Source organism: Streptomyces sp. NPDC048353 (assembly GCF_055587165.1).
The window spans coordinates 1,016,021-1,127,373 of sequence record NZ_JBVJGU010000001.1 but is presented as its reverse complement, the minus strand read 5'-3'; the positions used below and the strand labels follow the sequence as shown (position 1 = coordinate 1,127,373).

At 72.8% G+C, this 111,353-nt stretch carries 97 protein-coding genes and 1 tRNA gene (2 of these 98 running past the window's edge); 39 read left to right on the top strand and 59 right to left on the bottom strand.

Features of this window, described 5'->3' with window-relative positions; genetic code table 11:
• A protein-coding gene (locus tag ACZ6RC_RS05015) for a DUF7873 family protein (protein ID WP_391140622.1) crosses the window boundary here: on the bottom strand, window positions 1-489 show its 5' portion. It extends 246 nt beyond the left edge of the window; 489 of the gene's 735 nt are visible here — the first part of the coding sequence; its start codon is at window positions 487-489; the stop codon falls past the left edge of the window.
• A 155-nt stretch (window positions 490-644) separates the two neighbouring features.
• Between ACZ6RC_RS05015 and ACZ6RC_RS05010 the strand changes: the two genes are divergently transcribed.
• The gene (locus ACZ6RC_RS05010) at window positions 645-1,304 is read left to right on the top strand and encodes a DUF2293 domain-containing protein (RefSeq protein ID WP_469579327.1); all 660 of its coding nucleotides are present in this window, start codon (window positions 645-647) and stop codon (window positions 1,302-1,304) included.
• A 143-nt stretch (window positions 1,305-1,447) separates the two neighbouring features.
• Here the strand turns inward: ACZ6RC_RS05010 and ACZ6RC_RS05005 are convergent, their stop codons facing one another.
• The 3 genes from ACZ6RC_RS05005 to ACZ6RC_RS04995 form a co-directional block, all read right to left on the bottom strand.
• Complete coding sequence (locus ACZ6RC_RS05005) at window positions 1,448-2,194, bottom strand: chaplin (RefSeq protein ID WP_391140624.1); 747 nt, start codon at window positions 2,192-2,194, stop codon at window positions 1,448-1,450.
• Window positions 2,195-2,426: 232 nt separating this feature from the next.
• On the bottom strand, window positions 2,427-3,716 hold the full coding sequence (locus ACZ6RC_RS05000; RefSeq protein ID WP_469579325.1) for an SWIM zinc finger family protein: 1,290 nt from the start codon (window positions 3,714-3,716) through the stop codon (window positions 2,427-2,429).
• Window positions 3,713-6,562, bottom strand: a complete 2,850-nt coding sequence (locus ACZ6RC_RS04995; protein ID WP_469579323.1) for a DEAD/DEAH box helicase — start codon at window positions 6,560-6,562, stop codon at window positions 3,713-3,715. The genes ACZ6RC_RS05000 and ACZ6RC_RS04995 overlap by 4 nt, the downstream gene beginning before the upstream one ends.
• Window positions 6,563-6,760: 198 nt before the next feature.
• Between ACZ6RC_RS04995 and ACZ6RC_RS04990 the strand changes: the two genes are divergently transcribed.
• Window positions 6,761-7,096, top strand: coding sequence for a hypothetical protein (locus ACZ6RC_RS04990; protein ID WP_469579321.1), 336 nt, complete (start codon window positions 6,761-6,763; stop codon window positions 7,094-7,096).
• Between the two features lie 33 nt (window positions 7,097-7,129).
• Here ACZ6RC_RS04990 and ACZ6RC_RS04985 read toward each other — a convergent pair whose 3' ends face one another.
• Window positions 7,130-7,603 (bottom strand): DoxX family protein, encoded by a 474-nt coding sequence (locus ACZ6RC_RS04985; RefSeq protein WP_469579319.1) that lies wholly within the window; start codon window positions 7,601-7,603, stop codon window positions 7,130-7,132.
• 112 nt (window positions 7,604-7,715) lie between these two features.
• Window positions 7,716-8,411, bottom strand: a complete 696-nt coding sequence (locus ACZ6RC_RS04980; protein ID WP_469579317.1) for a class I SAM-dependent methyltransferase — start codon at window positions 8,409-8,411, stop codon at window positions 7,716-7,718.
• Between the two features lie 223 nt (window positions 8,412-8,634).
• Between ACZ6RC_RS04980 and ACZ6RC_RS04975 the strand changes: the two genes are divergently transcribed.
• Complete coding sequence (locus ACZ6RC_RS04975; protein ID WP_391140630.1) at window positions 8,635-8,943, top strand: DUF6343 family protein; 309 nt, start codon at window positions 8,635-8,637, stop codon at window positions 8,941-8,943.
• A gap of 48 nt (window positions 8,944-8,991) precedes the next feature.
• Here the strand turns inward: ACZ6RC_RS04975 and ACZ6RC_RS04970 are convergent, their stop codons facing one another.
• The 3 genes from ACZ6RC_RS04970 to ACZ6RC_RS04960 all read right to left on the bottom strand — a co-directional run bounded on the left by ACZ6RC_RS04970 (window position 8,992) and on the right by ACZ6RC_RS04960 (window position 11,178).
• Window positions 8,992-9,360: a tetratricopeptide repeat protein gene (locus ACZ6RC_RS04970; RefSeq protein ID WP_376445837.1), complete on the bottom strand. Its 369-nt coding sequence runs from the start codon at window positions 9,358-9,360 to the stop codon at window positions 8,992-8,994.
• A 192-nt stretch (window positions 9,361-9,552) separates the two neighbouring features.
• Window positions 9,553-10,161: a dephospho-CoA kinase gene (coaE, locus tag ACZ6RC_RS04965; protein ID WP_453615191.1), complete on the bottom strand. Its 609-nt coding sequence runs from the start codon at window positions 10,159-10,161 to the stop codon at window positions 9,553-9,555.
• Between the two features lie 78 nt (window positions 10,162-10,239).
• Window positions 10,240-11,178 (bottom strand): PAC2 family protein, encoded by a 939-nt coding sequence (locus ACZ6RC_RS04960; protein WP_391140632.1) that lies wholly within the window; start codon window positions 11,176-11,178, stop codon window positions 10,240-10,242.
• A gap of 256 nt (window positions 11,179-11,434) precedes the next feature.
• On the opposite strand from ACZ6RC_RS04960, the gene ACZ6RC_RS04955 reads away from it, so the two are divergent.
• Complete coding sequence (locus ACZ6RC_RS04955) at window positions 11,435-12,382, top strand: right-handed parallel beta-helix repeat-containing protein (RefSeq protein ID WP_469579313.1); 948 nt, start codon at window positions 11,435-11,437, stop codon at window positions 12,380-12,382.
• A 124-nt stretch (window positions 12,383-12,506) separates the two neighbouring features.
• Here the strand turns inward: ACZ6RC_RS04955 and rpsA are convergent, their stop codons facing one another.
• Window positions 12,507-14,009, bottom strand: coding sequence for a 30S ribosomal protein S1 (rpsA, locus tag ACZ6RC_RS04950; RefSeq protein ID WP_391140634.1), 1,503 nt, complete (start codon window positions 14,007-14,009; stop codon window positions 12,507-12,509).
• 343 nt (window positions 14,010-14,352) lie between these two features.
• Here rpsA and ACZ6RC_RS04945 point away from each other — a divergent pair, with 343 nt between their 5' ends.
• Both ACZ6RC_RS04945 and ACZ6RC_RS04940 read left to right on the top strand, forming a co-directional pair.
• A complete protein-coding gene (locus ACZ6RC_RS04945; RefSeq protein ID WP_391140635.1) occupies window positions 14,353-15,180 on the top strand; it encodes a class I SAM-dependent methyltransferase in 828 nt (275 codons plus the stop codon).
• 147 nt (window positions 15,181-15,327) lie between these two features.
• Window positions 15,328-17,973: an ATP-dependent RNA helicase gene (locus ACZ6RC_RS04940; protein WP_469579310.1), complete on the top strand. Its 2,646-nt coding sequence runs from the start codon at window positions 15,328-15,330 to the stop codon at window positions 17,971-17,973.
• On the opposite strand, the gene pgfA is transcribed toward ACZ6RC_RS04940, so the two are convergent.
• From pgfA to ACZ6RC_RS04925, 3 genes are all read right to left on the bottom strand, one after another.
• The gene (gene pgfA / locus ACZ6RC_RS04935) at window positions 17,957-18,946 is read right to left on the bottom strand and encodes a cell envelope lipid trafficking protein PgfA (protein WP_469579307.1); all 990 of its coding nucleotides are present in this window, start codon (window positions 18,944-18,946) and stop codon (window positions 17,957-17,959) included. The genes ACZ6RC_RS04940 and pgfA overlap by 17 nt on opposite strands.
• A 15-nt stretch (window positions 18,947-18,961) precedes the next feature.
• Window positions 18,962-19,102, bottom strand: a complete 141-nt coding sequence (locus ACZ6RC_RS04930) for an SPW_0924 family protein (protein WP_391140638.1) — start codon at window positions 19,100-19,102, stop codon at window positions 18,962-18,964.
• A 206-nt stretch (window positions 19,103-19,308) separates the two neighbouring features.
• Window positions 19,309-21,054 carry a lytic transglycosylase domain-containing protein gene (locus ACZ6RC_RS04925; RefSeq protein ID WP_469579305.1) on the bottom strand — a complete coding sequence of 582 codons (1,746 nt, stop codon included), beginning with the start codon at window positions 21,052-21,054 and terminating at the stop codon, window positions 19,309-19,311.
• A 185-nt stretch (window positions 21,055-21,239) separates the two neighbouring features.
• Between ACZ6RC_RS04925 and ACZ6RC_RS04920 the strand changes: the two genes are divergently transcribed.
• Complete coding sequence (locus ACZ6RC_RS04920; protein ID WP_469579303.1) at window positions 21,240-22,124, top strand: DUF4184 family protein; 885 nt, start codon at window positions 21,240-21,242, stop codon at window positions 22,122-22,124.
• Between the two features lie 139 nt (window positions 22,125-22,263).
• Here ACZ6RC_RS04920 and polA read toward each other — a convergent pair whose 3' ends face one another.
• On the bottom strand, window positions 22,264-24,918 hold the full coding sequence (polA, locus tag ACZ6RC_RS04915) for a DNA polymerase I (RefSeq protein ID WP_453615748.1): 2,655 nt from the start codon (window positions 24,916-24,918) through the stop codon (window positions 22,264-22,266).
• Between the two features lie 243 nt (window positions 24,919-25,161).
• Here polA and ACZ6RC_RS04910 point away from each other — a divergent pair, with 243 nt between their 5' ends.
• From ACZ6RC_RS04910 to ACZ6RC_RS04875, 8 genes are all read left to right on the top strand, one after another.
• Window positions 25,162-27,444, top strand: a complete 2,283-nt coding sequence (locus ACZ6RC_RS04910) for an FdhF/YdeP family oxidoreductase (protein WP_469579300.1) — start codon at window positions 25,162-25,164, stop codon at window positions 27,442-27,444.
• An 85-nt stretch (window positions 27,445-27,529) separates the two neighbouring features.
• Window positions 27,530-28,033 carry a PaaI family thioesterase gene (locus ACZ6RC_RS04905; protein WP_469579298.1) on the top strand — a complete coding sequence of 168 codons (504 nt, stop codon included), beginning with the start codon at window positions 27,530-27,532 and terminating at the stop codon, window positions 28,031-28,033.
• 144 nt (window positions 28,034-28,177) lie between these two features.
• The gene (locus tag ACZ6RC_RS04900) at window positions 28,178-28,594 is read left to right on the top strand and encodes a hypothetical protein (protein WP_469579296.1); all 417 of its coding nucleotides are present in this window, start codon (window positions 28,178-28,180) and stop codon (window positions 28,592-28,594) included.
• Window positions 28,595-29,036: 442 nt separating this feature from the next.
• Window positions 29,037-30,272 carry a branched-chain amino acid ABC transporter substrate-binding protein gene (locus ACZ6RC_RS04895; protein WP_391140645.1) on the top strand — a complete coding sequence of 412 codons (1,236 nt, stop codon included), beginning with the start codon at window positions 29,037-29,039 and terminating at the stop codon, window positions 30,270-30,272.
• Window positions 30,273-30,378: 106 nt separating this feature from the next.
• Entirely contained in the window at window positions 30,379-31,311 is a 933-nt protein-coding gene (locus ACZ6RC_RS04890) for a branched-chain amino acid ABC transporter permease (protein ID WP_391140646.1), read from the top strand.
• A 5-nt stretch (window positions 31,312-31,316) separates the two neighbouring features.
• The gene (locus tag ACZ6RC_RS04885; RefSeq protein ID WP_469579293.1) at window positions 31,317-33,077 is read left to right on the top strand and encodes a branched-chain amino acid ABC transporter permease; all 1,761 of its coding nucleotides are present in this window, start codon (window positions 31,317-31,319) and stop codon (window positions 33,075-33,077) included.
• 5 nt (window positions 33,078-33,082) lie between these two features.
• Window positions 33,083-34,159 carry an ABC transporter ATP-binding protein gene (locus tag ACZ6RC_RS04880; protein ID WP_469579452.1) on the top strand — a complete coding sequence of 359 codons (1,077 nt, stop codon included), beginning with the start codon at window positions 33,083-33,085 and terminating at the stop codon, window positions 34,157-34,159.
• Window positions 34,156-34,872, top strand: a complete 717-nt coding sequence (locus ACZ6RC_RS04875) for an ABC transporter ATP-binding protein (RefSeq protein ID WP_391140648.1) — start codon at window positions 34,156-34,158, stop codon at window positions 34,870-34,872. Before ACZ6RC_RS04880 ends, ACZ6RC_RS04875 begins: the two co-directional genes overlap by 4 nt.
• Window positions 34,873-34,956: 84 nt before the next feature.
• On the opposite strand, the gene ACZ6RC_RS04870 is transcribed toward ACZ6RC_RS04875, so the two are convergent.
• A complete protein-coding gene (locus tag ACZ6RC_RS04870; protein WP_391140649.1) occupies window positions 34,957-35,625 on the bottom strand; it encodes an ANTAR domain-containing response regulator in 669 nt (222 codons plus the stop codon).
• Window positions 35,626-35,730: 105 nt separating this feature from the next.
• Between ACZ6RC_RS04870 and ACZ6RC_RS04865 the strand changes: the two genes are divergently transcribed.
• Both ACZ6RC_RS04865 and ACZ6RC_RS04860 read left to right on the top strand, forming a co-directional pair.
• Window positions 35,731-35,813, top strand: a tRNA-Leu gene (locus ACZ6RC_RS04865).
• Window positions 35,814-35,897: 84 nt separating this feature from the next.
• Window positions 35,898-36,686 carry a helix-turn-helix domain-containing protein gene (locus ACZ6RC_RS04860; RefSeq protein WP_469579290.1) on the top strand — a complete coding sequence of 263 codons (789 nt, stop codon included), beginning with the start codon at window positions 35,898-35,900 and terminating at the stop codon, window positions 36,684-36,686.
• Between the two features lie 10 nt (window positions 36,687-36,696).
• Here ACZ6RC_RS04860 and pyk read toward each other — a convergent pair whose 3' ends face one another.
• Both pyk and ACZ6RC_RS04850 read right to left on the bottom strand, forming a co-directional pair.
• The gene (pyk, locus tag ACZ6RC_RS04855) at window positions 36,697-38,127 is read right to left on the bottom strand and encodes a pyruvate kinase (protein WP_391140650.1); all 1,431 of its coding nucleotides are present in this window, start codon (window positions 38,125-38,127) and stop codon (window positions 36,697-36,699) included.
• A 142-nt stretch (window positions 38,128-38,269) separates the two neighbouring features.
• Window positions 38,270-38,953 carry an SIMPL domain-containing protein gene (locus tag ACZ6RC_RS04850; RefSeq protein ID WP_469579288.1) on the bottom strand — a complete coding sequence of 228 codons (684 nt, stop codon included), beginning with the start codon at window positions 38,951-38,953 and terminating at the stop codon, window positions 38,270-38,272.
• 144 nt (window positions 38,954-39,097) lie between these two features.
• On the opposite strand from ACZ6RC_RS04850, the gene ACZ6RC_RS04845 reads away from it, so the two are divergent.
• Window positions 39,098-40,894 (top strand): bifunctional metallophosphatase/5'-nucleotidase, encoded by a 1,797-nt coding sequence (locus ACZ6RC_RS04845; protein WP_469579286.1) that lies wholly within the window; start codon window positions 39,098-39,100, stop codon window positions 40,892-40,894.
• Between the two features lie 46 nt (window positions 40,895-40,940).
• Here the strand turns inward: ACZ6RC_RS04845 and ACZ6RC_RS04840 are convergent, their stop codons facing one another.
• The 6 genes from ACZ6RC_RS04840 to ACZ6RC_RS04815 form a co-directional block, all read right to left on the bottom strand.
• Window positions 40,941-42,356 carry a lysine N(6)-hydroxylase/L-ornithine N(5)-oxygenase family protein gene (locus ACZ6RC_RS04840; protein WP_469579284.1) on the bottom strand — a complete coding sequence of 472 codons (1,416 nt, stop codon included), beginning with the start codon at window positions 42,354-42,356 and terminating at the stop codon, window positions 40,941-40,943.
• A complete protein-coding gene (locus ACZ6RC_RS04835; protein WP_469579282.1) occupies window positions 42,353-43,753 on the bottom strand; it encodes a pyridoxal phosphate-dependent decarboxylase family protein in 1,401 nt (466 codons plus the stop codon). Before ACZ6RC_RS04835 ends, ACZ6RC_RS04840 begins: the two co-directional genes overlap by 4 nt.
• Window positions 43,754-43,909: 156 nt before the next feature.
• The gene (gene pepN, locus ACZ6RC_RS04830; RefSeq protein ID WP_469579280.1) at window positions 43,910-46,411 is read right to left on the bottom strand and encodes an aminopeptidase N; all 2,502 of its coding nucleotides are present in this window, start codon (window positions 46,409-46,411) and stop codon (window positions 43,910-43,912) included.
• An 88-nt stretch (window positions 46,412-46,499) separates the two neighbouring features.
• Window positions 46,500-47,702 (bottom strand): asparaginase, encoded by a 1,203-nt coding sequence (locus ACZ6RC_RS04825; RefSeq protein ID WP_469579278.1) that lies wholly within the window; start codon window positions 47,700-47,702, stop codon window positions 46,500-46,502.
• Complete coding sequence (locus tag ACZ6RC_RS04820; protein WP_391140657.1) at window positions 47,702-48,007, bottom strand: chorismate mutase; 306 nt, start codon at window positions 48,005-48,007, stop codon at window positions 47,702-47,704. The genes ACZ6RC_RS04825 and ACZ6RC_RS04820 overlap by 1 nt, the downstream gene beginning before the upstream one ends.
• A gap of 11 nt (window positions 48,008-48,018) precedes the next feature.
• Window positions 48,019-48,906: a helix-turn-helix domain-containing protein gene (locus ACZ6RC_RS04815; RefSeq protein ID WP_391140658.1), complete on the bottom strand. Its 888-nt coding sequence runs from the start codon at window positions 48,904-48,906 to the stop codon at window positions 48,019-48,021.
• 134 nt (window positions 48,907-49,040) lie between these two features.
• Here ACZ6RC_RS04815 and ACZ6RC_RS04810 point away from each other — a divergent pair, with 134 nt between their 5' ends.
• Entirely contained in the window at window positions 49,041-50,843 is a 1,803-nt protein-coding gene (locus ACZ6RC_RS04810; RefSeq protein WP_469579275.1) for a glycoside hydrolase family 35 protein, read from the top strand.
• A gap of 175 nt (window positions 50,844-51,018) precedes the next feature.
• Here ACZ6RC_RS04810 and ACZ6RC_RS04805 read toward each other — a convergent pair whose 3' ends face one another.
• Window positions 51,019-51,816, bottom strand: a complete 798-nt coding sequence (locus tag ACZ6RC_RS04805) for a S1 family peptidase (RefSeq protein WP_469579273.1) — start codon at window positions 51,814-51,816, stop codon at window positions 51,019-51,021.
• A 141-nt stretch (window positions 51,817-51,957) separates the two neighbouring features.
• Here ACZ6RC_RS04805 and ACZ6RC_RS04800 point away from each other — a divergent pair, with 141 nt between their 5' ends.
• Together ACZ6RC_RS04800 and ACZ6RC_RS04795 are read left to right on the top strand one after the other, a co-directional pair.
• Entirely contained in the window at window positions 51,958-52,842 is an 885-nt protein-coding gene (locus ACZ6RC_RS04800) for a hypothetical protein (protein WP_469579271.1), read from the top strand.
• Window positions 52,843-53,007: 165 nt separating this feature from the next.
• The gene (locus ACZ6RC_RS04795) at window positions 53,008-54,600 is read left to right on the top strand and encodes an ankyrin repeat domain-containing protein (protein WP_469579269.1); all 1,593 of its coding nucleotides are present in this window, start codon (window positions 53,008-53,010) and stop codon (window positions 54,598-54,600) included.
• An 849-nt stretch (window positions 54,601-55,449) separates the two neighbouring features.
• Here the strand turns inward: ACZ6RC_RS04795 and ACZ6RC_RS04790 are convergent.
• Both ACZ6RC_RS04790 and ACZ6RC_RS04785 read right to left on the bottom strand, forming a co-directional pair.
• Complete coding sequence (locus tag ACZ6RC_RS04790) at window positions 55,450-56,346, bottom strand: SDR family oxidoreductase (protein WP_469579267.1); 897 nt, start codon at window positions 56,344-56,346, stop codon at window positions 55,450-55,452.
• Window positions 56,336-57,187 carry an SDR family oxidoreductase gene (locus ACZ6RC_RS04785; protein WP_469579265.1) on the bottom strand — a complete coding sequence of 284 codons (852 nt, stop codon included), beginning with the start codon at window positions 57,185-57,187 and terminating at the stop codon, window positions 56,336-56,338. The genes ACZ6RC_RS04790 and ACZ6RC_RS04785 overlap by 11 nt, the downstream gene beginning before the upstream one ends.
• A 65-nt stretch (window positions 57,188-57,252) precedes the next feature.
• Here ACZ6RC_RS04785 and ACZ6RC_RS04780 point away from each other — a divergent pair, with 65 nt between their 5' ends.
• Genes ACZ6RC_RS04780 through ACZ6RC_RS04765 form a run of 4 tightly spaced genes read left to right on the top strand, consistent with a single transcriptional unit; the run spans window position 57,253 to window position 60,654 of the window.
• The gene (locus tag ACZ6RC_RS04780) at window positions 57,253-58,023 is read left to right on the top strand and encodes an enoyl-CoA hydratase family protein (RefSeq protein ID WP_469579263.1); all 771 of its coding nucleotides are present in this window, start codon (window positions 57,253-57,255) and stop codon (window positions 58,021-58,023) included.
• Window positions 58,020-58,874, top strand: coding sequence for a CoA transferase subunit A (locus ACZ6RC_RS04775; protein ID WP_469579261.1), 855 nt, complete (start codon window positions 58,020-58,022; stop codon window positions 58,872-58,874). Before ACZ6RC_RS04780 ends, ACZ6RC_RS04775 begins: the two co-directional genes overlap by 4 nt.
• The gene (locus tag ACZ6RC_RS04770) at window positions 58,871-59,605 is read left to right on the top strand and encodes a CoA-transferase subunit beta (RefSeq protein WP_391140667.1); all 735 of its coding nucleotides are present in this window, start codon (window positions 58,871-58,873) and stop codon (window positions 59,603-59,605) included. The genes ACZ6RC_RS04775 and ACZ6RC_RS04770 overlap by 4 nt, the downstream gene beginning before the upstream one ends.
• Window positions 59,605-60,654 (top strand): NAD(P)H-dependent flavin oxidoreductase, encoded by a 1,050-nt coding sequence (locus tag ACZ6RC_RS04765; protein ID WP_453615253.1) that lies wholly within the window; start codon window positions 59,605-59,607, stop codon window positions 60,652-60,654. Before ACZ6RC_RS04770 ends, ACZ6RC_RS04765 begins: the two co-directional genes overlap by 1 nt.
• A gap of 83 nt (window positions 60,655-60,737) precedes the next feature.
• Here ACZ6RC_RS04765 and ACZ6RC_RS04760 read toward each other — a convergent pair whose 3' ends face one another.
• The 6 genes from ACZ6RC_RS04760 to ACZ6RC_RS04735 all read right to left on the bottom strand — a co-directional run bounded on the left by ACZ6RC_RS04760 (window position 60,738) and on the right by ACZ6RC_RS04735 (window position 66,648).
• Window positions 60,738-62,387 carry a DEAD/DEAH box helicase gene (locus tag ACZ6RC_RS04760; protein WP_391140669.1) on the bottom strand — a complete coding sequence of 550 codons (1,650 nt, stop codon included), beginning with the start codon at window positions 62,385-62,387 and terminating at the stop codon, window positions 60,738-60,740.
• Between the two features lie 92 nt (window positions 62,388-62,479).
• Window positions 62,480-62,683 (bottom strand): cold-shock protein, encoded by a 204-nt coding sequence (locus ACZ6RC_RS04755; protein ID WP_005318814.1) that lies wholly within the window; start codon window positions 62,681-62,683, stop codon window positions 62,480-62,482.
• A 189-nt stretch (window positions 62,684-62,872) separates the two neighbouring features.
• The gene (locus tag ACZ6RC_RS04750) at window positions 62,873-64,030 is read right to left on the bottom strand and encodes an acetyl-CoA C-acetyltransferase (RefSeq protein WP_391140670.1); all 1,158 of its coding nucleotides are present in this window, start codon (window positions 64,028-64,030) and stop codon (window positions 62,873-62,875) included.
• Window positions 64,031-64,048: 18 nt separating this feature from the next.
• Window positions 64,049-64,636 carry a TetR/AcrR family transcriptional regulator gene (locus ACZ6RC_RS04745; RefSeq protein WP_391141195.1) on the bottom strand — a complete coding sequence of 196 codons (588 nt, stop codon included), beginning with the start codon at window positions 64,634-64,636 and terminating at the stop codon, window positions 64,049-64,051.
• Between the two features lie 90 nt (window positions 64,637-64,726).
• Window positions 64,727-65,515, bottom strand: a complete 789-nt coding sequence (locus ACZ6RC_RS04740) for an SDR family oxidoreductase (protein WP_469579258.1) — start codon at window positions 65,513-65,515, stop codon at window positions 64,727-64,729.
• Window positions 65,512-66,648, bottom strand: a complete 1,137-nt coding sequence (locus ACZ6RC_RS04735) for an acyl-CoA dehydrogenase family protein (protein WP_469579450.1) — start codon at window positions 66,646-66,648, stop codon at window positions 65,512-65,514. The genes ACZ6RC_RS04740 and ACZ6RC_RS04735 overlap by 4 nt, the downstream gene beginning before the upstream one ends.
• Before the next feature lie 58 nt (window positions 66,649-66,706).
• On the opposite strand from ACZ6RC_RS04735, the gene ACZ6RC_RS04730 reads away from it, so the two are divergent.
• Window positions 66,707-67,846: an acyl-CoA dehydrogenase family protein gene (locus tag ACZ6RC_RS04730; protein WP_469579256.1), complete on the top strand. Its 1,140-nt coding sequence runs from the start codon at window positions 66,707-66,709 to the stop codon at window positions 67,844-67,846.
• Window positions 67,846-68,928 (top strand): acyl-CoA dehydrogenase family protein, encoded by a 1,083-nt coding sequence (locus ACZ6RC_RS04725; RefSeq protein ID WP_469579254.1) that lies wholly within the window; start codon window positions 67,846-67,848, stop codon window positions 68,926-68,928. The genes ACZ6RC_RS04730 and ACZ6RC_RS04725 overlap by 1 nt, the downstream gene beginning before the upstream one ends.
• Before the next feature lie 70 nt (window positions 68,929-68,998).
• On the opposite strand, the gene ACZ6RC_RS04720 is transcribed toward ACZ6RC_RS04725, so the two are convergent.
• The 3 genes from ACZ6RC_RS04720 to ACZ6RC_RS04710 form a co-directional block, all read right to left on the bottom strand.
• Window positions 68,999-69,529 (bottom strand): pyridoxamine 5'-phosphate oxidase family protein, encoded by a 531-nt coding sequence (locus tag ACZ6RC_RS04720; RefSeq protein WP_453615264.1) that lies wholly within the window; start codon window positions 69,527-69,529, stop codon window positions 68,999-69,001.
• Window positions 69,530-69,599: 70 nt separating this feature from the next.
• Window positions 69,600-69,974 (bottom strand): VOC family protein, encoded by a 375-nt coding sequence (locus tag ACZ6RC_RS04715; protein ID WP_469579251.1) that lies wholly within the window; start codon window positions 69,972-69,974, stop codon window positions 69,600-69,602.
• Window positions 69,975-70,165: 191 nt separating this feature from the next.
• Complete coding sequence (locus ACZ6RC_RS04710; RefSeq protein ID WP_469579250.1) at window positions 70,166-70,885, bottom strand: VWA domain-containing protein; 720 nt, start codon at window positions 70,883-70,885, stop codon at window positions 70,166-70,168.
• Between the two features lie 182 nt (window positions 70,886-71,067).
• Here ACZ6RC_RS04710 and ACZ6RC_RS04705 point away from each other — a divergent pair, with 182 nt between their 5' ends.
• Genes ACZ6RC_RS04705 through ACZ6RC_RS04695 form a run of 3 tightly spaced genes read left to right on the top strand, consistent with a single transcriptional unit; the run spans window position 71,068 to window position 77,068 of the window.
• Window positions 71,068-76,287 carry an HD domain-containing protein gene (locus ACZ6RC_RS04705; protein WP_469579248.1) on the top strand — a complete coding sequence of 1,740 codons (5,220 nt, stop codon included), beginning with the start codon at window positions 71,068-71,070 and terminating at the stop codon, window positions 76,285-76,287.
• Window positions 76,284-76,619, top strand: coding sequence for a hypothetical protein (locus ACZ6RC_RS04700; RefSeq protein ID WP_469579246.1), 336 nt, complete (start codon window positions 76,284-76,286; stop codon window positions 76,617-76,619). The genes ACZ6RC_RS04705 and ACZ6RC_RS04700 overlap by 4 nt, the downstream gene beginning before the upstream one ends.
• On the top strand, window positions 76,616-77,068 hold the full coding sequence (locus ACZ6RC_RS04695) for a hypothetical protein (protein WP_469579244.1): 453 nt from the start codon (window positions 76,616-76,618) through the stop codon (window positions 77,066-77,068). The genes ACZ6RC_RS04700 and ACZ6RC_RS04695 overlap by 4 nt, the downstream gene beginning before the upstream one ends.
• A gap of 149 nt (window positions 77,069-77,217) precedes the next feature.
• Here the strand turns inward: ACZ6RC_RS04695 and ACZ6RC_RS04690 are convergent, their stop codons facing one another.
• From ACZ6RC_RS04690 to ACZ6RC_RS04680, 3 genes are all read right to left on the bottom strand, one after another.
• Window positions 77,218-78,678, bottom strand: coding sequence for a glutamate synthase subunit beta (locus ACZ6RC_RS04690; protein ID WP_469579242.1), 1,461 nt, complete (start codon window positions 78,676-78,678; stop codon window positions 77,218-77,220).
• Window positions 78,671-83,230, bottom strand: a complete 4,560-nt coding sequence (gltB, locus tag ACZ6RC_RS04685; protein WP_469579240.1) for a glutamate synthase large subunit — start codon at window positions 83,228-83,230, stop codon at window positions 78,671-78,673. Before gltB ends, ACZ6RC_RS04690 begins: the two co-directional genes overlap by 8 nt.
• A gap of 443 nt (window positions 83,231-83,673) precedes the next feature.
• On the bottom strand, window positions 83,674-84,402 hold the full coding sequence (locus ACZ6RC_RS04680; protein ID WP_391140682.1) for a VIT1/CCC1 transporter family protein: 729 nt from the start codon (window positions 84,400-84,402) through the stop codon (window positions 83,674-83,676).
• 219 nt (window positions 84,403-84,621) lie between these two features.
• Here ACZ6RC_RS04680 and ACZ6RC_RS04675 point away from each other — a divergent pair, with 219 nt between their 5' ends.
• Genes ACZ6RC_RS04675 through ACZ6RC_RS04645 form a run of 7 tightly spaced genes read left to right on the top strand, consistent with a single transcriptional unit; the run spans window position 84,622 to window position 92,642 of the window.
• The gene (locus ACZ6RC_RS04675; RefSeq protein ID WP_453615288.1) at window positions 84,622-85,632 is read left to right on the top strand and encodes an ADP-ribosylglycohydrolase family protein; all 1,011 of its coding nucleotides are present in this window, start codon (window positions 84,622-84,624) and stop codon (window positions 85,630-85,632) included.
• Window positions 85,629-87,173, top strand: coding sequence for an ADP-ribosylglycohydrolase family protein (locus ACZ6RC_RS04670; protein ID WP_469579237.1), 1,545 nt, complete (start codon window positions 85,629-85,631; stop codon window positions 87,171-87,173). The genes ACZ6RC_RS04675 and ACZ6RC_RS04670 overlap by 4 nt, the downstream gene beginning before the upstream one ends.
• Window positions 87,154-88,305: an ADP-ribosylglycohydrolase family protein gene (locus ACZ6RC_RS04665; protein WP_469579235.1), complete on the top strand. Its 1,152-nt coding sequence runs from the start codon at window positions 87,154-87,156 to the stop codon at window positions 88,303-88,305. Before ACZ6RC_RS04670 ends, ACZ6RC_RS04665 begins: the two co-directional genes overlap by 20 nt.
• Window positions 88,302-89,720 (top strand): ADP-ribosylglycohydrolase family protein, encoded by a 1,419-nt coding sequence (locus tag ACZ6RC_RS04660; protein ID WP_469579233.1) that lies wholly within the window; start codon window positions 88,302-88,304, stop codon window positions 89,718-89,720. Before ACZ6RC_RS04665 ends, ACZ6RC_RS04660 begins: the two co-directional genes overlap by 4 nt.
• The gene (rbsK, locus tag ACZ6RC_RS04655; protein ID WP_469579231.1) at window positions 89,717-90,637 is read left to right on the top strand and encodes a ribokinase; all 921 of its coding nucleotides are present in this window, start codon (window positions 89,717-89,719) and stop codon (window positions 90,635-90,637) included. The genes ACZ6RC_RS04660 and rbsK overlap by 4 nt, the downstream gene beginning before the upstream one ends.
• On the top strand, window positions 90,634-91,848 hold the full coding sequence (locus tag ACZ6RC_RS04650; protein WP_469579229.1) for a CaiB/BaiF CoA transferase family protein: 1,215 nt from the start codon (window positions 90,634-90,636) through the stop codon (window positions 91,846-91,848). Before rbsK ends, ACZ6RC_RS04650 begins: the two co-directional genes overlap by 4 nt.
• Window positions 91,845-92,642, top strand: a complete 798-nt coding sequence (locus ACZ6RC_RS04645; RefSeq protein WP_469579227.1) for an HpcH/HpaI aldolase/citrate lyase family protein — start codon at window positions 91,845-91,847, stop codon at window positions 92,640-92,642. The genes ACZ6RC_RS04650 and ACZ6RC_RS04645 overlap by 4 nt, the downstream gene beginning before the upstream one ends.
• Before the next feature lie 136 nt (window positions 92,643-92,778).
• On the opposite strand, the gene lgt is transcribed toward ACZ6RC_RS04645, so the two are convergent.
• The 11 genes from lgt to hisI form a co-directional block, all read right to left on the bottom strand.
• Window positions 92,779-93,816, bottom strand: coding sequence for a prolipoprotein diacylglyceryl transferase (gene lgt / locus ACZ6RC_RS04640; RefSeq protein ID WP_469579225.1), 1,038 nt, complete (start codon window positions 93,814-93,816; stop codon window positions 92,779-92,781).
• Window positions 93,817-93,900: 84 nt separating this feature from the next.
• Entirely contained in the window at window positions 93,901-94,725 is an 825-nt protein-coding gene (locus tag ACZ6RC_RS04635; protein ID WP_391140691.1) for a thioredoxin domain-containing protein, read from the bottom strand.
• A gap of 64 nt (window positions 94,726-94,789) precedes the next feature.
• A complete protein-coding gene (trpA, locus tag ACZ6RC_RS04630; protein ID WP_469579222.1) occupies window positions 94,790-95,605 on the bottom strand; it encodes a tryptophan synthase subunit alpha in 816 nt (271 codons plus the stop codon).
• On the bottom strand, window positions 95,602-96,897 hold the full coding sequence (trpB, locus tag ACZ6RC_RS04625) for a tryptophan synthase subunit beta (protein WP_391140693.1): 1,296 nt from the start codon (window positions 96,895-96,897) through the stop codon (window positions 95,602-95,604). Before trpB ends, trpA begins: the two co-directional genes overlap by 4 nt.
• Before the next feature lie 111 nt (window positions 96,898-97,008).
• Window positions 97,009-97,224: a tryptophan biosynthesis modulator TrpM gene (trpM, locus tag ACZ6RC_RS04620; protein WP_391141199.1), complete on the bottom strand. Its 216-nt coding sequence runs from the start codon at window positions 97,222-97,224 to the stop codon at window positions 97,009-97,011.
• Window positions 97,225-97,291: 67 nt separating this feature from the next.
• Window positions 97,292-98,101 (bottom strand): indole-3-glycerol phosphate synthase TrpC, encoded by an 810-nt coding sequence (gene trpC, locus ACZ6RC_RS04615; RefSeq protein ID WP_391140694.1) that lies wholly within the window; start codon window positions 98,099-98,101, stop codon window positions 97,292-97,294.
• Window positions 98,102-98,231: 130 nt separating this feature from the next.
• Window positions 98,232-98,612, bottom strand: a complete 381-nt coding sequence (locus tag ACZ6RC_RS04610; protein ID WP_469579448.1) for a DUF2752 domain-containing protein — start codon at window positions 98,610-98,612, stop codon at window positions 98,232-98,234.
• 443 nt (window positions 98,613-99,055) lie between these two features.
• The gene (locus tag ACZ6RC_RS04605) at window positions 99,056-99,304 is read right to left on the bottom strand and encodes an HGxxPAAW family protein (RefSeq protein ID WP_391140695.1); all 249 of its coding nucleotides are present in this window, start codon (window positions 99,302-99,304) and stop codon (window positions 99,056-99,058) included.
• A gap of 133 nt (window positions 99,305-99,437) precedes the next feature.
• Window positions 99,438-100,127, bottom strand: a complete 690-nt coding sequence (locus tag ACZ6RC_RS04600) for a TIGR02234 family membrane protein (RefSeq protein WP_391140696.1) — start codon at window positions 100,125-100,127, stop codon at window positions 99,438-99,440.
• Between the two features lie 6 nt (window positions 100,128-100,133).
• Window positions 100,134-101,633, bottom strand: a complete 1,500-nt coding sequence (locus ACZ6RC_RS04595; RefSeq protein WP_391140697.1) for an anthranilate synthase component I — start codon at window positions 101,631-101,633, stop codon at window positions 100,134-100,136.
• An 11-nt stretch (window positions 101,634-101,644) separates the two neighbouring features.
• Window positions 101,645-101,995, bottom strand: a complete 351-nt coding sequence (gene hisI, locus ACZ6RC_RS04590) for a phosphoribosyl-AMP cyclohydrolase (protein WP_391140698.1) — start codon at window positions 101,993-101,995, stop codon at window positions 101,645-101,647.
• Between the two features lie 84 nt (window positions 101,996-102,079).
• Here hisI and ACZ6RC_RS04585 point away from each other — a divergent pair, with 84 nt between their 5' ends.
• Window positions 102,080-102,715: a TIGR03085 family metal-binding protein gene (locus ACZ6RC_RS04585; RefSeq protein WP_469579218.1), complete on the top strand. Its 636-nt coding sequence runs from the start codon at window positions 102,080-102,082 to the stop codon at window positions 102,713-102,715.
• Window positions 102,716-102,768: 53 nt separating this feature from the next.
• Here the strand turns inward: ACZ6RC_RS04585 and ACZ6RC_RS04580 are convergent, their stop codons facing one another.
• From ACZ6RC_RS04580 to hisD, 10 genes are all read right to left on the bottom strand, one after another.
• Window positions 102,769-104,028, bottom strand: coding sequence for an MFS transporter (locus tag ACZ6RC_RS04580; RefSeq protein ID WP_469579217.1), 1,260 nt, complete (start codon window positions 104,026-104,028; stop codon window positions 102,769-102,771).
• Window positions 104,025-104,612, bottom strand: a complete 588-nt coding sequence (locus tag ACZ6RC_RS04575) for an ArsR/SmtB family transcription factor (RefSeq protein WP_391140701.1) — start codon at window positions 104,610-104,612, stop codon at window positions 104,025-104,027. Before ACZ6RC_RS04575 ends, ACZ6RC_RS04580 begins: the two co-directional genes overlap by 4 nt.
• Window positions 104,613-104,725: 113 nt before the next feature.
• Window positions 104,726-105,481 (bottom strand): imidazole glycerol phosphate synthase subunit HisF, encoded by a 756-nt coding sequence (gene hisF / locus ACZ6RC_RS04570; RefSeq protein ID WP_391140702.1) that lies wholly within the window; start codon window positions 105,479-105,481, stop codon window positions 104,726-104,728.
• Complete coding sequence (locus ACZ6RC_RS04565) at window positions 105,478-105,891, bottom strand: RidA family protein (protein WP_391140703.1); 414 nt, start codon at window positions 105,889-105,891, stop codon at window positions 105,478-105,480. The genes hisF and ACZ6RC_RS04565 overlap by 4 nt, the downstream gene beginning before the upstream one ends.
• Window positions 105,888-106,619 (bottom strand): bifunctional 1-(5-phosphoribosyl)-5-((5-phosphoribosylamino)methylideneamino)imidazole-4-carboxamide isomerase/phosphoribosylanthranilate isomerase PriA, encoded by a 732-nt coding sequence (gene priA / locus ACZ6RC_RS04560; protein WP_453615326.1) that lies wholly within the window; start codon window positions 106,617-106,619, stop codon window positions 105,888-105,890. Before priA ends, ACZ6RC_RS04565 begins: the two co-directional genes overlap by 4 nt.
• Before the next feature lie 2 nt (window positions 106,620-106,621).
• On the bottom strand, window positions 106,622-107,272 hold the full coding sequence (gene hisH / locus ACZ6RC_RS04555) for an imidazole glycerol phosphate synthase subunit HisH (protein ID WP_453615329.1): 651 nt from the start codon (window positions 107,270-107,272) through the stop codon (window positions 106,622-106,624).
• A 5-nt stretch (window positions 107,273-107,277) separates the two neighbouring features.
• Complete coding sequence (locus ACZ6RC_RS04550) at window positions 107,278-107,445, bottom strand: hypothetical protein (RefSeq protein ID WP_391140706.1); 168 nt, start codon at window positions 107,443-107,445, stop codon at window positions 107,278-107,280.
• 4 nt (window positions 107,446-107,449) lie between these two features.
• Complete coding sequence (gene hisB / locus ACZ6RC_RS04545; protein WP_158986436.1) at window positions 107,450-108,043, bottom strand: imidazoleglycerol-phosphate dehydratase HisB; 594 nt, start codon at window positions 108,041-108,043, stop codon at window positions 107,450-107,452.
• Entirely contained in the window at window positions 108,040-109,167 is a 1,128-nt protein-coding gene (locus ACZ6RC_RS04540; protein ID WP_469579213.1) for a histidinol-phosphate transaminase, read from the bottom strand. Before ACZ6RC_RS04540 ends, hisB begins: the two co-directional genes overlap by 4 nt.
• On the bottom strand, window positions 109,164-110,504 hold the full coding sequence (gene hisD, locus ACZ6RC_RS04535) for a histidinol dehydrogenase (RefSeq protein WP_469579211.1): 1,341 nt from the start codon (window positions 110,502-110,504) through the stop codon (window positions 109,164-109,166). Before hisD ends, ACZ6RC_RS04540 begins: the two co-directional genes overlap by 4 nt.
• A 174-nt stretch (window positions 110,505-110,678) precedes the next feature.
• On the opposite strand from hisD, the gene ACZ6RC_RS04530 reads away from it, so the two are divergent.
• Window positions 110,679-111,353, top strand: the beginning of a protein-coding gene (locus ACZ6RC_RS04530; protein WP_453615333.1) for an oxidoreductase. 927 nt of this gene lie beyond the right edge of the window; only the first 675 of its 1,602 coding nucleotides appear in the window; its start codon is at window positions 110,679-110,681; its stop codon lies beyond the right edge, outside the window.

The following is a 111,353-nucleotide window of genomic DNA, read 5'->3' as shown; positions in this document are numbered from 1 at the left end:
GTTGCGCGGGACCTTCTTCGTCCGGACAGTGCGGACGACCTCGGTCTTCCACGCGTCGGTCGACGGGTCCTGCACCCAGGACTCGGCGGCGTCCAGGACGGGCAGCTTGCGCACGAAGGTGTTGATGTCCGTCAGCTGCTTCTCCAGGAAGAGCAGGTACGCGACGGGCACCCGGCCCACCAGGACGCGCCCGTCGACCGTGATGTCGGCGCGCGCCTCGCAGTTGGCCCAGTCCTTGGTGGCGGTCACATCGAACAGCCGGGTGAGCGCCCGCGCGGTGTCGCGCAGCACGTCCTCCGCCTTCACCTGCACCAGCGTGGACTCCGGCGGAAGCTGCTCGCCCTCCTCGTCCTTCGCCTGGTACGTCCGGGAGATGCCGGCGAGCAGCGCGGGCTTCTGCAGCCCGTGGTGCGCCGCCGTCAGGTCCTGGTGCGCCCGGGACTTGACGCCCTTCTCCACTGCGATGATCTGATTGAGTTTCGTTGCCACGTCACGGACCCTAACCGTGCGACCGACTGCGAATCGAACGATTTATCAGGCCAGTTGAGCTTCCGAGGAGCGACTTGTCATGGAGACGGCCCTGATCGCCGTGGTCGGCACCCTGCCGGGCGTGGTGGCCACGCACTGCCGCTGAGGAGCCCGACATGGATCTGGTCGCCCCCGTCGTCGTCGAGCCCCTCAAGCGCCGGCGCTGCTCCGAGTGCCGACAGGGGCCGCTGCGACGGATGATCGTCGAATTCCACGCCCCGGTCTGCCTCGACTGCGCCGACCTCGGGCATCTGGTCTTCCTCGGGCGCGGTGACACGGCGCTCACCCGGCGGGCCCGCGAGGGCAGTGCGCTGTGGGCGGTGGTGGTACGGCACAACCGGCGCCGGACCCGGTACGAACGTCAGGGGCTGCTCGTCGAGGCGGACGCGCTGGCGCGGGCCGAGGAGGCCTGCCTGGCGGACGCGGAGGCGAGGGCGCGTCGGCGGGCGAGGGACGCGGTCCGGCGTGCGGAGCGGGACGCGCGGGTCACGGCGGAGCTGGAGGCCGAGATCCTGCGGCTGTTCCCGCGCTGCCCCGGGGAACGGGCCGCGGAGATCGCGGCCCACGCCTCGCAGAAGGGCAGCGGCCGGGTGGGGCGCACGGCGGCGGGGCGGGCGCTGGACCGGGACGCGGTCACGGCCGCGGTGCGGGCGTCCGTACGGCATGTCGACACCGCGTACGACGCGCTGCTCATGCGGGGCGTTCCCCGCCACCAGGCCCGGGCGAGGGTCGCGCCCGCCATCGAGGCGGTGCTCCGGGCCTGGCGTCGTGCGTGAGGGTTCAGGACCGTCCTACGGATCGTGGCGACAGTCCCTGTCCCCTCGGTCCGCCCGCCGGTGCGCCCGGGCCGGTCGGTCTGGCCGGGGGCCGGTCCGGCGGCCGGACCTGCCGGGCGCGGGGCGGTAAGTCTGTCCCGTCCTCAGACGTCCGTGCCCGCGCGGCGGGAGCGGCGGTAGAGCAGCGCGCCACCGAGCAGCAGGGCGGCGCTCGCCGGGGCGGCGTAACCGACCAGGTCCGAGCCCGTGCTGGCCAGCGAGACGGAGCTGGTCCGCGGCGCGGGGGCCGGGGCCGGCTCGTCGGTGTCCGTGCTGGGCAGCGGCGGAATGTTCCGGGGCTCCGTCGGCTTCGGCTCCACGCCCGGGCCCTCCGGATTCGAGGGGCCGTTGACCGAGGTGTTCCCGAAGGCCGGGTTGCCGATGCCGACGACGTTGACGGAGTTGCCGCTGACGTTCACCGGCAGGTCGACCGGCAGCTGGATGCCGTTGCCGGAGAGCACGCCGGGCGAGTTGGCGGCGACGCCCTCGGCCGTGGCTCCCCCGCCGTTGCCGCTGGACGCGCTGCCGCCGCGCGGGGTGGCGGGCAGGTCCTTGTGCTTCCCGCCCTCGCCGCCACGGTCGCTGGAGCCCTGGCCGCCGGTCGGGCCGTCGTGGTTCGCGCAGCTGTTGCCGAACGAGGGGTTGAGCAGTCCGACGACGTTGACGGTGTTGCCGCAGACGTTGACGGGGGCGTGCACCGGCAGCTGCACGGTGTTGCCGGAGACCGCGCCCGGCGAACCGACCGCGGCGCCCTGGGCACCGGAGTCGGCGTGCGCGGCGCCGGCGGAGAGCGCGAGCGCGCCACCCGTGACCATCAGTGTGGCCAGTCCACTACGGCGAATCTGCCTCATGGTTCCTGCCTTCCGGAGGTGTAGACGAGCATTCGCCCGTACCGCAATTAACGCGATTCCACCCCGCTCGGATCAGGCCGAAGGGCTCTTTCACTCCTTCGAGTGGGTATGACTCGAACGTTCGTGGGCAGCCTTCCTGGCCGCTTCCCCCTGTGCTTCTCCCTGACCTGCGGAGGGGGCCCGGGCCCACCTCGCCGGGTGCGGTCGGACCGGGCCGCCGGTGTGCCCGGCGTCACTGGCCCAGCAGGTCGGTCAAGGCGCCGACCGGGTCGGGGTCGGGGGTGCCGCGGGGCCACCAGTCCTCGCGGTCGGCGTCCGATTCGTAGCCGTACCAGAGCCCGTCCCGGCCGAAACGGAGCTGGAGGGAGCGCGTCGACAGGCGGTTCCGCCAGGGCCGGAAGGCGGGCTGGTCGGCGGCGAGCAGGGCGGGGCGGGCCCGGTCGAAGGGGCCGGCGGGCGGATCCCAGGGCTCCTCGAGGACCAGGAGGCCGGCGAGTCCGCCCTGGCGCCAGGCGGCGACCGCGCGCGCCAGGTCGGTGGGGGTCCGGTCGAGCGCGTACGCCAGGTCGCGGTAGAGCGCCCGGGTCGACGCGGTGAGCCCGGAGCCGGGGTGCGCGGCGGCGAGCCGGACGGCGTCCTGCCAGGGGGTGAGGGCGGCGACGGGGTCGTGGCCCGTCATCAGGAACGCGTGGGCGCGGACGGCGGCCTCCGAGGCGAGCAGGTCGAGCGCGAGGGGGTCGGGGGCGTCCGGGTCCGGCGGGTGGACGGGCGGGCGGCCCGGCTGTGCGGGGGCGGGCAGCGGCGGGGGCAGCGGCGGCAGCGGCCGGGGCACGGTGTCGTCGGCGGTCGGGGCGAGGACCGCGCGGGCGGGGACGGTCGCCAGGGCGGGCGCGGCGGCGCTGGTCTCGGCGGCGGAGCGGGCCGCGTTACGCCGGGTCAGGGCGGCGAGGATCTCCTGTTCGCCGCGGCCGCGCATCAGGAAGAGGACGAAGGGGTCCTCGTCGAGCAGGCGCGCTGCTTGGTAGCAGAGGGCGGCGGCGTGCTTGCAGGGGAAGCCGTCGTCGGGGCAGGAGCAGTCGGGGATCAGGTCGCCGGGGGCGGGCAGCAGTCCGGTGACGGCCTCCAGGGCGTGCGGGACGTCCTTGTCGAGCAGGGCGGCGATGTGGTCCGGCCGGGCGGCCGCCTTGTCGAGGAACCGCTCCCAGTCGTCGTCGCCGAGGGTGCGCAGCCGGATCTCCGAGCGGTACGGGCGGGGTCGGCTGCCGTGGACATAGGCGACGACCCGGCCCGGGGTGACCGTGATGGCGTCGACATGTCCGCGCCGCGCGTACGCCTGACCGCGGGCGAGGCGCGCCGCGTCGAGGGCGGTGTCCTCCAGGGCGTCCACCCAGGCGTTGCCCCACCAGGTGGCGGCGAACCGACCGTCCGGTGCCTCCCGGGGGGCGAGCTGGGGGAACGTACGGCGACGGTCGTCGTGGCGCGGGAGACCGGGGCGGCCGCCCGGGGCCGGACGGGGACTCATGACGGCCTCCTCAGCGAGACCAGGTCGGCCAGTTCACGGTCGGTCAGTTCGGTCAGGGCCGCCTCGCCGGAGCCGAGGACGGCGTCGGCGAGGGCCTGCTTGGCGCGGAGCATCTCGGCGATGCGGTCCTCGACGGTGCCTTCGGCGATGAGCCGGTGGACCTGGACCGGCTGGGTCTGTCCGATGCGGTACGCCCGGTCGGTGGCCTGCTCCTCGACCGCCGGGTTCCACCAGCGGTCGAAGTGGACGACATGACCGGCCCTGGTCAGGTTGAGTCCGGTGCCCGCGGCCTTCAGGGAGAGGAGGAAGACGGGCACCTCGCCGGACTGGAAGCGGTCGACCATCCGCTCGCGTTCGGCGACGGGCGTTCCGCCGTGCAGCAGCTGGGCCGGGATCGCGCGGGCGGCCAGGTGGTCGGCGAGGAGCCGGGCCATGGAGACGTACTGGGTGAAGACCAGGACGGAGCCGTCCTCGGTGAGGATCGTGTCGAGGAGTTCGTCGAGCAGGGCGAGCTTCCCCGACCGGCCGGCGAGCCGGGCCGTGCCGCCGCCCTTCGGGCTCTGCTCCTTGAGGTACTGCGCGGGGTGGTTGCAGATCTGCTTGAGGGAGGTGAGGAGCTTCATGACGAGTCCGCGGCGCGCGATCCCCTCGGCCTCCTCGATCCGGGCCATCGTCTCCCGTACCACCGCTTCGTAGAGCGAGGCCTGCTCGCGGGTGAGGGGAACGGGGTGGTCGGACTCGGTCTTGGGCGGCAGCTCGGGGACGATGCCCGGGTCGGACTTGCGGCGGCGCAGCAGGAAGGGCCGGACCAGCCGGGCGAGCCGCTCGACGGCCTCGTCGTTCTCGATCTCCTCGCTGTTCTCCACGGCGCGGGCGTGGCGGGAGCGGAAGGCCTTGAGGGGGCCGAGGAGTCCGGGGGTGGTCCAGTCGAGGAGGGCCCACAGCTCGGAGAGGTTGTTCTCCACGGGGGTGCCGGTGAGGGCGACCCTGGCCGGCGCGGGAATCGTGCGCAGGGCCTTGGCGGTCGCGGAGAACGGGTTCTTCACGTGCTGGGCCTCGTCGGCGACGACCATGCCCCAGTCGTGCTCGGCGAGATGGGCGGCGCTGGTACGCAGGGTGCCGTAGGTGGTGAGGACGAAGCCGCCGTCGACGCCGTCCAGGGAGCGGTCGGCGCCGTGGAAGCGGCGCACCGGCACCCCGGGGGCGAACCGCTCGACCTCCCGCTGCCAGTTGCCGAGCAGGGAGGCGGGACAGACGACGAGGGTGGGCGCGCGGCGGGCCCGGCGCAGGTGGAGGGCGATCAGGGTGACCGTCTTGCCGAGGCCCATGTCGTCGGCGAGGCACCCGCCGAGGCCGAGCGAGGTCATCAGGTCGAGCCAGGCCAGCCCCCGCAGCTGGTAGTCGCGCAGGGTGGCGTCGAGCCCCGGGGGCGGGTCGGCGGCCTCGGGGCCGGCGGCGAGCCGGTCCCGCAGGGTCGCGAGCGCGCCGACGGGGACCGCGGGGACGATCTCGCCGTCCACCTCCGCGGTGCCGCTGAGGGCGACGGCGAGGGCGTCGACGGGCTCCAGCAGACCGAGTTCCCTCTTGCGGGCCTTGCGGACGAGGTCGGGGTCGACGACGACCCACTGGTCGCGCAGGCGCACGATGGGCCGGTGGGATTCGGCGAGGGCGTCCATCTCGCGCTCGCTGAGCGGGTCGCCGTCCAGGGCGAGCTGCCAGTTGAAGCGGAGGAGTTCCTCGCTGTCGAAGAAGGCCGTGCCGTCGGTGGCGGAGCCGGGGGCGGACATCGCCGGCCGGACGACGGCGGCGGCGCTGAGCGAGCGGGCCAGCTCGCGGGGCCAGTGGACGGCGACGCCGGCGTCGGCGAGGCGGGCGGCCGCGGGGCCGAGGAGTTCGTACAGCTCGTCCTCGGTCAGCGCGAGCACGTCGGGCACGTCGCGCTCCAGGAGCCTGCCGAGCGGTGACCAGACGCGGGCCGCCCGGCGCACGGCGAGGAGGGCGTCGATCCGGGCGCGCGGGCCGAAGTGCTCGTCGCCCTCGCCCTCCCAGAGTGCGGCGGCGTCGATGACGAGGGTCGGGTCGGCAAGGCTGTGCACCTGGAGGAGGGCCGCTGCGGCGTGCCGTTCGTCGCCGCCTTCCTCGGCGATGTCGAACAGTTCGTACCCCGCGAGGTCGAGGCGGAGGGAGACGCGGACCCCGGCGTCCATGCCGGCCGCCGCCTCGGCCGCCCAGGCCCGCGCGCGGGGCAGGTGCTGGGGCTCGCGCGCGGCGAACGGCGCACCCGCCGCGTGGGCCGCGGCGGGGGTGCGGGGCAGGGTGTCGGCGACGGCGTCGAGGAAGGCCCGCACCAGCGCCTCGGGCTCGGGCACCCGGAGCGGGCCGCGGCCGGGGACGGGCACGGCGTGGGCTTCGTACGGCATGGCGGCGGCGACGGCCCGCAGATGGGCGATGTCGTCGGCGTCCAGCGGCCCCGCCCGCCAGGCGTCGAGGTCGTCGGCGGTCAGACCGGGCAGCAGCCGACCCCGCGCCGTGAGGTGCAGGGCGTGCAGGGCGGCGGCGCCCCAGCAGGCGGTGGCCGGGTGGACGCCCGGGTGCCGTCGGGCCGCGACCAGATGGGGCAGTGCCTCGGCGACGGGCAGGATGAGGGCGGGCACCGTGCGTCCGCGGGCACTGGCGCCGTGGCGGCGCACGACGGTGAGCGAGCCCGCCGGGGACGCCCCGGACGGCTCCGGGGCAGGGAGGTCGGGCAGGGCGCCGCCGTCGGGCGCCCAGAAGGCGACGCGGCCCTCGCGGGGCAGGGCGGCCGGGAGGAAGACGGCGGCGTACGTGTGCAGGGTGTGGGTCACGGCGCTGGTCACCTCCCGTTCCGGCTCGGATTCCGACTGGACTTCCGACCTTACGGGTGGGGTCTGACAACGACCTCCCCCGCCGCTTCGCCCGGGCGGCCCAACAGCGTGTGACAGCCGCTCCGACAGGGGGCATGGTGACGTGGAACAGGCTGCGGACCGGGTCTGCCGCCTTCGCCCGACAGACGAGGATCCGCCATGTCCGTTCACCGGCGTCTCGGCACCGCCGCCGGGGCCGCGCTCCTGACTCTCGCCGTCGCGGGCTGCTCCGGCCTCGGCCGCTCGGCGGTCGGGACGATCACGTACGAGACCCCGAACGAGGTCGTGGTCTCCGTGACGAGCCCCTCGGTCAAGGGCTGTCACCGGCTCGCGCCGGCCGGTGCGACGAGGATCGAGAACCGCTCGCTCGTCGACATCATCATGTACACGACGCCCCGCTGCCGGGGCGGGAACGGCGTCTACGTCGCCTCCCGCTCGGGCGACTCCATCGTCCCCGGCGCCCTGCCCTGGCGGAGCTACAGCCTCGTCCACTAGGCATGGCCCGGCGGGTCCGCCGGGCCGCCCGCCTCAGGCGCGGCGGCGGAGGACCAGGGCGAGCAGTTCCGCGTTGTGCCGGCGGCGCGTCCAGGCGATCGCGACGAGGGGCACGGCGAAGAGGAGCGGCGTCAGCGCGTACTCGCCGTCGAAGACGGTCAGCTGCGTGACGAACGCCCCGGCCATCAGGCCCGTGAGCGCGGTCGCCGAGGCGCTCGACAGGATCGGGATCACCAGCGCGATCGCTCCGGCCAGTTCCAGCGCGCCGACCGTGTACATCAGCCAGTCGCCCCAGCCGATGGCGTCGAAGGACTCGGCGGCGGACCAGTGTCCGACGAGCTTCGGCGCGGCGCTGGGGATGGCGAAGGCGAGCGCGAGAAGGATCTGCAGCACTCGCACGGTGAGGTCGAGGCGGCGTCCGGGGCGTCGGACCGCGGGGGTGTCGGGGCTCGTGGCGGCGTCCGTGGTCGCGGTGGCGGTGGCGGCGGCGGTCGGGGTGGTGGTCATGGTGCGTCTCCTCGTGTCGGCGTCGCGTCCGCTCTCGCGTGCGCTGTCACAGAGGTAGACGGTCCGGGCGCCGGGAACTCATCGCTCTCCCGGCGTCCGAATCACTTTTTCCTCAAGGGGACTTGGGGCGGGCCCGCACCCATGTGCCGTCGTCCGTCAGGGTCGCGTCGACGACGAGTCCGGCCTCGCCCAGATACCGCTCGAAGTCCTCCGCGGCGAGCGGTCGGGACAGGAATGTCTGGGTCCAGCGGGCGTCCGGGAAGAGGTACTCGGCCAGGACCGAGTTGACGCCGTCGCCGACCGGCCGGGCCGACACGATCCGTACCGTGCAGCCGGCGGCGTCGATCCGCTCGCGCGGGACTTCGCGGTGCCAGTTCTCGCCCTCGCGCTGGATCAGCACACACCCGTCGTCCTTCACATGGCGTCTGCAGGTCTCCAGGAGCGCCTGCCGCACACCGTGATCGGCCGAGTGGACGAGGTACGACGCGAGCATCACCACGTCGAACCGTCTGCCCAGGTCCAGCGCCTCGATGGGGCCGAGCACGGTCTCCACCCCCGGCACCCGCTCGCGAACGGCGTCCAGCATCTCCGCCGACTCGTCGACCGCCGTGACCGCGAACCCCCGTTCGACGAGCGGGCCCGTCACCCGCCCGGCTCCGCAGCCCAGTTCGAGCAGGGTCGCGCCGTGCGGCACGGCCGCCGCGATCACGTCCGGTTCGTTCCCGACCGCAAGCCGGCGGTACAGCTCGACGGCACATCCGTCCGGGGTGATCGCCCCGGCTCCCGTTCCCTGATGTCCTTCACGCATCGGTCCCCTCATGCCCGGAGAACGGGGCGCCGCGGACCGGCGTTCCCCCGACGGGCGCATGAGACCGGATATCGCTCGTACGAGTGAACGAACGACGTACGAGGGGCCGCCCGGCCCTCGCGTGCGGCCCGCCCGGCCTCTCCCGCCCCGGCCCGTTCACAGGAGCCTGTGGCGGGTAGACCGTCAGTAGACGTACCGCCTCTCGACGGGAGGTGCGACCGTCATGCGCACCGGAAGTGAGCCGTCGACCGCGCGCAGTCCGCTGCGGATGCGGTTCTGGCTGAGCCTGTGGGGTCTGCTCTGGGCGGGCTTCGGAACGGCGGCGTTCGCCCTGGTCGGGCGGCCCGGATGGGCCGTCGCCTGCGGGGTTCTCTTTCTGGTGGTCCTCATCGACCTGGTGATGGTCGTACGCCATATCCGGCAGGGCCCGCACTGGCAGCCGGGGCGCGACGTCCCGCCGTACGAACCGGATCACGGCGGCCCGCGGCCGCGGAGCGCTCCGCGCCGTGACCACGGCGACACGCGGCGCTGACCGGCCGGCCCGGCGCGTACCGCGGGGAGAGGGGCAGGGCCGCCGCGCTCAGTCCTCGGTGCCGAAGCGGGCGGCCTGGAGGTACTCCGGCTTCGGGTCGAGGGCGGCCGCGAGCCGGAAGTGACGGGTGGCCTGGTCGGGGCGGCCCGAGCGCTGGAAGGTGCGGGCCAGCGCGAAGTGCGCGAAGGCGTTGTCGGGCTCCCGCTCCAGGACCAGTTCGAATTCGAGCTCCGCGGGCCGCAGTTGCGCGGCGGCGAAGAAGGCACGGGCCCGCAACAGGCGCGCGGCGGTGTTCTCGGGATGGGCGGCGATCACCGAGTCGAGCAGCTTCACGGCACCGCGGGGGTCGCGCGCGGCGAGCAGCTGCTCGGCGGCGCGAAAGTCGATGACGTGGGTTTCCGGGTTCCTCTCGGCCACGGTGACATCCTTCCCCTTGCTCCGGCGGTTCAACATCGGGCACGGCGGCGGTATTCCGTATCGCATGACGATCCGACCGCCGCGCCTCGCGCGATCCTTACCCACCCGGGGCCGCCACCGATCGGTCCCGGCCCCCTGCGGCCGGCCGCACACCCTTGCCGGGCCCGACCGGGCGGACTTTCGAACCCGGGCCTAGTGTTCGTCGGCCGCGGCTCGCCGGACGAGTTCGGCCCAGACCTTCCGGACCTGCGGCTCGAGCGCCTCCAGCGGGCCGTCGTTGTCGATGACGAGATCCGCGACGGCCCGCCGCTGGGCACGGGTGGCCTGGGCGGACATCCGGGCCCGCGCCTCGGGCTCGGCCATGCCTCGCAGGCGTACGAGCCGGTCGAGCTGGGTCTCGGGGGACGCGTCCACGACCACGACGAGGTCGTACAGCGGGGCGAGCCCGTTCTCGGTGAGGAGGGGGACGTCGTGGACGACCACGTCATCCGGCCCGGCCTCCCCCTCCAGCTCGGCGGAGCGGGCCCCGACGAGCGGGTGGACGATGGCGTTGAGGGCGGCCAGCCGGTCGGAGTCGGCGAAGACGATCGACCCCAGCTTCGGCCGGTCCAGGGTCCCCTCGTCCGTGAGGATCCCGGGGCCAAACGTCTCCACGACGGCCGCGAGGCCGGGGGTCCCGGGCTCGACGACCTCGCGGGCGATCCGGTCGGCGTCGATCAGCACGGCGCCGTACGAGACGAACAGCCGCGACACTTCACTCTTGCCGGCGCCGATACCGCCGGTCAGGCCCACCTTCAGCATGAGCGGCAGCTTAGGACCCCGGGTCGGCCCCCGCCCGGCGGGGGCCGGATTCCGCTGTCGCGGAAGGACGGCGGCCCCCTACGCGTCGCCCTCGCGCTCCGCGAGGAAGCGCTCGAACTCGCGGCCGATCTCGTCGGCCGAGGGCAGGTCGACCGGCTCGGCCACCAGGCTGCCGCGGGTCTCCGCGCCCGCCATGGCGTCGTACTGGTGCTCCAGGCCCTGGACCAGGGACACCAGCTCGTCGTCGCCCTCGCCGATCTGGCGGTCGATCTCGGTCTGGGTCCGCCGGGCCTCCGTGCGCAGCGCGTGGGCCACGCCGGGCAGGACGAGCCCGGTGGCGGCCGTGACGGCCTCCAGGGCGGTCAGCGCGGCATCGGGGTAGGAGGCGCGGGCGACGTAATGCGGGACGTGGGCGGCGATGCCGAGGGTGTCGTGGCCGGATTCCGACAGCCGGTACTCGATGAGCGCCTCGGCGCTGCCGGGCACCTGGGCCTCGTCGAAGGGGCTGCGGTGGCCCGGCACGAGGTCGGTACGGCTGCCGTGCGGGGTGAGGCCGACGGGGCGGGTGTGCGGAACCCCCATCGGAATGCCGTGGAAATTGACCGCGAGCCGCACCCCGAGGCGCTCCACGATCTGGCGGACGGCGGCGGCGAACCGCTCCCACTCCACGTCCGGTTCGGGGCCGGAGAGCACCAGGAAGGGCGCGCCGGTGGCGTCCTGGACCAGGCGGACCTCGATGGACGGCGTCTCGTACGCGGTCCAGCGGTCGCGGCGGAAGGTGAGCAGCGGTCGCCGAGCGCGGTAGTCCACGAGGCGGTCGTGGTCGAAGCGGGCGACCAGCTGGTGCGGAAGCGTGTCGAGCAGACCTTCGACGATCTGCTCACCGGTCTCACCCGCGTCGATGTACCCGTCGAAGTGGTACAGCATGACCAGCCCGGCCGACTCCTGCGCCAGGGCCATGTCCACCACGGCCAAGCCCTTCTGGTCCCACTCGTACAAAGCCTGGGGATCAAGCACGATTACCGCTCCTCCTCGCGTTCTTCAGGGGAACGCCTTCCGGAGCGGCGCCATTCCCCCGCGGCGGGTGTTTCGATCTCCGATCCCCCACCCCCCACCGGACCCCTGGTCCAGACCTTGACATGCCCATGGACCATCCCTACCGTCACGATGCAGCACCGCGTTCAGCCAGCCGTTCGTCGTACACATACGAGAACCCCGTCCCGGGCGACCGTTTCCGCGACTCCACCCCACGCATCCACGGGAAGGCACCCCCATGCGCACCCGAACGCTGCTCCTCCCCCTGCTCGCCGCCCTGCTCGCCGTCCCTCTCCTCGCCCCTCCGGCCACCGCCGCCACGGTCGACGTCTCCACCGCCGCCCAGCTGAAGACGGCGCTCGGCAACGCCAGGCCCGGTGACACGATCCGGCTCGCCGACGGGACGTACACCGGGAACTTCAAGGCCACCACCCCCGGGACCTCGACCGCACGGATCACCCTCACCGGGTCCTCGCGCGCGGTGCTCACCGCCGGTGGCGGCTACGGGCTGCACCTCAACGGTGCCTCGTACTGGACGGTCACGGGGCTGACCGTGACCGGCGGCCAGAAGGGGATCATGACCGACGCGGCGAACGGCGTGATCATCGACGGGGTGACCGTGCACGGCCTCGACATGGAGGGCGTGCACTTCCGAGCGTCGAGCAGGAACGGCGTCATCAGGAACTCCCGGATCTACGACACGGGCAACGACGGGCGCGGCATGGGCGAGGGGGTCTACGTCGGCTCCGCCAACAACCTCTCCGACAAGAGCGACCACGCGCAGATCATCGGCAACACCATCGGCCCGGATGTCGGCGGAGAGGCCGTCGACATCAAGGAGGGCACCACCGGCGCCAGGATCACCGGCAACACCTTCGACGGCCGGGGTCTCACCGGCGCCCACTTCGACGACTCCTGGGTCGATGTGAAGGGCAACGACGTGCTGGTCGAGAACAACACCGGCCGCCACACCACCGACAACGGCTACGAGACCCACACGCAGCAGAGCGGCTGGGGCTGCGGGACGGTCTTCCGGGGCAACCGTTCGGATCTGACGGGGGCGACCGGCCCCAAGCAGTTGGCGATCAACGTCACCAACCAGAGCACCTCCTGCCGGACGACGGTCTACGGCTCGAACACGGTGACCGGAGGGAAGGGGCTGACGAACATCCCCGTCACCCCCTGACGGCCGGGGACCGACCGATCCGCGACGCCCCAGGACGCCCCAGGCCGTGAAACGCCACAAGGCCCGCTCCCCCGAAGGGGAACGGGCCTTGTCGGTTCAGCCTGTCAGCTGGTGGTCAGAGCGTTCAGCTCTGGCCGCCGGCCAGCTTCTCGCGCAGGGCCGCAAGGGCCTCGTCCGACGCCAGGGCGCCGGAGGTGTCGTCCGACTCCGAGGAGTAGGAGCCACCCGAGACGCCCGCCGGGGCACCGGCCGGAGCGGCGGTGCCACCCTCGGCAGCGGCGGCCTCGTCGGCCTCGCGGGACTTGATGACCTGAGCCTGGTGCTGCTCGAAGCGCTGCTGCGCCTCGGCGTACTGGGTCTCCCAGGCCTCGCGCTGGGTCTCGTAGCCCTCGAGCCAGTCGTTGGTCTCGGGGTCGAAGCCCTCGGGGTAGATGTAGTTGCCCTGGTCGTCGTAGGACGCGGCCATGCCGTACAGGGTCGGGTCGAACTCGACCGAGGCCGGGTCGGCACCGAAGGACTCGTTGGCCTGCTTCAGCGAGAGGCTGATGCGACGACGCTCGAGGTCGATGTCGATGACCTTGACGAAGATCTCGTCGTTGACCTGGACGACCTGCTCCGGGATCTCCACGTGGCGCTCGGCCAGCTCGGAGATGTGGACCAGACCCTCGATGCCCTCGTCCACGCGGACGAACGCACCGAACGGAACCAGCTTGGTGACCTTGCCGGGAACGACCTGGCCGATCTGGTGCGTCCGGGCGAACTGCTGCCACGGGTCCTCCTGCGTCGCCTTCAGCGACAGGGAGACACGCTCGCGGTCCATGTCCACGTCGAGAACCTCGACGGTGACCTCCTGGCCGACCTCGACAACCTCGGAGGGGTGGTCGATGTGCTTCCAGGACAGCTCGGAGACGTGCACCAGGCCGTCGACGCCACCCAGGTCCACGAAGGCACCGAAGTTGACGATCGAGGACACGACGCCGGAGCGGACCTGACCCTTCTGGAGGGTCGTGAGGAAGGTCTGGCGGACCTCCGACTGGGTCTGCTCGAGCCAGGCGCGGCGGGACAGGACCACGTTGTTGCGGTTCTTGTCCAGCTCGATGATCTTCGCCTCGAGCTCCTTGCCCACGTAGGGCTGGAGGTCGCGGACGCGGCGCATCTCGACCAGGGAGGCCGGGAGGAAGCCGCGGAGGCCGATGTCGAGGATGAGACCACCCTTGACGACCTCGATGACGGTACCGGTGACGATGCCGTCCTCTTCCTTGATCTTCTCGATGGTGCCCCAGGCGCGCTCGTACTGGGCACGCTTCTTCGAGAGGATCAGGCGGCCTTCCTTGTCCTCCTTCTGGAGAACAAGGGCTTCGATCTCGTCGCCGACCTTGACGACCTCGTTCGGGTCGACGTCGTGCTTGATCGAGAGCTCGCGGCTCGGGATGACACCTTCGGTCTTGTAACCGATGTCGAGCAGGACCTCGTCCCGGTCGACCTTCACGATGACGCCGTCGACGATGTCGCCGTCGTTGAAGTACTTGATCGTCTCGTCGATCGCGGCGAGGAAGGCTTCCTCGTTACCGATGTCGTTGACCGCAACCTGCGGGGTGGTGGCGGTGGTCTCGGTGCTGCTCGTCATGTGGGAAAGGGCTCCGGTTACGGACAGAAAGTCGTAGGTACTGCTACGCCGTGAGCCCGTATCGCACCAAGAAGCCGGACAGCCAATGAAGCGCCGATCCGCGAACGGTAGGCGCCTCGAAAACCGAGGGGACATACAACAGGTACGAGCGCGGCCTGCTCCGTCTGAGGCGCGCAGGCCCGCAGCGCAACCTTTAGCATACGGAAGCAGCCGGACAGGGTCAATGCGCGAAGCGCGCACCCGGGGCGGATCGCCGCATAACCGGCACAACTCAGGCCACCCACGGCCGTCCTGGCCACGGGGGCCGCAGCCGCGCTGAGCGCAAACTACATCGACGGGCGAGATGAACCAAGAGTACGGACCGCGGGACGAGGACGGCTTCGAGCCGGAGGCCACCCGGCGTGACGCCGGGGACGCGGAGAGCAGCCGGGCGAGTCGCGGCTGGTGGGACAGGAACGCCGACGAGTACCAGAACGATCACGGGGCGTTCCTCGGGGACGACCGGTTCGTCTGGGGGCCCGAGGGGCTCGACGAGGCCGAGGCGGCGCTGCTGGGGCCGGCCGGGTCGCTGAAGGGCCGGGATGTACTAGAGATCGGCGCGGGCGCGGCGCAGTGCTCGCGCTGGCTGGCGCGGCAGGGCGCCCGGGCGGTCGCGCTGGACCTCTCTCACCGCCAGCTGCAGCACGCCCTGCGGATCGGCGCGGACGTGCCGCTGGTCGAGGCGGACGCCGGCGCGCTGCCGTTCCGGGACGGCTCCTTCGACCTGGCGTGCTCGGCGTACGGCGCGGTCCCCTTCGTGTCGGATCCGGTACGGGTCTTCCGCGAGGTGCGCCGGGTGCTGCGTCCCGGCGGGCGGTGGGTGTTCTCGGTGACCCACCCGATCCGCTGGGCCTTCCCGGACGAGCCGGGGCCCGAGGGCCTGTCCGTCGCGGCCTCCTACTTCGACCGCACTCCCTATGTCGAGCAGGACGACGAGGGCCGGGCCGTCTATGTGGAGCACCACCGGACGATCGGGGACCGGGTGCGGGACGTGGTGGCGGGCGGCTTCCGCCTGGTGGACCTGGTCGAGCCGGAGTGGCCGGCGTGGAACGACCAGGAGTGGGGCGGCTGGTCCCCGCTGCGGGGCAACCTGATCCCGGGGACGGCGATCTTCGTCTGCGAGCGGGACTGACGTTCGTCGTCCCACCGGCCCGGGCTGGGCAGCGGGCGTGGCGAGCCGGCCGGGCGGGGGTGCCGGCGGCCCTGACTGGTCATATGAACAGACAGGCCCTGTGGACAGCCGAGCCCGCCGTCGGCGGCGACGTACGAGACTGAGTGCGTGATCCGAAACGACGCACTCGACCGACTCCCCGTCCGCCATGCCGTCCCCGAGCTGCTGAGCGCGCTCGACGAGCGCGGCACGGCGGTGCTGTTCGCGCCTCCCGGCACGGGCAAGACGACGCTGGTGCCGCTGGCGCTGGCCGGGCTCATAGGGGACGGGCCGCGCCGGCGGGTGCTGGTGGCCGAACCGCGCAGGATGGCGGTGCGGGCGGCGGCCCGGCGGATGGCGTGGCTCCTCGGGCAGGAGGTCGGCGAGGCCGTCGGCTTCTCCGTCCGGGGCGAACGCCGGGCCGGGCCGGCCACCCGGGTCGAGGTGGTGACGACGGGCGTCCTGCTCCAGCGGCTCCAGCGGGATCCCGAACTGTCCGGGGTGGACGTCGTGCTGCTCGACGAGTGCCATGAGCGCCACCTGGACGCCGACACGGCGATGGCCTTCCTGGTCGACGTCCGGGCGACGCTGCGGCCGGAGCTGGGTCTGATCGCGGCTTCGGCGACCAGCGACGCCGAGGCGTGGGCGGAGCTCCTCACCGTCCTCGACGGTTCCGGCCCTGCCCCGATCGTGTGGGCGAAGGGAGAGGGGCACGGCCATGCCGTCCGGTTCGCCGCGCCGCCGGCCGGCGTCCGGCCCTCCCATGGCACCTGGGTGGATGCCGCTCTCCTGCGCCATGTGGCGGCGACGGTCCGGCAGGCGTGCGCGCACCACGAAGGCGACGTTCTCTGCTTCCTTCCCGGCACGGGAGAGATCGCCCGGACGGCGGGGATGCTGGCGGACCTCGACGCCGAGGTGCTCCAGCTGCACGGGCGGGCCCCGGCGGCGGTGCAGGACGCGGTGCTCCGCGGGACCGAGCTCGGTGGGCGGCGCCGGGTGATCCTCGCGACCTCGGTGGCGGAGTCCAGCCTGACCGTGCCGGGGGTACGGATCGTCGTCGACTCCGGCCTGGCGCGGGAGCCGCGGACGGACCACGCCCGGGGACTCGGGTCGCTCACCACGGTGCCGGTCTCGATCGCGGGAGCGACGCAGCGCGCGGGCCGCGCCGGCCGGGAGGCCTTCGGAGTCGTGTACCGGTGCTGGGCGGAGGCGGACGACGGGCGCCGGTCCCGTTTCCCCTCCCCCGAGATCGAGATAGCGGATTTGGCCTCGTTCGCCTTGCGCACGGCCTGCTGGGGCGATCCGCCGGCGGCCGGGCTCGCCCTCCTGGACGCTCCGCCCGCCGGGGCGATGGCGGCCGCCCGTTCCGTGCTGACGGCGATCGGCGCGGTGGACGAGGAGGGGCACGCGACGGATCGGGGTGTACGGATGTCCCGGCTCGGGGTGCACCCCCGGCTGGCACGGGCCCTCCTGGACGGTGCCCCCGTGGTCGGTCGCAGGCGGGCGGCCGAGGTGGTGGCGCTGCTGAGCGAGGAGCCTCCCCGGGAGTACGGCGACGATCTGGCGGCGGCCTGGCGGACGGCCCGTCGGGGCGGCGACGGCTACGGGGCGCGTTGGAAGGCGGAGGCGCGGCGCCTGGAGCGGTCGGCCGACGCGGCGGGGGGCCCGGGCGGGGCGGGGGGCCCGGGCGCGGCGGACGGTCCGGGCAGGGCGGACGGTCCGGCCGGGTCGGACGGGCCGGGCGGGGCGGGTGGTCCGGGTGTGGAGGGGCAGGGGGCCCCCGGCGGGGTCGGGGACGATGCGGCGGCCGGGTGGGTGACGGCGCTGGCGTTCCCCGAGCGGGTGGCCCGGGCGCGGCAGGGCAGCGGGTTCCTGATGGTGTCGGGGACGGGCGCGGAGCTCGCGGCGGGGTCGGGGCTGCGGACGGCCCCCTGGCTGGCCGTCGCCGTCGCGGACCGGACGGCGCAGAACGCCACGGCGCGGGTGCGGCTGGCGGCGGTGGTCGACGAGGACGTGGCGCGGGCGGCCGCCGGGCACCTGCTCACCTCCGGTGAGGAGGTCCGGTGGGAGGAGGGGGACGTGGTCGCGCGGTCGGTGTCCCGGCTGGGGGCCGTCGAGCTGACGGCGCGCCCGCTCAGGGACCGGGCCGCCCCCGGGGCGGTGCGGGCGGCGCTCCTCGACGGTCTGCGGCGGGAGGGGCTGGGGCTGCTGCGGTGGAACCGGGAGTCGGAGGAGCTGCGCGGGCGGCTCGGTTTCCTCCACCGGGTGCGGGGCGAGCCGTGGCCGGACGTCGCGGACGGGGCGCTTCTGGACCGGGCGGAGGAGTGGCTGGAGCCCGAGCTGTCCCGGGCGCGCCGGCGGGCCGATCTCGGGCGGATCGACGCCGGTCAGGGGCTGACGCGGCTGCTGCCGTGGGCGACGGGCGAGGCGGCCCGGCTGGACGAGCTGGCGCCCGAGCGGATCGAGGTGCCGAGCGGTTCGCGGATACGCGTCGACTACGCCGGTGAGCAGCCGGTGCTGGCGGTGAAGGTGCAGGAGATGTTCGGGCTCGCCGAGACGCCCCGGGTGGCGGGGGTTCCGGTCCTGGTCCATCTCCTCTCCCCCGCGGGACGTCCGGCGGCGGTCACCGCCGATCTGGCCTCGTTCTGGAAGGAGGGGTACCGCGCGGTGCGGGCGGAGCTGCGCGGCCGTTATCCGAAGCATCCGTGGCCGGAGGACCCGGGGGCGGCGGCGCCGACCCGGCACACCAGCGCCCGGCTCAGACGGGAGCGGTGACGGCCGGCGGCGCGGGGGCGGGTCCGACGTGCGGGCGGCGGGAGCGGGCCTCGAGCCAGAGGGCGAGGGCGAAGAGGGCGAGGCCCAGGACGACGAAGGTCCACGGGAGGTAGGAGACGAGCAGCAGGACCATGAGGCGGTTGGACTCGACCAGCTCGACGATGGCGGTGATGTAGTCCTCGCGCATCTTCACATGGCCCTCGAAGACCGTGACGGTGTCCTGTCCCATCAGCGCCCGGGCGTTGCGGAGCTCCTCCTTGTGGATCTCCTCGCCGTTGACGGGGGCTCCGGTGACCGGGTCGACCCAGAACATGCGCTGGGTGGTGTACCAGCGGGTGAGGCCTGAGTCGGCGAGGATCTCGGGGGTGATGCCCTTGACCGGCATGGTCTTGGGCATGGGGACCTTGGTCCAGGGGATGGTCTGCTCGAAGTAGTAGACCTCCAGGCCGCGGAAGGTCCGGGTGCCCCGGTAGTGGATGGGGGCCGAGGTGCGGGTCTGGGCGTCGAAGTACTGGTAGTCCCGCTTCTCGGTGAGGAAGGGCCATTTGAACTCGATGCCCTCGCGCCGGACGGGGTCGCCGTCGACCATCTCGCCGGTGGCGTGCACGGGGTCCTGGGTGTGCGCGTCGAAGATGTACCGCTCGGGGATCCGGGACACCATGGCGCCGTCCGGTCCGGTGATGTAGGAGAGCGAGTCCCAGACGACCACGTCCCGGCCGGCGTCGCGCTCGATCTTCTTCGACTCCTCCACGTTGCCCTTGAGGGTCTGGATGATCGTGATCTTCTCGATCTTCTCGGCCTTGAGCGTGGAGTAGTTGAGGAGGGTGGCCGGCTTCGCCTCCAGGACGGTCTCCTGGTACTGGTTCGGCGGGATCTTGGCCAGCCGGGGGAAGGCGTACCACCGCAGGGTGGGGGCCATCGCGACGAGGAAGACGGCGAAGGAGAGCAGGACGAGGCTCGCTCGGCGGCGCATGGAAGGGCTCCTCTCCTACTTCTTGGGGCCGGGGTCGGCGGTGAGGAGGGGGCGGGGGGAGGTGGGGCCGTCGGGCGGCACCTCGACCACCGCGAGGAGCAGGATGAGGAGGAGGACGGGGACCAGCCCGAGGGCTGCGGCGACGAGGGCGCGCATGGTCGGCCTCCCGGTGCTCGAACTGATGCGGCGTCAGGGCTGGGGCACCGTAGCAACGCGGCCGCGAGATGAGAACACGTTGCACTCAGAACACGGGAACACCCCGCCCACGCCACCGGACACGCCGCCGGACACGGCACCGCCCCTGCGCCCGGGGTGGGCGGAGGGGCGGCGTCGGGACGTGCGTGCGGACGGGGTCCGTGCGGTCAGGAGGTGGAGCTGGGCTTCGGCTGCGGCGTGCCGTCGGGTGAGGTCGACGGGGACGGGGTGGGCTCCGGGGCCGGGGCGGTCACCTTGAGCTCGACGAGGACGGTGCCGCCGCCGGGCGCGGTCAGGCGGAGCAGGAAGGTGCCCGCCTCACCGTCCGCGTAGAGGTCGGGGAGGGTCAGCAGACCGTTCTCGTCCGTCTTCAGGCCGGTGAGCGTCCGCACGGGGGCGCCGTTCGCGTCCTTGAAGTGGGGGCCCTTGCCGGCCGGCTCGGTGCCGGTCGCCGAGGCGACCATGGTGGCGGTGAGGGCGACCGAGGCCGCGGGGGCGCCGTCGAGGGTGGCCTTGACGAGCACCCGGTCGGCGAACCGCTCGCCGGTGGTCGCGGTCAGTTCCTTGGCGTCGCTGCGGACCAGGGTGTCGGCCTGGCGGGCGGTGACGGTGGCGTCGAACGCGACGGCCGCGAGGGTCCGGCCCACGACCGTGGCCCGCACGGTGAACGTGCCCAGCTGCTCGCCCGCCCGCAGGAGCGGGGTGACCGCCGTGCCGGTGGAGTTCGTCCTGAGCGTGACGCTCTTGACCACACCGCCGAAGTTGGCGCCGGTGGTGCCGGTGATCTCGAAGCGGACGTCGAGCCCGGCGACCGGCTTGCCCGCCGAGTCGAGCGCGACGACGGTGGGCCGGCCGGTGAAGACGCCGCCGGCGGTCGCCGTCAGCGTGCCGGTGCCGGCGTCCTTGATGCGCACCACCCGGACCGTCGCCGGCGGAGTGGGGGGCGGGGTGGTCGGCTTGGTGCCCGGCGTCGGGGTCGGCTTCGGGGTGACCGGCGGCTTCGACGGGGACGGGGAGGGCGAGGGCGTCGCGGGCTTCGTCGGCGTCACCCGCGCCGGCGTCGTGCCGCCGGAGGTGCTGTCGCTGCGGTCGTTCGGCAGCACGCCCGTGCCGTCGGGGACCTGGTGGGTGCCGCGCTTGTAGTACTCGAACCAGGAGAGCACCGTGTGGAGGTACTCGGTCGACCGGTTGTAGCTGAGGATCGCGCGGTCCAGGTCGGCCTTGACCGCGAGGTCGCGGTTGTTGGCGCAGAGGTAGAGACCGGCCGCCTGGGCGGCGTCGTAGATGTTGTTGGGGTCCTTGCGGCCGTCGCCGTTGGCGTCCTGGCCCCAGGTGGCCCACGTGGAGGGGATGAACTGCATCGGGCCGACCGCGCGGTCGTGGCTCGTGTCGCCGTCGTACGCGCCGTTGTCGGTGTCCGAGATGTTGGCGAAACCGGCGCCGTTGAGCTGGGGGCCGAGGATCGGCGAGAGCGTGGTGCCGTTGGCGTCCACCCGGCCGCCTCGGGCCTGACCGGACTCGACCTTGCCGATTCCGGCGAGCAGCTGCCACGGCAGGTGGCACGCGGCGTCGCTGGAGCGTATGGACTCCTCCGCGCGCTTGTACGCGGCCAGCACGGTCGCGGGTATGCCGGCCTCGGCCGGGCCGGTGACGATCGGCAGGTCGACGGAAGTGCCGGGCTTGTTCGGGGTGTTGAGCGGCGGGAGGTCGGTGTAGTACGGCGACTGGCCGGTGGCCGAGTCGTCGGGGGGCGTGGTCGCGCCTCCGGTGCCGATCGACTCGCCGCTCGCGTTGTCGGTGGGGGGCGGTGCCATGCCGGGTGCCTGCGAAGCGGCCAGCGCCGCGACCGCAGCGGCCACCACGGCCCCGCTGGTGGCTCCCCTGCGCAGCCGACGGCCGAGTTGCGCTGCCATGCGTATGGTCCCTCCCCCTTGAGTACTCGCGCTCCCCGCGCGTGGACTCAGGAGACCCTATGACAACTCCGGGTCTCCGGGCACCGGGGCCTGACCGTGTTTCACGCTTTCGTCACCACTTGGCCGCCCCCGCGTCCGACGAAATCACTCCCGCATACTGTGCGGACCGTCGAAGGGGGAGATCGATGCCGTTCACCTTGAGTCATGCCGCCGCCGTCCTGCCCGGGATCCGAAGAGACGGGACGGGGCGTGGCCGGCTGGTGGCGTCGGCGCTCGTGGCGGGGTCGTTCGCGCCCGACATGACCTATTTCGCGGCCACGGCGTTCCCAGAGGCGATGGAGTTCGGGGACGTCACCCACGGGCCGCTGGGGATCCTGACCGCCGATGCACTGATCGCCGCCCTGCTGGTAGCGGTCTGGCTGATGGTGCGCGAGCCGCTCATGGCCCTGCTGCCGGCCGGCCGCCGGGCGGGGGTGTACGCCTTCGTGCGGGGCCGGCCGTGGCGGGGCCGCCGACCGGTGCCGCTGGCCGCGTGGTTCTACGTGTCCGCGGCCCTGGGGGCGTCGACCCACGTGGTGTGGGACTCCTTCACCCACATCGACCGCTGGGGCACCCGCGCGATCCCGTTCCTCGGGGAGGTCGTGGCCGGCTTCCCGGTCTACACGTACACGCAGTACGGCAGTTCCGCCCTGGCGCTGGTGCTGCTGGTGTGGTTCACGGTGCGCGCGGTGCGCACGCCACGCGAGGAGTTCACGACGCCGACGCCGATCCCGGGGGTCCCGGTGCTCGACCGGCGCGGCCGGTGGCTGGCGGCCGCCCTTATCGGCGGATGCGTCCTCGCCGGGATCGTGCACCGCTGCCTGCGCTGGTACGCCTACTGGGGCCGCGTCGAGACGCCGCTGGACATCATTCCGACCGCCTGCTTCGGCGGCGGCGCGGGGCTCGCCCTCGGCCTGGTGGTATACGCGGCGGTGATGAGGCTGCGGGCGGCATCCGGGCCGGCCCGGCCGGCGGCGCGGGAGCCCGAGCCGGTGCGCTCCCCCGAGGGGACCGCCGATCGCGGGGCCTGACCAGGCGGACACCTGACCGGCAGGAAGCTGGGGCGGGCTGAAATCACCCGGGCGGAATTCGGGCCGGACTGAATTGGCCGGGCGGGAATCTGCGAGGCGGGAGCCGGTCACCCGGAGGGCGCCGGCTCCCGCCGTGGCGTCAGTGGGCCGCCGACTCCCAGTCCGGGCCGACGCCGACCGAGACGTCGAGCGGGGCGCGGAGGGAGACCGCCCCCGCCATCTCACGGCGGACCAGCGTCTCGACCCGCTCGCGCTCGCCGGGGGCGAGCTCCACCACGATTTCGTCGTGGACCTGGAGGAGCATGCGGGAGGCGAGACCGGCTTCCCGCAGGGACCGGTCGACGTTCAGCATGGCGACCTTCACGATGTCCGCCGCCGTGCCCTGGATCGGGGCGTTCAGCGCCATCCGCTCGGCGGCCTCACGGCGCTGGCGGTTGTCGCTGTTCAGGTCCGGGAGGTACCGCCGGCGGCCGAGCATCGTCTCGGTGTAGCCGGTGGCGCGGGCCTCGTCGACGACCCGGCGCAGATAGTCGCGCACCCCGCCGAAGCGCTCGAAGTACGTGTCCATCAGCGCGCGCGCCTCGCCCGCCTCGATGTTCAGCTGCTGGGAGAGCCCGAACGCCGACAGGCCGTACGCCAGGCCGTAGGACATGGCCTTGATCTTGCGCCGCATCTCCGCGTCGACGGCGGACCGCTCGACGCCGAAGACCTGCGAGGCGACCGTGGTGTGCAGGTCCTCGCCCGAGGTGAACGCCTCGATCAGGCCCTCGTCCTCGGAGAGGTGGGCCATCACCCGCAGCTCGATCTGGCTGTAGTCGGCGGTCATCAGCGCCTCGAAGCCCTCGCCGACGACGAAGCCGTGGCGGATGGCCCGGCCCTCGTCGGTGCGGACCGGCACGTTCTGCAGGTTCGGCTCGGTGGAGGAGAGGCGACCGGTCGCGGCCACCGTCTGGCTGAACGTGGTGTGGATCCGGCCGTCGGCGGCGATGGTCTTGATCAGGCCCTCGACCGTGGACCGCAGGCGGGCCTGCTCGCGGTGGCGGAGCATGATCACCGGCAGCTCGTGCTCGGTCTGGCCGGCCAGCCAGGCCAGCGCGTCGGCGTCCGTGGTGTAGCCGGTCTTGGTCTTCTTCGTCTTCGGGAGGTTCAGCTCGCCGAAGAAGACCTCCTGGAGCTGCTTGGGCGAGCCGAGGTTGAACTCGTGCCCCACGGAGGCGTGCGCCTCCTTCACCGCCTGCTGCACCGCGCCGGCGAACTGCTGCTCCATCGCCTCCAGATGGGCGCGGTCGGCGGCGATGCCGTGCCGCTCCATCCGGGCGAGGAGCAGGGACGTGGGCAGTTCCACGTCGTGGAGCAGCTCGGTGGCGCCGACCTCGCCCAGCCTGCCGCCGAACGCCTCGCCGAGGTCGAGGACGGCGCGGGCCTGGGCCATCAGGGCGTCCGCCTCGGCGTGCTCGTCGGCGCCGAAGGCCAGCTGCCCGTCGGCGGCCGCGGGGGCCAGCTCGCGGTGGAGGTACTCGACGGAGAGCGCGTCCAGGGCGAAGGAGCGGCGGCCGGGCTTGACGAGATAGGCGGCGAGCGCGGTGTCCATCGTGATGCCCTCGATGTGCCAGCCGTGCTCGGGGAAGACCCGCAGCGCGTCCTTGGCGTTGTGCATCACCTTCGGGCGGGCGGCGTCGCCGAGCCAGGCCGTGAAGGCCCGCTCGTCGGCCTCGTCGAGCCGGGTGGTGTCGAACCAGGCCGCCGCGCCGTCGGCGGCCGCCAGGGCGACCTCGCTGACGTTCCCCACGCCCAGGGCCCAGGTGGCGACGGTGGCGACGCCGAGGGGCCGGCCGCCGTGCTCCTCCAGCCAGCCGGCCAGCTCGCCGGTGCCCAGGACCGTGCCGTCCAGCTCGACGCCGGCCGCGGGAGCCGGAGCCTCGTCCTCGGCCGCGCCGGGGTCGACCGCGAGGAGCCGCTCCCGGAGGCTGGGGTTGCGGATCTCCAGGACCTCCAGGAAGCCCTTGAGCGCGGTCCGGTCGTACGGCGCGCGCTCCAGCTCCGCGACGGTGCGGGGCAGCTCGACGTCCCGGACCAGCTCGGTGAGGTGGCGGTTGAGCTTGACCGACTCCAGGTGGTCGCGCAGGGCCTGGCCGACCTTGCCCTTGACCTCGTCGGCGCGCTCGACCAGCTCGGCGAAGGAACCGAACTGGTTGATCCACTTCGTGGCGGTCTTCTCGCCGACACCGGGGATGCCCGGGAGGTTGTCGGACGGGTCTCCGCGCAGCGCGGCGAAGTCGGGGTACTGCGAGGGGGTCAGGCCGTACTTCTCCTGGACCTTCTCCGGGGTGAAGCGGGTCAGCTCGGAGACGCCCTTGGTGGGGTACAGCACGGTCACGTGGTCGGTGACCAGCTGGAAGGAGTCGCGGTCGCCGGTGACGATCAGGACGTCGAACCCGGCCGCCTCGGCCTGGGTGGCGAGGGTGGCGATGACGTCGTCGGCCTCGAAGCCGTCCACCGCGAACCGCTCGGCGTTCATCGTGTCGAGCAGCTCGCCGATCAGCTCGACCTGCCCCTTGAACTCGTCCGGGGTCGTCGAGCGGTTCGCCTTGTACTCCGGGAAGTCGGCCGAGCGCCACGTCTTGCGGGAGACGTCGAACGCCACCGCGAAGTGCGTGGGCGCTTCGTCGCGCAGCGTGTTCGCCAGCATCGACGCGAAGCCGTAGATCGCGTTCGTCGTCTGTCCGCTCGCGGTCGTGAAGTTCTCCGCGGGCAGTGCGAAGAACGCCCGGTACGCCAGCGAGTGCCCGTCCATGAGGAGCAGGCGGGGACGGTTGTCTTGGGTCTTCTTCGATGCTGTCTCGGCCACGTACACGATCCTGCCACGGACCGCTGACAATCCCGCCCACGCCCGGTCCGGGCGGGCGGCCGCCGCCCGGTCCCGCCCACGCCCGGTCCACGTCCGGGAGGCCCGGAGCGCCCGTACCGGGAGGCTCTGTCGGTGGTCCGTGACAGGATCGGAGACGTACACCCAGGTTTCCGCTCAAGGGAGAGCGCGATGGTCAGCAAGCCGCCCGCAGGCGATCCGGTCCAGGACGCGCCGCAGGTCGCGCCGCCGCAGCACGCGGCCGCCGGGCTGCCGGCCGTGGCGCACACGCTCAGGGTGGCCCAGGCGCAGATGGGAGTGCGGCGCACGGCCCGGACCCTGCTCAAGGTCAACCAGAAGGACGGGTTCGACTGCCCGGGCTGCGCCTGGCCGGAGGGTGACCAGCGGCATGTGGCGGAGTTCTGCGAGAACGGCGCGAAGGCGGTCGCCGAGGAGGCGACGCTGCGCCGGGTGACGCCGGACTTCTTCGCCACGCATCCGCTGGCGGACCTGGCCGCCCGCAGCGGCTACTGGCTGGGGCAGCAGGGCCGGATCACCGAGCCGATGTATCTCCCCGAGGGCGCGGACCGGTACGAGGCGGTTTCCTGGGAGCGGGCCTTCGCGATCATCGCCGAGGAGCTGGGGGCGCTCTCCTCGCCCGACGAGGCGCTCTTCTACACCTCGGGCCGGACCAGCAACGAGGCCGCGTTCCTGCTGCAGCTCTTCGCCCGCGAGTTCGGTACGAACAATCTGCCGGACTGCTCCAACATGTGCCACGAGTCGTCCGGTTCGGCGCTGAACGAGACCATCGGGATCGGCAAGGGCAGCGTCTCCCTGGAGGATCTCCACCAGGCCGACCTGATCGTGGTCGCCGGGCAGAACCCGGGCACGAACCACCCCCGGATGCTCTCCGCCCTGGAGAAGGCGAAGGCGGCCGGCGCGAAAATCATCTCGGTGAATCCGCTGCCCGAGGCGGGCCTGGAGAAGTTCAAGAACCCGCAGACACCGGCAGGTCTCCTCAAGGGCGCCGCGCTCAACGACCTCTTCCTGCAGATCCGCATCGGCGGCGACCAGGCACTCTTCCGCCTCCTCAGCAAGCTGATCGTGGAGACGGAGGGCGCGGTCGACGAGGAGTTCGTACGGGAACACACCCACGGGTACAAGGAGTTCGCCGCGGCCGCCCGCGCGGCCGACTGGGACGAGACGCTGGCCGCGACGGGGCTGGGCCGGGACGAGATCGAGCGGGCCCTGGAGATGGTCCTCGCGTCGGAGCGGACCATCGTCTGCTGGGCGATGGGGCTCACCCAGCACAAGCACTCCGTGCCGACCATCCGCGAGGTGGTCAACCTCCTGCTGCTGCGCGGCGCGATCGGCCGGCCGGGCGCCGGGGTCTGCCCGGTCCGCGGCCACTCCAACGTGCAGGGCGACCGCACGATGGGCATCTTCGAGCGGCCGGCTCCCGCCTTCCTCGACGCCCTGGACAAGGAGTTCGGGATCGTCTCGCCGCGCCACCACGGCTTCGACGTGGTCCGCTCGATCCAGGCGCTCCGGGACGGCGAGGCGAAGGTCTTCTTCGCCATGGGCGGCAACTTCGTCGGCGCCACCCCCGACACGGAGGTCACCGAGGCGGCCATGCGCCGCGCCCGGCTGACCGTCCACGTCTCGACCAAGCTGAACCGCTCACACGCGGTGACCGGCCGGCGGGCGCTGATCCTGCCGACCCTCGGGCGCACCGACAAGGACGTGCAGCGCGGCGGCAAGCAGTTCGTGACGGTGGAGGACTCGATGAGCCTGGTGCACGCCTCGCGCGGCAACCTGCCGCCGGCGAGCCCCCATCTGCTCTCGGAGCCGGCGATCGTGGCCCGGATGGCGCGGGCGGTCCTCGGCGCGGCCTCGGCGACCCCGTGGGAGGAGTTCGAGCGGGACTACGCCACGATCCGTGACCGGATCGCGCGCGTGGTGCCCGGCTTCGAGGACTTCAACGCCCGGCTCGCGGAGAACCCCGGGGGCTTCGCGCTGCCGCACGCCCCGCGCGACGAGCGCCGCTTCCCCACGGCCACCGGCAAGGCCAACTTCACCGCCGCGCCCGTCGAGTACCCGAAGGTGCCGGAGGGCCGGCTGCTGCTGCAGACCCTGCGGTCGCACGACCAGTACAACACCACGATCTACGGCCTGGACGACCGCTACCGCGGGATCAAGGGCGGGCGCCGGGTCGTCCTGGTGCATCCGCTGGACGCGGCCGAGCTGGGCCTGGCCGACGGGGCCTACACGGATCTGGTCAGCGAGTGGACGGACGGCAGCGAGCGCCGGGCGCCCGGCTTCCGGGTGGTGCACTATCCGACGGCCCGCGGCTGCGCGGCCGCGTACTACCCCGAGACGAACGTCCTGGTGCCGCTGGAGTCCACCGCGGACGTCAGCAACACACCCGCGAGCAAGTCGGTCGTCGTGCGTCTGGAACAATCACCCACCGCCTAAGCGTTTGCTCAGGCAGCCGGGGCCGCCGCGTGGCGGCGCCGGTCGCACCACACTGACGACGTACGACGACGAACGGAGCCGGCCGATGGGCGAGCAGCAGCATGTGAAGTTCCCGCAGGAGGTCATCGACGAGTACGCCTCGCTCGGGGTCGACCTGCCGGCACTGTTCTCGGCCGGGCACCTCGGCAACCGGATGGGCGTACAGATCGTCGAGGCCTCGGCCGAGAAGGTCGTCGGGACGATGCCGGTCGAGGGCAACACCCAGCCGTACGGGCTGCTGCACGGCGGCGCCTCGGCGGTGCTGGCCGAGACGCTGGGCTCGATCGGCTCCATGCTGCACGGCGGGGTCTCCAAGATCGCGGTGGGCGTGGACCTGAACTGCACGCACCACCGAGGGGCCCGCAGCGGCCTGGTGACGGGCGTCGCCACCCCGGTCCACCGCGGGCGCTCCACGGCCACGTACGAGATCGTGATCACGGACGAGCAGGACAAGCGGGTCTGCACCGCGCGGCTGACCTGCCTGCTGCGCGAGGTCACCGCCAAGGACGCGGGCAACGTCCCGGAGACGGGAAAGAGCCCGTCGGCCTGACCCGGCCCCCGCGCGCCGGCGGCGCCCCGCGCACACCCCGCACGCACCCCCGCGCGCCCACCGGACCCCCCGCCTCCGCCCTCTCAACTTCCCTGTTACGCAAGCACGTTGTGCGCATGGCGAGCATCGCCTAGCGTGGCGCCCATGGCGCTCTCGCCGCACGCCCCGGCCAGGACCGCCCTCCGCGCGGTCCTGGCCTTCGGCGTTCTGGCCGCCGCACCGGCCTGCGCACGGGAGCCGGCACCCCCGAGCGCCCGCACGCCGGTGGACCTCTGCGTCGACCTCGTCGCGTACTGGGTCGAGGAGGCCCTCCGGGGCAGCGCCTGGGCAGGACTCGACTGGGAGCAGAAGGGGCTGTCCAACGAGCAGTTGGCGATCCACGACGACGTGCTGGCGCTCGCCCGCGCCCGGGAGCGCGCGGAGGGCCGCGAGGCCGCCCTCGACGCGGCCGACCGGGAGACCCGAAGACGGTGCGCGTCGGCGAACGGCGCGACCGGAGGTTCGCAGAACTGGCGACCGCCCCCGACGACGCGGGGCACACCCGAACCCGCTACCTCGTAACACTGCGTAACACTCGCGCAATGTCGCGGCCGCGCGTGGTGCTCAGCGTTCCGTCCGCTGGGATTTGAGGGCTTGTCCGCTATGCGGACACTCGCGCGCCCGGTCCGACAGGACCAAGATCCGCTCAAGCACCTTAACGGAACTGCGCGTTCTCACTATGTGAACACCCCATAGCTGACCGTTACGTCCCGTTTTGCCCCCCGCGTGCGCACCTCCTCTCCCCCTCGCGATAACAAGACAGTCACATCCTGACCTCGCCGCTCCCCACCTCCCCCACCTGCGCTTAGAGTCACCGCCAGTCACCGCGCCGCCGGGCGCCACACTGCACGGCCCTGCATACCCAGTCATCCCCGTACGGCCCGGCACTCAACAACGGCACCTCTTGCCACAGCTTCACGGCACCGCCTCAGTCGAGGGGGCCGCGCCAGGGAAAGGATTCATCGTGCGACACCGTTCCTTGCTCATCCTCACCACCGTGATCACCACGGGAGCACTGACCCTCACCGCCTGTGGCTCGCGCGACGACAAGGGCGGAAGCGACTCCAACGCCAAGGGCGGCACCACCGTCGTCATCGGCGTCGACGCACCCCTGACGGGCTCGCTCTCCGCGCTGGGCCAGGGCATCAAGAACTCCGTGGACCTGGCGGTGCAGACCGCCAACAAGAACAACGAGGTCCCGGGCGTCACCTTCAAGATCGAAGCCCTCGACGACCAGGCCGTCCCGGCCACCGGCAAGGCCAACGCCACGAAACTGGTCGGCATCAAGGACGTCCTCGGCGTCGTCGGCCCCCTGAACTCCGGCGTCTCGCAGTCCATGCAGGCGGACTTCGACAAGGCCAACCTGACCCAGGTCTCCCCGGCCAACACCAACCCGTCCCTCTCCCAGGGCGACAAGTGGGGCTCGGGCGAGTTCAAGCGCCCCTTCAAGACGTACTTCCGCACCGCCACCACGGACGTCGTCCAGGGCAAGTTCGCGGCCAACTACCTCTTCAAGGACGCCGGCAAGAAGAAGGTCTTCGTCGTCAACGACAAGCAGACCTACGGCGCCGGTCTCGCCGCGATCTTCTCCGACGAGTTCAAGCGCCTCGGCGGCACCGTCGCCGGCACCGACTCCGTCACCGTGAAGGAGACCGACTTCTCCTCCACCGCCAACAAGATCAAGGCCTCGGGCGCCGACTCCGTCTACTTCGGCGGCCAGTACCCCGAGGGCGGCCTCCTCTCCGACCAGGTCAAGAAGGCCGGCGCCAAGATCCCCACCATGGGCGGCGACGGCATCTACGACCCGCAGTTCATCAAGGCCTCCGGCGAAGCCAACGACGGTGACCTCGCGACCTCGGTCGGCTTCCCCGTCGAGAAGCTCCCGACCGCCAAGAAGTTCATCGCCGACTACAACGCGGCCGGCTACAAGGACCCGTACGCGGCCTACGGCGGCTACTCCTACGACGCCGCCTGGTCCATCATCCAGGCCGTCAAGGCCGTCGTCGCCGACAACGACGGCAAGCTGCCCGACGACGCCCGCGCCAAGGTCACCGAGGCCATGTCCAAGGTCTCCTTCGAAGGCGTGACCGGCAAGGTCTCCTTCGACCAGTACGGCGACACCACCAACAAGCAGCTCACCGTCTACCAGGTCAAGAACGGCGCCTGGGCCGACGTCAAGTCCGAGACCTTCAAGGACTGACCCACCGCACAGCCCCGCACACGCACCACCTGAACCAAGCCGCGCGAGGGCGCAAACAGCGCCCTCGCGCGGTGTCATATCCGACACGCTCATCGGAGGCCCTGCGGTGAACGAACTGCCGCAACAGCTGGCCGACGGCCTTGCCCTGGGGGCCCTTTACGGCCTCATCGCCATCGGATACACGATGGTCTACGGCATCGTCCAGCTCATCAACTTCGCCCACGGCGAGATCTTCATGATCGGGGGCTTCGGCGCCCTCACGGCCTACACGATCCTCCCCGAGGGCACCGCCCTCGTGATCGCGATACCCGTGATGCTCATAGGCGGCGCGGTGGTCTCCGTGGCCGTCGCCACCGCCGCCGAACGCTTCGCCTACCGGCCCCTGCGCGGCGCCCCCCGCCTCGCCCCGCTCATCACGGCGATCGGTCTGTCGATCGTGCTCCAGCAGCTCGTCTGGGGTTTCTACCCCAACGCCAAGAGCCCGGTCAGCTTCCCCGAATTCAAGGGAGGCAGCTTCGAGATCTTCAACAATCTCGCGATCTCCCGCGCCGACGCTTTCGTCCTCGTCGCCGCCCCCGCCTGCATGCTCGCCCTCGGCCTCTTCGTCTCGAAGAGCCGCAGCGGACGCGCCATGCAAGCCACGGCGCAGGACCCGGACACCGCGAAGCTGATGGGCATCAACACCGACCGCATCATCGTGATGGCCTTCGCCATCGGCGCGGCCTTCGCCGCCGTCGCCGCGGTCGCCGAAGGCCTCGACAAGGGCCAGATCCGCTTCGAGATGGGCTTCCTCCTGGGCCTCAAGGCCTTCACGGCCGCCGTCCTCGGAGGCATCGGCAACATCTACGGCGCCATGATCGGCGGCGTCGTCCTCGGCGTCGCGGAAACCCTCTCCATCGCCTACGTCGAGCACATCCCCGGGATGGCACAGTTCGGCGGCGGCGCCTGGAAGGACATCTGGGTCTTCTCCCTCCTCATCCTCGTGCTGCTCTTCAGACCACAAGGTCTGCTCGGACAGCGCGTCGCGGACAGGGCGTGATCGCGATGACGACCGACCTCACCAAGACCCCCGACGTCTCCGGCACCCCCGAGAAGACCGAGGCCCCCAAGGCCCCCGGCCTCCTCCACTGGATCGTCGCCGCCGGTGGCCTCGCCACCGTCGCCAGCACCTTCCTCGCCTGGACCTACACCACCGAATTCCCCGGCAACCTCACGGTCTCCGGCTACCCCGGCGGCCTCCAGGTCCTCACCCTCGTCGGCGGCCTGCTCCTCACGCTGTTCGCCCTCTCCGGACTCGGCATCAAGGGCCTGCGCTGGCTCACCCCCGCCGGCTCCACCAAGGCGCTGCAGTTCCTCGCCCTCGCGGCACTCGGCACCACCTGGTACACCGTGATCGCGATCGCCGTGCAGCTCGGCGGCCTCGCCCACTGGGAGCCCGGCGCCTACGTCGCCTTCGTCGCCGTCCTCATCCCGCTCGCGGCCTTCTCCCTCAAGGACGACTCCCGCAAGCCGGCGAAACCCCAGGAGATCCCCTCCTGGGCCGAAATCCTGATCATCGTCGTCGCGTTCGCCCTCGGCATGTACGCCGTCACCTACGGCATCTCCACCGAGTACCCCGAACTGTTCATCGGCTACCTGCTCCTCGCAGGCCTCGCCGCCGGCGCGTTCAACAAATCCGGCCTCATGGGCCGCCTCTCGGCGATCGCCTCGAAGAACAAGCAGATCGCCGCCGTCGCGGCCTTCGCCGCCGCGGCCGTCTTCCCCTTCACCCAGGCCACGGACACCTTCACCGTCATCGCGGTGCAGATCCTGATCTTCGCCACCGTCGCCCTCGGCCTCAACGTCGTCGTCGGCCTGGCAGGCCTGCTCGACCTCGGTTACGTCGCCTTCCTCGGCGTCGGCGCCTACACGGCCGCCCTCGTCTCCGGATCGACCGCCTCCGCGTTCGACATCCAGCTCCCGTTCTGGGTCGCCATGATCATCGGCGCCATCGCCTCGCTGATCTTCGGCGTCATCATCGGCGCCCCGACCCTCCGGCTCCACGGTGACTACCTCGCCATCGTGACGCTCGGCTTCGGTGAGATCTTCCGCATCACCGTCAACAACATGGACGGCGACAACGGACCGCAGATCACCAACGGCCCCAACGGCATCCCGAACATCCCGGCGCTGAACATCTTCGGCTACGACTTCGGCGAGACCCACACCATCCTCGGCGTGGAACTCGGCTCGTACGCCAACTACTACCTGCTGATGCTCCTCGTCATGGTCTTCGTCGTCCTGGTCTTCAGCCGGGCACAGGACTCCCGCATCGGCCGCGCCTGGGTCGCCATCCGCGAAGACGAGACCGCCGCCACCGCCATGGGCATCAACGGCTTCCGCGTCAAGCTCATCGCCTTCGCCCTCGGCGCCACCCTCGCCGGCGTCGCCGGCACGGTCCAGGCCCACTTCCAGGGCACCGTCCTCCCCGAGATGTACGTGTTCGCCGGCCCCGTCGCCCCGAACTCCGCGTTCCTCCTCGCGGCCGTCATCCTCGGCGGCATGGGCACCATCCGCGGCCCGCTCCTCGGCGCCGCACTGCTCTTCCTCATCCCCGAGAAGCTGGCCTTCCTCAAGGACTACCAGCTCCTCGCGTTCGGCCTCGCGCTCATCCTGCTGATGCGCTTCCGCCCCGAGGGCCTCATCCCCAACCGGCGCGCCCAGCTCGAATACCACGAGCACGAGGAGAGCGCCGACAAGCTCGACGTACCGGAACAGCGGCCCCCGGCCGACCCGATCGTCGGAACCTCGAAGGCGGGTGCGTGAACGCCATGACGACGACCACCACCACGGAGAACACGGCAGCGGCCTCCACCGCCGCCACGGTCCTCGACGCCAGCGGTGTCACCATGCGCTTCGGCGGACTCACCGCCGTCCGCAACGTCGACCTGACCGTCCGCGAAGGCGAGATCGTAGGTCTCATCGGCCCCAACGGCGCCGGCAAGACCACCTTCTTCAACTGCCTCACCGGCCTCTACGTCCCCACCGAGGGAACGGTCAGCTACAAGGGGACCGTGCTGCCGCCCAAGCCGCACCTGGTCACCAAAGCCGGCATCGCCCGCACCTTCCAGAACATCCGTCTCTTCTCCAACATGACGGTCCTGGAAAACGTCCTCGTCGGACGCCACACCCGCACCAAGGAAGGCCTCTGGTCCGCCCTCCTGCGCGGACCCGGCTTCAAGAAGGCCGAGACCGCATCCCGCGAACGGGCCATGGAACTCCTCGAGTTCATCGGCCTCCAGCACAAGGCCGAACACCTCGCCCGCAACCTCCCCTACGGCGAGCAGCGCAAGCTCGAAATCGCCCGCGCACTGGCCAGCGACCCCGGCCTGCTCCTGCTCGACGAGCCCACGGCGGGCATGAACCAGAACGAGACCCGCACCACCGAGGAACTCGTCTTCGCCATCCGCGACAAGGGCATCGCCGTCCTCGTCATCGAGCACGACATGAAGTTCATCTTCAACCTGTGCGACCGGGTGGCCGTCCTCGTCCAGGGCGAGAAGCTCGTCGAAGGCACCTCCGAGGTCGTCCAGGGCGACGAGCGCGTCGTCGCCGCGTACCTGGGCACGCCGTTCGAGGGCGCCCCCGGCGCGGACGAGGTCGCCGAAGTCGAGGCGGCCGAGGCCCACGCGGAGGCCGAGGCGGCGGACGCCCAGGCCACGGAGGCCGACGAGGCCCCCACGGCCCCGGAGGCCCCCGCCGCTCCGACGGCGCCCGAGACCCCGGAGACCCCGGAAGCCCCGGAGACTCCGGAGCCGCCGAAGGCCAAGGCCGCCGCCGACAAGGCCGCCCCCGAGGCACCCGCGACCAAGGACGCGGACAGCACCACCGAAGGAGACTCCAAGTGACCGCACTTCTCGAGGTCGAGGACCTCAGGGTCGCCTACGGCAAGATCGAGGCCGTCAAGGGCATCTCCTTCTCCGTCGAAGCAGGTCAGGTCGTCACCCTCATCGGCACCAACGGCGCCGGCAAGACCACCACCCTGCGCACCCTCTCCGGGCTGATCAAACCCGCCAGCGGCAAGATCACCTTCGACGGCCAGGTCCTCAACGGCATCCCGGCCCACAAGGTCGTCTCGCTCGGCATGGCCCACTCCCCCGAGGGCCGCCACATCTTCCCCAAGCTCACCATCGCCGAGAACCTCCAGCTCGGTGCCTTCCTCCGCAAGGACAAGGACGGCATCGAACGGGACGTCCAGCGCGCCTACGACCTCTTCCCCATCCTGGGCGAACGTCGCAAGCAGGCCGCCGGCACCCTCTCCGGCGGCGAGCAGCAGATGCTGGCCATGGGCCGGGCACTCATGTCCCAGCCCAAGCTGCTCATGCTGGACGAGCCCTCCATGGGCCTCTCCCCCATCATGATGCAGAAGATCATGGAGACCATCGCCACCCTCAAGGCCGAGGGCATGACGATCCTCCTCATCGAACAGAACGCGCAGGCCGCCCTCTCCCTGGCGGACTACGGCTACGTCCTGGAGGTCGGCTCGATCAAGCTCTCCGGCACCGGCCAGGACCTGCTCCACGACGACGAGGTCCGCAAGACCTACCTCGGCGAGGAGTAGCCGCCACCCCGCTCCACCCAAACGGAAGGCCCGCCCCACGACGATGTGGGGCGGGCCTTCTCGCGTACGTACGGTACGACTGCCTTACTGCTGGCCCTGCTGGCCCTTGGCCGCCTTCTTCTCCTCGGCGTCCTCGATGACCGCCTCCGCGACCTGCTGCATCGACATCCGGCGATCCATCGACGTCTTCTGGATCCACCGGAACGCCGCCGGCTCGGACAGCCCGTACTGCGTCTGCAGAATGCTCTTCGCCCGGTCCACCAGCTTCCGCGTCTCCAGCCGCTGGGAGAGGTCGGCGACCTCCTTCTCCAGCGCCCGCAGCTCGGCGAACCTGGACACGGCCATCTCGATCGCCGGCACCACGTCACTCTTGCTGAACGGCTTCACGAGGTACGCCATCGCCCCGGCGTCCCTCGCCCGCTCCACGAGGTCGCGCTGCGAGAAGGCCGTGAGCATGAGGACCGGGGCGATGGACTCGCCCGCGATCTTCTCGGCGGCCGAGATGCCGTCCAGGACGGGCATCTTCACGTCCAGGATCACCAGGTCGGGCCGGTGCTCCCGGGCCAGCTCGACGGCCCGGGCGCCGTCGCCGGCCTCGCCGACGACCGTGTAGCCCTCTTCTTCGAGCATCTCCTTGAGGTCGAGGCGGATGAGAGCCTCGTCCTCGGCGATGACGACACGGGTCGTCAGCGGCGGGACGTGCGACGCATCAGCATCGTCGGCGGCGGGCTGGGGCGACTCGGGGGCGGTCACGGGGGCTCCTCGTTCAAGGCCTCTTCCAAGGCGGATACAGCTGCCTCAGAGCCTACCTAGTGGGCCGGGGCGGCGCGCACACGGTATGCTGCACGCGGTCACCCTGCCGGGTTGGTGGAACGGTATACACGGAGGTCTCAAACACCTCTGCCCGAGAGGGCTTGCGGGTTCGAGTCCCGCACCCGGTACGAGTGTTGAAGCGGACGTTCACCTTCGCGTGAATGTCCGCTTTTTGCTGCGCGCATCCTGGGTTTGTCGCGGAGAGTAATCGCATGAACTTCCACGGCACACAAGTGCGACAGAAGGCGCTCACCTTGCTTCGAGGCGGGGCCAGGAACGCGGACGTGGCACGCGCGCTGAGTGTCCCTGCGGGCACGATCAGCTATTGGAAGCACATGGACCGCGCGAAACGCGGGGAGTGCCCAGGTAGGCACAGCACTGCATGCCCCCGCTGCGACGGTCGAGAACTGGACGAATCCGCGTACGCCTACTTGCTCGGTCTCTATCTCGGCGACGGGCACATCATCCAGAACCGCGCCATGCGGGTCCCCAGCCTCTCCGTCACGTGCGCAAACTCCTGGCCCGACCTCATCGACGCATGCGTGGAAGCCATGCAGGCCGTCCTCCCGGGGAACGCCGCCTCCAGGGTTCAGCGGCAAGGCTGCCAAGAGGTGAAGATCTACTCCCGTCACCTGTGGTGTCTCTTCCCCCAACACGGCCCCGGCAGAAAGCACGAGCGGCGCATCGTCCTCGAAGACTGGCAGCAGGCGATCGTCGACGCGCACCCCTGGGCGTTCATTCGGGGCCTCATCCACTCCGACGGTTGCCGGATCATGAACTGGACCACCCGGCTCGTCGGCGGTGAGCGCAAGCGGTATGAGTACCCGCGCTACTTCTTCACCAACAAGTCGGACGACATCCGCCGGCTGCTCGGCGACACCCTCACCGCGGTCGGGGTCGAGTGGACGACCACCGCCCGAGGTGTCGACCCGTACAACATCTCCGTCGCCCGCAAAGCCTCCGTCGCCCTCATGGATCTGCACGTCGGGCCCAAGTCCTGACCCGCTCCCCTCAGTTCGTCAGGGGGTCGCCGATGTGGTGGACGCGGACCAGGTTGGTGGAGCCGGCCATTCCGGGCGGGGAGCCCGCGGTGATGACGACGATGTCGCCCTTGCGGCAGCGGCCGATGCGCAGCAGTTCCTCGTCGACCTGGGCGACCATCGCGTCCGTGGAGTCGACGTGGGGGCCGAGGAAGGTCTCGACGCCCCAGGTGAGGTTGAGCTGGGAGCGGGTGGCCGGGTCGGGGGTGAAGGCCAGGAGGGGGATCGGGGAGCGGTAGCGGGAGAGGCGTTTGACCGTGTCGCCGGACTGGGTGAAGGCGACGAGGAATTTGGCGCCGAGGAAGTCGCCCATTTCGGCGGCGGCGCGGGCGACGGCGCCGCCCTGGGTGCGGGGTTTGTTGCGGTCGGTCAGTGGGGGCAGGCCCTTGGCGAGGACGTCCTCTTCGGCGGCTTCGACGATGCGGCTCATGGTCTTGACGGTTTCGACGGGGTATTTGCCGACGCTGGTCTCGCCGGAGAGCATGACGGCGTCGGTGCCGTCGATGACGGCGTTGGCGACGTCGCTGGCTTCGGCGCGGGTGGGTCGGGAGTTGTCGATCATCGAGTCGAGCATCTGGGTGGCGACGATGACGGGTTTGGCGTTGCGCTTGGCGAGTTTGACGGCGCGCTTTTGGACGATGGGGACTTGTTCCAGGGGCATTTCGACGCCGAGGTCGCCGCGGGCGACCATGATGCCGTCGAAGGCGGCGACGATGTCGTCGATGTTCTCGACGGCCTGGGGCTTTTCGATCTTGGCGATGACGGGGAGGCGGCGGCCTTCTTCGTCCATGATGCGGTGGACGTCGTCGATGTCGCGGCCGCTGCGGACGAAGGAGAGGGCGATGACGTCGGCGCCGGTGCGCAGGGCCCAGCGGAGGTCGTCGATGTCTTTTTCGGAGAGGGCGGGGACGGAGACGGCGACTCCGGGGAGGTTGAGGCCCTTGTGGTCGGAGACCATGCCGCCTTCGACGACGCGGGTGTGGACGCGGGGGCCGTCGACGGAGGTGACTTCGAGGGTGACGCGGCCGTCGTCGACGAGGATGCGTTCGCCGGTGGTGACGTCGGTGGCGAGTCCGTCGTAGGTGGTGCCGCAGAGGTGGCGGTCGCCTTCGGTGGGTTCGACGGTGATGGTGAAGTCGTCGCCGCGTTCAAGGAGTACGGGGCCTTCGCGGAAGCGGCCGAGGCGAATCTTCGGGCCTTGAAGGTCGGCGAGGACGCCGATGCTGCGGCCGGTTTCGTCGGAGGCTTTGCGGACGCGCTGGTAGCGCTCCTCGTGTTCGGCGTAGGTGCCGTGGCTGAGGTTGAGGCGGGCGACGTCCATTCCGGCTTCGACCAGTGCCTTGATCTGGTCGTATGAGTCGGTGGCGGGGCCCAGGGTGCAAACGATTTTCGCTCGGCGCATGGTGTGAGCCTAGGGCTTACCGATGGGTAGAGCAGGGGCGTGGCATGGCTGTTCAACAACCTTTGCATGAAAGGTTATTGACAAGTCTTGAATATGTGCGGGGGTGTGCTCCGATGAGCAGGTGTGGGGTGGGGGCGGGGGGTCAGAGGGTGGGCGGGTGCATGGTGAAGCGGGCGGTGACTTCGGCGGTGACGGTCTGTCGTCGGGGTTCGAGGTCGAGGGGTGTGGGTTCGTCGGTGGGTTCGTCGGCGGTCGCGGCGGCAAAGGCCATGCGGTTGCCGCGGAGGGTGGCGGGGGGCGGGAGGAGTCCGGTGTCGGAGAGTTCGAGGAGGGCGGCGAGGGTGGTGCCGAGGGCGGTGCTGTAGGCGCGGGCTCGTTGGACTGCGTCGTGTACGGCGAGTCGGCGGGCTTCCGCGTAGGCGGGGGAATCGGGGCGGAGGGCCCACCAGGGGCCGTCGATGCGGGTGGCCTCTTGGTCGGCGAGGCGGGTGGTCAGTTCGCCGAGGGCGGTGAAGTCGTTCAGTTCGGCGGTCAGGCGGACTCGGCCTTGGTAGGCGCGGATGCGGTCGCCTCGGCCGTGTCTGGCTGTTTCGGGGGCGATGGAGAAGGCGCCGGTCTCGAGCTTTTCGACGGCTTCGCCGTAGGACCGGGTGAGGTCGAGGATGTGGGCGTTGCGGTGGGTGAGTCGGTCGAGGGTGGTGGCGCGGTCGGTGTCCCGGGCGGTGAGGGTGATGTCGATGCGGGCGATCTCGGGTTCCACGTCGAGGTGGGCTTCGCCTCGGACGGATACGTGGGGTGCGGCGGTGGTGGGGGTGTCGGTTGTCATGGCGGGCTCCTGGGTCGGTGGGGGGTGTTGGGGGGGTGCGGTGTCGAACACTTTCCCACTCCGTGACCCGCAAAGCCTGTTGCGGGAGTGGCGTCTGGGCCAGAATCTACGCGCGTTGTGCGCCACTGGACCAAGGAGAGACACATGCCGTTGAATCGCCGGACCTTCCTGGAGAGCTCCGTCGTCGTCGGGGCGGGAGCCGCTGTGACCGCCGGGGTCGCCGTCCCCGCGGAGGCGCATGGGCGTCCGCCCAAGCCGGCGAAGCGGTACTCCTTCACGGTGATGGGGACGACCGATCTGCACGGGAACGTCTTCAACTGGGACTACTTCACGGACAGGGAGTTCGACGACAAGGCGCGCAATGACGTGGGCCTGGCGAAGATCTCGACGCTCGTGGAGCAGGTGCGGAGGGCGAAGGGGCGGCGGAACACGCTGCTCATCGATGCCGGGGACACGATCCAGGGGACGCAGCTTTCGTATTACTACGCCAAGGTGGACCCGATCACCGCGCGGCGTGGGCCGGTCCATCCGATGGCCCAGGCGATGAATGCGATCGGATACGACGCCGCCGCGTTGGGTAATCACGAGTTCAATTACGGCATTCCGGTGTTGCGGAAGTTCGAGGAGCAGTGTGATTTTCCGCTGCTCGGTGCGAATGCTTTGGATGCGAAGACGCTGCGGCCGGCGTTCCCGCCGTTCAGCATGCATCGGTTGCGGACGCCGCACGGGCGGGATGTGAGGGTGGCGGTGCTGGGTCTGACGAATCCGGGGATCGCGATCTGGGACAAGGCGAATGTCACGGGGAAGATGGTGTTCCCGGGGCTTGAGGAGCAGGCGGCGAAGTGGGTGCCGAGGCTGCGGTCGATGGGTGCGGATGTGGTGGTGGTGTCGGCGCACAGTGGTTCCAGTGGTACGTCCTCGTACGGTGATCAGCTTCCGTATGTGGAGAACGCGGCGGGTCTGGTGGCCGAGCAGGTGCCGGGGATCGACGCGATCCTCGTCGGGCACGCGCATACGGAGATTCCGGAGTACCGGGTGCGTAACAAGGAGTCGGGCCGGGATGTGGTGCTGTCCGAGCCTTTGAAGTGGGGGCAGCGGCTGACGTTGTTCGACTTCGACCTGGTCTGGAGCCGGGGCCGTTGGACGGTGGAGAAGGTCGCGGCGCAGGTCCTGAACTCCAACACGGTGGAGGAGGACCCGAAGATCACCGGGTTGCTGGTGGACGAGCACCGGAAGGTGGTGGCGTACGTCAATCAGGTCATCGGTACGTCCACGGCGGCGATGGCGACGGCCGACGCGCCGTGGAAGGACGAGCCGATCATCGACCTGATCAACCATGTGCAGGCGGAGACGGTGAGGGCGGCGCTCGCGGGCGGGGAGTTCGCCGGGCTGCCGGTGTTGTCGCAGGCGTCGTGCTTCTCCCGGACGGCGGCGATTCCGGCGGGTCAGGTCACGATCAAGGATGCGGCGGGGTTGTATCCGTTCGAGAACACGCTGGAGGCGCGGGTGTTGACGGGGGCGCAGGTGCGGGACTATCTGGAGTTCTCGGCGCGGTATTACGTGCAGACGCCGGCGGGGGTGCCGGTGGACTCGGCGAAGTTGACGAATGCGGGGGGCATTCCGGATTACAACTATGACGCGGTGTACGGGTTGTCGTATGAGATCGACATCGCCAAGCCGGCGGGTTCGCGGGTCGTGGGTCTGGCGTTCGAGGGGCGGCCGGTCGATCCGGCTGCGCGGTTCGTGTTGGCGGTGAACAATTATCGCGCGAGTGGGGGTGGGGCGTTTCCGCATGTGGCGGGGGCGCGGCAGGTGTGGGCGAATTCGGATGAGATTCGTAACACGATCATTCAGTGGGTGAAGGCGAAGGGGACGGTCGATCCGGGGGAGTTCGCCTCGGTGGGTTGGAGGCTGACGCGGGACGGGGTTGCCGTGTTCTAGGGCGTCTTCGGAATCACCTTGGGGGGGGATCGACCGTCCAGGTGGTTCATGTCAGTTGGGTGAGGGGCGTCAGCTTCTGGCTTTGGGCCGGGATGCGTGGCGCCTCTCGGCGTTCCAGGCCGAAGCTGGTGAAGGCGGTGCGGTGCGGCAGGGGGTAGGGCTCGGTGCCGGTGAGGGTGTTGAGGATGGTGGCGCTGCGCCAGGCGGCGAGGCCGAGGTCGGGGGCGCCGACGCCGTGGGTGTGGGTTTCGGCGTTCTGGACGTAGACGGAGCCGGTGACGGATGCGTCGAGGACGAGGCGATAGGTGTTGTCGATGCGGGCTCGGCCTGCGGAGTCGTGGCGGAGGTAGGGGTCGAGTCCGGCCAGCATGCGGTCGACGGGGCGTTCGCGGTAGCCGGTGGCGAGGACGACGGCGTCGGTGGTGAGGCGGGTGCGGGTGGCCTGCTGGGTGTGTTCCAGGTGGAGTTCCACTTTGGTGGTGGCGACTCGGCCGGCGGTGCGGACGCGGACGCCGGGGGTGAGGACGGCGTCGGGCCAGCCGCCGTGGAGGGTGCGGCGGTAGAGCTCGTCGTGGATGGCGGCGATGGTGTCGATGTCGATGCCTTTGTGGAGCTGCCATTGGCGGGGGACGAGGTCGTTGCGTACGGGTTCGGGCAGGCCGTGGAAGTAGCGGGTGTAGTCGGGGGTGAAGTGTTCCAGGCCGAGCTTGGAGTACTCCATCGGTGCGAAGGCTTCGGTGCGGGCGAGCCAGTGGATTTTTTCGGCGCCGGTGGGGCGGGCGCGGAGGAGGTCGAGGAAGATCTCGGCGCCGGATTGGCCGGAGCCGATGACGGTGACGTGGTCGGCGGCGAGGAGTTGCTGGCGGTGGTCGAGGTAGTGGGCGGAGTGGATGACGGGGACGCCGGGGGCGTCGGCGAGTGGTTTGAGGGGGTCGGGGATGTAGGGCTCGGTGCCGACGCCGAGGACGATGTGCCGGGCGTGGGCGCGGCCGAGGGCTTCGGCTTCGCCGTCGGGGTCGAGTTGGGTGAAGTCGATTTCGAAGAGGGAGCGTTCCGGGTTCCAGCGGACGGCGTCGACTTGGTGGCCGAAGTGGAGGTCGGGGAGGTGGGTGCTGACCCAGCGGCAGTAGGCGTCGTATTCGGCGCGCTGGATGTGGAATTTTTCGGCGAAGTAGAAGGGGAAGAGCCGTTCGCGGGTGCGGAGGTAGTTGAGGAAGGACCAGGGGCTTGCGGGGTCGGCGAGGGTGACGAGGTCGGCGAGGAAGGGGACTTGGAGGGTGGCGCCGTCGATGAGGAGGCCGGGGTGCCAGTGGAAGGCGGGGTTCTGGTCGAAGAAGGCGGTCTGGAGTCCGCCGGGGACGCCGTGGGCGAGTGCGGCGAGGGAGAGGTTGAAGGGGCCGATGCCGATGCCGACGAGATCGTGGGGGTGGTCGAGGTCGGTCTGTGGGGTGTTGCCGGTCATCGGTCGGTACTGCCTTCCACGAGGGTGATGAGGGTGTCGAGGTCGTCGGGGGTGGTGTGGGGGTTGAGGAGGGTGGCCTTGAGCCAGAGTCTGTCGTCGGCGCGGGCGCGGCCGAGGACGGCGCGGCCTTGGGTGAGGAGGGTGCGGCGGATCGCGGCGATGTGGCTGTCGGGGGCGTGCCGGGGGCGGAAGAGGACGGTGGTGAGGGTGGGGCGTTCGTAGAGTTCGAGGGCGGGGTTCTTGTCGACGAGGTCGGCGAGGTGTCGGGCGAGGGTGGCGCATCGGTCGACGAGGTCGCCGAGGCCGGTGCGGCCGAGGGCGCGGAGGGTGACGGCGATCTTGAGGACGTCGGGGCGGCGGGTGGTGCGGGGGGAGCGGCCGAGGAGGTCGGGCAGGCCGGCTTCGGTGTCGTCGTCGGCGTTGAGGTAGTCGGTGGTGTGGGCGAGGGGGGTGAGGTCGGCGGTGTCGCGGACGGCGAGGATGCCGGCGGCGGCGGGCAGCCAGCCGAGTTTGTGCAGGTCGAGGGTGACGGTGTGGGCGCGGTCGATGCCGGCGAGGAGGGGCCGGTGGGTGGCGCTGAGGAGGGCGGGGCCTCCGTAGGCGGCGTCGATGTGGAGGTCGGCGCCGTGGGTCCGGCAGAGGTCGGCGATCTCGGGGAGGGGGTCGATGCGGCCGGTGTCGGTGGTGCCGGCGGTGGCGGCGACCAGGAGGGGGCCGTGGAGGTGGGTGAGGGCCTCGTCCAGGGCGACGGGGTCGAGGGTGCCGGTGGGGCTGGGGATGGTGACGGGTTCGGGGAGGCCGAGGAGCCAGGCGGCGCGGTGGAAGGAGTGGTGGGCGGCTGCGGCGACGACGGTCTGGACGGCGCGGGCGGGGCCGTGGCGTTCGCGGGCGAGGAGGAGGGCGAGCTGGTTGGACTCGGTGCCGCCGGTGGTGACGAGGGCGTCGGGGTGGGGGGCGTGGGGGTAGACCTCGGCGGCGAGGCCTTGGGTGACGAGGTGTTCCAGGGCGGAGGCGGCGGGGGCCTGGTCCCAGGAGTCCATGGAAGGGTTGAGCGCGGAGGCGGCGAGGTCGGCGGCGGCGGCGAGCGCGAGGGGTGGGGTGTGGAGGTGGGCGGCGCAGTGGGGGTGGGCGGGGTCCGCGGCGCCTTCGGTGAGGGCGCGGGTGAGGGTGTGGAGCGCTTCGCGGGGGTCGGTGCCGGTGTCGGGGAGGGTTTCTCCGAGGGCTTCGCGGAGTCGTGCGGTGACCGCGGCGGGTCCTCCGGCGGGCAGTGGTCCGCCGCGGGCGGCGGCTCCTTCGCGCAGGGCGTCGAGGACGGTGTCGAGGAGGGGGCGCAGGGCGTCGGGGCCGGTCTCGCCTCCGGCCAGGGGCGGGATCGTCGGGGAGGGCGCGGCACGCATGGCACGAGCTTGCCGGGGGTTTCACGGATTTGTCCGGCGAGCCGTGGGACGCAACCCGAACGGGGGACGCGGGGTGCCGGGTGCTGGCCGCGGGGGGAGCGGGCTGGGCCGTCGGGGCCCGGGCCGCCGGGGGTGCGGGCGGCCCGGGGTGGGGTGTCAGGGGGTGCGGGCCCGCAGGGCGCGGGCGAGGTCGTCGAGTTGGTCGACGAGTTTGCGGTGGAGGGCGGGTGTCGGGTCCGCGGTCGTGAGGTGGGTGTGGCCGAGGGCGAGGGCGTCCGGGTCGATGGCGTAGGCCGGGAAGGCGTGGCGGCCGGCGGCCTCGGCGATGGCGGGGCCGCGGCGGGCGCCGAGGGCGGTGGCGGCGGGGTAGAAGCGGGGGACGTATTCCTGCAGCAGTTCGGCTTGTTCGGGCTGCCAGAAGCCTTGTGCGGTGGCGGCGAAGAGGTAGTTGGAGAGGTCGTCCGAGTCGAAGAGGCGGGACCAGGCGGCGGCCTTCGCTTCCGCGGTGGGCAGGGCGGCGCGGCAGCGGGCGGCGCCTTCCTGGCCGGTGGCGCTGGGGTCGCGCGCCAGTTCTTTGTCGAGGGTGGTCTCGTCGACGGCGCCGAGGACGGCGAGCCGGGCGAGGATCCGCCAGCGGAGCTCGGGGTCGGTCTCGGGGCCGCCGGGGACGGTGCCTTCCGTGAGCCAGGCGGCGATGGTGTCGGGCTGAGTGGCGCTGCTGATGAAGGTGCGGACGGCGGTGAGGCGCAGTCCGGGGGCGGAGCCGTCCTCGGTGCGGCGGATGAGGTCGCGGGCGAGGGACGTGAGGAGGGCGAGCGCGGCGGGGCGTTCGTCGGCGGGGACGTACCGGTCGGCGATCTGGTTCCGGGCGAAGGCGAGGACGCCCTGCACGATGGCGAGGTCGGTTTCCTCGGGGAGGTGGGCGTGGGCGGTGTGCAGGTAGTCGTCGGGGGCGAGTTCGCCGTCGCGGACCATGTCCCGGAGGGTGTTCCAGACGAGGGCGCGGGTGAGGGCGTCGGGGATGCCGGACAGGCCGCGCAGGGCGGTCTCCAGTGAGTCCGGGTCGAGGCGGATCTTGGCGTAGGTGAGGTCGCCGTCGTTGAGGACGACGAGCGCGGGGCGGGGGCCGGGGAGTTCGACGGGCTCGTCGGCGGGGGTGTCGGTGATGTCGAGTTCGAGGCGTTCGCGCAGGACGAGGCGTCGGCCGTCGATGAGGTCGCGGTCGTAGACGCCGACGGTGACGCGGTGGGGGCGGCTTCCTTCGCGGCGGATGGTGAGGGTGGTGCGGGTGTCCTCGCGGCCGAGTTCGGGGGTGAGGGTGTCGACGCCGGTGGTGCGCAGCCATCGTTCGGCCCAGCCGTGCACGTCGCGGTCGGTCGCGGTGGCGAGGTTGTCGATGAAGTCGGCGAGGGTGGCGTTGCCGAACTTGTGGCGTGCGAAGTGGACGTTGATGCCGGCGAGGAAGTCCTTCTCTCCCATCCAGGTGACGAGCTGGCGGAGGGCGGAGGCGCCCTTGGCATAGGAGATGCCGTCGAAGTTGAGGAGGGCGGAGGCGGTGTCGGGGACGGCGGCCGGGTCGGGGGCGACGGGGTGGGTGGAGGGCCGCTGGTCGGCGTCGTACCCCCAGGCCTTGCGGGAGACGGCGAAGTCGACCCAGGTGTCGGGGAAGCGGCGGGTGGCGTCGTTGATGGTCTGGTAGCCCATGTACTCGGCGAAGGACTCGTTGAGCCAGATGTCGTCCCACCAGCGCAGGGTGACGAGGTCGCCGAACCACATGTGGGCCATCTCGTGGGCGATGACCATGGCGCGGGTCTGGCGTTCGGTGTCGGTGACGGCGGAGCGGAAGACGAATTCGTCGGAGAAGGTGACGAGTCCGGGGTTCTCCATGGCGGAGGCGTTGAACTCGGGGACGAAGGCCTGGTCGTAGGAGTCGAAGGGGTACGGCTCCTCGAACATCGTGTGGAAGCGGTCGAAGCAGGCCTTGGTGACGTCGAGGATCTCGTCGGCGTCGGCGTCGAGGTGGGGGGCGAGGGAGCGGCGGCAGTGGATGCCGAAGGGCAGGCCGGCGTGTTCGGTGCGTACGGAGTGCCAGGGTCCGGCGGCGACGCAGACGAGGTAGGTGGAGAGGAGGGGGGTGGGGGCGGCGGTCCAGCGGCCGTCGGGCTGCCGCTCGGTGATGCCGTTGGAGAGGACGGTCCAGTCTTCGGGGGCGCGGACGGTCATCTCGAAGACGGCTTTGAGGTCGGGCTGGTCGAAGGCGGGGAAGACGCGCTGGACGTCCTCCATGAAGAGCTGGGTGTAGACGTACGTGGCGCCGTCGGTGGGGTCCGTGAAGCGGTGCATGCCCTCGCCGGTGCGGGAGTACCGCATCGCGGCCTCGATCCGGAGCTCGTGCTCGCCGGCGGTGAGGCCGGTGAGGGGGAGGCGGTTGCCGGTGAGTGCGGTGGGGTCGAGGGGGGTGCCGTCGAGCGTGGCGGAGTGCAGGGTCTCGGGCTTCAGCTCGACGAAGGTGTCCCCGGCGGTGCGGGTGGTGAACCGGATCACGGTCGCGGAGGCGAAGGTCTCGTCTCCGGTGGTGAGGTCGAGCTCGACCGCGTAGTGCTGGACGTCGAGGAGCTGGGCACGGGTCTGCGCTTCGTCGCGCGTCAGTACGGACATGGGCCCATGCTGCCTGATGGGCGCGGGCCCGGGGAGGGGGGTCCGGGTACCCGCGAGGGGGGCGGCGGGGGCCCGGGGGTGGCGGGGGTCAGGCCAGGCCGGTGCCGGTGAGGTGGGTGAAGGCGGCGGTGATGCGGGGGCGGTCGTAGCCCGCCGGTCCCGTGGCGCCGCTGGAGAGGAGGGCGTGCAGCAGGAGGCGGGCCTTGGCGGGGTCCAGGGGGCCGGCCGGGATGAGGCCGCGGCTGAGGACGTCGTGTTCGGAGCCGGGGCCGCGGTAGGTGTGGGTGAGGGTGTGGCCGGCTCCCGTGCGGGAGGCGAGGACGACGGGGATGCGGGCAGCGAGCCGCTCCAGGGGCTCGACCAGCCGGGTCGGGACGTGTCCGGCTCCGAAGGCGGCCAGGACCAGACCGTCGAAGCGGTTCTCCAGGCCGTCGAGGAGCTCGCCGCGGTCGCCGAGGGAGAGGGTGACGAGGGCGACCCGTACCTCCGGGTCGAGCCGCAGGGGGCAGGGCGCCGAGGGGACCGCGGGCCGGAGCAGGATCCGGGGTTCGCCCTCGACGACGGAGCCGAGGGGGCCGGCGCCCGGTGAGGCGAAGGTGGCCACGGAGGTGGTGTGGGTCTTGCGGACGTGCCGGGCGGCGTGGATCTCGTCGGCGAACACGACGAGGACGCCGAGGTCACGGCAGGCCGGGTCGGCGGCCGCGGCGATCGCCGCCGCGAGGTTGGCGGGGCCGTCGGCGCCGGGGAGGTCGGGCCGGCGCATGGCGCCGGTGACGACGACCGGTTCGCTGGTCGGGCACAGCAGGTCGAGGAGGAACGCGGTCTCCTCCAGGGTGTCGGTGCCCTGGACCACGACGACCCCGGAGCCCTCCGCCACGGTGCGGCGCACCTCGTCGGCGAGGGCGGCGAGGTCGTCGAAGGAGAGGGAGGAGCTGGGGAGGCGGCGGAAGTCGCGCAGCCGTACGTCGGGCCCGCCGGCCGGGGCGCCGGAGGCGGGGCTCGCCGTACCGGCCGGGGTGCCGGAGGCGGGGCTGGCCGTACCCGCCGTACCCGGGGAGACGGGACCCGCCGTACCGGAAGCGGGGATCGCCGCACCCGCCGTACCGGAGGCGGCCGCCGCCGCACCCGCCGGAGTGCCGGAGGCGGGACCCGCCGTATCCGCCGTACCCGCCGCACCGGTCGTGCCGGCGAGTCCCAGGCCTGCCAGGACCTCCGTGCCCGTCATCCGCGTCGCGGCGCCGCCTCGTGCGGAGATCGTCCCGCCCAGCGTGAAGACCGTGACGAGGCCCATCAGCGCGTGCCGTCAGCGATGGTCTCGTGGTGGCGGATGACCTCCGCGATGATGAAGTTCAGCAGCTTCTCGGCGAACGCCGGGTCCAGTTTCGCGTTCTCGGCCAGCTCGCGCAGCCGGGTGATCTGGCGGGCCTCGCGGTCCGGGTCGGCGGGCGGCAGCTGGTGCTCGGCCTTGAGGACGCCGACCTGCTGGGTGCACTTGAAGCGCTCGGCGAGCATGTGGACGACCGCCGCGTCGATGTTGTCGATGCTCTCGCGCAGCCGGTTCAGTTCCGCTCGTACGGTCTCGTCGATCTCGCTCATGAGCAGCGAGCTTAGACGGACCGGGAGCCGATCGTCGGTGGGTGGTCGGGATCCGGGACGCGGTTGCTCCAGCCGCCCGGCACGGTCCTGCCCTGCTGTTCGCGGAAGCGGACGGGGGCGGTGCCGACCCGGCGGGTGAAGAGCCGGGAGAAGTAGGCCGGGTCGTCGTAGCCGACGCGGCGGGCGACCGCGGCGACGGGCAGGTCGGTGGCGGCGAGGAGCTCCTTGGCGCGGCCGAGGCGCAGGGAGAGGAGGTAGTCCTTGGGGCTGCATCCGGCGGCCCGGCGGACGGCGGTGCGCAGTTCGGTGGGCGTCATGCCGTGCCGGGCGGCGTGCTCGGCGACGGACAGGGGCCGGAAGGCGTCGCGGGCGAGGGCGGTGAGGACGGGGTCGCCGTCGGCGTTGGTGTCGGCGCGGGAGCGGCGCAGGGCGACGAGGAGTTCGTGGACGGCGGCACCGGTCTCGACCTCCAGGAGGGGGTTGCCGTGCCGTGCCGCGCGGACGATGCGGCCGATGGCGGCCCGGGCCGCGGCGGCGTCGGAGAGCGGGACCACGGGCCGGTCGGGCTCGATGTAGCCGAGTTCGGTGTAGGTGGCGGTGGCGGGTCCGGCGAAGTCGACGAAGGACTCGTCCCAGCCGGTTCCGGGGTCGGCGGAGTAGTGGTGGGGCACGCCGGGGGTGAGCCAGATCAGGGCGGGCGCGGTGACGGTGGTGCGGCGGCCGTCGGTGCCGAGGTACCAGCCGCTGCCCGCGCTGACGACGACGGCGACGTGGTGGTCGAGGGTGCGCGGGCCGACGGTGGGGAGGGCGCCGTGCTGCAGGCCGACGCCGAGGCAGACGAGCCCGAGGCGGTGGTGGACCGGGCTGGGCGTGAAGTAGCGCATCCAGGTGTGGTACATCGGGCCCACGCCTCCCTCTGACGTCTCCGCGGCCTGCGCTCCTTCTCCCCCGCCCGGGCCGGCTCTCCTTGCGTCCAATCAGCGACGATCTTTGTCCATGGACCGGTCCGCCGCCAGAGGGCGAGGGTGAGGGCATGAGCACGTTCGCTGTGGGTGACGAGGATTTCCTCCTGGACGGGCGGCCGGTCCGGCTGCTGTCGGGGGCGCTGCACTACTTCCGGGTGCACGAGGGGCAGTGGGAGCACCGGCTGGGGATGCTCCGAGCGATGGGGCTCAACTGCGTCGAGACGTACGTCCCGTGGAATCTGTACGAGGCGGAGCCGGGCCGGTACGGGGACGTGGCGGCGCTCGGCCGCTTCCTGGACGCGGTGGAGCGGGCCGGTCTGTGGGCGATCGTGCGGCCGGGCCCGTACATCTGCGCCGAGTGGGAGAACGGCGGGTTCCCGCACTGGCTGACGGGCCGGCTGGGGCGGCGGGTGCGGACCGAGGACGCCGCGTACCTGGCGCATGTGGACCGCTGGTTCGGGGTGCTGCTCCCGCAGGTGGTGGAGCGGCAGATCGACCGGGGCGGCCCGGTGGTGCTGGTGCAGGTGGAGAACGAGTACGGGAGCTACGGCTCCGACCAGGGCTATCTGCGCCATGTGGCGGAGCTGCTGCGGGGGCTGGGGGTGAGCGTGCCGCTGTTCACCTCGGACGGGCCCGAGGACCACATGCTGACCGGCGGTTCGGTGCCGGGCGTCCTCGCCACGGCGAACTTCGGCTCGGGGGCGCGGGAGGCGTTCGCGGCGCTGCGGCGGCACCGGCCGTCGGGGCCGCTGATGTGCATGGAGTTCTGGTGCGGCTGGTTCGACCACTGGGGTACGGAGCGTTCCGTCCGCGATGCCGGGGACGCGGCGGCGGTGTTGCGGGAGATCCTGGAGTGCGGGGCGTCGGTCAATCTGTACATGGCGCACGGGGGGACGAACTTCGCGGGCTGGGCGGGGGCGAACCGGGCCGGCGCGCTGCACGAGGGGGAGCTGCGGCCGACGGTGACCTCGTACGACTACGACGCGCCGGTGGACGAGGCGGGGTTGCCGACGGAGAAGTACTGGCGGTTCCGCGAGGTGCTCGCGGCGTTCGCGCGGGAGCCGCTGCCGGAGGTGCCGGAGCCGCCGCGGCGGATCGCGGGCCCGGCGGGCTCGGCCCCCGTCGAGTGGGCGCCGCTGCCGGAGGTCCTGGAACTCCTCGGCGACGCGGAGTGGAGCGGTCCGCTGCCGCCGTCCTTCGAGGAGCTGGGGGTGGACCGGGGGCTCGTCCGCTACCGCCTGGAGATCCCCGGGCCCCGGCAGCCGTATCCCCTGTCCGTCACCGGGTTGCGCGACCGGGCGGTGGTGTACGTGGACGGGGCGCGGGCGGGGGTCCTGACGGCGGAGGACGCGGAGCTCGCGGAGCCGGTGGCCGGGCCGGCGGTGGTGGAGCTGTGGGTGGAGTCGCTGGGCCGGGTGAACTACGGGCCGCGCCAGGCGGAGTCCAAGGGGATCACGGGCGGGGTGCGGCACGAGCGGCAGTACGTGCACGGGGTGCGGGCGCGGGGGCTGCGGCTCGACGCCTTCGACGCGCCGGCGGTCGGGAAGGTGCCGTTCCGGCCGGTGACCGGGGGCGGGGCGGACGGGGTGGGGCCGGGCGGGGCGGGTGCGGGTGGCGGGGCCGGGGTGGGGCCCGGGCTCTACCGGGCGGTGGTGGAGGTGGCCGGGCCGGCGGGTGACGCGGCGCTGTCGCTGCCGGGTTGGGGGCGCGGATTCGTCTGGGTCAACGGCTTCTGCCTGGGCCGGTACTGGAACATCGGCCCGCAGGACTCGCTGTACACCCCCGGGCCGGTGCTGCGGGAGGGCGCCAACGAGGTGTGGGTGCTGGAGCTGGAGGGCGGCGCTCCCGCGCCCCGGGTGGAGCTGGCGTAGCGGGCGGAGGCGGTGCGGAGGCCTGGGGTCCGGGCACGGCCCGGGGCGCGGAGGCCTGGGGGCCGGGGTCCGGGTGTCACGGGCCTGGGCGGGCCGGATGGCGCGCGTACGCCCGGGGGCGGGCCCAGCCCCCGGGCGTACGGGTCATGCCGATGAGGCGTCGGGGGACGACGCGTCAGAGGGTGGCCGCGGCGGACTTGATGGCGGCGGCGAACGTCGACACCTCGGTGTAGACGCCGGGGTAGCCGGGCCGTGCGCAGCCCTCGCCCCAGCTCACGATGCCGACCTGGATCCAGGCGCCGGCGTTGTCGCGGCGGAACATCGGGCCGCCCGAGTCACCCTGGCAGGTGTCCACGCCGCCCTGGTTGAACCCGGCGCAGATCTCCTCGCCGGGCACCAGGTCACTGCCGTACGCCGACTGGCAGGAGGCGTCCGAGACGAACGGGACCGTCGCCTTGCGCAGGTACCGCTGCTGCGCGCCGCCCTCGCGGGTGGCGCCCCAGCCGGCGACCGTGAAGGTGCCGCTGTTGTACGCGGTCGTCTCGGCGATCTTGAGCGTGGGCACCGAGGTGATCGGCGAGGCGAGCTTGATCAGGGCCCAGTCCTTGCCCTTGCCGTTGTAGCCGGGGGCCTGGAGGACCTTGGTCGACCGGACCTTGACGGCGCTGCTGCTCTGCAGGTCCACGACTCCGGCGGTGGCGGTGATGCTGGTGTTGTTGCCGGAGCCGTTCACACAGTGGGCGGCGGTGAGCACGATCTGCGGGGTCAGCATCGAGCCGCCACAGCCCATGGAGAGCCTGACCATCCAGGGGAACTCGCCCTGGGCGGCGCGGGTGCCGCCGACGACGGGCGCCGGCGCGGCGGAGGCGGTGCTGGGCTGGAGGCTGACGGCGGCGAGGACGACGGCACCGGCGGCGGCGATTCTCTGAAGCGCGCGGACGATCCTGTTCTTCTGCAAGTGTCTGCCTTTCATGGGGGGTTGAGCCTTGATGGCATGAGCCCGTCAAGGCGTGGTCCGGATTATGGACAAGGCGTCGTGGGGGCCACAAGCACCTGTTTTCGGCCAGGCGAACGAAGCCCGGGGCCCCGTAGAGTGGGAGAAAGGGGGTCCGGCGTGCCGAACGGTAACGAAGTCGTCCACGGGTTTCCGCATCTCGACACGGTCCGCGCCGCGATCACCGCGTTGTACCGCCGACTGTCAGCGGACGGAGTAAGGCGGTACGCCACGAGCGTCGCCCCGACGGACGTGGCATTCGGGGAGGACGACGAGCTCCATACGGGGGCCCAGCGGGTCGCCGCGGCGCTGGTACGGCACCTGGGACTGCCGGGACTCCCCCGGGCGCGGATGGTCGTCAGCTTCCGCGCGATGGAGCACGCCGCGAGCGTCGAGCTGGCGGCCGGGCCGGAGTACTTCATCGAGCTGAACGACCGCTTCCGGCGGCACCGCAGGGACGTCGGGGCGGCGCTGGCCCACGAGATCACCCATGTGCTCCTGCACCGCCTCGACCTGGGCTTCCCCGACCCCGCCGAGAACGAGATCCTCACGGACGTCGTCACCACCTACCTGGGCGCCGGGTGGCTGCTGCTCGACGCCTTCCGGGAGGACGCGGTGTCGAGCCAGAAGCTGGGATATCTGACGCCGGAGGAGTTCGGCTACGTCCTCGCCAAGCGCGCGGAGGTCTTCGGCGAGGACCCCTCGCCCTGGTTCACCAGCGTCGCGGGGTACGAGGCGTGGACGCGGGGCCGGGAGCAGGCCGCCCGGGACGGACGGCGGCCGCCGCTGGAGGCGGCCGGCTGGGCGGCGCGGCACCGCTACGCCCTGGAGCGGCGCCACGGCACGGCCGGCGCGGGCGCGTCGTACGCCTTCGAGGGCACGGGCGGGTCGATGCGGGTCGCCTTCGCCTGCCCCGTCTGCTGGCAGCGGCTCCGGGTGCCGGCCGGGCGCCGGCTCCGGGCGAGGTGCCGCGTGTGCGAAACCGTCCTCGCCTGCGCGTCCTGACGGCGCGGGGCCTCGGGCGGCCCGGCTGCCCGGATGCCCGGCTGCCCGGCGGTCCGCTCACGGGCCACGGCGTGGCGGGCCCCCGGCCGCGCGACACGCCGGGGCCCCGGGGGTGCGGGACGTAATGATTTGCGTCGTTCGGCCGGCCCGGGTGAGGGTCGGTGGATGAGCACGTTGTTCGAAGGGATCCACGACGGTGATGTCGACGCCGTCGTACGGGCGTTGCGGAGCGGGGAGCCGGCCGAGGCCGACCAGGACGGGGAGACCGCGCTGTACCGGGCCGCGCTGGCCGACGAGCCGGGGATCGTCCGGGTGCTGCTCGCCGCCGGGGCCGATCCTGCGCGGGGCGGTGGGGCGGAGGGCGGGGACCTGGCCCTGTGCGCGGCGGCCTGCGGCGGACACGCCGAGGTGGCGCGGGCGCTCCTCGCCGCCGGGGCGCGCCCCGACCAGGAGGAAGCGTACGGCTTCACGGCCATGGCGTGGGCCGTGCGGCTCGGCCACGCCGAGACCGTCCGGGTCCTCCTGGAACACGGCGCGGACCCGGACCGGCCCGGACCCGACGGGCTGCCGCCGCTCGTGGCGGCCGCCCGCCGCGGATCCACGTCGAGCGTGCGGGCGCTCCTCGACCACGGCGCGGCCGCCCGGGAGGACGCGCTCCACGAGGCGCGCCGCTGGATCGGCGTGGACGTCGCGGCGGCCGTGCTGCGCGGGCTGCTCGACGCGTACGGCTCCCAGCCGTACGAAGCCGTCGTCCGCCGCGTACGGGAGGACGGCGGAATCACCGTCGTCGTCGACCTGCTGCGCCCGGACGGCACCCCGGGCAGCGGCAACGAACAGCAGACCGGCCACGCGGCGATCGCCACCCTCCTGGAGACCGCGCTCGGGATCCGCGTACCGCCCGAGGAACTGGCCGCGCGGGCCCTGCGGTGCGAGGACCCCGAACTCGACGACTGGACCGAGGCGGTTGCGGCGCTGGCCGGGCGCGGCGACGAGGAGACCTTCCGCGCGGCCGCGGCGTGGTGCGCGGCCGACGACGGCCTGCGGCGCGCTCTCGGCGCCTCCGTCCTGGGATCCCTGGAGGGCTTCACGGCCCCGTCCCTCGCCGTCCTGTGCCGCCTGGCGGCGGAGACGGCGAAGGGGGTGGGGGCCGCGGGCCGGGCCCCGGCCTCGGACAGCGCGCCCGGGCGGGTCGCCTCACCCCCGGCGGACCCCGCCGACCCGGCCGGGCGCGCCGGGCGGGAGCCGGCGCTGGCCGTGGTCACGGCGCTCGGGCGGGTCGCCTCACCCACGGCGGACGCGGCGGGGCCGGGCGGGGAGCCGGAGGGGCTGGCGGAGTTGTCGGCGTTCGCCGCGCATCCCGACGCCGAGGTGCGACGGGCACTCGCGACCGCGCTCACCGGGCTTGTACCGGCCGGGCACGCGCCGGCGCTCGACATCCTCCTCGCGCTGAGCCGGGACCACGACTCCCGCGTACGGGACTGGGCGACGCTGGCCCTCGCGGAGGTGCCCGGGGACACGCCCGCCCTGCGGGAGGCGCTGGCGGCCCGGCTGGGCGACGCCGACCCCGACGTGGTCGCGGAGGCGGCCCGCGGCCTGGCGATGCGTCAGGACCCGCGCGCGACCGAGACCCTGGCCGCCCTCCTCGCGGACGGCACGCGGGACGGCACGGCCCGCGAGACGGCCCTCGCCGCGCTGGAGTTCGTCCGGGACGAGCGCGTCAGGAACCGGCTGGAGTGGACGAGCCCCCGATGCCGCTGACCGCGGGCGCAGCCCCCTGGCCGGGTCCGCGCCGCCGGGCCCGCGGGACGGCCTTCGCCGTGCGGGACGAGCGCGTCAGGAACCGGGCTGGAGTGGACGGGGCCCCGATCCTGCTGACCGCGGGCGCGGTCCCCCGGCCGGGTCCGCGCCGCCGGGCCCGCGAGACGGCCCTCGCCGCGCCGGAGTTCGTCCGGACCGGCGCGCGCCCGGCTCGCGGGACGCCGCTCGGCGCACGGGAGCCCCTCCGGACCGGCGCATAACGAACCGGCTGGAATGGACGGTGGCCCTGGTGCCGCTGACCGCGGGCGCGGTCCCCCGGCCGGGCCCGCAGACGGCCCTCGCCGCGCCGGAGTCCGTCCGGACCGACGCGCGACCGGCTCGCGGGACGCCGCTCGGCGCACGGGAGTCCCTCCGGACCGGCACGCAAGGAACCGGCTGGAGTGGACGGGGCCCCGGTGCCGCTGACCGCGGGCGCGGTCCCCCGGCCGGATTCACGCCGCCGGGCCCGCGAGACGGCCCTCGCCGCGCTGCAGTTCGTCCGGGACGAGCGCGTCAGGAACCGGCTGGAGTGGGCGGCGGCCCTGGCGCCGCTGACCGCGGGCGCGACCCCGACGGCCGAGTCCCCACGACCGGGACCCCAGCCAGGTCCACACCGGGGCCGCGCCGCCACCGGCCCCGGCCCCGCGACCTGCACCACCCGGCCCGGCCCGCCCCGCCCGGCCCGCGACGCGGCCTCTCCCGAGCCGAGTTCGCGGCTCGGGTGCGGTCCGCCCGCCTGGGGGGTACGCCCGCACCCCCGCCCCGCATCCCCGACCCGCCTCCCCCCACCCCGTACACGCTCCCCTCGCCCTACGCCCCGTACACCGCCCCCGGCGGCTCCGCCTCCCCCAGGAGCTTCAGGGCCGTCTCACCGGCCTCGGCGGGGGTCCAGCGTGCGCCCTTGTCCGCCGTCGGGCCCGGGCGCCAGCCCTCCATGACGGTGATGCGGCCGGCCTCCGCCTCGAAGACCCGGCCGGTCACGCCGGCCGAGGCGGCCGAGCCCAGCCAGACGACCAGCGGGGAGACGTCCTCCGGGACGCCCGCCAGGTCCGCGAAGGCCTGTTCGGTCATCCGGGTCCGGGCCGCCGGGGCGACGGCGTTGACGTGGACCCCGTACCGGCCCGTCTCCGCCGCCGCGACCAGCGTCAGGCCGACGATCCCCGCCTTCGCCGCCGCGTAGTTCCCCTGCCCCACGCTCCCCAGCAGCCCCGCGCCCGACGTCGTGTTGACGACCCGTGCGGCGACCGCGCGGCCCGCCTTGGCCTCGGCCCGCCAGTGGGCGGCGGCCTGCCGCAGCGGCAGGAAGTGGCCCTTCAGGTGCACCCGCATGACGGCGTCCCAGTCGTCCTCGCCGAGGTTGACGAGCATCCGGTCACGCAGGAACCCGGCGTTGTTGACGAGGGTGTCGAGCCGTCCGTACACGTCCAGCGCGGTGGCGATCAGCGAGGCCGCGCCCTCCTCCGTGGCGATGTCCCCGCCGTGGGCCACGGCGTCGCCACCGGCCGCCCGGATCTCCTCGACGACCCGCCGGGCCGGCGACCCGGCCGCGGATCCCTCCCTCGGGGCGCCGTCGAGCGCCACCCCCAGGTCGTTGACGACGACCTTCGCGCCCTCCGCCGCGAAGCCGAGGGCGTGGGCGCGGCCCAGCCCCCGTCCTCCGCCGGTCACGATCACGACCCGCCCCTCGCACATGCCCCTACCGGCCATCTCGGCTCTCCCCGCTCTCCTTGTTGACGTTCGCGGCATCCAGGAAGGCGGGCCGCTCCCCGCCCCCGTGCACCAGCAGTGAGGCCCCCGAGACGTACGCGGCGCGTGCGGAGGCGAGGAAGACGGCGGCCTCACCGACGTCCGAGGGTTCGGCGAGGCGGCCCAGCGGGACCGTCGCGCCGACTGCCGCGATCCCGGCCTCGTCGCCGTAGTGCAGATGGGACAGTTCGGTGCGGACCATGCCGAGGACGAGGGTGTTGACCCGGACGTGCGGGGCCCACTCCACCGCCATCGAGCGGGCCAAGTGCTCCAGGCCGGCCTTCGCGGCGCCGTAGGCGGCCGTGCCCGGTGACGGCCGGGTCCCGCTGACGCTGCCGATCATGACGACCGAGCCGCGGGCCGCGCGCAGGGATCCGTACGCGGCGAGGGTGGCGGTCAGCGGCGCCGTCAGGTTGAGCGCGAGGACCCGCGCGTGGCGCGCCGCCTCGCCCCCGGCGCGGCCGCCCTCACCGCCACCACCGCCGCCACCGCCACCGCCTCCGCCGCCGTCGCCGTCGCCGTCGAGCAGCCGGTACGGCGTTCCCCCCGCGTTGTTGACCAGGACGTCGAGCCGTCCGTACCGCTCGGCGACGGCGGGGAAGAAGCCGGCGACCGCCGCCGGGTCCCGCAGGTCGAGCGGGGCGAACGCGGCCGCCCGGCCGCCGTCCTCCACCGGCGCGTCCGGTGGCCGGCGGGCGCAGACGACGACCCGCGCCCCGGCGCGCAGAAAGGCGCGGGCGATCCCGGCCCCCACCCCGCGCGTGCCGCCGGTGACGACGGCGACCCTCCCGTCCAGCTCCATCGGCTGCTACCTTCCTCAGCACGGTCACCTAACAAACGTTTGGTGGAAAGGTAGCTGATCCGCTCATGGGTGTCTCCACCTCACGCCCCGACAAGGGCGTCGCCGTCGTCACCGTCGACTTCCCGCCCGTCAACGCCCTCCCCGTGCGGGGTTGGTACGAGCTGGCCGACGCGGTCCGCACGGCCGGCCGCGACCCCGGGATCCGCTGCGTGGTCCTGGCCGCCGAGGGCCGCGGCTTCAACGCGGGCGTCGACATCAAGGAGATGCGGCGCGAGCACGGCAGCGGCCGGCACACGGCGCTCCTCGGCGCCAACCACGGCTGCGCCGAGGCCTTCGCGGCGGTGTACGGCTGCGAGGTGCCGGTCGTCGCGGCCGTCGGCGGCTTCTGCCTGGGCGGCGGCATCGGGCTCGTCGGCAACGCGGACGCGATCGTCGCCTCCGAGGACGCCACCTTCGGCCTGCCCGAGCTGGACCGGGGCGCGCTCGGCGCCGCCACGCACCTCGCCCGGCTCGTCCCGCAGCACCTGATGCGGGCGCTGTACTACACCTCCCGCACCGTCACCGCGGCCGAACTCCACGCCCACGGCTCGGTCTGGCGGGTCGTCCCGCGCGCCGGCCTCCTGGAGGCCGCGCTCGGCCTGGCACGGGAGGTCGCCGCCAAGGACGGCTCCCTGATCCGGCTCGCCAAGGCGGCCCTCAACGGCATCGACCCGGTGGACGTCCACCGCAGCTACCGCTTCGAGCAGGGCTTCACCTTCGAGGCGAACCTCAGCGGTGTCGCGGACCGGGTCCGCGACACCTTCGGAACGCCCCGGACGGGCGAGGAGGCGTCATGACCGACAAGACGATGACCCCCGAGGAGGTGGTGGGCCGGCTGCGCAGCGGCATGACCCTCGGGATCGGCGGCTGGGGCTCCCGGCGCAAGCCGATGGCCCTGGTCAGGGCGTTGCTCCGGTCCGAGATCACCGATCTCACGGTGATCTCCTGCGGCGGTCCCGACGTGGGCCTCCTCGCCGCGGCCGGCCGGATCCGCAGGCTCGTCGCGCCGTTCGCGACCCTCGACTCCATCCCCCTCGAACCGCACTTCCGGGCCGCCCGCGAGTCCGGCGCCCTCCGGCTGACGGAGCTGGACGAGGCGATGTTCATGTGGGGTCTGCACGCGGCCGCCAACCGGCTGCCGTTCCTGCCCGTCCGGGCCGGTCTCGGCTCGGACGTGATGACGGTCAACCCCGAACTGCGCACGGTCCGCTCCCCCTACGCCGGCGACGACGGCGCGTTCGAGGAGTTCGTCGCCGTGCCCGCCCTGCGGATGGACGCGGCCCTGGTCCACCTCAACCGCGCCGACCGGCTCGGCAACGCCCGGTACCTCGGCCCCGATCCCTACTTCGACGACCTGTTCTGCGAGGCCGCCGACAGCGCGTACGTCTCCTGCGAGGAGATCGTGGACGGCTTCGCCGGCGCCGTCCCGCAGACCCTCCTCGTCGGCCGCCACAGCGTCACCGGTGTCGTCGAGACCCCGAACGGCGCCCACTTCACCTCATGCGCGCCCGACTACGCCCGCGACGAGCCCTTCCAGAAGCTGTACGCGGCCACTCCCTGGCCCGTGTTCGCGGCGCGCTTCCTCTCCGGGAAGAGCGAGGACGACTACCAGCAGGCGGTCCGCGCCTGGCACGAGGAGCAGCAGTGACCCCCACCACCGCCACCCGCGCCGAGTACTGCGTCGTCGCCTGCGCGGAGGCCTGGCGCGACAACGGCGAGGTCCTCGCCGCCGCCATGGCCCCCGTCTCCTCCGTCGGCGCCCGGCTCGCCCGCCGGTCCTTCGCCCCCGACCTGCTGGTCACCGACGGCGAGGCGATGCTCGTCGGCCCCGACGGGGAGGTGGAGGGCTGGCTGCCGTACCGCCGCCACCTCACCCTGGTCACCGGCGGAAAGCGGCACGTGATGATGGGCGCGAGCCAGATCGACCGGTACGGCAACCAGAACATCTCCTGTGTCGGCGACTGGTCGCGGCCCACCCGCCAGCTCCTCGGTGTGCGGGGCGCGCCCGTCAACACCCTGAACAACCCGGTGAGTTACTGGATCCCGCGGCATTCGCCCCGGGTCTTCGTCGAGCGCGTCGACATGGTCTGCGGCGTCGGCTACGACCGTGCGGCGGCGGCCGGGGCCGGCCGGTTCCACCGGATCCCCCGGGTCGTCACGGACCTCGCCGTCCTCGACTTCGAGACGCCCGGCCGGGCGATGCGGCTCGCCTCCCTCCACCCGGGCGTGACCGTGGACCAGGTCAGGGCGGCCACCGGCTTCGAGCTGGTGATCGGCGACGAGGTGCCGTACACCCGCGACCCGACCGCCGAGGAGCTGCGGCTGATCCGCGAGGAGATCGACCCGGCCGGGCTGCGCGACCGTGAGGTCAGGGCCTGATGGAGACCGCGCTGACCCGGCTGACCGGGGTCCGGCACCCGATCGTCCAGACCGGGATGGGCTGGGTCGCCGGGCCGCGGCTCGTCTCGGCCTCGGCGAACGCGGGCGCGCTGGGCATCCTCGCGTCGGCCACGATGACCCTCGACGAGCTGCGCGCCGCGGTCCGCGAGGTGAAGTCCCGTACCGACCGGCCCTTCGGGGTGAATCTGCGCGCGGACGCGGCCGACGCCGGGGAACGGGTGCGGATCATCGTCGACGAGGAGGTGCGGGTCGCCTCCTTCGCGCTCGCCCCGTCGCGCGAGCTGATCGCGGGACTGAAGGACGCGGGCGTGGTGGTGATCCCGTCGATCGGCGCCCGGCGGCACGCCGAGAAGGTCGCCGCGTGGGGCGCGGACGCGGTGATCGTGCAGGGCGGGGAGGGCGGCGGTCACACGGGCGAGGTGGCGACCGGCGTGCTGCTGCCGCAGGTGGTGGACGCGGTCGGCATCCCGGTGATCGCGGCCGGCGGCTTCCACGACGGGCGCGGTCTGGTCGCCGCGCTCTCCTACGGGGCGGCGGGGATCGCGATGGGGACGCGGTTCCTGCTGACCTCGGACTCGACCGTGCCCGACGCGGTGAAGGCGCGGTATCTGGCGGCTACGGTCAAGGACGTCACCGTCACCACGGCCGTGGACGGGCTGCCGCACCGGATGCTCCGTACGGAGATGGTCGCCGCGCTCGAACGCGCGGGGCGGCTGCGGGCGTTGGCGCAGGCGGTACGGCGGGCGGCGGGCTTCCGGCGGATGTCGGGCCTGTCGTGGCCGAGGATGGTCCGCGACGGGCTCGCGATGCGGCACGGCAAGGACCTGTCGTGGAGCCAGGTACTGCTGGCCGCGAACACCCCGATGCTGCTGCGGGCGTCCATGGTGGAGGGCCGTACGGACCTCGGGATCATGGCGTCCGGGCAGGTCGCGGGCGTGATCGAGGACCTGCCGAGCTGCGCGGAGCTGGTCCGCAGGGTGATGGCCGAGGCCGAGGACGTCCTCCGCGGCCTGCCCTCACCGGACTGAACTCCCCGCCGGGGGCGGCGGGGGTGCCCCGGCCGGGCCGGGAGCGCGCCTGAGGCGGCGGCGCTCCGGGCCCGGGGAGGCGTCTACTGCGCGGCGCCCCGGCGGCCGCCGCCGGCCGTGCGGGTGCGGGAGGCCGGAGCGCCCGCGCCGGTGCGGCCCGCCGAGGCCGTACGCGTACGGCCGCCGGTGCCGCCACCGCCGCCGCCACCGCGGCGGGAGCGCTGGCCGCCGGCGCGGGGAGCGCCGGAGCGGGAGGCGCCGCCGCGGGCAGCGGCCGGCGGGGTGGGCTGCGGGACCTCGATGACGACCGGTATGCCGGAGGGCTCGCGGGCGCCGGTGAGGCGGGTCAGCTCCTCGTCGCTGGACTTGATCTGCGCGGTGCGCGGGCTGATGCCGGCGTTGGACATCAGCCGGCTCATGTCGCGCTTCTGCTCGGGCAGGACCAGGGTGACGACGCTGCCGGACTCGCCGGCCCGGGCGGTGCGGCCGCCGCGGTGCAGGTAGTCCTTGTGGTCGATCGGCGGGTCGACGTTGACGACCAGGTCGAGGTCGTCGACGTGGATGCCGCGGGCCGCCACGTTGGTCGCGACCAACACGGTGACCAGGCCGTTCTTGAACTGGTCCAGGGTGCGGTTGCGCTGCGGCTGGGAGCGCCCGCCGTGCAGTCCCGAGGCGCGCACGCCGCTGGCGAGGAGCCGCTTGACCAGCCGGTCCACGGCCCGCTTGGTGTCCAGGAAGAGGATCGTGCGGCCGTCGCGGGCCGCGATCCTGGTGGTGACGGCCTTCTTGTCGGTCTCGTCGGCGACGTAGAGCAGGTGGTGCTCCATCGTCGTCACCGCGCCCGCGGACGGGTCAACGGAGTGCACGACGGGGTCGGTGAGGAACATCTTGACCAGGCGGTCGATGTTCTGGTCGAGGGTGGCCGAGAACAGCATCCGCTGACCGTCCGGCTCGACCTGCTTGAGCAGGGCGACGACCTGCGGCATGAAGCCCATGTCGGCCATCTGGTCGGCCTCGTCGAGGACGGTGATGGAGACCTGGTCGAGCCGGCAGTCGCCGCGCTCGATGAGGTCCTTGAGCCGGCCGGGGGTGGCGACGAGGACCTCGGCACCACGGCGCAGGGAGTTGGCCTGCTTGGTGATGGAGAGTCCGCCGACGACCGTCGCGAGGCGGAGCTGCACGGAGGTGGCGTACGGCGCGAGGGCGTCGGTCACCTGCTGGGCGAGCTCACGGGTGGGCACCAGGACCATGGCGAGCGGGGCCTTGGGCTCGGCGCGGCGGCCCGCGGTGCGGGCGAGCAGGGCGAGGCCGAAGGCGAGGGTCTTGCCGGAGCCGGTGCGGCCGCGGCCGAGGATGTCCCGGCCGGCGAGCGAGTTCGGCAGGGTGGCGCCCTGGATCGGGAAGGGCTCGGTCACGCCCTGTGCGGCGAGCGTCTTGACGAGCGCCGGGGGCATGTCGAGGGCGTCGAAGGACTCGACGGAGGGCAGGGCGGGCGTCAGCGTCTCCGGCAGGGTGAACTCGCGCGGAGGCGGGGGCGTGGCCGGGCCACGGCCGCGCGAGGCGCCGCCCTTGCCCTTGGGGGCGCCGGAGCCGCGGCGCGGGCCGGAGCCGCCGGAGCCGGCGGAGGTGTTACGGCCGCCGGAACCGCGCGCGGGGCGGCCCGAGGCATTTCCGGACGGGGTTCCGGAGGTGGAGTCCGCGGCCCGGCGGGGCCGCTTTTCGGAGCGAGTCATACGGAAATGCCTTCCTGGGCCTGAGCACAGCACGAGCCGGGACCCGCACCTGCGCGGTGCGGGCCCCGGCTGCGAGAAACGCGTTACGGCAATCAGGCGGGGAGGATGTTCTCCGCCTGCGGGCCCTTCTGGCCCTGCGTGACGTCGAAGGTGACCTTCTGGCCTTCCTGCAGCTCACGGAAGCCGGAGGTCGCGATGTTGGAGTAGTGGGCGAAGACGTCGGCGCCGCCGCCGTCCTGCTCGATGAAGCCGAAGCCCTTTTCCGAGTTGAACCACTTCACGGTTCCAGTAGCCATGTGAATCTCCTGAATAGGTAGGGTCCCCATCCCGGAGAGTCCGGAAAACAAAATTGCGCCTGAAGGAACATTCCCGTCAGGCGCACATAAAGTTCATGGGTACCAAAACTAGCAACGGGAAGACACTAGCACGCCGTCCCGCCCGGACGGGCGGGACAGCGACGAGCGTCACATCCGCGGACCTGCGCGTCAGAGCCGTTCGATGATCGTCACGTTCGCCTGGCCGCCGCCTTCGCACATGGTCTGGAGGCCGAACCGGCCCCCGGTGCGCTCCAGTTCGTGGAGGAGGGTGGTCATCAGCTTCACTCCGGTGGCCCCCAGCGGATGGCCGAGGGCGATCGCGCCGCCGTTGACGTTCACCCGGTCGGGGTCGGCGCCGGTCTCCTTCAGCCAGGCCAGGACGACCGGGGCGAAGGCCTCATTGATCTCGACGAGGTCGATGGCGTCGATCGTCATGCCGGTCTTCTTCAGGGCGTGGGCGGTGGCCGGGATGGGGGCGGACAGCATCCGGATGGGGTCCTCGCCGCGCACCGAGAGGTGGTGGACGCGGGCGCGGGGGGTCAGCCCGTGTTCGCGGACGGCGCGCTCGCTCGCCAGCAGCATGGCCGCGGCGCCGTCGGAGACCTGGGAGGAGCAGGCGGCGGTGATGGTGCCGCCCTCGACGACCGGCGCGAGGGCGGCCATCTTCTCCGGGCCGGTGTCGCGGCGCGGGCCCTCGTCGACGGTCACGTCGCCGTAGGGCACGGTCTCCCGCGCGAAGCGTCCCTCGTCGATGGCGCGCAGCGCCCGCCGGTGCGAGCGCAGGGCGAATTCCTCCTGGTCACGCCGGGTGATGCCCCACTTGGCGGCGATCAGTTCGGCGCCGTGGAACTGGTTGACGGGCGCGTCGGCATAGCGGGCGCGCCAGCCCTCGGAGCCGGCGTAGGGGCCGTCGGTGAGGCCGAGCGGTTCGGCGGCCTGCCGGGAGGCGAAGGCGATGGGGATCATGGACATGTTCTGGGTGCCGCCGGCGACGACCAGGTCCTGGGTGCCGGAGAGGACGCCCTGGGCGGCGAAGTGGACGGCCTGCTGGGAGGAGCCGCACTGGCGGTCGACGGTGACGCCCGGGACCTCCTCGGGGAGGCCGGCCGCCAGCCAGGCCGTACGGGCGATGTCGCCGGCCTGGGGGCCGACGGTGTCCAGGCAGCCGAAGACCACGTCGTCGACGGCGGCCGGGTCGACCCCGGAGCGCGCGACGAGGGCCTTGAGGACGTGGGCGCCGAGGTCCGCCGGATGGACGGCGGCGAGTCCGCCCCTGCGGCGGCCCACCGGGGTGCGGACCGCTTCGACGATGTAGGCCTCGGGCATGGCTGCTCCTTCGCGGGGTCAGGTGCGTACGGCGATACCGTCCAGGACCATCGACAGGTACTGGCGGGCGATCTCCTCGGGGCTGTGCAGGCCCCCGGGGCGGTACCAGGACGCGGCGACCCAGACGGTGTCGCGCACGAACCGGTAGGTGAGCCGGATGTCGAGGTCGGCGCGGAAGGCCCGGGTCTCCACACCGCGTTCCAGGGTGCCGAGCCACGCCTTCTCGAACTTCTGCTGCGACGCGGAGAGGTAGTGGAAGCGGGGCAGGTCGGTGAGGTGCCGGGACTCCTTCTGGTAGATGGCGACGGCGGCGCGGTGCCGGTCGATCTCGCGGAAGGACTCGGTGACGAGGGCCTCGATGGTCTCCCGGGGGCCGAGGCCGGCGGCGAGGACGGTGTCGTACCCCTCCCACAGCTCGGTCAGGAAGGTGGAGAGGATCTCGTCGAGCATCGATTCCTTGGAATCGAAGTGGTAGTAGAGGCTGCCGGCGAGCATGCCGGCGGCGTCGGCGATCTTGCGGACGGTGGTGGCGTTGTAGCCCTGGGCGGCGAAGACCTCGGCGGCGGTGTCGAGGAGTTCGCGGCGGCGCTCGGGCGAGGGGGTCACCGGGGTCTTCCGCCGGCCGGGCGGCTTGGCGTCGGTCGCGCTGTTCGGCTTGCTGCTTGGCTGGTTCGTCGGCACGTCCCCATTCTCGTCCTACGGGTGCTGGCTGCTGACCGAGACGGTCTCGCCGGTCATGTAGGAGGAGTAGCCGCTGGCGAGGAAGACGATGACGTTGGCGACCTCCCACGGTTCGGCGTGGCGGCCGAAGGCCTCGCGGGCGGTCAGCTCGTCGAGGAGTTCCGCCGAGGTGACCTTGACCAGGTGCGGGTGCATCGCGAGCGAGGGCGCGACGGCGTTGACGCGGACGCCGTAGGCGGCCGCCTCCACCGCGGCGCAGCGGGTCAGCGCCATGACGCCGGCCTTGGCGGCGGCGTAGTGGGCCTGGCCCGCCTGGGCGCGCCAGCCGACGACGGAGGCGTTGTGGACGATCACGCCGGGGGTGCCGGTGTCCCTGAAGCGGCGCAGGGCGGCCCGGGTGCAGCGGAAGGTGCCGTTCAGGGTGACGTCGAGGACGCGGGTCCACTGCTCGTCGGTCATGTCGACGAGTTCCGCGGTGCCGCCGAGGCCGGCGTTGCCGACGACGACGTCGAGGGCGCCGTGGAGCCGGACGGCGGTGTCGAAGAGCCGCTGGACCTGGCTCTCGTCGGTGACGTCGCAGGGAACCGTGTCGACGTGGTCGACGCCGAACTCGGCGGCGAGGGCGGCGCCGGTCTCCTTCAGGCGGCGGGTGTGGGCGTCGCTGAGGAGGACCGTGGCCCCCTCCTCCAGGAACCTGCGGGCGGTGGCGCCGCCGATGCCGGCTCCGGCGGCGGCGGTGATGACGGCGGTACGGCCGGCGAGCAGGCCGTGGCCCGGGAGGTAGGCGGGGGGCGGCGGGGTCATGGGCGCGGCTCCTTGGGGAGGCCGAGCACCCGCTCGGCGATGATGTTCCGCTGGATCTCGCTCGATCCGGCGTAGACGGTGTCGGCGCGGGAGAAGAGGAACAGCCGCTGCCAGGAGTCGAGTTCGTAGGGCGCGCCGGGCAGGACGGTGGCGTCGGCGCCGCGCAGGTCCATGGCCAGTTCGCCGAGGTCGCGGTGCCAGTGCGACCAGTAGAGCTTGGCCGTGGAGGGTTCGGTCCCGCGCAGGGCGTTGGCGCGCATGGCCTGGAGTCCGGTCCAGGCGCGGGCGACGCGGTCGCGGACGAGGGGGTCGGCGAGGGCTCCGGTGTGCCGGGCGAGCGCGACGACGGCCTCGAGTTCGCGCCGGAAGCCGACCTGCTGGCCGAGGGTGGAGACGCCGCGCTCGAAGCCGAGGGTGGCCATGGCGATCCGCCAGCCGTCGCCGGGGGCGCCGACGACGTGGTCGGCGGCGGTGCGGGCGCCGTCGAAGAAGACCTCGTTGAACTCGCCGGTGCCGGTGAGCTGGGTGATGGGCCGTATCTCGACGCCGGGCTGGTCCAGGGGGACGAGGAGGTAGGAGAGCCCGGCGTGGCGGCGTGAGCCGGGCTCGGTGCGGGCGAGGACGAAGCACCACTGGGCCTCGTGGGCGAGGGAGGTCCAGATCTTCTGGCCGTGCACCGCCCAGCCGTCGCCGTCGCGGACGGCGCGGGTGCGGACGGCCGCGAGGTCGGAGCCGGCGTCCGGTTCGCTGTACCCCTGGCACCAGAGCTCCTCGACGGCCCGGATGGGCGGGAGGAAGCGGTCCTTCTGCTCCGGGGTGCCGTAGGCGAGGAGCGTGGGGCCGAGGAGCTGTTCGCCGATGTGGTTGACGCGGGCGGGGGCGTCGGCGAGGGCGTACTCCTCGTGGAAGGCGATCTGCTCCTCGATGCCCGCGCCGCGCCCGCCGTGCTCCTTCGGCCAGCCGACGCAGGTCCAGCCGTGGGCGGCCAGGTGCCGTTCCCAGGCGAGCCGTTCGGCGAAGGCCTCGTGCTCCCTGCCCGGCCCGCCGAGCCCCCGCAGGCCGGCGAACGCGCCACCGAGGTGGGTCTCCAGCCAGTCCCGTGCCTCGGCGCGGAACTCCTCGACGCTGTGCATGGCACCGCTCATGGCCGTACGTTAACCTACCAAACACTTGTTAGGGAAGGATGGCCGGATGGATCTGACGCCCACCGCCCAGGAGGAGGACTTCCGCGCCGAGGCGCGCTCCTGGCTGCGCGCCCACGTCCCCGACGAGCCGCTGCCGTCCCTGGAGACGGAGGAGGGTTTCGCGGCCCACCGCGCCTGGGAGGCGGAGCTGGCCGCCGCCCGCTGGTCAGTTGTGTCCTGGCCCGAGCGGTACGGCGGGCGGGGCGCGGACATCTTCGGATGGCTGGCCTTCGAGGAGGAGTACTACGCGGCCGGGGCGCCCGGACGGGTCTCGCAGAACGGCATCAGCCTGCTCGCCCCCACCCTCTTCGACCACGCCACCGAGGAGCAGCGAGCCCGTGTCCTGCCGGCGATGGCGACCGGCGAGACGGTCTGGGCGCAGGCCTGGTCCGAACCGGAGGCGGGCTCCGACCTCGCCTCGCTGACCTCGCGCGCGGTCCGCACGCGGGACGGCTGGCTGCTGTCGGGGCAGAAGGCGTGGTCCTCGCGGGCGGCCTTCGCCGACCGGGCCTTCGGCCTCTTCCGCAGCGATCCGGCGGCCGGCCGCCCGCACCGGGGGCTGACGTACCTGATGTTCGACCTGCGGGCCCCGGGCGTGACGGTCCGGCCCGTCGGGCGGCTCGACGGGAAGCCGGCCTTCGCCGAACTCTTCCTCGACGAGATCTTCGTGCCCGACGAGGACGTGATCGGGGAGCCCGGCCAGGGGTGGCGGATCGCGATGTCCACGACCGGCGACGAACGCGGGCTCACGCTCCGCTCCCCCGGCCGCTTCCTGGCCGCCGCGGACCGTCTCGTACGGCTCTGGCGGGCCACCGGCGAGGACCCGGCGGCGCGGGACCGGGTGGCGGACGCGGTGATCGGGGCACGGGCGTACCAGCTGTTCACGGCGGCCGGGGCCGCGCGGTTCGCGGCGGGCGGGACGATCGGGGCGGAGTCCAGCCTCAACAAGGTCTTCTGGTCGGAGTACGACCTGGCGCTGCACGAGACGGCGCTCGACCTGCTCGGGGCGGAGGGCGAGCGGGCGGACGGCGAGTGGAGCGAGGGGTACGTCTTCTCCCTGGCCGGCCCGATCTACGCCGGGACGAACGAGATCCAGCGGGACATCATCGCCGAGCGGCTGCTCGGCCTGCCGAAGGGCCGCCGCTGATGGGGTTCCTGCCGACCGCGGAGCAGCGCGCCTTCACGCGCTCGCTGGACGCGATGCTGACGGCCGCGGACACTCCGGCGGCGATACGGGCGTGGGGCGCGGGCGATCCGGCGCCGGGGCGTGCGGTGTGGGCCCGGATCGCGGAGGCGGGGGTCTTCGCGCTGCCGGTCCCGGAGGCGTACGAGGGGGTGGGGCCGCTCCCCGTCGAACTGGCCCTGGCCTTTGTGGAGCTGGGCCGCCACGCGGTCCCCGGCCCCCTGGTGGAGACGGTCGCGACGGCGGCCCTCCTGGCCGAACTGGCCCGCCGGGGCGAGCCGGCCCCGGCGAAGCGCCTGCTCCCGGGACTGGCGGCGGGCGAGACGCCGACGACCTGGGCGGCCCCGGGGCCGAGCGGGGGCGCGGCGGGCGGGGATGACGGGGACGGGCCGGAGAGGGGCAGGGGCGGGGCGGATCGGCACGGGAACGGGCCGGGCGGGCTGGTGCCTCACACGCCCTACGCGCTCGACGCCGATACCGCCGCGCTGACCTGCGTCGTCGTCGGGGACGAGCTGCGGATCGCGCCCGGGCACGGGCCGGTGCGCGCGTCCGCCGATCCGGCGCGGCGGCTCGCGCTCCCCGCCCCGGGCGGGGAGCTGCTGGCCGCCGGCCCGCCGGTGGTCGCCGCGGCCGGGCACGCCGCGCGGTGGGCGATGCTCGCGACGGCCGCCCAGTCCCTGGGGCTGGGGCTCGCGCTGCTCGACCGGACGGTGGCGTACGCGAAGCAGCGCACCCAGTTCGGAACGGCGATCGGGTCCTTCCAGGCGGTCAAGCACCGGCTGGCGGACACCCTGATCGGCCTGGAGTTCGCCCGGCCCCTGGTCCACGGAGCGGCGGTCACCTTCGAGGCCGCCGATCTGGCGGCGGCGAAGGTCGCCGCGGGCGAGGCGGCGTACGCCGCCGCACGGACCGCCCTGCAGCTCCACGGCGCCGTCGGCTACACCGAGGAGCCGGACCTCTCCCTCTGGCTCCGCAAGGCCCGCCCCCTCCGGGACGCCTGGGGCACCCCGTCCTGGTGCCGGGCCCTAGTGCTCGACGCCACCTGACGGCCGGATGGCCGGATGGCCGGATGGCCGGATGGCCGGATGGCCCGGCGACCGGGTGCCCGGGTGGCGGTCAGGGGTCCTGGCGCGGTGCGCTGTCGTCGTTGCCGCGCCGGATCGTCCGTACCGTCCGGCCCGGTGACCAGGTCCGCACCACCAGCTCGTCGTCCTCGACGGTCGTCCGCACCACCTCGGCCGGCTCCATCAGGAAGAGGTGGAACGGCAGCGGGGCCTCCACCTCCCGGGCGAACCGCTCGACGGTCTCCGGGTCGGTGACCTCGACCGCCCGCCCGGAGATCCGGACGTCGCCGCCGTCCATGTCGGCGGCGGCGCCCGGGTTGGCCAGGAGCGAGCAGCGCGGGTCCCGCCGCAGGTCCAGTGCCTTGCGCGAGTTCGGCATCATCGCCAGCCAGAGCTCGCCGAGACGGAAGTTCACCTCCAGGCCGGTGAGCCGGGGCGAGCCGTCCTTCCGCACGGTCGCCAGGACGTGATGGGTGTACCGGCCGAATCGCTCCCGTACGGTCGCGGCGAGTTCGGGCTCGGCGGCGGCGAAGGCCGACCAGGTCGGCGCGGCGGACGGCTCACTGTTCCCCAGGTTTCGCATGGGCCAAGGAAACACCGGATACCCGACAGCCGCTGTCCGGTTTTCCGTGAAAGCCCCGAGCGGGCGCGGCCTACTTCTCGCGCTCGGCGGCGGAGCGTTCGACGCAGAACTCGTTGCCCTCCGGGTCGGCGAGCGTCACCCAGCCCTTCCCGTCGGGGCGCCGGTGGTCTCCGACGAGCGTGGCGCCCAGCGCGATCAGCCGTTCGACCTCTTCGTCGCGGGTGCGGTCCTGCGGCTGGAGGTCGAAGTGGACCCGGTTCTTCACCGTCTTCCCTTCGGGCACCGTCACGAAGAGGACGCCGGCGCCCGGCGTCTCCACCAGCGCCTCCTCGTCGCCCGGCCGGTCCTCGTCGGACACCCGGGAGTCGAGCACCGCGGCCCAGAACGTGGCCAGGGCGTAGGCGTCGGAACTGTCGATCGTCACATGTCGCACCAGGGAGCTCATGGGGACACTCTCCTGCGCGTCCACGCGCGCGTGCGAGTGGTTTTCGGCGGGGGCGGGCGCTCGCGGCCGGGCGGCGGCGCGTCCGGGCTCGGAGCGGGCGCGTCGGTGCTTCGGGTGCGAGGCGCGCTCGGCCTGGGCGGCGCGGCCGGGTGCGCAGGCTCGCGACCCCGGCGGCGCGCCCGCGCTCCGCGTCAGGCGCGCACGATGGCCTGTGCCCTGGCGGCCGACAGCCACGCGGGGAAATCGGCCACGAGCCGGTCGCACAGCTCCGCGTCCGGGACCCGGCGCGGGTCCTTCCCCGCGTGGAAGAACCCGGCGTTGTCGACGGGCCGCTTCTCCGGCACCGGCAACTCGTCCAGTTTCCGCAGGAACTCGAACTGCCGGCTGCCCGGGTCGCCGAAGCCGATGAACTGCCAGAAGATCGGCAGCTTCGCCGCCTTGCACAGATAGCGCTCGGCGGCGAGCTTGTTGATCGGCCCGCCGTCGGTCTGGAAGACGACGAGGGCGGGGGCGGTGGCGCCGCTGTCGAGGTAGTGGTCGATCACCGCGTCCATGGCCAGGTGGTAGCTCGTCTTGCCCATGTGGCCGAGGCCGGCGACGATCCGGTCGACCCGGCCCTGGTGGTCGGCGAGCGCGATGTCGGTCTCGGCGTCGATGTCGGTGGAGAAGAAGACCACCGGTACCCGCCCGTCGTCGTCCAGGTGCGCCGAGAGCCCCAGCACCCGGTCGGCCAGGGCCTGGACGCTGCCGTCCTGGTAATAGGGCTTCATCGAGCCGGAGTAGTCCAGCACCAGATAGACGGCGACGCGCTGGCCGCTCATCCCGTGCTTGCGCAGGGACACCCCGGCGGTCTTGTACAGACTCACCAGCGCGGGTGCGGACTCCTCGACCTTGCTCAGGCTCAGCGCCACGGACGCTCCCTCCCTCGTCCCGCACGCGGTACGGATCCCCCCGTCCGGCACGGGCACGGCGTACGGCATACGGAACGCCGAGCGTACGTGATGGCGGACGCCCTCTTGCGACGGACCGCCACCGGGAGTAACAGGATCTGGAATCATGGGCCTTGGGGTGGCGGTGTGACGAGGGGGAGCGTGTGATCGCGACGACGGGTGGTGCCGTGGACGCGGCCGGCGGACGGGCGGCCGGCCGGCGGCGGGCCCTGCTGATCGGCGTCCGTGACACCCCGTACCTGAGCAGGGATCCGCTGCTCTCGGAGCGTTACCGGCCCCTGGACTGCGTCGACCGGGACGTCCAGCTGGTGGGCGCGGCGCTGGCCGGCTCCGGCTACTCCGTGGACGCCCTGCACCCCGCCCACCCCCTGGACGAGCGGAGCGATCCCACGCGGAACTCGATCGTGCAGGCCATGGACGAGTTCCTGCGGTCCTGCGCGCCGGGCGACACCGCCTTCGTCTACCTCTCCTGCCACGGCGTCTGCGTCAACGGCCGGGACTATCTGCTGCCCGCCGACGCCAAGCCGCGCGCGGACGGCTCCCTGCTCACCAGGACGCTGATCGAGACGACCCCCGACGACCTGCTGGACGAGGTGCCCGCGGGCGTACGGGTGGTGGTCTGCCTGGACACCTGCCGGACCGACGTCCCGGGGCCGGCCCCGCAGCGGGAGCGCACGGTCCTGGTCGGCGAGGGCTTCGACGACGTGATCTGGCTGCGCAGCAGCGGACGCGGCCAGCCGGCCTACGCCGATCCGGAGAAGGGGAGTTACTTCGGCCTCGCGCTCTCCGAGGCGCTCTCGCCGAACCACCCGCCCCAGACCTTCGGCGAGGTCGTCGCCTTCGTCCGGGCCCGGGTGGACCGGCTCACCGCCCACCTCACCGAACCGCCGCCGACCGTCGAGGTCCAGGTCCCCAAGGGGCGTGAGGACGAGGCCGCGGCGTCCTGGTTGTGCCGGGGCTCCCAGGAGACCCTCCGCTGGACCGAGGTCGTCTCCGGCTCCGTCCTCTGGAACCACACCGCCGGCGACAGCGCCGCGCACGAGCGGGTGAAGGACCGGCTGGGCGAGCTGGCGAGCGAGGTTTCCCGGAGCCGTATCGGCACGGACTCGCCGCTCGCCACGCCCTGGAACGACCCCGAGTACCCGATACGGGTCGTCCGCGTGCTCGGACGGCTCGTCGAGCAGGCCGCCCTGACCGGGTCCGAGCGGCTCTCCCCCGCCGAGACGGCGGCGCTGCTCGCCGCGCCGCTGATGCACGAGGGCGTCGTCGCCGTCGCCCTCAGCGAGCTGGCGGCGCTCCGCCCGGACCGGCTCGACCGCCGCGAGGGCGACCGCGGCCGGAAGGCGACCACTCCGCACGACCAGTGGGTGTGCGACGCGGCCCGGGACGTCTGCCGGGCGCACTCGCAGGTCGGCCTGGCGGCCGAGACGCTGAGGCAGCGCAGGCTCTCCGAGGCCGCCACCGCCGCCGACCACTGGCTGCGGCACCGTTTCATCGCCGACTGGGACCGGCTCTGGGACCGGACGGGGGACTACGGCGCCGTCGACCACCTCCTCGACATGGTCGTCGCGGCGGTCGCCGCGGGGGCCGACGGCGCCCCGCACGTCCCCACCGACCAGACCCGGCAGCGCGTCGACCGGCAGATCCGCCATGTGCTGCCCCATATGACGGTCGCCCCCGGCAGCAGCCCCCGCATCAACGACACCTCGGACCCGCGCTGGACCGACGACCGTGCGGTACGGGGCAACACCTGGCGCGGCCGGGACCTGGCGTACCTCCTGTGGCTGTCCGCGCTGCTCGCCGCGGACCCGCGCCGCATGTCCAGCGTCCTGGTCGACCACCTCGGCGCCCACCGCGCCCTCGTCCCCGCCGACGTCGTCGACGCGATGGCCGACTTCGACCTGGACACCGTCGGCAGGGACGGGTCTCCGGAGCCCGGCGAGGAGTACGCCCTCGCCGTCGACCTGCCCTGCCCGCACCCGGCGCTGCACGCCGCCATGGAGGAGCTGGCCGGCACCGCCGACGCCTCCGTCCGCGCCCTCCACCAGAGCTGGAAGGACGACCGCAGAGCGGCGCCCGACCTGCTGCGCGGTGTCCCGCACCAGGTGACCACCGAGTTCCTCAGGCCGCTCGACGACCGCTACACCCAGCCGCTGGAGCGCTTCCGGCTCGCCGAGGACGAGATCCGCCCGCTGCTGATGGGCACACAGCTGTACGGCGACAAGATGCTGGCCGTCCGCGAGCTGTACCAGAACGCCCTCGACGCCTGCCGCCACCGGCAGCTCCGGGTCGCGTACGGCCGACGCCGGGACCGGTGCCCGCCCACGGAACGGGCGCCGGAGATCACCTTCGTCCAGGGGTACGACGCGGAGGACCGGCCGTACATCGAGTGCCTGGACACGGGCACCGGCATGAGCCGCAAGAAGCTGACCTCGATGTTCGCCCGGGCGGGCAAGCGCTACGAACAGGACCCCGACTTCGTCCAGGAGCGCCGCAACTGGCGCCGCGCCGGCATCGACCCGACGCCCTTCAACAGCCGTTTCGGCATCGGCGTGTTCAGCTACTTCATGCTGGCCGAGGAGGTCGTGGTCACCACGAGCACCGTCGACCTCCACGGCCTCCCGTCCCGCACCGAGGCCCCGCTCCAGGCCACCATCCAGTCCGGCTCGGGCCTCCTCCAGATCACCCCGACCACGGCCGCCCCGGAGCGCGGCGGCACGCTCGTCCGCCTCTATCTGAGCCAGGACGACGAGGCCCCGCCGTCACTGGTGGAGACCCTGCGGTCGCTGCTGTGGGTGAGCGACCACAAGGTGACGGCGGTCGAGCTGGACCGGGAGGGGAACGAGATCGACTCCGAGATCTGGGAACCCGGGAAGCTCCGGGCCACGGAGGACTGGCCGGCCGACCCGGTGAAGGCGGGGACGGACGGCTGGATCGTCCAGGGGCGGGGGCAGCTGCTGCTGGACGGGGTGGTGGTGGCGCACGCGCCGCGGGTCGACGGCTACGTCTTCAACCTGCGGGAGCGCCACCACCCGGTGCCGAGTGTGGACCGGAACTCGCTGCTGTCGTACGACGAGGAGCGGGTGGACGAGGAGCTGTTCGCGACGTTGGCGGAAGCGGTCGGCGGTGTCGGCGAGGTCTCGCTGCGATGGCTGTGGGATCTGGCCGAGAGGGAACCCCGGCTCGCCGTCGGTCTGGTCGATGCGCTTCCCGCGGCCGTGGTGGGCCTGCTGCATCCGCACCCCAACGACTACAGCATCGCGTCCACCCGGCTGCCGTTGCGGGAGACCGGCGTGCTCCCCCTGGACGGCTATCTCCTCCGGCGCAACATCCCCGCCAGCCCGTCGGATCGGCGCGGCGTCTACGAGAACGCGCTGCTGCGACGCTGGCGCCGGTCCGTGCTCGGACTGGTGTTCCGGACCGAGAAGCCACCTGCCTCCGACGGGTACCCGCCGGTCGAGGGGGTGGACGCCCTGCTCTTCCTCAGGGACGTTCCCGACGGCACATGGCTGGCCCCCCTACGAGCCGCGGCGCTGGCCCGGGTGCCGCTGGCCGAGACGGTCAAGGCGCTGCGCCGCTACGCCGTCGCCGGGGTCGAGGTCCCCGCGACCGAGGACATCCGGCGACTGCGCGAGCTGCCCGTGCCCACCTCGGTCATGACCGACCTCTGCCTCGCGTACGGGAAGGCGGCGGAGGCGCGGGACAACGCCCACGGACGGCCGGCCGCGCACGCACCGTTGTTGATCGTCGCCGCCCACCACGACATCCCCCCTTCCCAGGCCCTGGACGAGCTGCGCCAGTTGGTACGTCTCGGCGTCCCCGTGCCGGATACGGCCGGACTGCGGCGCGAGGATCTGGGGTCCAAGGTGCTGCACGCCGATGCTCTGCTCCTCGCCTCCGTCCGCTCCCCGTTGGTGACCGGCGACGACTGGACCTGGCGGGAGGGCGAGGTGCACCCCGTCGATCTGCTGCTGCGCGCACCCGCGCCTCAGCAGCGGCGCAGGCTGGCCGAGGCGCTGACGGCGCTCGGCCCCCTCGGTTTCCGCCGGAGCGACTCGGTGACGGAGGAGATGCTCGACCACCCGGCGCTGAACGGCGTGGAGCAGCGGTTGCTGTCCGCGAACGCGGACGGCGCACCGCCCTGGCTGCCGCCGGGCCCCCTGCACATGCTCCAGCTGCTGGAACGCAGCGCCGGAACGGAACTCCCGCTGGGACGCGCGGCGGAACAGATCAACCGGCTGGCCCCCGTCACCGGCGTGACCGCGCCCGAAGTCCCCTCCCCGTGCGTGAACTGGACACCACCCGCCTGGATCCACTCGATGATCCGCAATAGACGGCGGGACAGCCTGGGTGAGCGGTCGGGCTACGGTCTCTGGAGGCTGGTCTGGGCGGCGTACACGGAGGACCCTACCGGCGCCGAACTACGCCACGAAATGCTGCTCTTGGAGGCGTGCGGTGTGCTCGCTCCGGGAGCCGGCGAGCTGCTCGACACCGCTGTCGAGCAGTTCTCCGCCATGGGCCCGGCGCTCTCCGACCTCCTGGATATCGTCTATCCCCTGTGGTTCCTCGGCGAAGGGAATCGGTGGGACCTCGAAGGAGCCGACGGCCTCCACCTCGCCCTGCTCGTCGCCTTCGCCGCCCGGCGGAATACCACCCTGGGCGAGGCCGTGGACGTCCTGCGCCAAGCGGCTCCGCTCCTCCCGCTGCGCCTGCCCGAGGTGCCGACGCAGGCCCTCGCGCTCGCCCCCACGTCCTGGGAGGCGTCCCGCCTGGTCGATCAGAACCCGTCCGAGCCCGGCGGCTTCCGGCACCGGCTGTCCTGCCAGGACCTCCTGACGTACGCCGAAACCCTCCGCGGCTCCCTCGGCGACGCCATCCGCCGCGTCTCCGCCTTCCACTGCGTCGGCGGCCCCGCCCTCCCCGGCCCCTTCACCGGCCCCGACGCCGAAGCCCTCGAAGGCTTCGTCCCCGACTTCTTCGACCTGGCCGCGTTCGACCCCGGGCTCCTCGGGCCCGGTCTGCTCGGGCCGCTGGAGCTCGTGCTCGTGGCCGGGCGGTTCGGGTGGTCGGTGGGGCGGGTGTACGACCGGTACGCGCCGTTCCGGTGTCTGGGGCTCGACGTCCGGACGCCCGCGCCCGACGAGGCCGAGCGGGAGATCACGCCGGACTGGCAGGACGTCGTCCTCCTCACCCGCCAGTTGACCGGCCGCGCGCCCGCGCTCGAGGGGGCCGTCGACCCGGATCACCTCGCGCTCTGCGCCGAGGAGACGGATCTCTCCGAAGACGAGGTCCTCGCCCGGCTCCGCCGCTACGCCCGCCTGTTCGCCCTTGAGCTGCCCACGCCCGGAGGCCCGCGCCCATGAGCTCCACCGTCCCGTACCGCAACCGCGATCTGCCGCCCACCGCCGCCTCGACCCACTTCCTGTGGGAATACCGCCCCGAAGGCGAGGGACGGTACGAGGCGACCGGCGAGTGCCCCGCCTGCGGGTGTCCGATGACCAAGGTCTGGCCGTACGGGCAGTACGTCGCGTCCAAGGGGCCGGGCAGCCGCCGGAACCGGCCCGATGACGACGACGGCCCCTGGTACACGCAGTGCGTGTGCACGTCCTGGCACGTGAACCGGCCGGCGGCGGTGGAGTCGGGCTGCGGCGCCGGGTTCTGGATCGCCTTCCCGCCGCAGGGGCTCCCCCGGTGAGCGAGTTCACGACGAAGGAGCTCCGCGACGCGGAGGCGCGGGCCGGGGCGATGGCGACCCCGCCGGAGCAGTTGCGGGCGGCGCTGCAGCAGGCGGAGGGGTACCGGAACTTCCTCGCGACGCTCACCGGACTGCTCACGGTGATCTTCGTGCTCAAGGGGCAGGAGAACCTGAGCAAGCTGTCGCCCGGGCCGAAGTGGTCGGTGATCGGGCTGCTCGCCGGGGCGTTCCTGCTGCTGATCGTGGCCTCGTGGATGATGGTCTCCGCCGTCCACGAGCGCCCGGGCGCGACCCGGCCCCTCGGCGCGGTCCAGATCCTCCGCTACGAACGGGACCGCGCCCGCTCGGTCCGGCGGATGACGGACTGGGCCCGCTGGATGGGCCTGCTGGGCGTCCTGGCCGTGGCGGCGGCCTCACTGACCACCTGGATCGCCCCCAGCAGCACCTGACCGGATACCACCCGGCCGGAGGGGCTTTCCACAACACCGCCCCGCACGCGCCGCGGCGCCCGCCCAGTCGTCCGGTCGGGGACATTCGGGAAGGCGCCGCGCTCAGTTCCGCACGTCGTTGTACGGGACGTCTCAGGGGTGGTGCCGGATCAGACCGTCAGGGCCCGGTCCGTGGGGCGGATCGGGGCCGGGAGGTCGCTCGCGCCCGTGAGGAAGCGGTCGACTCCGCGCGCCGCCGAGCGGCCCTCGGCGATCGCCCAGACGATCAGCGACTGACCGCGGCCCGCGTCACCGGCCACGAACACACCACCGACGTTGGTGGCGAAGTCCGCGTCCCGTGCGACGTTGCCGCGCTCGTCGAGCTCCAGGCCGAACTGCGAGACCATGCCGTTCTCGACGTCCGTGCCCGTGAAGCCCATCGCAAGCGTCACCAGCTGGGCGGGGATCTTGCGCTCCGTGCCCGGCTTCTGGGTCAGTTTACCCTCGATGAACTCGACCTCGACCAGGTGCAGGAACTGGACGTTGCCGTCCTCGTCGCCCTCGAAGTGGGTGGTGGAGACGGAGTAGACCCGCTCGCCGCCCTCCTCGTGCGCCGAGGTGACCTTGTAGAGCATGGGGAACGTCGGCCACGGCTGGCCGGCCGCCCGCTCCTCGCCCGGACGCGGCATGATCTCCAGCTGGGTGACCGAGGCCGCGCCCTGGCGGTGGGCGGTGCCCACGCAGTCCGCGCCGGTGTCGCCGCCGCCGATGACCACGACGTGCTTGCCCTCGGCCGTGATCGGCGGGGCCACGAAGTCGCCCTCGACGACCTTATTGGCGAGCGGCAGGTACTCCATCGCCTGGTGGATGCCGGCCAGCTCCCGGCCGGGAACCGGCAGGTCGCGGGCGGTGGTGGCACCGGCGGCGATGACCACGGCGTCGTACCGCTTGCGCAGGTCGGTCGCGGTGATGTCGCGGCCGATCTCGACGCCGGTGCGGAACTTGGTGCCCTCCGCGCGCATCTGCTCGATGCGGCGGTTGATGTGCCGCTTCTCCATCTTGAACTCGGGGATGCCGTAGCGCAGCAGTCCGCCGATGCGGTCGGCACGCTCGAAGACGGCGACCGTGTGGCCGGCCCGGGTCAGCTGCTGGGCGGCGGCGAGGCCCGCCGGGCCCGAGCCGATCACGGCGACGGTCTTGCCGGAGAGGCGCTCGGGCGCCTGCGGCTTGACGTCGTTGCTGTCCCACGCCTTGTCGATGATGGAGACTTCGACGTTCTTGATGGTGACGGCCGGCTGGTTGATGCCGAGCACGCACGCGGCCTCGCACGGAGCCGGGCACAGGCGGCCGGTGAACTCCGGGAAGTTGTTGGTGGCGTGCAGCCGCTCGGAGGCCTGGGTCCAGTCCTCGCGGTAGGCGTAGTCGTTCCACTCGGGGATCAGGTTCCCGAGCGGACAGCCGTTGTGGCAGAACGGGATACCGCAGTCCATGCAGCGGCCGGCCTGCTTGCTGATGATCGGCAGCAGGGAGCCGGGGACGTAGACCTCGTTGAAGTCCTTGACTCGCTCGCCCACCGGGCGGGTCTTGGCGACCTCGCGTCCGGTGGTCAGGAAGCCCTTGGGGTCAGCCATGGGTCGCCGCCTCCATCATCTTCTCGGTGGTCTCGGACTCGGAGAGACCGGCGAGCTCAGCGGCGTCCTTGGCGGCGAGCACTGCCTTGTACGTGGTGGGGATGATCTTGCTGAAGCGGTCCACGTTCACGGACCAGTCGGCGAGGAGCTTCTCGGCGACGGTCGAGCCCGTCTCCTCCTGGTGGCGGCGCACGACGTCGTGCAGCCACTCCTTGTCGGTGTCCGACAGGGCCTCCACGGCCGCCAGGTTCCCGGAGTTGACGTTGTCCCGGTCGAGGTCGATGACGTACGCGACGCCGCCCGACATGCCGGCCGCGAAGTTGCGGCCCGTCTCGCCGAGGACGACCGCGGTGCCGCCGGTCATGTACTCGCAGCCGTGGTCGCCCACGCCCTCCGAGACGACCAGCGCGCCGGAGTTGCGGACGCAGAAGCGCTCGCCGGTGCGGCCGCGCAGGAACAGCTCGCCGCCGGTGGCGCCGTAGGCGATGGTGTTGCCGGCGATGGTGGAGTACTCGGCCAGGTGGTCGGCGCCGCGGTCCGGGCGGACGACGACGCGGCCGCCGGAGAGGCCCTTGCCGACGTAGTCGTTGGCGTCGCCCTCCAGGCGGAGCGTGACACCGCTCGGCAGGAAGGCGCCGAACGACTGGCCGGCGGAGCCGGTGAAGGTGATGTCGATGGTGTCGGCGGGCAGGCCGGCGCCGCCGAACTTCTTCGTCACCTCGTGGCCGAGCATGGTGCCGACCGTGCGGTTGATGTTGCGGATGGCGACCTGCGCCCGGACGGGCTGCGCCTCCTCGGCGGAGCGGGCGCCCAGCGCCTCGGCGGCGAGCTCGATCAGCTCGTTGTCGAGGGCCTTCTCCAGACCGTGGTCCTGCGCGACCTGGGCGTGGCGGACCGCGCCCTCGGGCAGCTCGGGCACGTGAAAGAGCGGGGCCAGGTCCAGGCCCTGCGCCTTCCAGTGCGTGACGGCGCGGCTGGTGTCGAGCAGCTCGGCGTGGCCGACGGCCTCTTCGAGGGTACGGAAGCCCAGCTCGGCGAGGAGTTCGCGGACCTCTTCGGCGATGAACTCGAAGAAGTTGACGACGTACTCGGCCTTGCCGGAGAAGCGGTCCCGCAGCACCGGGTTCTGGGTGGCGATGCCGACCGGGCAGGTGTCCAGGTGGCAGACGCGCATCATGACGCAGCCGGAGACGACGAGCGGCGCGGTGGCGAAACCGAACTCCTCGGCGCCGAGGAGCGCGGCGATGACCACGTCCCGGCCGGTCTTGAGCTGGCCGTCGGTCTGGACGACGATCCGGTCGCGCAGGCCGTTGAGCAGCAGGGTCTGCTGGGTCTCGGCGAGGCCGAGCTCCCAGGGGCCGCCCGCGTGCTTGAGCGAGGTGAGCGGGGAGGCGCCCGTGCCGCCGTCGTGGCCGGAGATGAGGACGACGTCCGCGTGGGCCTTGGAGACGCCCGCGGCGACCGTGCCGACACCGACCTCGGAGACCAGCTTCACGTGGATCCGCGCCTGCGGGTTCGCGTTCTTCAGGTCGTGGATCAGCTGGGCGAGGTCTTCGATGGAGTAGATGTCGTGGTGCGGCGGCGGAGAGATGAGGCCGACGCCGGGCGTCGAGTGACGCGTCTTGGCGACCCACGGGTAGACCTTGTGGCCGGGCAGCTGGCCGCCCTCGCCGGGCTTGGCGCCCTGCGCCATCTTGATCTGGATGTCGTCGGCGTTGACCAGGTACTCGCTGGTGACGCCGAAGCGGCCGGAGGCGACCTGCTTGATGGAGGAGCGGCGCGCCGGGTCGTACAGGCGCTCCGGGTCCTCGCCGCCCTCACCGGTGTTGGACTTGCCGCCCAGCTGGTTCATGGCGATGGCGAGGGTCTCGTGCGCCTCGCGGGAGATGGAGCCGTAGGACATGGCGCCGGTGGAGAACCGCTTGACGATCTCGCTCGCCGGCTCGACCTCCTCGATCGGGATCGAGGGGCGGTCGGCGGTGAGGCCGAACAGGCCGCGGAGGGTCATCAGGCGCTCGGACTGCTCGTTGACCCGGTCCGTGTACTTCTTGAAGATGTCGTACCGCTTGTTGCGCGTGGCGTGCTGCAGGCGGAAGACGGTCTCGGGGTCGAAGAGGTGCGGCTCGCCCTCGCGGCGCCACTGGTACTCGCCGCCGATCTCCAGCGCGCGGTGCGCGGAGGGGACGCCGGAGGCGGGGTACGCCTTGGCGTGGCGGGCGGCGACCTCCTTGGCGACGACGTCGAGGCCGGCGCCGCCGATCTTGGTGGCGGTGCCGTTGAAGTACTTCTCGACGAAGGCGGTGTCGAGGCCGACGGCCTCGAAGACCTGGGCGCCGCGGTAGGAGGCGACGGTCGAGATGCCCATCTTGGACATGACCTTCAGGACGCCCTTGCCGAGGGCGTAGATCAGGTTGCGGATGGCCTGCTCGGGCTCCAGGCCCTCGATGAAGGTGCCGGCGCGGACCAGGTCCTCGACGGATTCCATCGCGAGGTAGGGGTTGACGGCGGCGGCGCCGTAGCCGATGAGGAGGGCCACGTGGTGGACCTCGCGGACGTCGCCGGCCTCGACCAGCAGGCCCACCTGGGTGCGCTGCTTGGTGCGGATGAGGTGGTGGTGGACGGCCGCGGTGAGCAGCAGCGACGGGATCGGCGCGTGCTCGGCGTCGGAGTGCCGGTCGGAGAGGACGAGCAGGTGGGCGCCGCCCTCGATCGCCGCGTCGGTCTCGGCGCAGATCTCCTCGATGCGGGCGGCGAGCGCGTCGCCGCCGCCGGAGACCCGGTACAGGCCGGAGAGGGTCGCGGCCTTCATGCCGGGCATGTCGCCGTCGGCGTTGATGTGGATGAGCTTGGCCAGCTCGTCGTTGTCGATCACCGGGAAGGGGAGCGTGACGCTGCGACAGGAGGCCGAGGTCGGCTCCAGCAGGTTGCCCTGCGGGCCGAGCGAGGAGAGCAGGCTCGTCACCAGCTCCTCGCGGATGGCGTCCAGCGGCGGGTTGGTGACCTGCGCGAAGAGCTGGGTGAAGTAGTCGAAGAGCAGCCGGGGGCGCTCGGAGAGGGCCGCGATCGGGGAGTCCGTGCCCATGGAGCCGAGCGGCTCGCCGCCGGTGCGGGCCATCGGGGCGAGGATGATGCGGAGCTCTTCCTCGGTGTAGCCGAAGGTCTGCTGGCGGCGGGTGACCGAGGCGTGGGTGTGGACGATGTGCTCGCGCTCGGGGAGGTCCTCGAGCTCGATCTCGCCGGTCTCCAGCCATGCGGCGTACGGGTGCTCGGCGGCGAGGCCGGCCTTGATCTCGTCGTCCTCGATGATCCGGTGCTCGGCGGTGTCGACGAGGAACATCTTGCCGGGCTGCAGGCGGCCCTTGCGGACGACCTTGGCGGGGTCGATGTCGAGGACGCCGACCTCGGAGGAGAGGACGACGAGGCCCTCGTCGGTGACCCAGTAGCGGCCGGGGCGCAGACCGTTGCGGTCGAGGACCGCGCCGACCTGGACGCCGTCGGTGAAGGTGACGCAGGCCGGGCCGTCCCAGGGCTCCATCATCGTGGAGTGGTACTGGTAGAAGGCGCGCCGGGCCGGGTCCATGGAGTCGTGGTTCTCCCACGCCTCGGGGACCATCATCAGGACGCTGTGCGGCAGGGAGCGGCCGCCGAGGTGGAGCAGCTCCAGGACCTCGTCGAAGGAGGCGGAGTCGGAGGCGTCCGGGGTGCAGACCGGGAAGATGCGGTCGAGCTTGCCCTCGCCGAAGAGGTCGGAGGCGAGCTGGGACTCGCGGGCCACCATCCAGTTGCGGTTGCCCTTGACCGTGTTGATCTCGCCGTTGTGCGCGACGAAGCGGTACGGGTGGGCCAGCGGCCAGCTCGGGAAGGTGTTGGTGGAGAACCGGGAGTGGACCAGGGCCACGGCGGTGGCGCAGCGGCGGTCCGACAGGTCCGGGAAGAAGGGCTCGAGCTGGCCGGTGGTCAGCATGCCCTTGTAGACGATGGTGCGGGCGGAGAGCGAGGGGAAGTAGGTCCCGGCCTCGCGCTCGGCGCGCTTGCGCAGGACGAACGCCTTGCGGTCCAGCGCGATGTCCGTGCTGTGGCCGTCGGCGACGAAGAGCTGACGGAAGACGGGCATGGTGGAGCGGGCGGAGGCGCCGAGCAGCTCGGGGGTGACGGGGACCTCGCGCCAGCCGAGGACGTCCAGGCCCTCTTCGGACGCGATCGTCTCGATCTGCGAGACGGCCTGTGCGGAGCCGTCGGCAGGGAGGAAGGCGATGCCGACGGCGTAGGCGCCGGCGGCGGGCAGCTCGAAGTCGGTGACCTCGCGCAGGAAGGCGTCCGGGACCTGGAGCAGGATGCCGGCGCCGTCTCCGGAGTCGGGCTCGGAGCCGGTGGCGCCGCGGTGCTCGAGGTTGCGCAGTACGGTCAGCGCCTGCTCGACCAGTGCGTGACTGGCTACACCGGTGAGGGTGGCCACGAACCCGACACCACAGGCGTCGTGTTCGTTACGGGGGTCGTACATCCCCTGCGGAGCGGGGCGACCGTCCATGGGCGACCAGGCGTCGGAACGCATCGGCTCTCCCGTCGTCGTCGTGGCATATGCAGCAGCCGAGGGACGACGTTGGCCCTCCGCGAAATTTCGTGCAGGTTACATGATGGCTGGCTTCTCGGGAAGCGGATAGCACATTCCAGCATGCGGACACCGCTGACACGGAGCGGTGGCGTGGGTTCACCGAAGGACAGGTCGGTCTCGGGGTGTTCGTCTGGGTTCGACGACCCGTCGCGGAGCGGGCTTCGTTGCCCGCAGCGCTTACGCCTCATGCCCGGCGGTTTCGTGTTCGAAACCGATGAGTAACGGCTAGATATGTTGCGCTGTGCATAGTGTCTCACTGGTCCGGCGGATTGGCCCAGGGGATATACGTCACAGCAAGCATGCACGGAGAAGGCCCCCGCCGCAGGGCGAGGGCCTTCCTGGGGTGAACGCGCAGGTGGGAGCGGTCCTGGCGGGCCGTGGCGTCAGAGCGCGGCCCCGAAGAGCATGCCGAGTCCGTACGTCAGGGCCGCGGCGGCTCCGCCGAGGACGAGCTGGCGCAGTCCGCTGAACCACCAGCTGCGGGCCGTGACGCGGGCCACCAGCGCGCCGCAGCCGAAGAGCCCGACGAGGGCGAGCAGCACGGCGGGCCAGAGCGCGGTCGCCCCGAGCAGGTACGGCAGGACGGGGAGCAGGGCGCCGAGCGCGAACGAACCGAACGACGACACGGCGGCGACCATCGGCGACGGCAGGTCGTCGGGGTCGATGCCCAGCTCCTCGCGGGCGTGGATCTCGAGCGCCTGCTCGGGGTCGCGGGAGAGCTGCATCGCCACCTCGCGGGCGAGCGCGGGCTCGACGCCCCGGGAGACGTAGAGCGCGGCCAGCTCCTCCATCTCGTCGACGGGGTGCTTGCGCAGCTGCCGGCGTTCGACGTCCAGCTCGGCCTGGACCAGCTCGCGCTGGGAGGCGACGGAGGTGTACTCGCCCGCCGCCATGGAGAAGGCGCCGGCCGCCAGTCCGGCGAGGCCGGTGATGACGATGGTCTGCTGGGAGACCGCGCCGCCGGCGACACCGGTCATCAGGGCCAGGTTGGAGACGAGTCCGTCCATCGCGCCGAACACCGCGGGGCGGAGCCATCCGCCGTTCACGTCGCGGTGCGTGTGGTTGTCGCGGTGGGCCTCGTGAAGTGGTGCCTCGGTCTCGATGATGGACATGCTTCTCCCCTGTCGTTCCGGCGGGTCGGGCGGACCCCGCCTCCCCTCAACACCCTCGAAACTACGCTCGATGTAAGGGGCGCGCCAGCAAGGCAGGCCGTACTTAGTAAGGCGTACCTGATCTTGGTGACGGGGTTCAGGCGGGTGACAGAAACGATTCCGCGCACTCTTCGGGCCCCCGCGGTGGCACAGATTCAGGAACCGCGAAAGGGGACCGAGATGGGGACCGAGACGGGGACCACGACCCGTGACACGCGCGAGCGCGCCCGAGGGGCGCTGCTCGGCCTCGCGGTCGGCGACGCGCTCGGGGCGCCCGCCGAGAATCTGCGTCCCTCGGAGATCCGCCGCCGCTGGGGCCGGATCGAGGGTTTCGTGACGGACCGGCCGGCCGGCACCGACGACACGGAGTACGCGATCTTCTCCGGACTGCTGCTCGCCCGGCACGGCTCGGCCCTGACCGTCCGGCACGTGGAGCGGGCCTGGCACCACTGGATCGCCGATCTGGACGAGGGGCCCTTCCGGGGTGCCGGGTTCAGCGAGCGGGGCACCCTGGAGAACCTGCGGCGGGGGCTCGCCGCTCCCATCTCGGCCCAGCACCGCCACGCCTGGTCGGACGGGCTCGCCATGCGGGCGGCCCCCTTCGGGGTGTTCGCGGCGGGCCGCCCCGCGGAGGCGGCCCGGCTGGTCGCCATCGACGGCACCGTCAGCCACGACGGCGAGGGGATCTACGGCGGCCAGGCGGTCGCGGCGGGCGTCGCCGCGGCGATGGCGGGCGCGTCGGTGACCTCGGTCATCGCGGCCGCGCTCTCGGTGATCCCGATGGACTCCTGGACGGCCCGCTCGATGCGGCGCGCGGTGGTGGCGGCGCAGCGGATCCAGCCCGATCCCCTGACCCGGGAGCGCACGGTCCGCTCCGCGGTCGTCATCGGCGGCTACCCGTGGACGGACCTGGCCCCGGAGGCCGTGGCCCTCGCCTTCGGCGCCTTCGCGGCGGCGCGGGGCGACTTCCGTACGGCCGTGCTGACCGCGGTCAACATGGGCCGCGACGCCGACACCACGGCGGCGGTCGCGGGCGCCCTGGCCGGGGCGGCGGCGGGCGCGTCGGCGATCCCGGAGGAGTGGGGGTCCGTGATCGGCCCGGTGAAGGGGAGCTGTCTGCCGTCGATGCGGGGCTACCACGTCCTGGACATCGCGGACCTGCTGACGACGGACGAGGAGGACGCCGCATGACCACGACGGATTCCACCCACCGCACCTGGGGCTCCGGCGCCGCCCCGACCACGGACGATCACCCCGCCGACGACCTCCCGGCCGACACCTGGCCCCCGCACCCGCCTCCGGACACCGCGGCCCGGTCCGGAGCCCCCCGCGCCCCGGAGGACGGCCCGGACCCGGGCACCCGGCCCGCCGGGGCGGTCCAGGCGGTCGAGGCGGTCGAGGCGGTCGAGGCGGTCGAGGCGGTCGAGGCGAGTGTCCTGACCGGCGAGGCAGGCGTCCTGGCGGTCGAGGCGAGTGTCCTTACCGGTGAGGCAGGCGTCCTGACGACCGAGGCGGGTGTCCTGACCGGACCGGGCCGCGGGCCGGGTGTCCGGGCCGGGCGGGTCCAGGCGGATGTCCGGGCCCCGCGGGTCTCCGTCTCACGTGTCGAGGGGCTGCTCCTCGGGCTCGCCGCGGGGGACGCCGCCGGGTGGCCCGCGGCGCGGCACCGGGCCGCCCGGATGCCGGAGTGGACCCGCCGGCTCACCCGTGAACTCGACACGTTCGCCGAGCAGAACGCCACCACCACCCTGCCCGTCCCCATCGCCCTGAACCAGCCGCCCGAGCCGCTGCGTCTCGGCCCTTCCGACGACGCCGAATGGGCCGTCTTCACCGCCGAGGCCGTCCTCGCCGCCGCGGGCCCCCTCTTCTCCTCCCTCGCCCCCGAGCGCCGCCTCCGGGCCGCCGTCGACCTGGCCTGGAACTCGCTCGCCGGCCAGGTCGCCGCCGCCGCCGACCGCGCCCCCGAGGTGGAGTCCGCCGTACTGCCCCTGCGCGCCCGGATCTCGGTCCGCGCCGGTCTCGGCAATCTCGCCACCGGTCTGCGCCCGCCCGCCACCGGCCACGACAACCCCCACTACTTCGACGACGCCGCCTGCGTCCGCGCCGTCGTGCTGGCCGTCGTCCACCCGGGCGACCCGGTCGCCGCGGCCGAACTCGCCGAGTTCGACGCCCGGTACACCCAGGACGGCGACGGCGTCCACGGCGCCCGCGCGATGGCGGCGGCCGTCGCCGCGGCCCTCGGCGGGGCGACCGTCGACGACGCCGTGGCGGCCGCGCTCGCCCAGCTCCCGCCCGCCACCGAGATCGGGCGCAACGCCCGGCAGGCCGTGAAGATGGCCCAGGACGCGGCCGACGCCTTCGAATTGGTCCCCCTCCTGGAGCACCAGATCGTCGACCACGTCTACAGCTACGGCATCGCCGCCGCCGAGACCGTCCCCGTCGCCCTCGCCCTGGCGCTCGCCGCGCGCGGCCGGACGGCCGCGGCCGTCCCCGCCGCCGCCTGCCTCTCCCGCGTCGCCGACTCCGCTCCCGCACTGGCCGGCGCGCTCACCGGGGCGCTCGGGGGCGGCGACTCCGTCCCTGCCACCTGGCGCGACGCCTGCCGCACCCTCGCGGGCTGCGCCCTGCCCCGCCTCGCGGGCACGGACCTGGTCGAACTCGCCGAGCGGCTGGGAGACACGGAACCGGCCACACCGGGTGGACAATTCCGACATGACCCCCACACTGGATGACCGGATCACCGGCAGCCTCGTCGGCGCCGCCGTGGGCGACGCCCTCGGCGGCCCCGTCGAGGGCTACACCCCGACCCAGATCCTGGAACGCCACGGCGGCCGGATCACCGGCATCGTCGGCCCCTGGAACGGCGACTCCTGGCGCACGGCCCGCCCCATCGCGCCGTACCACAAGGGCGACGGGCACGTCACCGACGACACCTTGATGACCCACGCCCTCATCAGGGTGTACGAGAGGGTGCGCGACCACCTCGACGCGTACGCCGTGGCGGACCATCTGGTACCCGAACTCATGGCACGTCCCGTCTGGATCCCGGAGCTGGAGGCCGAAGCCCTCCCCCTCCAGCGGATCTTCCTCGCCGAGAAGTGGATCGTGACCCGTCTGCACTACGGCCACGCCGACCCGCGCGAGGCCGGCAACGGCAACATCGTCAACTGCGGTGCGGCGATGTACATGGCGCCGGTGGGCCTGGTCAACGCGGCGAACCCGGAGGCCGCGTACGCCGAGGCGCTGGACGTCGCGGGCGCGCACCAGTCCTCGTACGGCAGGGAGGCGGCGGGGGTGTTCGCCGCGGCGGTGGCCGCCGCCTGCGTGCCGTCCGCCACGCCCGGGTCGGTGGTGGACACGGCGCTCCGCCTGGCGAAGGACGGCACCCGCGCGGCGATCGAGGCCGTCGCCGAAGTGGCCGCCCGGCACACGGACTTCGAGTCGGCCTTGGAGCCGCTGCGGGCGGCGGTGGCGCCGTTCGACTCGGTGGGCCCGGACTACCGCGCCCCCTCCCTGGGCGCCCGCCGGCCCTCGCGGCTGCACGCGATCGAGGAGCTGCCCGTCGCCCTGGGGATGCTGCTGGTGGGCGAGGGCGACTACCGGCGTACGGTCCTGGGCTCGGTCAACTACGGCCGTGACTGCGACTCGATCGCGACGATGGCGGGGGCGATCGTGGGCGCGCTGCGCGGCGAGGCCGCCGTCCCCTCCGACTGGTCGAAGCAGGTCGCCGAGGCGAGCCGGCTGGACCTGCACGCCCCGGCCGCGGCGCTGAGCACGGTCGCACGGGAGGTGTTCGAGCGGGACACCGCCCGCCGCCGGGCGCACGAGTCGGCGTACGCGGCTCTGACGAGCGCGGGCCGATGAACCTCCGCGTGACCTGGGTGCAGCCGGAGGACCTGGTCGGCCACGAACTGCGCCAGGCGGCGGAGGACGGCCGCGACGCCTCCGCGGTCGCCGCTCGCTGGCAGGCGGCGGGCGGCCGGCCGGCGCCTCCCCTGGCGGGCGCGTCCCCGATCCCGCGCCCCGACCTCCGCCCGCTGGCGGAACGCCTCCTCGACGAACTGGCCGCCCTGCCCTCCCCCCTGGCGCCGCTGGAACCCACCTCGCTCGCCGCCATCCAGGCCGCCGCGAGCGCGCCCGGCGCCTCCCCGCCGCCGGAGCCCGGCCCGGCCCCGACCCAGGCACCGGCTCCGGCCCTTGCGGCGGCCCCGGGGCCGTCCTCCTCCCTTCGGGACCGGCTGCACGCCGCCTGGCTCGGGCGCGCCGCCGGGTGTCTGCTCGGCAAGCCCGTCGAGAAGCTGCCCCTCCCCGCCATCCGCGCCCTCGCCCGCGCCACCGGCAACTGGCCCCTCTCCTCGTGGTTCACCGCCAAGGGCGTGCCGCCCGAGCTGCTCGCCGCCCACCCCTGGAACCGCCGTTCCGCGCCCACCTCGCTCGCCGAGAACATCGACGGCATGCCCGAGGACGACGACCTCAACTACCCCCTCCTCGATCTGCTGCTCCTCCAGCGGTACGGCCGCGACTTCACCACCGCCGACGTCGCCCGCCTCTGGCTGGACGAACTGCCCGCCGGCCGCACCTTCACGGCCGAGCGCGTCGCCTACCGCAATCTCCTCGACGGTGTCGAACCCCCGCTCACCGCCGTCCGCCGCAACCCCTTCCGCGAGTGGATCGGCGCCCAGATCCGGGCGGACGTCCACGGCTGGACCCACCCGGGTGACCCGGTCGCCGCCGCCGCGCAGGCGCACCGGGACGCGGCGCTCACCCACACCGCCAACGGCGTCTACGGCGCCATGTTCGTCGCCGCCGTCCTCGCCACCGCCGCGACCGGCACCGCCGACGTCCACCGGGCGCTGGCCTCCGGCCTCACCGTGATCCCTCCCCGCTCCCGCCTGGCCGAGGCCGTCCGCCTCGGCATCGACGCCGCGCGCACGACCGAGGACTTCGATGCCGTCGTGGACCGGCTCCACTCCGTCCTCGGCGGGTATCACTGGGTCCATGCCGTCCCCAACGCCGCCCTGCTCGCCGCCGCGCTCACCCACGCGGACGGCGACTTCTCCCGCTCCGTCTGCGCGGCGGTCTCCGGCGGCTGGGACACCGACTCCAACGGCGCCACCGCCGGATCGGTCGCCGGCCTCCTCGCCGGCCACCCCGACCGGCTGCCCGACCGCTGGACCTCCCCCCTCAAGAACCGACTGTCGACCTCGGTCCCGTCCTTCGACGGCATCGGCTTCGACACCCTGGCCGAACTGACACTCCTGGAGGCAGTACACCCATGACCGGCATCGTGGTGCTCGGCAGCACCAACATGGACCTCGTCGCCTTCGTGTCCCGGGCCCCCGCACGCGGAGAGACCGTCACCGGCCGGGAGTTCCGCACCATCCCCGGCGGCAAGGGCGCCAACCAGGCCGTCGCAGCAGCCCACGCCGGCGGCGACGTGTCGATGATCGGCGCGGTCGGCAACGACGAATTCGGCGTACGGCTCCGCGACACGCTCGAGGCATCCGGGGTCGAGACCGACCTGCTGCGCACCTCCGAGGGCCCCTCGGGCACGGCCCACATCGTCGTCGACGACGAGGGCGGCAACGCGATCGTCGTCGTGCCCGGCGCCAACGGCACCGTCACCTCCCTCGACCACGGCGACGAGGCCCTGATCGCCACCGCCGACACCCTCCTCCTCCAGCTCGAACTCCCCCTCTCCGTCGTCACCGAGGGCGCCGCCACCGCCCGCCGCCTCGGCGTCCGCACCGTCCTCACGCCCGCCCCCGCCCAGCCCCTCCCGCCCGAACTCCTCGCCGTCACCGACCTCTTGGTGCCCAACGAGCACGAGGCCGCCGCGCTCACCGGCATCGCCGACCCGCACGCCGCCGCCGCGGCGCTGCTCCGGGACGTGCCCGAGGTCGTCATCACCCTCGGCTCCGCCGGCAGCCTCTACCTCGCCCGGGGCGGCGAACCGGTCACCGTCCCCGCCCCCCGCGTCCGGGCCGTGGACACCACCGCCGCCGGCGACACCTTCGTCGGCGCGCTCGCGGTCGCCCTCGGCGAGGGCCGCCCCGTCCCCGAGGCGCTGGCCTGGGCGTCGACCGCCGCCGCGCTCTCCGTCCAGCGCGAGGGCGCCTCGTCCTCGATGCCGTACCGCTCCGAGATCGACACCGCCCACGGCTCCCTCAGCGGACGGGAGGTCGACGCCGTATGAGGCCCTCGCCGCCCTCCCCCGAGCGGGCCGCCCCCCTCCACGGTCTGCGCGTCCTCGATCTCGCCACCCTCTTCGCCGGGCCCCTGGCCGCGATGATGCTCGGCGACTTCGGCGCCGACGTCGTCAAGATCGAGCACCCGCGCAAGCCCGATCCGTCCCGTGGCCACGGCCCGGCCAAGGACGGGGTCGGCCTGTGGTGGAAGGTCCTCGGCCGCAACAAGCGGACCATGACCCTCGACCTGTCCGCCCCCGGCGGCCGGGACACCCTGCTGCGCCTGGCCGCCGACGCCGACGTGATCGTGGAGAACTTCCGCCCCGGCACCCTGGAACGCTGGGGTCTGGGCTGGGAGGAGCTGTCTGCCGTCAACCCCGGCCTGGTCCTGACCCGCGTCACCGGCTTCGGGCAGTTCGGCCCGTACTCCCACCGCCCCGGCTTCGGGACCCTCGCCGAGGCGATGAGCGGCTTCGCCTCCATCACCGGCGAGCCGGACGGCCCGCCCACCCTTCCCCCCTTCGGCCTCGCCGACTCGATCGCCGCCCTCGCGACGGCGTACGCGGTGATGACCGCGATCACGGCCAGGACGGCCACCGGCCGTGGCCAGGTCGTCGACATGGCGATCATCGAACCGATCCTCTCCGTCATCGGACCGCACCCCCTCTGGTACGACCAGCTCGGCTATGTCCAGCCGCGCACCGGCAACCGCTCCCGCAACAACGCCCCCCGCAACACCTACCGCACCTCCGACGGCTCCTGGGTCGCCGTCTCGACCTCCGCCCAGTCGATCGCCGAGCGCGTCCTGCGCCTGGTGGGCCGCCCTGACCTGATCGACGAGCCGTGGTTCGCCGACGGCGCCGGCCGCGCCGACCACGCGGACGTCCTGGACGACGCCGTCGGCACCTGGATCGCCCGCCACACGCGTGAGGAAGCCATGACCGCCTTCGAGAAGGCCGAGGCGGCGATCGCGCCCGTCTACGACATCCGGGACGTGATGGCCGATCCGCAGTACCGCGCCCTGGACACCGTCACCGAGGTGCCCGACCCCGAGCTGGGCCCGATCCGCATGCAGAACGTCCTCTTCCGGCTCTCCGACACCCCCGGCGCGATCCGCTGGGCCGGCCGGCCGCACGGCGCCGACACCGCCGACGTGCTTGCGGAGCTGGGCCTCTCCCCCGCCGAGATCAGCGCGCTGCGCGCCGAGGGGGCCGTATGACCCCCCTCCCCCTCACCTGGCTGTACGCCCCCGGCGACCGTCCCGCCGTCGTCGGCAAGGCCCTGGCCTCCGGCGCCGACGTGGTCATCGTCGATCTGGAGGACGCGGTGGCCCCGGACCGCAGGGCATACGCCCTGGCCGCCACCGTCGATCTGCTCTCCGACCCCCAACCCGTACCGATCCATGTCCGCATCCACACCCCACGGGACATCGCTCCGCTGGCCTCCCTCCCCGGCCTCGGCGGTTTCCGTGTTCCCAAGGTGACACACGCCACTGACATCCACCGGATCGCCGAAGCGGCCCCCGGCGTTCCGCTCTTCCCGCTCCTGGAGAGCGCGCTGGCCGTCGAGCACGCCTACGCCATCGCCTCGGCCCACCCGGCCGTCCACGGCATCGCCCTCGGCGAGGCGGACCTCCGCGCCGACCTGGGGCTGCGCCACGACAGCGGTCTCGACTGGCCGCGCGGCCGCGTCGTGGTCGCCGCCCGCGCGGCCGCCCTCCCGCCCCCGGCCCAGTCCGTGCACCCCGACATCCACGACCTGGACACGTTGGCCGCCGACTGCGCCCGGGGCCGCGCCCTCGGCTTCCTCGGCCGGGCGGCGATCCACCCGCGCCAGCTCGCCGTCATCGAGCAGGCGTACCTCCCGACGCCCGACGAGGTCGCCGCCGCCGAGGAGGTCGTCAAGGCGGCGGAGACGGAGGAGGGTGCCCTGGCCCTCCCGGACGGCCGCTTCGTCGACGCGGCCGTGGTCACCGGCGCCCGCCAGGTCCTGGCCCTGGCGGCGAGGGCGTGACCGGCGGGCCCCGGACGCGAAGACCCCCGGCCCGGACGGCAGGGGCAGGGGCAGGGGCAGGCAGCGGAACCGGAGGACGACAGAACCGCCCGGCACCTTCCGGTGCCGGGCGGCCCTGTGCGTGTCGTGTCGGCGGTCAGCTCTTGCCGGCCGCTCCCGCCCCGTGGTCGGCACCGTCCTTGGCGGACTCGCCCGCCGCGGCCTCCCCGGCCCCGGCGTCGGAGCCGGTTGCGCCGTCCCCGGTCGCCGAGGTCCCGATGCCCTCGGCGTCGCCGTCCTTCGCGTCCGCGGAGGACTCGGAGGACTCGGAGCCGTCGGGGTCCGTGGTGTCCTTCGCGGTCCCGGACGCCTTGTCGCCCTTCGCCTCGGGCTCCACGGTCTCCTCCCGCCCGGGGCGGACCCGCGACGAGATCACGATGTAGGCGACGGCGAGGACGAAGACGACGATCGCCGTCCAGACGTTCAGCCGCAGGCCGAGGACGTGGTGCGCCTCGTCGACGCGCATGTACTCGATCCACCCGCGGCCTGCGCAGTACGCGGCGACGTAGAGGGCAAAGGCCCGCCCGTGGCCCAGCTTGAAGCGGCGGTCGGCCCAGACGACGAGCAGCGCGACGCCGATGCACCACAGCGACTCGTACAGGAAGGTCGGGTGGTACAGCCCGGCCTCGCGGTTCGCGCCGGCGCTGATCTTCAGGGCCCACGGCAGGTCGGTCGGCTTGCCGTACAGCTCCTGGTTGAACCAGTTGCCCCAGCGGCCGATGGCCTGGGCCAGGGCGATGCCGGGGGCGATGGCGTCCGCGTAGGCCGGCAGCGGGATGCCCCGGCGGCGGCAGCCGATCCAGGCGCCCACCGCGCCGAGCGCGATGGCGCCCCAGATCCCGAGGCCGCCTTCCCAGATCTTGAAGGCGTCGACCCAGTTCTCACCCTCGCTGAAGTACAGCTGGTAGTCGGTGATCACGTGGTAGAGCCGGCCGCCGACGAGGCCGAAGGGCACCGCCCAGACGGCGATGTCGGCCACGGTGCCGGCTTTGCCGCCCCGGGCGATCCAGCGCTTGTTGCCGTACCAGACGGCAACGAAGACACCGATGATGATGCAGAAGGCATAGCCGCGCAGCGGAACCGGTCCGAGGTTGATCACACCGGTCGACGGGCTGGGAATGTAGGCAAGGTCCATGGCAGGACCGACGCTACCCTGCCGGGCGGGCGGGACGGCAGCCCGCCCGGCAACGTATGCGTAACTACCGCCGCCGGCCGGTCGTCAGCCGCCGGCCGTCGGGGATGCCGTGCCGGGCTTCTTGCCCTTGCCGGCCTCGGCGACCCACTTCTTCAGGTTCTCCGGGGAGATCTGCTCGTTCCCCTTCGTCGGGAAGATCGATTCGCCGTCGAGGAGCACCGTCGGGGTGCCGCGGAAGTCGCTGTTCTTGAAGGCGGTGTTCGACTTCCCGACCCAGCTGTCGTGGGTGCCGTCCTCGACGCAGCTGCGGAACGCGGGGGTGTCGAGTCCCGGCACCTTGGCGGCCAGTTCGAGCAGCTTGGCGTTGTCGGCGAAGGCGTCGTCCGTCTCCGGCGGCTGGTTGACGTAGAGCAGGTCGTGGTACGCCGTGAACTTCCCGGCGTCCTGGGCGCAGGCGGCGGCGTTCGCCGCGCGCAGGGAGCCGCTGCCGCCCATGTTGCCGTCGATGATGGTGGCCAGGTGGTACTCGGTCTTGAGGGCGCCGGACGCCTCCAGCTCGTGGATGGTGTCCCGGAAGGCGTTCTCGAAGGACGCGCACGCCGGGCAGCGGAAGTCCTCCCAGATCGTGAGCGTCGCCGGGGCGTCCGGGCGGCCCGTGGGGATGGCCGGGGTGTCGTCGCCGATGGCGCCGGTGGGCGCGACGACGGGGCCCGCCTTGTCCGAGCCGCTGTCCTTGCCGCCGGTGTTGGCGGCGATGACCCCGGCGACCGCGGCGAGGCCGAGGACTCCGACCACCGCCGCCGACACGATGAGGACCCGCCGCTGCTTCGCGCGCGCCTTGTCGCGGTCGCGCTGCTCCTTGAGGCGCTCCCGCGCGCTCTGCTTACCGTCTCGGTTCTTCTCGCTCACGCCCACAGCAACGAACCGGGGAGGCACGTCCGCGCCTCCCCGGTCCCAGGTCCACCCATACGGGTTACGAAGTGCGGCGCACGCCCTCGGCGAGTTCGCCCGCCAGTTCCCTTACGGCGGCGAGTCCGGCGGCCTCGTCCTCGGCGTCGAGCAGGCGCTTGACGAACGCGGACCCGACGATGACGCCGTCGGCGAAGGTCGCGACCTCCTTGGCCTGCTCGGCGTTGGAGACGCCGAGCCCGACGCAGACCGGCAGCTCGCCGGCGGCGCGGGTGCGGCGGACGAGGTCGGCGGCCTGCTCGCCGACCGAGGCGCGGGTGCCGGTGACGCCCATGAGCGAGGCGGCGTAGACGAAGCCGGAACCGGCGGCCGTGATGGTCGCCAGCCGCTCGTCCTTGCTGCTCGGCGCGACGACGAAGACGGTGGCGAGACCGTGCTTGTCGGCGTGCTCGCGCCAGGTGGCCGACTCCTGGACCGGCAGGTCGGGCAGGATGCAGCCCGCGCCGCCTGCCGCGGCCAGCTCCTCGGTGAAGCGCTCGACGCCGTAGCGGTCGATGGGGTTCCAGTACGTCATGACGAGCACCGGCTTGCCGGTGGCGTCGTGGGCCTCGCGGACGGTGCGCATGACGTCGGCGATCCGGACGCCGCCGCGCAGGGCGATGTCGTCGGCGGTCTGGATGACCGGGCCGTCCAGGACCGGGTCGCTGTGGGGCAGGCCCACCTCGACGATGTCGGCGCCGCCGTCGAAGACGGCCTTGACGGCCGCGATGCCGCCGTCCACGGTCGGGAACCCGGCCGGGAGGTAGGCGATGAGGGCGGCGCGGTTCTCGGCCTTGGCCTTGGCCAGCGTGTCGCCGAGCAGCTGGATGTTCCCGCTCACTTGGTGTCCCTCCGGATCTCGCCCGCGCCGTCCTCGGCGGCGGCGTCGGCCTCGACCGGGGCCGCGTTCGTGTCGTACAGCCCGAAGTAGCGGGCGGCCGTGTCCATGTCCTTGTCACCGCGCCCGGAGAGGTTGACGACGATCAGGCCGTCCTCGCCCAGCTCCTTGCCGACCTGGAGCGCGCCGGCCAGCGCGTGTGCGGACTCGATGGCCGGGATGATGCCCTCGGTGCGGGAGAGCAGCCGCAGGGCCTGCATGGCCTCGTCGTCGGTGACGGCGCGGTACTCGCCGCGGCCGGTGTCCTTGAGGTACGAGTGCTCCGGGCCGATGCCGGGGTAGTCCAGGCCGGCCGAGATGGAGTACGGCTCGGTGATCTGGCCCTCGTCGTCCTGGAGGACGTACGACCGGGAGCCGTGGAGGATGCCGGGCTCGCCGGCGGTGAGGGTGGCGGCGTGCTCGCCGGACTCGACGCCGTGGCCGGCCGGCTCGCAGCCGATCAGGCGGACGCCGGTGTCGGGGATGAAGGCGTGGAAGAGGCCGATGGCGTTGGAGCCGCCGCCGACGCAGGCGACGGCCGCGTCGGGCAGCCGCCCGGCACGCTCCAGGATCTGGCGGCGGGCCTCGACGCCGATGACGCGGTGGAAGTCGCGGACCATGGCGGGGAAGGGGTGGGGTCCTGCGACCGTGCCGAAGAGGTAGTGGGTGCGGTCGACGTTGGCGACCCAGTCGCGGAAGGCCTCGTTGATGGCGTCCTTCAGGGTGCGGCTGCCGGACTTCACCGCGACGACCTCGGCGCCGAGCATCCGCATGCGCGCGACGTTCAGCGCCTGGCGCTGGGTGTCGATCTCGCCCATGTAGATGGTGCACTCGAGCCCGAAGAGGGCGCAGGCGGTGGCGGTGGCGACGCCGTGCTGGCCGGCGCCGGTCTCGGCGATGACCCGGGTCTTGCCCATGCGCTTGGTGAGCAGCGCCTGGCCCAGCACGTTGTTGATCTTGTGCGAGCCGGTGTGGTTGAGGTCCTCGCGCTTGAGGAAGATCCGGGCGCCGCCGGCGTGCCCGGCGAACCGGGGCACCTCGGTGAGGGAGCTGGGGCGGCCGGTGTAGTGGACCATGAGGTCGTTGAGCTCGCGGGCGAACTCGGGGTCGGCCTTCGCCTTGTCGTACTCGACGGCGACCTCGTCCACGGCGGCGACGAGGGCCTCCGGGATGAACTTGCCGCCGTAGGCGCCGAAGTAGCCCTCGGCGGTGGGGACCTGACCCTCGGGGTCCGGGATGAAGAACTCGCTGGACATGCGTCTGCTCCTCGCGGGGCGGTCGCCCCGTGTGACGTGCGGTCTGGTGATCACGTGGGGCGCGCACCCGGGGCCGCCGTCGCACTCGCCCCTACGGGGGCCGCAGGGGTGTCAGACGGTGGTCGTGGTGGTGCGCGCGGGGCGCGTGGGCCATCGCATGCCGTTGACCTGGCCGGGCTCGTCGCCGATGACGTACCGCACTCGGCGGCCGTGGACGCGGCGGGCGGGCGCGCGGCAGCCGCGCGGGCGGCAGCCGCGGGCGAGCGGGGCGTGGACGGGCGCGGCGGCGGTACGGAGCCTGCCGCGGCGGCCGGGCGCCGACGGCACGCCGACCGCGCACCGGGCGGCGGGGCCCGGAGCGTGCGGCGTGTCGTGGCGGCGGGTCACGGTCGGGTCAGCTCCGGCCGTGGCGCAGGGCCGGGTGGGCGCCGGCGGCGACCAGGTCGGCGACGGCGGCCTTGGGGTCGCGGCCGGTCACAAGCGACTCGCCGACCAGGACGGCGTCGGCGCCGGCGTTGGCGTAGGCGATGAGGTCGTGCGGGCCGCGGACGCCGGACTCGGCGATCTTGACGATGCCGGCCGGGATCTCCGGGGCGACGCGGTCGAAGGTGGAGCGGTCGACCTTGAGCGTCTTGAGGTTCCGGGCGTTGACGCCGATGATCCGGGCGCCCGCGTCGACGGCGCGCTCGACCTCGTCCTCGTCGTGGACCTCGACCAGCGGCGTCAGGCCGATGGACTCGGCGCGCTCGATCAGGGAGACGAGGGCCTCCTGCTCGAGGGCGGCGACGATCAGGAGCGCGAGGTCGGCGCCGTAGGCCCGGGCCTCCCACAGCTGGTAGGCCGTGACGATGAAGTCCTTGCGGAGGACCGGGATGTCGACCCGGGCGCGTACGGCTTCCAGGTCGGCGAGCGAGCCGCCGAAGCGGCGCTCCTCGGTGAGCACGGAGATGACGGCCGCGCCGCCCGCTTCGTAGTCGGCGGCGAGGCCGGCCGGGTCGGCGATCGCGGCGAGCGCGCCCTTGGAGGGGCTGGAGCGCTTGACCTCGCAGATCACGGTGACGCCTTCGCCGCGCAGTGCGGCGACGCCGTCCTTGGCCTGCGGCGCCTTGGCGGCGCGCTCCTTGAGCTCCTCGAGGGAGACCCGCGCCTGCCGCTCTGCGAGGTCGGCGCGCACGCCTTCGATGATCTCGTCGAGCACACTCACGCGAGAGGCCCCCTTCCGGGAGGGTGATGGTGACGGTGGTGAAGATGAACCAGGTTCAGCCATGTCGATGGTATCCGCAGCGGGGCGCGAGGCCCGCATCCGGTGGAGGTGCGTCCCACGTGCTGGGACTTCACGGGGCGAGCGCGGCGCCGAACGGCAGGTTCCGTACGAGGGTGAAGGCGGCCAGGACGGCGCCGATCGCCCACCACAGGGCCGGGGAGATCACGAAGCGGCTCGGCAGCCCGCGGACGGCGCGAATCAGCCATACGGCCATGACGACCGCGAACAGGCCGTAGCCGACGACGGCGAGGGCGTTGGCGCCCAGGGCGGTGCCGAACTCGCCGTGGACGAACGCGTGGGCGCTGCGCAGGCCGCCGCAGCCGGGGCAGTACAGGCCGGTGAAGCGCAGGAGGGGGCAGACGGGGTAGTGCCCGGGTTCGTTGGGGTCGATGGCCCCGACGTAGGCGAAGGCGGCGGCGACCGCGCCGAGCGCGCCTACGGGGGTGAGCAGTCGCCGACCGAGCGACCGGGGCGCGAGGGGGAGGCCTGAGGGGCCTCCTGAGGCCTCTGTGGCGCCGTGGGCGGCCCAGGGCCCGTGGCCGGGCCCTGGGCTTCCGTACGCCGGCCCTGGCGTGTCCCTGTCCGTGTACGTGCCGTGGGCGTCCCGGTACGGCGCGCCGGGGCCGTCCCCGGATCGGTGGCCCGCGGAGGCGGTGGGCGCGCCCCCGGGGGCATGGGGGTGGTCCTTCGGGCCGGTCGGCCCGTCCGCGGGTTCCCGAGGTGCCCGGGCGTCCCCTCCCGGCCGCTGCTCGGGCGGTGCCGGAGGCGTCGGCGGGGCTGCTTCGTCGGTCACGGCGGGGGCCGTCGGCTTCGCTTCCACGCGGTGATTCTCGCCCCTGACGCGAGAAGGCGCAGCCCGGCATGGCCGGACCGCGCCTTCCGGCAGGTCGTGGGTCAGACGCGCGCCTTCTCGGACGCCGCCGCACGGGCGGCGGCGACGTGCTCCGACTCCTTCGGCATGCCGAGGCCCGCGGCCTTCATGGCGAGGCCGACGACACCGCCGACGGCGATGACGGCGATCCCGGCCCAGAAGCCGGCCACGTTGGCCGCCACCATGAAGACCCCGGCGATGCAGAAGCCGATGAAGGAGATGATGACACCGGTCCAGGCGGCCGGGGTGTGTCCGTGGGCGCTGCCCGCCATGAGTTGCTCCTCGTTGCTGTTGCTCGGTGGTGGCTCAGTGGTGAGGTCACGCGTGCGCGGACACTCACGGTCATTGTCCCGCACACAGGGGCGCGGCGATGAATCGGGGTGCCGCAAGGATCACGCGTCGCGCTCAGCTCTCGCGCGTCGGGTCCTCGCCGCGGTCCAGGGCCTTCCACAGGTCCTCCGGCCGGTCGGGGTCGCCGGCGGCGCTCGCGGCGCCGGGCCGGGCGGGGCCGCGGGCCGGGCGGGCGCCCCGGGGGCCGGCCTCGCGTTCGTAGCGGCCGCCCATCGCGGGCCAGCTCTTGCCGTAGCGCAGGGCGAGGAGCCCGGCGAGCAGGATCAGGAGCGCGCCGGCGGCGGCGACGTACGGCCACGCGGTGTGGGTCAGACCGGCCACCGAGGCGGCCGTGTCGCCGCTGATGCGGGCGGCCTCCGCGTCCAGGGCGTCGCTGTCGGAGGCGCCCAGGAGCGCGGCCAGCGCCGCGCCTGCCCCGCTGAGGGCGAGGAGCCCGGAGACGAGGGTGCGGCCGGTGCGGCGGACGGCGAAGACGGCGACCAGCGCGGCGAGTCCCACGATGGCGAGGGCCGTCGGGACGCCGGTGACGGCGCCGCCGTCGGCCTCGACGGGCACGGTGCCGCCGCCGACCGCCGCGGTTCCCTCGGCCCAGATCTGACCCGAGGAGAGCAGGACGACGGTGGCTCCGAGGGCGCCGAGCAGGAGAGCCGCGGCAAGGCTGCGGCGGCCGCCGGGCGCGGCGGCCGTGCCGCTCGCGCGGGCGGCTCGGGGCTGGGGTACGGGTACAGCACTCACGTACCCCACTATCCCTTACGCGCCCGGCGCGGCGTTCATCCGGTTGGCGGTGTGCACCGCGCGGAGCACGGCGGCCGCCTTGTTGCGGCATTCGTCGTCCTCGCCGACCGGGTCGGAATCGGCGACGACACCGGCTCCGGCCTGCACGTACGCGGTGCCGTCGCGGAGCAGGGCGGTGCGGATGGCGATGGCGGTGTCGGCGTCCCCGGCGAAGTCGAGATAGCCGACACACCCGCCGTACAGTCCGCGCCGCGACGGCTCCAGCTCCTCGATGATCTGCATGGCGCGCGGCTTGGGGGCGCCGGACAGCGTGCCGGCCGGGAAGCAGGCGGTGAGGACGTCGAAGGCGGTCCGGCCCCGGGCGACCCGTCCGGTGACGGTCGAGACGATGTGCATGACGTGCGAGTACCGCTCGATCGACATGAAGTCGACGACCTCGACGGAGCCCGGCTCGCAGACCCGTCCGAGGTCGTTGCGGCCGAGGTCGACGAGCATCAGGTGCTCGGCGCGCTCCTTGGGGTCGGCGAGCAGCTCGTCGGCGAGGTCGTGGTCCTCCTGAGGGGTCGCGCCGCGGTGCCGGGTGCCGGCGATGGGGTGGAGCATCGCCTGCCCGTCCTCGACCTTGACCAGGGCCTCGGGCGACGAGCCGACGACGTCGAAGCCGTTCTCGAAGCGGAAGAGGTACATGTACGGGGAGGGGTTGGTGGCGCGCAGCACGCGGTAGACATCGAGCGCGGAGGCGCCGCAGGGCGTCTCGAAGCGCTGCGAGGGCACGACCTGGAAGGCTTCGCCGGCCCGGATGCGCTCCTTGATGTCCTCGACGGCGTCCTGGTAGGCGGGGCCGCCCCAGAGGGCGGAGTACGCGGGCAGCTCGGAGGCGGGGAGCGCGGCGGGGACGGTGGCGACCGGGCGGGCCAGGTCGGCCTCCATCGCGTCGAGGCGGGCGACGGCGTCCGCGTACGCCTCGTCGACGCCGGTCTCCAGGTCGTTGTGGTTGATGGCGTTGGCGATCAGCAGGACGGTGCCGTCCCAGTGGTCGAGGACGGCGAGGTCGCTGGTGAGGAGCATGGTCAGCTCCGGGAGCCGCAGGTCGTCGCGGCCGTGCTCGCCGATCTTCTCCAGGCGCCGGACGATGTCGTAGCCGAGGTAGCCGACCATGCCGCCGGTGAAGGGCGGCATGCCGGAGGCGAGGTCGCGGGGCGTGTGCAGGGCCTCGACGGTGGCGCGCAGGGCCTGGAGGGGGTCGCCGTCGGTGGGGACGCCGACGGGCGGGGTGCCGAGCCAGTGCGCCTGACCGTCGCGGACGGTGAGGGTGGCGCCGCTGCGGACGCCGACGAAGGAGTAGCGGGACCAGGAGCGGCCGTTCTCGGCGGACTCGAGGAGGTAGGTGCCGGGGCGTTCGGCGGCGAGCTTGCGGTAGAGCCCGACCGGGGTGTCGCCGTCCGCGAGGAGCCGGCGGCTGACAGGGATCACGCGGCGGTCGGCCGCCAGCTTGCGGAAGGTCTCGAGGTCCATGGCGGCTGACCTTACTGGGAGAGCGGGAGCACGTCGGCGTCGAAACAGGTGCGGGCGCCCGTGTGGCAGGCGGCGCCGACCTGGTCGACCTTGACCAGGACGGTGTCGGCGTCGCAGTCGAGGGCGACGGACTTGACGTGCTGGACGTGGCCGGAGGTGTCGCCCTTGACCCAGTACTCCTGGCGGCTGCGCGACCAGTAGGTGCAGCGGCCGGTGGTGAGGGTGCGGTGGAGGGCCTCGTCGTCCATCCAGCCGAGCATCAGCACCTCCCCGGTGTCGTACTGCTGGGCGATGGCGGGGAGGAGACCGTCCGCGCTGCGCTTGAGGCGGGCGGCGAGGGCCGGGTCGAGATTGCTGCTCATGGGGCCATTCTGCCGTGACCGGCGCGTTCGCCCGGAAAGGCGTCCACTGGGCGGAACGGCGGCGGGCGCCGTACGCTGGCGGGCATGTCGACCCATGCCAAGCGTGAACGACTTCTCCTCGCCGATCTGTTGGAGGCGGCCGGGCCCGAGGCCCCGACGCTCTGCGAGGGGTGGCTGACCACGGACCTCGCGGCGCACGTGGTGGTGCGCGAGCGCCGGCCGGACGCGGCGGCCGGATCGGTCGTACCGCTGCTGAAGGGGCGGCTCGACCGGGTGCAGGCCGAATTCGCGGACAAGCCGTACGAGGAGCTGGTCCAGCTCATCCGGACGGGTCCGCCGAAGATGTCGCCGTTCACCATCAAGCAGGTGGACGAGGGGGCGAACACGGTCGAGTTCTACGTCCACGCGGAGGACGTCCGCCGCGCCCAGCCCGACTGGTCGCCGCGCGAGCTGGACCCGGTCTTCTCGGACGTGCTGTGGGCCCGCCTGGAGAAGGGGGCGCGCCTGCTCGGCCGCAGGGCGCCGGTCGGCCTGGTGCTGCGCCGCCCGAACGGCCAGACGGCGGTGGCGCACCGCGGCACGCCGGTGGTGACGGTCTCCGGGGAGCCGGGTGAGCTGACGATGTTCCTCTTCGGCCGGCAGGACGCGGCGAAGGTGGAGATCGACGGCGAGCAGGACGCGGTGGAGCGGCTGCAGCAGGCGAAGCAGCTGGGGATCTAGGGCGTAGTAGCGTCGTCCGCCCGCAGGGCGGGGCTGGGGGCGTCAAACACGCCCTAGAGGGCGTCCCGGGAGCTCCCGCCGGGGAGCTCCGCGCGGCGCAGGGCCGTGACGGAGAGGCCGTACGCGCCGCCCAGGGTGCAGAACGCGGCGCTCGCCACGAACACCGGGCCGAGGCCCCACAGGCCGACGGCCGCGCCCGTCAGGGGGAAGCTCAGCGGGGCGAGGCCCAGGCTGACGAAACCGGTCACCGCTGTCACCCGGCCGAGGTACGCGGGGTCGCATTCGGTCTGCGTGAGCGCGCCGCACAGCGCGCCGCTGACCCCCGCGAGCAGCCCCACGCAGAGCGCGAGGGCCACGGCGACCGGCAGGTCGGGAACGTACGCGAGGGCGCCCAGGCAGATCGAGCCGAGGGCGATCGTCCAGCCCAGGACAGCCCCCGCGCGCGGTATGCGGCCCCGCACGGTCAGCAGCAGGGACGCGCCGCCTGCTCCCGTACCGAATCCGGCGAGGACCCAGCCGATGCCGGATGCGCCCCAGCCCCGCGCGTCGGCGAGGAGAGCGAGGCCGACGTTGAGGGGGCCGACGAAGCCGAGGTCGCTGAGCGCGACGACGATCACCAGCGGCCCGAGGACCCGGTGCCCGCGCAGATAGCGCAGGCCGTCCGCGAGGTCGCGCAGGGCCGCGCGGTCCCTGGCCGGCGCGCCGCCCGGCAGCGGGGTGATCCGCAGCGCGAGGAGCAGCGGCAGCGAGGCCGCGAAGAGGAGTCCGGCGACCCCGAACGCGGCGGCCGGGCCGCCGAGGGCGACGGCGAGGCCGCCGAGCGGGGCCCCGAGGACGAGCGCGGCGCGCTGGGCGAGGCCGCGCATGCCCTGGACGCGGGCGAGCTGGTCGCGGGCGGCGATCCGGGGCGGCAGGGCGCCGACGGCGGGCAGGAAGAGGGCGTCGACCGTGCCGAAGACCAGGGCGACGGCGGCGAGCACCCACAGGGCCGGGCTGCTGAGGAGCAGGACGGCGGCGACGGCGAGGACGACGAGGCAGCGGACCGTGTCGGAGAGCAGGACGACCCGGCGGGGCCCGAAGCGGTCGGCGACGACTCCCCCGCCGAGCATGAGCAGGGCGCGCGGGACGGCGCTGACGGCCATGACCAGCCCGGCCTGGGCGGGTGTGCCCCCGCGGACGGCGGTCCAGGAGAGGGCGAGGTAGTAGATGCTGTCGCCCAGGGCGGAGGCGGAGTACCCGCCGAGCCAGCGCAGGACGTTCGGGTCGCGGTGTGCGGGGCGGGCGGCGGCCGCGGTTTCGGTGAGCGCCGTCATGACCGGTAGGGGAAGCCCTGGAGGTGGACGGCGACGTTCTCGCGGCCCTCGGTGTCCCCGGCCTGCTCGGCGGCGCGGGCCGCCGTGTCGTACTTCTTGAGCAGCGCGTCGAGCTCCTTGCCGAGCGCGGCGAGTTCGGCCGCGGTCAGCCGGGGCAGCCACTCGGAGCTGACGGACGCCGAGCGCCACGCGTCCGACCAGGTCAGCCGTTCGTCGAGGAAGCGGCGGTGGAGCGCGACGCGCTGCTCGTTGATCGTGCGGCCGAGGGCGTCGCTCGCGGCGACCAGTTCGGGCGTGCCCCGGACGTCCTCGTCACGGATGGAGAGGCCGTCCGAGCTGGGCTGCCACCAGCGTTCGCGGCCGTCGTCGGAGTGACCGCGAGCCTCCTCGATGAGGTCGTGCTCGGCCAGTTTGCGCAGGTGGTAGCTGACGAGGGAGACCGCCTCGTCGACCTGCTCGGCGAGTTGGGACGCGGTGGCGGTGCGGGCGACGAAGAGGGCGCGGTAGAGGCGCATCCGCAGGGGGTGCGAGAGCGCCTTGAGGGTGCCGAGATCGGTGATGCGGCGGTTCTCCTGCGAGGTCATGGACACGACCGTAGATACGAAAGGAATCTTGCACAACATAAATTGCACAAATAATCCTGCCGATCGGGCCACGAAAAAAGGCCCCCGGACGGGGGCCTTTCTCCTGGCGCTGCTCAGCGGACCGGGTGGCCCGCCTCTCGGAGGGTGTCCTTGACCTGCGAGATCCGCAGGTCGCCGAAGTGAAAGACGGAGGCCGCGAGGACCGCGTCCGCGCCCGCCGCGACGGCCGGCGGGAAGTCGGCGAGCCGGCCCGCGCCGCCGCTCGCGATCACCGGGACGGTGACGTGCTTGCGGACCGCGGCGATCATCTCGGTGTCGTAGCCGTCCTTGGTGCCGTCCGCGTCCATGGAGTTGAGCAGGATCTCGCCCGCGCCCAGTTCGGCGGCCCGGTGCGCCCACTCGACGGCGTCGATGCCGGTGCCCCGGCGGCCGCCGTGGGTGGTGACCTCGAACGTGCCGGCGGGGGTGCGCCGGGCGTCGACCGAGAGGACCAGGACCTGGCGGCCGAAGCGCTCCGCGATCTCCTGGATCAGCTCCGGGCGAGCGATGGCCGCCGTGTTGACGCCCACCTTGTCCGCCCCGGCCCGCAGCAGCCTGTCGACGTCGTCGGCCGCCCGGACGCCGCCGCCCACCGTCAGCGGGATGAAGACCTGCTCGGCGGTGCGGCGCACCACGTCGTAGGTCGTCTCACGGTTGCCGGAGGAGGCGGTGATGTCGAGGAAGGTCAGCTCGTCCGCGCCCTCGGCGTCGTAGAGCTTCGCCATCTCGACGGGGTCGCCCGCGTCCCGCAGGTTCTGGAAGTTGACGCCCTTCACGACCCGGCCGTTGTCCACGTCCAGGCAGGGGATCACGCGTACGGCGAGGCTCATGCGGCCGCACCGCCCTGACCCTCGGGGCGGTACGCCTCGACCTCGACCTCGACGACCAGGCTCGGGTCCACGAAACCGGAGACGATGATCATCGAGGCCGCCGGGCGGACCGCGTCGAACAGCTCCTTGTGGGCGCGGCCGACCTCGTCGACGTCCCGGGCGTGGGTGAGGTACATCCGGGTCCGTACGACGTGCTCCGGGCCCAGACCGAGCTTCCCCAGCGCGTCGAAGGCCACGCGGAAGGAGTTGATCGCCTGCTCGTACGGGCCTCCGCCGGCGATCTGGCCGCCGACCACGGACGTGCAGCCGGAGACGAGGACCAGGCCGTTCGGCAGCTCCACCGCGCGGGAGTAGCCGAACTGCTCCTCCCAGGGAGCGCCGGTGACGACCTTCTTCACGCCGTCGGTCATGCGGAAGCCACCGCCTCCAGCGCCTCCTCCAGGGTGAACGCCTTGGCGTACAGCGCCTTGCCGACGATCGCGCCCTCGACGCCCAGCGGGACGAGCCCGGACAGGGCCCGCAGGTCGTCCAGGGAGGAGACGCCGCCGGAGGCGACGACCGGCTTGTCGGTGGCGGCGCAGACGTTCTTCAGCAGCTCCAGGTTGGGGCCCTGGAGGGTGCCGTCCTTGGCGATGTCGGTGACGACGTAGCGGGCGCAGCCCTCGGAGTCGAGGCGGGCCAGCGTCTCGTAGAGGTCGCCGCCGTCGCGGGTCCAGCCGCGGCCGCGCAGGGTGGTGCCGCGGACGTCGAGGCCGACGGCGATCTTGTCGCCGTGCTCGGCGATGACCTTGGCGACCCACTCGGGGGTCTCCAGGGCGGCGGTGCCGAGGTTGACGCGGGTGCAGCCGGTGGCGAGCGCCGCGGCGAGCGAGGCGTCGTCGCGGATGCCGCCGGAGAGCTCGACCTTGATGTCCATGGCCTGGGCGACCTCGGCGATCAGCTCGCGGTTGTCGCCGGTGCCGAAGGCGGCGTCCAGGTCGACCAGGTGCAGCCACTCGGCGCCGGAGCGCTGCCAGGCGAGGGCGGCCTCCAGCGGGGAGCCGTAGGAGGTCTCCGTACCGGACTCGCCGTGCACGAGGCGGACGGCCTGGCCGTCGCGGACGTCGACGGCGGGGAGGAGTTCAAGCTTCTGAGCCATGATCAGAGGGTCTCGATCCAGTTGGTGAGGAGCTGGGCGCCGGCGTCGCCGGACTTCTCGGGGTGGAACTGGGTCGCCCACAGGGCGCCGTTCTCGACGGCGGCGACGAACGGCTCGCCGTGGGTGGCCCAGGTGACCTTGGGGGCCCGCATGTTGGGGTTGCCGATCTCCAGGCTCCACTCGCGCACCGCGTAGGAGTGCACGAAGTAGAACCGGGCGTCGGCGTCGAGGCCGGCGAACAGCTCGCTGCCCTCGGGCGCGTCGACCGTGTTCCAGCCCATGTGGGGCACGACCGGGGCGTTCAGGGGCTCGACCGTACCGGGCCATTCGTCGAGGCCCTCGGTCTCCACGCCGTGCTCGATGCCACGGTTGAAGAGGATCTGCATGCCGACGCAGATGCCCATGACGGGGCGGCCGCCGGCGAGCCGGCGGTCGACGATCCACTCGCCGCGGGCCTCCTTGAGGCCCTTCATGCAGGCGGAGAAGGCTCCGACGCCGGGGACGAGGAGTCCGTCGGCGTTCATCGCACGGTCGTAGTCGCGGGTGATCTCGACGTCGGCGCCGACATGGGCCAGGGCCCGCTCGGCGGAGCGGACGTTGCCGAAGCCGTAGTCGAAGACGACGACCTTCTTGGGGGTGCTCGTGGTGCTCATGCCGCTTATTCCCAGATTCCCTGGATCCGCAGGACGCCGGCGACCAGGCACATCACGGAGGCGATGGCGAGGACGGCGATCACGCCCTTGGGCAGTCCCTGCTTGGCGAAGGAGTACACGCCGCCGGCGAGGAAGAGCCCGACGACGATGAGGACGGTGGAGAGGCCGGTCATGGAGTTACAGGGCGCCCTTCGTGGACGGAAGGATGCCGGCCGCGCGCGGGTCGCGCTCGGAGGCGTAGCGCAGGGCCCGGGCGAGCGCCTTGAACTGGCACTCCACGATGTGGTGGGCGTTGCGGCCGTACGGCACGTGGATGTGCAGCGCGATCTGGGCCTGCGCGACGAAGGACTCGAAGATGTGCCGGGTCATCGTGGTGTCGTAGGAGCCGATCATCGGCGCCATGTTCTCGGGCTCGGTGTGCACGAGGTAGGGGCGGCCGGAGAGGTCCACGGTCACCTGGGCGAGCGACTCGTCCAGCGGGACGGTGCAGTTGCCGAAGCGGTAGATGCCGACCTTGTCGCCGAGGGCCTGCTTGAAGGCGGCGCCGAGCGCGAGGGCGGTGTCCTCGATGGTGTGGTGCGAGTCGATGTGCAGGTCGCCGTCGGTCTTGACCGTGAGGTCGAAGAGGCCGTGGCGGCCGAGCTGGTCGAGCATGTGGTCGTAGAAGCCGACGCCGGTGGCGACGTCGACCTTGCCCGTGCCGTCGAGGTCTATCTCGACGACGACGGAGGTTTCCTTGGTGGTGCGTTCGACCCGTCCTACGCGGCTCATGAACTCTGCTCCTTCTTCAAAGCGCGCACCGCATCGAGGAACGCGTCGTTCTCTTCGGGGGTGCCGGCGGTGACCCGCAGCCGGCCGGGTACGCCGTTGTCCCGGACCAGGACGCCCTGGTCGAGGATCTTCTTCCAGGCCTCATGGGAGCCTTCGGCCCCGTCGAAGCGGCCGAACTGGACGAAGTTGGCGTCGGATTCGGTGACGTCGAAGCCGATGGCCCGCAGTTCGGTGACCAGGCGGTCCCGCTCGGCCTTGAGCTGTTCGACGTACCCGAGGAGCGTATCGGTGTGCTCCAGGGCGGCCAGGGCGGTGGCCTGGGTGACGGCGGAGAGGTGGTACGGCAGGCGCACCAGCTGGACGGCGTCGACCACGGCGCGGTGGGCGGCGAGGTAGCCGAGGCGCAGTCCGGCGGCGCCGAAGGCCTTGGACATGGTGCGGGAGACGACCAGGTTCGGCCGGCCGTCGATCAGCGGCAGGAGGGAGTCCCGGTGGCTGAACTCGACGTACGCCTCGTCGATCACCACGAGGGAGGGCTTGGCGGCCTGGGCCGCCTCGTACAGCGTCTCCACGGTCTCCGCCGCCACGGCGGTGCCGGTGGGGTTGTTGGGCGAGGTGATGAAGACGACGTCGGGGCGGTGTCGCTCGATGGCGTCCGCCGCGGCGGCGACGTCGATGGTGAAGTCCTCGTCGCGGGGGCCGGAGATCCAGCCGGTGCCGGTGCCGCGCGCGATGAGCGCGTGCATGGAGTACGAGGGTTCGAAGCCGATGGCCGTACGGCCGGGGCCGCCGAAGGTCTGGAGCAGCTGCTGGAGGACCTCGTTGGAGCCGTTGGCGGCCCAGACGTTCTCGACGCCGACCGGGTGCTTTCCGGTACGGGTGAGGTAGCGGGCAAGCTCGGTGCGGAGCTCGATCGCGTCCCGGTCGGGGTAGCGGTTGAGGCCGCGGGCGGCCTCGGCGACCCGCTCCGCGATCCGGGCCACCAGGGGCTCGGGCAGCGGGTAGGGGTTCTCGTTGGTGTTGAGCTGGACGGGGACGTCGAGCTGCGGCGCGCCGTACGGCGTCTTGCCGCGCAGTTCGTCGCGGATGGGGAGGTCGTCGATGCCGATGCCGGGGGCGGTCATGCCTGGGGCACCTTCCATCCGAACCGGGCCTTGAGCGCGGCGCCGTGGGCGGGCAGGTCCTCGGCCTCGGCGAGGGTGACCACGTGGTGGGTGACCTCGGCGAGTGCGTCGCGGGTGTAGTCCACGACGTGGATGCCGCGCAGGAAGGACTGCACGGAGAGGCCCGAGGAGTGGCAGGCGCAGCCGCCGGTGGGCAGGACGTGGTTGGAGCCGGCGCAGTAGTCGCCGAGGGAGACCGGGGCCCAGGGGCCGACGAAGATCGCGCCGGCGTTGCGGACGCGGTCGGCGCGGGCGGCGGCGTCGGCGGTCTGGATCTCCAGGTGCTCGGCGCCGTAGGCGTCGACGACCTTCAGGCCGTCCTCCAGGTCGCGGACGAGGACGATCGCGGACTGCTTGCCGGCGAGGGCCGGGACGATCCGGTCGTCGATGTGCTTGGAGGCGGCGACCTGGGTCTTCAGCTCGGTCTCGGTGGCGGCGGCCAGTTCCTCGGAGTCGGTGACGAGGACGGCGGCGGCCATCGGGTCGTGCTCGGCCTGGCTGATGAGGTCGGCGGCGACGTGGACGGGGTCGGCGGTGGAGTCGGCGAGGATGGCGATCTCGGTCGGTCCCGCCTCGGCGTCGATGCCGATGCGGCCCTTGAGGAGGCGCTTGGCGGCGGCGACGTAGATGTTGCCGGGGCCGGTGACCAGGTTGACGGGGGCGCAGCCGGGCGTGTCGTCGGTGCCTTCGGTGCCGTACGCGAACATCGCGATGGCCTGCGCGCCGCCGGCGGCGTACACCTCGTCGACGCCGAGGAGCGCGCAGGCGGCGAGGATCGTCGGGTGGGGCAGGCCGCCGAACTCCTTCTGGGGCGGCGAGGCGATCGCGATGCCCTCGACGCCGGCCTCCTGCGCGGGGACGACGTTCATGACGACGGAGGAGGGATAGACGGAGCGGCCGCCGGGGACGTAGAGCCCGACGCGCTCGACCGGGACCCACTTCTCGGTGACCGTGCCGCCGGGCACGACCTGGGTGGTGTGGGTGGTGCGGCGCTGCTCGCGGTGGACGATCCTGGCCCGGCGGATGGACTCCTCCAGGGCGGCCCGGACGGCCGGGTCCAGCTCGTCGAGGGCGCGGGAGATCGTCTCGGCGGGGACGCGCAGGCCGTCGACGCGGACGCCGTCGAACTTATCGCCGTAGTCGATCACCGCGGCCGCGCCGTGATGCCGTACGTCCTCGCAGATGGGCCGCACCTTCTCCAGGGCGGCTTCCACGTCGAACTCGGCACGGGGCAGCAGGTCGCGCAGCGCGCCACCCTCGGGGAGGGTGTCGTCGCGCAGATCGATTCGAGAGATCACGGGTCAATTCTCTCAGACGCCCCACAAGCGTCGGACGTCCGTATCACTGGCTGATACGAGCCACAGTGGCGTCTTGTCGCCACAGCTGACCGTTAGCGTTCAGTCCGTCACTCAGCGGGAAGAACGGCTGTACGAATCCGGGGATGCGGATTCGTGGAAAGCGAGGGGGCGGCAGTGACCGAGCCGCGCGAGGACGGTATGCCGGATGGCCTCACGGGCCCGGAGCGGTCCATGTGGTGGGGGTTCCGGGTCGGCAGGGCCTGTGACATGAGCGAGGGGGATCCGGCGCTGGACGATCCGTTCGGGCCGCTTCCCTGGGGGGAGGAGCGCACGGTGCGCGCCGAGGTGGTGGCGCTGCTGCTGCTCGACGGGCCGCCGGCCCGGTCGGGCCGGGTGGCGGCGCTGAAGCTGCGCGGGGTGCGGATATCGGGGGCGCTCAATCTCGCGGGCGGGACGATCGGCCCGTACGTCGAGATGAACCGCTGCCGGTTCGACGAGGAGATCGTCCTCCCGGAGGCGCACTTCGGCACGCTGCGGATGGTGGAGTGCGCGATACCCCGCCTGGAGGCGGCGCGGCTGCACACCCAGGGCGATCTCCATCTGCCGCGCTGCCGGGTGGAGCGGGGCATCCGGCTCACGGACGCGCAGATCGGCACGGACCTGCTGATCAACCAGATCCAGGTGTGGCCGGACCGGCGCGGGCGGGCGATCACCGCGGACGGTCTGGTGGTGGCGCAGGACCTCCAGGCGGAGCTGATCGAGGCGTACGGCGAGCTGAGCCTGCGCGGGGCGAAGGTCGGCGTGTCGCTGAGCCTGCGGGGCAGCGTGCTGCGCGGCGCGCAGGAGCGG

Excerpts from the sequence above, each read along its gene's own strand:
- ACZ6RC_RS04905 (WP_469579298.1), top strand. The coding sequence starts at position 27,530 with ATGGGCGAGCAGCAGCATGTGAAGTTCCCGCAGGAGGTCATCGACGAG.
- rpsA (WP_391140634.1), bottom strand. The coding sequence starts at position 14,009 with ATGACGAGCAGCACCGAGACCACCGCCACCACCCCGCAGGTTGCGGTC.
- ACZ6RC_RS04925 (WP_469579305.1), bottom strand. The coding sequence starts at position 21,054 with ATGGCAGCGCAACTCGGCCGTCGGCTGCGCAGGGGAGCCACCAGCGGG.
- ACZ6RC_RS04690 (WP_469579242.1), bottom strand. The coding sequence starts at position 78,678 with ATGGCTGACCCCAAGGGCTTCCTGACCACCGGACGCGAGGTCGCCAAG.
- ACZ6RC_RS04605 (WP_391140695.1), bottom strand. The coding sequence starts at position 99,304 with ATGGCGGGCAGCGCCCACGGACACACCCCGGCCGCCTGGACCGGTGTC.
- rbsK (WP_469579231.1), top strand. The coding sequence starts at position 89,717 with ATGACCGGCATCGTGGTGCTCGGCAGCACCAACATGGACCTCGTCGCC.
- ACZ6RC_RS04840 (WP_469579284.1), bottom strand. The coding sequence starts at position 42,356 with ATGACCGGCAACACCCCACAGACCGACCTCGACCACCCCCACGATCTC.
- priA (WP_453615326.1), bottom strand. The coding sequence starts at position 106,619 with ATGGCTCAGAAGCTTGAACTCCTCCCCGCCGTCGACGTCCGCGACGGC.
- ACZ6RC_RS04790 (WP_469579267.1), bottom strand. The coding sequence starts at position 56,346 with ATGGCCGGTAGGGGCATGTGCGAGGGGCGGGTCGTGATCGTGACCGGC.
- ACZ6RC_RS04975 (WP_391140630.1), top strand. The coding sequence starts at position 8,635 with ATGCGCACCGGAAGTGAGCCGTCGACCGCGCGCAGTCCGCTGCGGATG.
- ACZ6RC_RS04720 (WP_453615264.1), bottom strand. The coding sequence starts at position 69,529 with ATGCGAAACCTGGGGAACAGTGAGCCGTCCGCCGCGCCGACCTGGTCG.
- ACZ6RC_RS04540 (WP_469579213.1), bottom strand. The coding sequence starts at position 109,167 with ATGACCGCCCCCGGCATCGGCATCGACGACCTCCCCATCCGCGACGAA.
- ACZ6RC_RS04990 (WP_469579321.1), top strand. The coding sequence starts at position 6,761 with ATGTCCGTTCACCGGCGTCTCGGCACCGCCGCCGGGGCCGCGCTCCTG.
- ACZ6RC_RS04760 (WP_391140669.1), bottom strand. The coding sequence starts at position 62,387 with ATGACTCGCTCCGAAAAGCGGCCCCGCCGGGCCGCGGACTCCACCTCC.
- ACZ6RC_RS05000 (WP_469579325.1), bottom strand. The coding sequence starts at position 3,716 with ATGAGTCCCCGTCCGGCCCCGGGCGGCCGCCCCGGTCTCCCGCGCCAC.
- ACZ6RC_RS04670 (WP_469579237.1), top strand. The coding sequence starts at position 85,629 with ATGACCACGACGGATTCCACCCACCGCACCTGGGGCTCCGGCGCCGCC.
- ACZ6RC_RS04550 (WP_391140706.1), bottom strand. The coding sequence starts at position 107,445 with ATGACCGGCCTCTCCACCGTCCTCATCGTCGTCGGGCTCTTCCTCGCC.
- ACZ6RC_RS04825 (WP_469579278.1), bottom strand. The coding sequence starts at position 47,702 with ATGGGCCTCGTCACGGTCTTCACGCTGGGCGGGACGATCTCCGCACGA.
- ACZ6RC_RS04955 (WP_469579313.1), top strand. The coding sequence starts at position 11,435 with ATGCGCACCCGAACGCTGCTCCTCCCCCTGCTCGCCGCCCTGCTCGCC.
- ACZ6RC_RS04580 (WP_469579217.1), bottom strand. The coding sequence starts at position 104,028 with ATGACGGCGCTCACCGAAACCGCGGCCGCCGCCCGCCCCGCACACCGC.
- ACZ6RC_RS04700 (WP_469579246.1), top strand. The coding sequence starts at position 76,284 with ATGAGCTCCACCGTCCCGTACCGCAACCGCGATCTGCCGCCCACCGCC.
- ACZ6RC_RS04730 (WP_469579256.1), top strand. The coding sequence starts at position 66,707 with ATGGATCTGACGCCCACCGCCCAGGAGGAGGACTTCCGCGCCGAGGCG.
- ACZ6RC_RS04820 (WP_391140657.1), bottom strand. The coding sequence starts at position 48,007 with ATGAGCGAGATCGACGAGACCGTACGAGCGGAACTGAACCGGCTGCGC.
- ACZ6RC_RS04885 (WP_469579293.1), top strand. The coding sequence starts at position 31,317 with ATGACGACCGACCTCACCAAGACCCCCGACGTCTCCGGCACCCCCGAG.
- ACZ6RC_RS04780 (WP_469579263.1), top strand. The coding sequence starts at position 57,253 with ATGGGTGTCTCCACCTCACGCCCCGACAAGGGCGTCGCCGTCGTCACC.
- ACZ6RC_RS04860 (WP_469579290.1), top strand. The coding sequence starts at position 35,898 with ATGAACTTCCACGGCACACAAGTGCGACAGAAGGCGCTCACCTTGCTT.
- ACZ6RC_RS04945 (WP_391140635.1), top strand. The coding sequence starts at position 14,353 with ATGAACCAAGAGTACGGACCGCGGGACGAGGACGGCTTCGAGCCGGAG.
- ACZ6RC_RS04675 (WP_453615288.1), top strand. The coding sequence starts at position 84,622 with ATGGGGACCGAGACGGGGACCACGACCCGTGACACGCGCGAGCGCGCC.
- ACZ6RC_RS04565 (WP_391140703.1), bottom strand. The coding sequence starts at position 105,891 with ATGACCGACGGCGTGAAGAAGGTCGTCACCGGCGCTCCCTGGGAGGAG.
- ACZ6RC_RS04750 (WP_391140670.1), bottom strand. The coding sequence starts at position 64,030 with ATGCCCGAGGCCTACATCGTCGAAGCGGTCCGCACCCCGGTGGGCCGC.
- ACZ6RC_RS04795 (WP_469579269.1), top strand. The coding sequence starts at position 53,008 with ATGAGCACGTTGTTCGAAGGGATCCACGACGGTGATGTCGACGCCGTC.
- ACZ6RC_RS04755 (WP_005318814.1), bottom strand. The coding sequence starts at position 62,683 with ATGGCTACTGGAACCGTGAAGTGGTTCAACTCGGAAAAGGGCTTCGGC.
- ACZ6RC_RS04595 (WP_391140697.1), bottom strand. The coding sequence starts at position 101,633 with ATGGACCTCGAGACCTTCCGCAAGCTGGCGGCCGACCGCCGCGTGATC.
- ACZ6RC_RS04645 (WP_469579227.1), top strand. The coding sequence starts at position 91,845 with ATGACCCCCCTCCCCCTCACCTGGCTGTACGCCCCCGGCGACCGTCCC.
- ACZ6RC_RS04900 (WP_469579296.1), top strand. The coding sequence starts at position 28,178 with ATGGCGCTCTCGCCGCACGCCCCGGCCAGGACCGCCCTCCGCGCGGTC.
- ACZ6RC_RS04715 (WP_469579251.1), bottom strand. The coding sequence starts at position 69,974 with ATGAGCTCCCTGGTGCGACATGTGACGATCGACAGTTCCGACGCCTAC.
- pyk (WP_391140650.1), bottom strand. The coding sequence starts at position 38,127 with ATGCGCCGAGCGAAAATCGTTTGCACCCTGGGCCCCGCCACCGACTCA.
- ACZ6RC_RS04815 (WP_391140658.1), bottom strand. The coding sequence starts at position 48,906 with ATGTACCACACCTGGATGCGCTACTTCACGCCCAGCCCGGTCCACCAC.
- ACZ6RC_RS04725 (WP_469579254.1), top strand. The coding sequence starts at position 67,846 with ATGGGGTTCCTGCCGACCGCGGAGCAGCGCGCCTTCACGCGCTCGCTG.
- ACZ6RC_RS04850 (WP_469579288.1), bottom strand. The coding sequence starts at position 38,953 with ATGACAACCGACACCCCCACCACCGCCGCACCCCACGTATCCGTCCGA.
- hisI (WP_391140698.1), bottom strand. The coding sequence starts at position 101,995 with ATGAGCAGCAATCTCGACCCGGCCCTCGCCGCCCGCCTCAAGCGCAGC.
- ACZ6RC_RS04765 (WP_453615253.1), top strand. The coding sequence starts at position 59,605 with ATGGAGACCGCGCTGACCCGGCTGACCGGGGTCCGGCACCCGATCGTC.
- ACZ6RC_RS04835 (WP_469579282.1), bottom strand. The coding sequence starts at position 43,753 with ATGCGTGCCGCGCCCTCCCCGACGATCCCGCCCCTGGCCGGAGGCGAG.
- ACZ6RC_RS04805 (WP_469579273.1), bottom strand. The coding sequence starts at position 51,816 with ATGAAAGGCAGACACTTGCAGAAGAACAGGATCGTCCGCGCGCTTCAG.
- ACZ6RC_RS04665 (WP_469579235.1), top strand. The coding sequence starts at position 87,154 with ATGACCCCCACACTGGATGACCGGATCACCGGCAGCCTCGTCGGCGCC.
- ACZ6RC_RS04785 (WP_469579265.1), bottom strand. The coding sequence starts at position 57,187 with ATGGAGCTGGACGGGAGGGTCGCCGTCGTCACCGGCGGCACGCGCGGG.
- polA (WP_453615748.1), bottom strand. The coding sequence starts at position 24,918 with ATGGACGGGCACTCGCTGGCGTACCGGGCGTTCTTCGCACTGCCCGCG.
- trpB (WP_391140693.1), bottom strand. The coding sequence starts at position 96,897 with ATGTCCAGCGAGTTCTTCATCCCGGACCCCGAGGGTCAGGTCCCCACC.
- ACZ6RC_RS04680 (WP_391140682.1), bottom strand. The coding sequence starts at position 84,402 with ATGTCCATCATCGAGACCGAGGCACCACTTCACGAGGCCCACCGCGAC.
- ACZ6RC_RS04660 (WP_469579233.1), top strand. The coding sequence starts at position 88,302 with ATGAACCTCCGCGTGACCTGGGTGCAGCCGGAGGACCTGGTCGGCCAC.
- ACZ6RC_RS04980 (WP_469579317.1), bottom strand. The coding sequence starts at position 8,411 with ATGCGTGAAGGACATCAGGGAACGGGAGCCGGGGCGATCACCCCGGAC.
- ACZ6RC_RS04880 (WP_469579452.1), top strand. The coding sequence starts at position 33,083 with ATGACGACGACCACCACCACGGAGAACACGGCAGCGGCCTCCACCGCC.
- ACZ6RC_RS04775 (WP_469579261.1), top strand. The coding sequence starts at position 58,020 with ATGACCGACAAGACGATGACCCCCGAGGAGGTGGTGGGCCGGCTGCGC.
- ACZ6RC_RS05010 (WP_469579327.1), top strand. The coding sequence starts at position 645 with ATGGATCTGGTCGCCCCCGTCGTCGTCGAGCCCCTCAAGCGCCGGCGC.
- ACZ6RC_RS04740 (WP_469579258.1), bottom strand. The coding sequence starts at position 65,515 with ATGACCCCGCCGCCCCCCGCCTACCTCCCGGGCCACGGCCTGCTCGCC.
- pepN (WP_469579280.1), bottom strand. The coding sequence starts at position 46,411 with ATGTCCGTACTGACGCGCGACGAAGCGCAGACCCGTGCCCAGCTCCTC.
- lgt (WP_469579225.1), bottom strand. The coding sequence starts at position 93,816 with ATGGACCTTGCCTACATTCCCAGCCCGTCGACCGGTGTGATCAACCTC.
- ACZ6RC_RS04585 (WP_469579218.1), top strand. The coding sequence starts at position 102,080 with ATGTCGACCCATGCCAAGCGTGAACGACTTCTCCTCGCCGATCTGTTG.
- ACZ6RC_RS04910 (WP_469579300.1), top strand. The coding sequence starts at position 25,162 with ATGGTCAGCAAGCCGCCCGCAGGCGATCCGGTCCAGGACGCGCCGCAG.
- ACZ6RC_RS04985 (WP_469579319.1), bottom strand. The coding sequence starts at position 7,603 with ATGACCACCACCCCGACCGCCGCCGCCACCGCCACCGCGACCACGGAC.
- ACZ6RC_RS04845 (WP_469579286.1), top strand. The coding sequence starts at position 39,098 with ATGCCGTTGAATCGCCGGACCTTCCTGGAGAGCTCCGTCGTCGTCGGG.
- hisB (WP_158986436.1), bottom strand. The coding sequence starts at position 108,043 with ATGAGCCGCGTAGGACGGGTCGAACGCACCACCAAGGAAACCTCCGTC.
- coaE (WP_453615191.1), bottom strand. The coding sequence starts at position 10,161 with ATGCTGAAGGTGGGCCTGACCGGCGGTATCGGCGCCGGCAAGAGTGAA.
- hisF (WP_391140702.1), bottom strand. The coding sequence starts at position 105,481 with ATGAGCCTCGCCGTACGCGTGATCCCCTGCCTGGACGTGGACAACGGC.
- pgfA (WP_469579307.1), bottom strand. The coding sequence starts at position 18,946 with ATGCGCCGCCGAGCGAGCCTCGTCCTGCTCTCCTTCGCCGTCTTCCTC.
- ACZ6RC_RS04920 (WP_469579303.1), top strand. The coding sequence starts at position 21,240 with ATGCCGTTCACCTTGAGTCATGCCGCCGCCGTCCTGCCCGGGATCCGA.
- hisH (WP_453615329.1), bottom strand. The coding sequence starts at position 107,272 with ATGAGCACCACGAGCACCCCCAAGAAGGTCGTCGTCTTCGACTACGGC.
- ACZ6RC_RS04930 (WP_391140638.1), bottom strand. The coding sequence starts at position 19,102 with ATGCGCGCCCTCGTCGCCGCAGCCCTCGGGCTGGTCCCCGTCCTCCTC.
- ACZ6RC_RS04650 (WP_469579229.1), top strand. The coding sequence starts at position 90,634 with ATGAGGCCCTCGCCGCCCTCCCCCGAGCGGGCCGCCCCCCTCCACGGT.
- ACZ6RC_RS05005 (WP_391140624.1), bottom strand. The coding sequence starts at position 2,194 with ATGAGGCAGATTCGCCGTAGTGGACTGGCCACACTGATGGTCACGGGT.
- gltB (WP_469579240.1), bottom strand. The coding sequence starts at position 83,230 with ATGCGTTCCGACGCCTGGTCGCCCATGGACGGTCGCCCCGCTCCGCAG.
- ACZ6RC_RS04810 (WP_469579275.1), top strand. The coding sequence starts at position 49,041 with ATGAGCACGTTCGCTGTGGGTGACGAGGATTTCCTCCTGGACGGGCGG.
- ACZ6RC_RS04575 (WP_391140701.1), bottom strand. The coding sequence starts at position 104,612 with ATGACCTCGCAGGAGAACCGCCGCATCACCGATCTCGGCACCCTCAAG.
- ACZ6RC_RS04735 (WP_469579450.1), bottom strand. The coding sequence starts at position 66,648 with ATGCACAGCGTCGAGGAGTTCCGCGCCGAGGCACGGGACTGGCTGGAG.